The sequence below is a fragment of the Mycolicibacterium komossense genome (genome assembly GCF_025822605.1).
Lineage (GTDB): Bacteria > Actinomycetota > Actinomycetes > Mycobacteriales > Mycobacteriaceae > Mycobacterium > Mycobacterium komossense.
In genome coordinates this window covers 1-82,242 of record NZ_JACKTY010000045.1, presented here as the reverse complement: position 1 = coordinate 82,242, position 82,242 = coordinate 1, and the positions used below count along the sequence as shown (strand labels likewise).

Below are 82,242 nucleotides of genomic sequence, written 5' to 3'. Positions count from 1 at the left end.
CGGCGACCTGCTCGACCTACTCAACACAAAAATCCGAGCCGTACCGGGAGTGATATCCACCGAAACCTTGGTTTACCTGAAACTTGTTAAGCAACAATACGACTGGGGTACCAGGTAGCGAAACATGGCGTTGGTAGTCCGTGCGTAGCGCTGCGGCGGCAGGCTAAAGACTCCGACACATTTTCGTCACCGATTTGCCGCTCCGACAGGCGTAACGTCGGACTCAGGTCGGCTATCAACGATCGGAGTTGGCCATGGTCACACTGAGTTCCAGAGCCCGGCTTGTCGTGCTGGCTGGACTTGTCACTACTGCGTCCACCGTGGCGCTTGGTCCCGCAGCGGGCGCCGCACCACCGCCGGCCGTGGTGGCGTCGGGATCTGGATCTGGATCGTCTTGTGTGCCTGGAGTGATTCCGCTGAATCCGTACGTCGTCAACTGCAATCTACCCGCGCGGGGGAATCGCGTTGTTGGCGCGGCACCGGACGCCGGGGCAATAATCGCCTGCAGAAACCAGCCGGTGTGTCTTTCCTACTACGTGAACTATCCCGACGCCCTGGTCGTCCCCGGTTACCGCCCGTGAACTCAGCCACCGCGCTGAACTGACACTGTCGTCAACGACCCCAGCGGGTCGCTCCGCGATCTGCGGTGTCAGCAGCAGCGTTCGGTAGAGCCATCGAAACCTGTTGGCTGTCAGTGTGATCGAGCTCAGACGCCTCGACGGCGGCGCCTTGGGGTGCCTGCCTCAATCGATTACTGAGCCCACCAGATGGCCGATCGCGTAGGTGATCGCCAACGCCAGGACACCCCCGATGACATTGCGGAGTACGGCGCGGCCCTTGGGCGCTGCGCCCAATCCGGCCGACACCACCCCGGTGATCACCAGTGCCAACAGCACCGCCACGACGGTGACCGGAACTCTCCACGCCGTCGGAGGCACGAGGATTGCGATCAACGGCAACAGGGCACCGACGGTGAACGACAACGCCGAGGACAGCGCCGCCTGCCAGGGGTTGGTCAACTCTTCAGGATCGATGCCCAGCTCGACGTCGACGTGTGCAGCGAATGCATCGTGATCGGTCAACTCCTCGGCCACCGAACGGGCGGTGGCCACCGACAGACCCTTTGCTTCATACAATGCGGCAAGCTCGTCGAATTCGGCCGCCGGATCGTCGCTCAGCTCACGACGTTCCTTGTCCAACAGCGCCTTTTCGGTGTCCCGCTGGGTACTCACGGAGATGTACTCCCCCAACGCCATTGACACCGCTCCCGCGACTAGGCCAGCGACGCCCGCGGTGAGAATCGGCCCGCGTTCCACACTGGCGGCTGCCACCCCGACAACGATGCCGGCCGTGGAAACGATTCCATCGTTTGCGCCGAGCACGCCGGCACGCAGCCAGTTCAGCTTCGATGACACCGAGCCGACGTGGGGTTCGGCCGGATGAGACGGATTGGACACGGCCGAAAGGATATACACCGAATTCCGACGCGGCTAGCAATCGAAGGCTTACCAAACCGCCGGCGGAGTTCAGATCTCACCCACCTCCCGGGCACATCAACCCACCGACACACTCCCTCATTACGGGGGCAAGATCGCGGCGAACTTCTCGGCTATGCCCCATGGCACGTCAGCGGCACTGCTCCCAATGAATGGCGCGCGACCACAATCTATCCCGTGTTGCAACGACAGTCCCTGCGCTTCTGGTGGCTGATTCTGCCGTGGCCAGCCTGCGTTCGCCGACGTCACGCGTTGTTTTGCCGACCCTTCGCTCGCCTGAACCATCTCCGGCGCGCCGCTGCAGCCTCGCCGCCTGAATTCGAGTGGCCGGCGCACCACTGAGCAGCCGGCACGCCACGCCTAACGGCATCGACGTGCATCCCACAGCCCGACCAGGTGGTTTTCTCACAAACACGGCATTTCACAGCGCGACACATTGTCGGTCCTTAAGTTCGATGTGAATCGGGGTTCAGTCCAAGCTCACGAACAGCCACTCCGGCGCCACAGGCAACACTTCTGTCGGACCACCCCCTCCCGTTGACAGGGTCGCTGCAGTCACACAGCCCGGCGGCGATCACCGTAAATCCATGACAGTCCAACGCATTTAATGCGGCGCCAGCTGAGTGCAGCCCGATCCGCGTCGTACCGAGATGGCAGGTCGCCCATCTTCTCTTTATACCATACCCCCTATGGTATCTACCTGGTCCGCAAATGACCCCTCCGACTTGGCAGTCAATACCCCCATGGGTATGTTGAGTCAGAGATGACATCCCCTCGTCCGATGGGATCTGTCAGTACATCTGAGATAGGGCACAACGATGAAAATGCGGTCGCCATTCGGTTGGCTACAACAGTTCTGGGTGGTCGTGGTGGTCGTGATAGCCCTCCTACTCGGTGCGGCTGTGGTGGGCCGTCTACGCACCTTCTTCGACTCCGACCTGCCGTTCGTGGCGGGATCGGAGCACCTAGACGCCATCGCGCCGATCAACACCAAGCAGGTGACCTACGAAATTGTCGGGCCGCAAACGACCGCGGGACGGGTGAGCTACCTCGATGCCAAAGGCAAGACGCAGGAGGCGGGTTTCACGAACCTGCCCTGGTCGGTGACGATAGCCACCACCGATCCCGGGATCTTGGCCAACGTGGTCGCCCAAGGCGATAGCGGATCTCTCGGTTGCCGGATCCTTGTCAACGACAAGGTGGTAGCCGAGCAGCATGCAGAGGGCCGTGCCGCCCAAGCCTTCTGTCTGGACAAATCCGCATGAGTGCCAACGCCACGCATTCGTTCGTCCCCCGCTCGATCCGGATGGCCGCAGTCCCGATCATCGTGATCTGGGTCGCGATCACCGCTGGCCTGAATCTGCTACTCCCGCAGGTCGAATCGGTCAGCAAACACAACGCGGTGTCGATGTCACCACAGGACGCACCGTCTGTCATCGCCGCCAAGAAGATGGGCGCGAAGTTCCAGGAGTCCACCTCCGACAGCATCGCGATGGTGGTGCTCACGAGCGACCAACCGCTCGGCGACGCTGCGCACCGGTATTACGACACACTGATCAGTAATTTCCAACGCGACGCCAAACATGTCGAGCATGTCCAGAATTTCTGGGGCGACCTGATCACCGCCGCGGGGGTGCAGAGCAGTGATGGTAAGGCCGCCTACGTCCAACTCAACCTGGCCGGCGATCAGGGCAGCACCCTGGGGAACGAGTCAGTGGAAGCGGTGCGTGGAATCGTCGACCGCACAACGCCACCGGCTGACCTGCACGTCTACGTCACCGGTCCCGCACCCCTGACCACGGACTCACTCGAGACCGGCGACAAGAGCATGGTCCAGATGACCGTGGTCACCATGGTGGTCATCACGATCATGCTGCTGTTGGTGTACCGGTCGCTCAGCACAGTGCTGCTCATCTTGGCCGTCGTCGGCATCGAGATGGGGTCGGCACGCGGTGCGGTCGCCTTGCTCGGCCACTTCCGCATCATCGACTTCTCGACGTTCTCAGTTCCGTTGCTGACCGCCCTGGCGATCGCCGCCGGAACTGACTACGCGATCTTTCTCGTCGGCCGATACCAGGAGGCTCGGCAGAACGGAGAAGACACTGAATCCGCCTACTACAGCGCATTTCACGGCGTCGCCCATGTGATCCTGGGCTCGGGGCTCACCATCGCCGGTGCCATGTTGTGTCTTCGATTGACGCGGCTGGCCTATTTCAAGTCACTGGCCTTTCCGTCGGCGATCGCCTTGATCATGGTCGTCGCGGCGTCACTGACCGTCGCCCCGGCCATTGTCGTGGTGGCCAGCCGGTTCGGCCTGCTGGACCCGAAGCGCAAGTTGAAAACCAAGGGGTGGCGACGGATCGGTACGGCGACCGTCCGCTGGCCGAAACCGATCCTCGCCGTGACCACTGCCGTCATCATTCTCGGCATCCTTGCCACGATCGGCTATAAAACCAGCTATAACGATCGCCACTACCTACCCGACGACGTCCCGTCGAACATCGGATACGCCGCAGCCGAAAAGCATTTCAGTGCAGCACGCCTCAACCCCGACATCCTGATGGTCGAATCCGATCATGATATGCGTAATCCCACCGACATGATCGTGCTCGACCGGATTGCCAAGTCGCTTTTCCGAATCCGTGGTATCGCCACGGTGCAGAGCATCACCCGGCCGCTCGGCTCGCCGATCGCGCACAGTTCCATCCCCTATCAAGTCAGCATGCAATCGGTACCCATCACCCAGAACCTGCAGTTCCTGAAACTGCGGGTGGGCGATATCGGCACGATGTCTAACCGATTGGGCGCGATGATCACGTCCATGGACCAGATGTACAACCTGATGCAGCAGTTGTCCGACGCCACTCACCGCACTGTCGACACCACTCACCGCGGGGTCGACGACGCCAACACACTCAAAGCGTCACTCGATGCGATACGCGATCATCTGGCCGACTTCGATGACGAGGTTCGTCCGATTCGCAACTACTTCTATTGGGAACCAAACTGTTTAAACACTCCCGCCTGCTCGGGTGTCCGGTCGGCGTTCGACGCCATCGATGGTGTCAATGGACTCAGTGACACCATGTCCACCCTGCTCAAGGACATGACCGAGCTGACAAGCGGTATGGACACCATCGACGCGCTGACTCCGCAGCTGGTCGCGCAGTTCCCGCCGATCATCGCGACGGCGACCACTATGCAACAGACACTGCAGACCATCCACACCAGCTTCAGCGGGCTCATCGACCAAATGCAGCAGATGACCGATACCGCCACCGCGATGGGTGAGTCCTTCGACGCATCCAAAGCCGACGACTACTTTTATCTGCCGCCAGAAGTGTTCGCCAACCCCGACTTCCAAAAGGGACTCAAGCTGTTCCTATCCCCAGACGGCAAGGCAGCGCGGCTGATCATCATCCACGATGTTGATCCAGCTACCGAGCAGGGCATTTCGACGGTGGACGACGAACTCGTGGCCGCACACGAGGCGGTCAAGGGTACCTCCCTTGCCAAGGCCGACATGAGCCTGGCAGGCACAGCCGCAACGTACCGAGATATCCAGTCGGGTGCAAAATACGACACCATGATCGCCGCGTTCGCTGCGCTCACACTCATCTTCGTGGTCATGCTGATCATCACCCGGGCGCTCGTCGCGTCGCTGGTGATCGTCGGCACCATCGTGATGTCGCTCGGCGCCGCATTCGGCGTGTCGGTGCTGGTATGGGAACGAGTTGTGGGTATCGAGCTGAACTGGATTGTGCTCGCCTTCGCGGTGATCATCCTGATGGCTGTCGGCAGTGACTACAACCTGCTGCTCGTATCCCGCTTCAGGGAGGAGATCGGCGCCGGCATCAACACCGGGATCATCCGGTCCATGGGCAGCACCGGCAGCGTCGTGACCGCCGCCGGCCTTGTGTTCGCCTTCACCATGGGGTCCATGGTCTCTGGTGCCCTGCTCAACGTCGGACAGGGCGGGGTGACCATCGGCATCGGCCTACTGCTGGACACCTTGATCGTGCGCACACTGATGACACCGTCCATCGCAGCTCTGCTCGGACCTTGGTTCTGGTGGCCGCTAAAGGTCCGCTCGCGGCCCGCCTACCGGCCGCGCAACGAGGTCGCCGCGGTAGCCCCTGCGTCACCGGACACGCCCGTCGTGCCCATGGAATCCGAGTGAAAGGTAGGTCGTGATGGACGTGGAAGAAGTCGATCCGGCAGGAGCGAAGGCGCTTATGGAACGATCCGGTGCCCTCCTGCTCGACATTCGCGAAGATGACGAGTGGGCGGCCTGGCATGCTCCCGGCGCCGTGCATGTAAGACTTCGCGACCTCGAAGCGCACACCCTCGACGCGGCCATGCCGGTTGTCGCGGTGTGCCGGTCGGGCAACCGATCAGGTGTGGCGGCAACGAAACTCGCGACATCGGAGGTTACGGTCTACAACGTGGTCGACGGGACGGCAGCATGGCAGGAGACCGGGCAACCCGCGCTTCGCAATGATGGCACGGCCGGCACCGTCACCTGATCGCGAAAGCTGCCACCGCCCCTTCCTTCTCGCCGCTGTCCGGGCATCCTGACGATAATCACTGGGATCTGACGACCGGCCCGCCAATCAACGAGCACTTGGCAACCGATGACTACGAACGCGAGCAGGTTATGAACGAAAAGACCATTTAGACAATAAGAATCGTCCTGCCGGCGACAAATGCCGACACCTTGTGAGGGATGAGGTTCTAGCCGATGAAGACGGTGTCGATGAGGACATAGACCGCCGCTGCGAAGACGAGGTAAGCGAACCAGTGTTGCAGCCGTCGAGTGTCGAGTTTGGTGCCGAGGTGACCGGCAATCAGCGAACCGAGGACGGCGGTGCCGACGAAAGCGGTCGTGACCGACCAGTCGATGCTGCCCGCACTGAGGTGTGAGATGACCCCGGCGGCCGAATTGGCGACGATGATGACCAACGATGTCCCGATTGCGATCGGCATCTCCACGCCGAGCATCAGCACCAGGGCTGGAATGATCAGGAAGCCGCCACCGACGCCGAAGAGTCCAGTGAGCAGACCGACGAGAAACCCTGCGGGGATGGACCTCGGGGCGCATCGGCGCCAGTTGATGCCGGAGTCGCCGACTTTGCATGCGGTGCCGGTGTCTTTGTTGTCCTGCAGCATTCGGATTCCGGCCACCACCATGACCACGGCGAAGCCGATCAGGAGGACCGGCTGCGGCAGGTGTTTGCCGATGGCAGTGCCGACAAAGGTGGCGGGAATGCCGGCGAGCGCGAAAATAGCGGCCAGCCGCCACTGGACCTGTCGAACACGAATCTTGGGCAGTGCGCCCACCGCCGATGCAGTACCGACCACGATCAGCGACATCGGAATGGCCTGCTGGATGCCCAGACCCAGCACGTAGACCAGCGCAGGAACAGCAAGGATGGACCCGCCACCGCCGAGGAGTCCCAGAAGTACTCCGATGACGGCGCCGAGGGCAAGCGCGATTACGGTGGTCATCAGTGTCCACTCCCCCGAATATCCCGCATATCAGGGGCTACGCTCACTGCTCGCGCGCGGTCTGCGACAGTGCTTCGATAGCAGCGCGTAACTTGGTTGACGCCTCGTCAGCGACCTCACGCAGGCCCGGCTGGTCGGCCACCTGAACCATGATCTCCGGATCAATTGCGTCGATGATCACCGCGCCGTCGTCATTCGGGTCCGACCGTACGACGACGTTGCACGGCAACAACAACCCTAGGTGCCGATCGACATTGACCGCTCGATGAGCAAGGGGCGGATTGCATGCCCCGAGAATGACGTAACTCTCCATGTCTTCACCAAGTTTGGCCTTTAGCGTGGTTTGCATGTCGATCTCGGTGAGAACTCCGAATCCCTGATCAGACAGGGCTTTTCGCGTCCGCTCAATTGCTACTTCAAATGGTGCGCGCAGTGTGACAGATATTGCCAGTGACATGTTCATTTCCCTTCTCGGGGTGCTGGATGCTGCACGCATATGCAACGTTGCGCAGCGGGCACCGACTGCATCACGTCATCGAGGTGCTCGCCGCAGCCGGCCCAGCCGGTCCTGTGGCAATTCGGACATTCTGCGGGGTAGCACATGGGATCTCCTTGACTGGTTCGGATTCGGATTCGGTCAAGCGCTCGCGGCAGCGAGCTTGGCGCGTACGTCTGCCATGTTGAGCTCGTTGACCCTGGTGATGAGATCTTCGAGGGCTGCACCGGGCATCGCGCCCGGCTGACGGTAGATGAGTATGCCGTCTCGGAAGGCCATGATCGTCGGGATCGAACTGATCTTCAGAGTGGCGGCCAGTTGCTGCTCGGCTTCGGTGTCAACCTTCGCGTGCACGACCTCCGGACGCGACTGAGCCGAACGGTCGAAGATCGGGGCGAACGCCCGGCACGGGCCGCACCACGATGCCCAAAAGTCGACCAGCACGATGGAGTTGTCGGCGATAGTCTTCTCGAAGTCGTCAGCGGATAGATTCTTGATGGCCATGATGATGTCCTTTTGTTGTGCCGCAATTAAATTGCTAGACGAGTCCCTTGAGCATGAGATTCCAGTACATGAGGGGGAGCCCGTATTTCTTGAGGTACCAGTACGACCGGTGCGGCGTCGTCGGGTCGAGCACTGGGAACGACGACTCCAGGTTGAAGTCGTAGTCGAACTCCGCCAGCAGCACCGCGTGCGATGAAGTGACGATCGGGCACGACGAGTAGCCGTCATACGATGCGCGCAGTGGCTGGCACTTCAGGAACGAATCGACGTTGTCGACGACGACGGGAGCCTGTTTCCGAATGGCGGCTCCGGTCTTCGAGTTCGGCGATGAGCCCGCGTCGCCGAGGCTGAACACATTCGGGTAGCGCACCTGTTGCAGGGTGCGCTTGTCGATGTCGACGTAGCCGTATGCATCGCCGGTCGATAGCGGGCTGGCCTTGATCCAGTCCGGTGCGGATTGCCTCGGCACGACGTGCAACATGTCGTACGGCAGCATCGCGCCGGTCCCACCCGCGGCAACGCTGGTGACGCTCACTTTGCGCGATGCTGCGTCCACGGCGGTCACCTCGGAGTTGGCGTGCAACGTGATGCCGTAGTCGGCGATGACCGCATCCAGGCTGTCGGCAATCGCTGGAATGCCGAAGGGCCGTGCCCCCGGCATCACCAGATGGATGTCGATCTCGGAGAGCACTCCCTGCGATCGCCAGTAGTCAGCGGCCAGATAGGCGATCTTCTGCGGAGCTCCCGCGCACTTGATCGCGCCGGAGGGAACAGTGAAAACTGCTGTGCCCGAACGCAGGTTGCGAATGAGGTCCCATGTCCGCGGCGCGAGATCGAACCGGTAGTTCGATGACACCCCGTCGTGGCCCAGCGCCTCCACGAGCCCCTCGGTACTAGCCCAGTCGAGTTGGATTCCCGGGCACACGACCAGCACGTCGTACTCGTAGGCCGCGCCGTCGGCGCAGGTCACCGTGTTGTGCTCGGGATCAAAGCCGTTGGCGGCGTTCTTGATCCAGTTGACTCCCTTGGGCATCACCGAGGATTCGGTGCGCTCGGTCGTCGAGGCCTCTGCCTGCCCACCACCGACAAGAGTCCACAGTGGCTGGTAGTAGTGCACGCTCGACGGCTCGATGACCGCAACGTCGGTGTAGCCCTTGCGTAGCATGCGGGCCGCGACGGTGATGCCGGCGGTTCCGCCACCGATGATAAGAATCTGATGCTTCGCTGTGCTGGTCACGGTATGTTCAGGCGTTCTGGTGTGCGTCGGCCCAGGCGCCGTAGCCGCCCAGGATGTCGCTGACGTCGGTGAAACCCTTCTGGCGCAACAAGCTCGCCGCGACCGACGATCGGTAACCGCCCGCGCAGTACACGACAGTCGGCACAGTGGCATCGAGCTCACCTAGCCGCGCGGGCAATTGGCCCACTGGGATCGGGATCGCGCGCGGGATGGTGCCGGCCTCGACTTTGCCCGGATTGCGGACATCGACGATCTGAAGGTTCTGGATGCGCGAGGCGCGTTCGTCGAAGGCCGTGGCCGTCAACCGCGACGCCACTGCGACGTCGTCGCGGTGATCGAGCATCTCCTGGTAGGGCTCGGGCAGGTAACCGATCACCCGGTCGAATCCAATCCGGGCCAGCCGGTTCTTACCTTCGAGCTGATAGCCGGGCTCGGTGAAAAGCACGATGTCGACATCGGACGGGAGCACCGAACCGGCGAACTCGGCGTAGCGGCCTTCGAGTCCGATGTTGATCGCGTGCCGCAGGTGGCCCTGGGCGAATTCCTCGGGAGTGCGTCCGTCGACGAGGACGGCGCCGTTGTCGATGGCGGCCTGGACTTGGTCATAGGTCATCGCGGCCGGCGTCTTGCTCTCGTCGAGCAGTCCGCGGTCCTTGCGGTTGAGGATCGCGTCATAGACGAAGTAACCGGGCGCCGGCGGCTGCCCCTCGGTGACGAGGTTCATGAACGTCCCTTTGTCGGGGGCCCGCAGCGCGTAATTCGTCGCTTTCTGCTCACCGATGGTCGACCACAGGTCGGTCGAGAGGTTCTTGCCGCACGCCGATCCTGCGCCGTGCGCGGGATACACCCGGGTCGCGTCGGGCAACGTCATCAGTTTGTCGTGCAGCGAGTCATAAAGCATGTCGGCGAGTTCCTCGCGGGTAAAACCGATCGAGGCCAGCAGGTCCGGGCGACCCACATCGCCGATGAACAAGGCGTCGCCGGTCAGCACGCCGAAGGGAACCTCGTCGTTGGCGTGCTCGTAGATCACGATGCTCATCGATTCCGGGGTATGTCCCGGCGTGTGGCGGAACTCCAATGTCACATCTCCGAGCGAATATCGCTCACCGTCGGCCACCCCCATCGATTCGAACTCGGTCTCGGCGACGCTGGAGTAGGCGATCTTCGCACCGGTAGCCTTGGCAAGTTCGAGGTGCCCGGAGAGGAAGTCCGCATGGAAGTGCGTCTCGATGACCAGTTCGATGGTCAGACCGCATTCCTTGGCATCGGCGACATACTCCGCGACATCGCGCTGCGGATCGACAACGACAGCGCGACCGGTCGTTTCATCACCGACCAGATAGGACGCGTGGGACAGGCAGTCCAGGTAGTACTGCTGGAAGATCATCGCTGACTTCTCTCTCTCGGCGCCTTGGGTAATGCCATTCTGACATATACCCCCATAGGTATGTATAGTACCCCCTGGGGTATATTTATTCCGGTCGCTCTAAATACCCTGCGGGGTATATGTGTCATGCCCTGACAGACTCCCGTTGGTACCAATCTCCCAAGAACTCTGTTCACCGCCGGCTCCACACGACGGACAACGGCGGAACTCGAGACCGCTTGGTCTGCCGCACTGGTCAACGCTCCGCGGCCACCGAGGACGTCGGCGTGACGTCGCGCTCAGTTCACCGGGCATATACCCCGGTGGGTACAGTGTTAACACTGCTACACAGACGGACGGAAGGGGATCCCGATGGTTGGAGACGAAGACAGCGTCGCCGCGGTTCTGAATCGACTACGGCGCGCCCAAGGACAACTGGCCGGGGTGATCTCGATGATCGAACAAGGCCGCGACTGTAAAGATGTCGTCACCCAACTCGCCGCGGTGTCCAGGGCACTGGACAGAGCCGGATTCAAGATCGTCGCCACCGGTATGCGGGAATGTCTCACCGGCGAGAGTTCCGATGGCAAAGAACCCTTGACCGAAGCCGAGTTGGAGAAGCTGTTCATGGCACTGGCCTGACAGGTCACCCCGCAGCTGGGATCGACAGCGTGAAAGTGGCCCCGCCGCCAGGGGTGTGCGCGACGCTGATCTCACCGCGGTGCGCGTGGGCGATCTCCCGAACGAGCGCCAGCCCGATGCCGTAACGCCGGGCACCGCCGGTCACGGTGTGCGCATGTCCGTGCGAGAACCGGTTGAACAAGGTGGCCATCGCGTCGGATGCTATCCCGACTCCGTCGTCCTGCACATCGATCACCGCACGGTCGCCCTGGCGCCGGACTCGTAGCGTGATCGTGCCGCCAGGGTGTTGGTGGACAAGTGCGTTATCGACAAGTGACGCGGTCGCGCGCCGCAGTGCCGAGGCCGATCCCAGGACGACGCAGCCGCTCCCCTCGGTGTGGTCTTCCACAACCAACCTCACTCCTGCCGATTCGGCATGCTGCGCCATCGTGTCGTGCACTGTGTCTGCCAGCTGTGACAGGTCGACGCGATCGCGGGGAGTGCCGTCCACCGTCATCGACGCCGAGGCCAGCAGGTCTTCGATCACCGCACCAAGAGCGCGGGTATCAGAAGCAAGGGCCTCGATCTCCGCTTTGGCGGCATGGGCGTCCCCGTCGTCGAAACGACGGCCGAGCATCTGAACCCGGGTGTGTAGGACAGTCAACGGCGCGCGAAGTTCGTGTGAGGCATCGGCGACGAATCTGCGCTGTAAGGCCAATGCCTCCGTCAATGGACGGATTGACCGCCTGGTGAGCAGAATGACCACCGCTACCGATGCCGCGATCCCCGCGAGCTCGGCGATCACCAACGACAGCAGCAGACGACTGCGGCCGGCTTCGTACGGACGCAGGTCAAGTAGCACGACCACCCTGCCTTCGGGCTTGTCGGCAACCAACCCGCGGTAGCGAGCACCCCCAATTACGTTGTCGAACAACCCTGTTGGCCGTCGCAGCAACTCCGCGGTGGGTAGGTCATCGGAGCTGGCTTCAACCTTGCCGGCACGGTCGCGCAGCACCAGCATGGTTCCGGGTGGAGGATCGGTGGCATCGTCGGCGGTCGACGCGACAGAGTTCAGTTCCGAAACGATCTGCTGGTTCTGGACGTGGGTGTCGACGAAGAACACCGCCGCTCCCACAATCAGCAACACCAGTGTCAGGGCGAGCGATGCCTGCAGCGCCGCGACCCGACCGGCGCGCCGGATCATCGCGAGGTCGCCGTCCGGCATCATCCGGGCCCGAGCCGATAGCCGGTACCGTGCACCGTTAGCACGACTCCTCTGCCGAGCTTGCGACGCAGATAGTGCACATAGGTATCGACGGCGCCGGTGGTGTCCGCACCTTCGAAGGCGATCTCCAGCAGTTGACCGCGGGTGAAGATCCTCTTGGGTGCGCTCATCAACGCCGCGAGCAGTGCCATCTCCCGCTCGGAGAGTTCGACCTCATGGTCGCCGGCCGCGCCCCGGCTGACCGTGCGGGTTATCCGGTCCAGGCACAATCCCCCGGCGCACAGCGTCGAACCGCCGGCTGGGCGTCTGACGAGAGCACGCACCCTGGCCAGCAACTCAGGTATCTCGAACGGCTTGACCAAATAGTCCTGCGCCCCGGAGTCGAGCCCTTCGACTCGGTCGGCAACTGAGCCCCGCGCGGTGAGCAGCAGCGCGGGAGTGGAAACGCCGCGGGACCGGAGCACGGCGACGAGGTCGGAACCGTCCATCACCGGAAGCCCCCGATCAATGATCATCGCGTCGTAAGTCCCGGTGAGAGCACTGTGCAGACCCTGTTGCCCGTCACCGGCGACGTCGGCCAGGTAGCCCTCGTCGGTAAACAGATCGGTGAGCATTGCGCTCAATGCACGGTCGTCTTCGACGATCAGCAACACCGGTGCTGATCGTCTCTCCGTCATTCAAAGAGCCTGCCATGCCAGTTCTGGGAAGGCTCAAAGAAACCGATGTCAGCATTCGGCACATGAACTCACCTCGATCGGGCTTCCGCCGGGCCGCCGCGGCGTCGTGGGCATTGGCCGGTATCGGTGTAGCCGGCGTCGCGGGCGCGTCATCCCTGGCTTATGCGGACACCCTCAAGCCTGCGCCGGAGGTTCCGATCGCGGTTGTGCCCGCGGACGTCGCGCCGCCTGCCGCCGCGGATCTGCCGCCGGTTCCCGCCGTGGCCACCCCAACCGTGGATCCGCCACCGGCACCTGTTCCGGTCACGACGGAGGCACCACCGCCCCCGCCGATCACCACCGAGGCGCCGGTCGAGCAGTACACGCCCAAGCAGACCTATGTGCAGGCTCCGGCCCCTGTCACGCACCAGACACAAGCACCAGCGCCCACCAAGGCGACAACCTCTTCGACCTCCTCGACGACCACGCGGCACGTCAACGTCCCGTCGACGGTGAATTCTCCGAACTACTCACCGCATGTCACGATCTCGCACGGCTCATGACCGTCTCGCACGAACGGCCCACCGAGCGCATGGCCGACACCGCAGAAGTTCATTGGCAGCGCTGGACGATGGACATGCAGATCATCGTCACCGAGCCTGATGCCATCGGCGCAGCCCGCCGGTGTGTCGATACCGAGCTCGACGCCGTCGAAGCTGCCGTGTCACGCTTTCGGCCGGACTCCGAAATCAACACCCTGGCAAGCTCATCCGGCCGGCCGACACAGGTCAGCGAGTTGCTCGCGGAGATGCTGTCTGCCGCGCTGCTGGCAGCGCGGCAGACCGACGGCGACGTCGACCCCACCATCGGTGCGGCCGTGATCGCACTCGGTTACGACCGCGATGTCACCGCGCTGGACTCGTCGGTTCCGCTGGCAACGACGGTCAGCCGACTGGCGACCTGGTCGATGGTCAGCTTCGACAACCGGACCGTGACGCTGCCGCCCGGCGTCGTGCTCGATCTCGGCGCCACGGCCAAGGCGCTGGCCGCGGATCGCTGCGCGGCGCGGGTCCACGCTGCCACCGGAGCCGGCGTGCTGATCAACCTCGGCGGCGACATCGCCACCGCCGGATCGGCACCCGCGGGCGGCTGGCAGGTGCTGGTCCAGGACGGCGACGACGAGCCGGCGTCGTTGGTAGTGCTGTCCTCCGGGGCAGCCATGGCGACATCGAGCACAGTGCGCCGCAGCTGGTGCCGGGGCGGGCAGCTGCTGCATCACGTCCTGGATCCACGGACCGGTCAGTCGGCAGATCCTGTGTGGCGAACGGTGACCGTCGCGGCGGCGAGTTGTTTCGCCGCCAATACCGTCAGCACGGCTGCGATCATCCGCGGCTGGCGGGCACTGAATTGGATTCGTGCACAAGGCATTGCCGCCCGCCTGGTGGACAGTGACCGGATTGTGCACACCATCGGCGGCTGGCCGAACGACGACACCTGCAGGGCACGATGACCAGCGAAGCGCTGTGGGCGCTGGGTCGCGGCACCGGGATCACCGCACTCGGCTTCCTCACCATCTCGCTGGCGTTGGGTATCGCCACCCGCTCCGGCCGTCCGTTGCTGGTGCTGCCGAGGTTCGCGGTGGCGGACGTCCACCGATTCGCGGCGCTGGCCGGGACGTTGCTGGTGGCGCTGCACCTCGCCCTGCTCTTCGCCGACCCCTACGCCCAGCTGCGGCTCGTCGACTTCGTCGTACCGTTCGTCGGGACATACCGACCGCTGTGGCAGGGCCTGGGGACGCTGGCCTTCGACCTGCTCCTCGTCGTGATCGTCACCAGCCTGCTCCGGCACCGTCTGGGACTGCGCGTCTTCCGCGTCGTGCACTGGGCCGCGTACGCACTCTGGCCGATCGCCCTGGCACACGGACTCGGCAACGGAACCGATTCGGGGCGCGTCTGGTTCGTGGTGTACGCCGGCTGCTGCGTGTTGACAGTGGCCGCAGTGCTTGCCTGGCGGCTGCATTCCAACTACACCGAATACGCCGGCGCACGAATCGCTGGGCGCTCATGACCGCCCAGCGCCTGCTCACCGGGCCCGGACCCCGCCTGCACGATCACCTGCAACGGTACGGCGAGCTACCCGCGCCGACCGCCACAGCGCTGGCCGATTGTCTGACCGAAGCGGGGCTGACCGGTCGCGGCGGCGCCGGCTTTCCCACCGGCCGCAAGATCGCCTCTGTCACAGGTCGTAAACCGGTGGTCATCGGCAATGGCGCCGAAGGAGAACCACTGAGTTCGAAGGATGCCACCCTGCTCGCACGGGCACCACACCTCGTACTCGACGGGTTGAGTGTGGCAGCAACGGCGGTTGCCGCGGACTCAGTGGTGATCTACGTTCCTCAGCGCGCGATGGCGGCCGTTGAGATCGCCCTCGCCGAGCGGGTTGCGGCGAAGACGGATCGGCACCGCATCACCGCGGTCGACGCTCCCGACCGGTTCGTCGCGGGGGAAGAATCGGCGGTCGTCAGGCGAATCGAGGGTGGCCCTGCGTCCCCCCGCGACCGGACGGTGCTGACCACCACATCGGGGGTTCGGGGGCGGCCGACTCTGCTCAACAATGTGGAGACTCTCGCCCACATCGGCCTCATCGCCCGCTACGGTCCGGCCTGGTTTCGCTCTGTCGGTGACGGCGCAGAGCCGGGCACCATGTTGGTCACCCTGTCGGGCGCAGGGACGCGGCCCGGGGTGGCCGAGGTACCCACCGGATCGCGGCTGACCGACGTCCTGACGATCGCCGGACATACCGACCTCCGCACGGTGCGAGCAGTCCTGCTCGGTGGGTATCACGGCAGCTGGATACCTTCCCGCGCAGTGGGCGCACGGCTGTCGCGCGCTGGACTCGCAGCGCTCGGAGCGACTCCGGGCGCAGGCGTCATCCACGTCCTCGGAAGCGGCGAGTGCGGGCTTGAGCGCACTGCCGAAATCGCGTCCTACCTGGCCGACCAGAGTGCGCGTCAGTGCGGCCCGTGCCTCAACGGACTGCCCCGCCTCGCGCAGCTCCTCGATCAACTCGCATACGGACGGGTCGACGACCTCCTCATCGAAGAGATCCGGCGAACCATCGGCCTGGTGGACGGCCGCGGCTCATGTCGCCATCCGGACGGGACGGCACGCCTGGTGCGAACTGCGCTCTCCGTATTCGAAAGCGACATCGCCCAGCACCGCCACGGACGCTGCGCTGCGCTGCTGTCCAACGCTCGGCGCGAAGTGCAGGGATCACGGTGACGGGATCAGCTTCGCGGTTGCACATCGACTGGACTCGTTGCGACGGCCGCGGACTCTGCACCGAACTGCTCCCACGCCTGCTAGACCGCGACGACTGGGGATATCCCCTGGCTCGCGACGGTTCACGTGAACCTTCGGTGCCCGCGCGCACGCTCGCCGACGCACGCCGCGCCGTCGCCCGGTGCCCGCGACTCGCGCTGTCCCTGACCAGTGGGATCCGATAGCCGGCGATGAGGCCGGCTCGATTGTTCGATCAACGAAAGATATTGAGGAATAACGCATGTCGACGATCAACGGGCTACCGGCTCACATCCTGCTGGTGCACTTCATCGTGGTACTGGCACCACTGACCGCTACTCTCGCGATTGTCTGCGCCCTGTGGGACGCAGCGCGTAAGCGCCTGATCTGGTTGGTACTCGCACTGGCGGTCATCACCCTCATCCTCACTCCGCTGACCACCGACGCCGGCGAGTGGCTGGAGAAGCGCGAGGACAGGTCTCCGGTGCTACATGCCCACACACACCTCGGCGACACGATGCTGTACTTCGCCATCGCCTTGGTGGCCGCGGCAGCGCTCCTGGCGTTCATCCATGTACGTGAGACGCGCGACAAGTCGGTGAAACCCGTTGCGCACTGGGTGATTGCGGCTCTGGTGATCATCGTGAGCCTCGCGACCACAGTGCAGGTCTACCGGATCGGCGATTCCGGTGCGAAAGCATCATGGGGAGACCTTGCAGCCGCCAACCCGTGACTCCGGCACAGCGGTCAGCGAACCACCAACACCGAGCAGAAGGCGTGCGAAACAATGGGATGACGGCGCGGCCCGATGATGGCCGCCACCTGATGGGCGTCGCGGCTGTTGATGATGGCGAGCTGGACGGATTCGTCGGTGTTTTCGGCGAGGAATCGTTTCACTGTCGCGCGGGTGGTGACCGGATAGATGCGCTGGCCCGGGTTTTGATCCGCCCAGACCTGGACCCGGCGATCGAGTTCGTCATAGGGGGTATCGCCGAAATCTTCCGACCAGACTCCGACTGCCAGGATCGGCGCATGGCGTAGCGCTGCCTCGGAGAGAGCAAAGGCAACCACCTTGTCGTCGGCGGCGGAATCGTCGACCGCGACGACGATGAAGTCAGTGGGCGACGGCGGAGACCTGCGGGGTGCTCGGATGATCGCCACCGGACACAGAGCTTGTTCGGCAAGATCGGTGGCCGTCGAACCCAGGAACCGACTACTGAAAGCACTGATACCGGTTGAACCCACACACACCATCGCGGCCGTACGTGACTCCTCGACCAGCACGGCAGACGGATTTCCGTAGAGGATCTCGGTCTCGATCTTGACGGGCTGGTCAGTCTCGGTGGCGGCAGCGGAGGCGGCGCGTAGTGCTTCCGAAGCGTGGCGCCGGTACTCGAGTACGGAACCGTCGGTCCCCAGCAGGCCACCGTCGGTGGGAACCGTGCAGACCAGCCGCAAGGGGACGTTGCGCTGGATGGCTTCGACGGTAGCCCAGCGGGCCGCGTTGATCGCCGCTTCTGATCCGTCGATGCCGACGACGACGGGATCTGGCGGCGAGTCGATCATCGGTGAATCGGTCATCGTTGTACCTCCAGTTGGATTGGCGCGATCACCTACGGCTGGTGTCAGCGCACCGAAACCGGCTCCCCCGTCACTGATTCGACGTCACCCGCCGTGGCGACGAATAGCTGCCTGGTCAGATGAGTAAGGGCGCGGGCGACCGCCAATTCTTCACCGACCCGCGCCGGGTAGTGATCGTCCGGGTCGAGGTCTGCCTCGCCCTTTCCGACCAATTCGACGTCACGCCAACCCATGCGGGCGGTCGCCTTGGCGTGATCGTCATGCATGTCGACCCTGATCTTCACGTTGTACTTGGATTTGTCGTGATCCTTGTGGCTCATCGCGCCTTCCTTCACTTGATTGCCGATGCACTGTCGACTGTGCGCGGATCCGTCGAGAGATGCCAGGGTCATTGGTCCCCGATAGGAAAGGTGGTGGGCAGAGTCGCATACGGAGCATCGTTTGGGTGACCAACGACGATGGACGAGGGACTTTTGGCTCTGACGGGACTCGGGTGCTCTGGCTAATCTCGTGGTGAAGAGACATGGTCGGCGAGGGAGGCAAAGATGCGCGACACCCGCCCGCCATCGCCGGCGGTAATCGTCGGTATCGACGGATCCCGCAGTGGGACAACTGCCGCGCTGTGGGCAGTGGGTGAAGCAGTTGAGCGTGACCTGCCGTTGAGGCTCGTCTACGCGATCGACCCCCCGGAGGAGCCGGCGACACACGAGGGTAGAGCCCGGGCACTGGCGGTCGCGGAGACGGCCGTCCGAATGGCGCTCGTGGCCGTGGAATCCACCGCCAAACCGGTGAAGATCGAAGTCGAGATCTTGCAGGGCCGACCGAAGGACGTGCTGTTGGAAGCTGCCCGTGGGGCAGCGCTCATCTGTGCCGGGGCCACCGGTTTCAAAACCCTGACCGCGGGCGGACAGGTAGGGTCCACTGCAGCAGCATTGGCCACGTGGGCCCACTGCCCGGTCGCCATCATCCGGAGCTACGACCCATCGCCAAGAACGCCTCGAGCAATCATCGCCGAGGTCGACCCGTCAGCGGATAGCGATATCGTCCTGCATCGAGCGATCGATGAGGCGATCCTGCGCAAAGCACCGCTCATCGTTGTCGCCGCATGGCGCTCCACGGTGACCAGCAACCACGACGTGAGCGCTGTCGCTGAGCAGAACCGTCTGCTGGCGGTCGAGCTGAACCGGCGCTTGGCCGAGACGACACGCAGGCACGCCGGACTGGTGGTTCAGTCGGCCGTCGTTCACGGTCATCTCCTCGAATATCTTTCCTGCCAGGCCCGATCAGCACAGCTCCTCGTGGTCGGTCGGCGACGCACTCACGGTGTCGCGGAGATTATCGGGGCCGCCGGCTTCGCAGCACTCCACGAGATCGACTGCTCGGTGCTGGTCTGCGACTCCGCGAACTCATTGTGACCTCGTCAAGCGGAGGCCTCCCTTATCGTGGCCTGAGGCGGAGCATCGGCACGTTCGTCCTCACTAGTGCGGAGACCCAACTATGGTGACCGTTTTTCTCGTCGACGACCATGAGGTCGTCCGCCGCGGGCTGATCGATCTGCTCAGCGCCGACCCGGACCTTGACGTGATCGGCGAAGCGGGAACCGTGGCGCACGCGATGGCCCAGATTCCTGCCCTACGGCCCGACGTCGCGGTACTGGATGTGCGGCTCCCGGACGGCAATGGCATCGAGCTGTGCCGCGACCTGCTGTCGAAGTTGCCAGGCCTGCACTGTCTGATGCTGACGTCGTTCACCTCCGATGAGGCAATGCTGGACGCGATCCTCGCCGGCGCAAGTGGATACGTCATCAAAGACATCAAAGGCATGGCGCTTGCCGAAGCGATCAAGGAGGTCGGCGCTGGACGCTCCCTGCTCGACAACCGCGCGGCCGCGGCTCTGATGTCCAAGCTGCGCAACGCCACCGAACGATCGGATCCGCTGGCGGGCGTGACCGACCAGGAGCGGATCCTGCTCGATCTGCTCAGCGAAGGATTGACCAATAAACAGATAGCCGATCGAATGTTCCTGGCGGAGAAGACCGTCAAGAACTACGTGTCGCGGCTTCTGGCCAAGCTCGGCATGCAGCGGCGCACTCAGGCTGCGGTGTTCGCAACGAAGCTCCACGGCCCCACCGCCGTGCGTCCGGACTGATAGACGTAACAGCTAGTGACTGGTGCGGCCGCCACCGTCGCCGACCAGGGCATCGAGTTCTCGGTCCCATTGGGAAAAACGGGTGTGTCGGAGGTTTCGGCGCAGGCCGTAGACAGCGATGGCCAGGATCGCGGTAAACGACATCCAGGTGAAGGCGGCCCAGCCAATCGCGTCGGCCACCGCCTGACGAGGATCGATCGGATTCTTTGCGTAGTTTCCGCTGTCGTCGGTCCAGATCACCAGCCGATCACCGACGTGGACCATCTCCGGGGCAGGGATGTTGCCAACATGGATTGCACCTGCTGCCGCCCACCGCGCCTGCACGCTGAAGGTCTGGGTATAGATCTGCGCGTGCAATTCCGCGTTCTCCAGTGCCGTCGCGGTCACCCGGTGCCGGCTCAGCGCCTGCTGCGCGTACGCGGTTGACCTGCTCTCCTTCACCGACGTCCCGAACCCCGCCGCCACCGGAATGGCCACTATGACCGCCACCACTGCCAGAGCGATGATCAGTGCCTCCAATCGATCACTGTTCCGTACCAAAGCATTTCGCCCGAACAGCCGCGCCAGCCAACTGCGACCCCAGTCAAGGGTGAAGAACTCCATCACACCACTCCTCAAAAAGCAGCCCCGCAAACGGGTGCGGTATTAGCTCATCCCTCATGCTTGCCTACTGAGGTCTCGACAGCCGAGGGCCGAAAGACACCAAGGCAGAAAGGCTGAAGTCATCAAGACACTCGGCGGCGAAGTCCGGTGACGTTCGCGGACCGACGAGGGACCAACGACCCCAGCCCGCAGCACTGGACCCGACGTAGCGTCCCGGCGAGACAGCTCGTAACGACCTGCCGGGGAAGGGAAACCGCCATGAACTCAACCCAATCGGAAGCACCTATTGTGGTCGGGATCGATGGCTCACAAGCCGCCATCAATGCTGCCGTATGGGCCGCGGACTTTGCGGTGGACCGAGGTGTTCCGCTGCGGCTGGTGCACGTCGTCACCGTCGATGAGGAGGACACTGATCTGGACGAGGATCCCAGCGACTTGGCGGCCGACTGGCCCGAGACCGAATTCGGGAGAACCGCCCTGCGCGTCGCCTCCGCCGCTGTGCATGCCACCGGCAAGCTGATCGCGGTCGACACCGAAATCCTCTGGGGCGAAACCGATGCGATGTTACTCACCGAATCAGCCTCGGCGACGATGGTCTGCGTCGGCTCGGTCGGCGTCACACCCTTCTGCGAGCGAACCCTCGGATCGACTGCCACCACTGTGGCCCAGCAGGCGCACTGCCCCGTCGCTGTCATCCGACTGGACAATGATCTACCGACCTTGGAGTCAGAATGGATCGTCACAGTCGTCGATAGCAGCCGCGCCGGCAACACGGTGGCCACGTGGGCGCTGGAGGCCGCCTGTCTGCTCCGGGCACCTGTGCTTGCCCTTGGCGTCGCGCCGTCCGAACCATGTGGAATCGACGGATATGAGCTCGAGCGGCGAGTCGCGTCGTGGCGAAAGCAGTACCCGCACCTGCACATCTATCCGGTGGCATGTGACGATGACGTGGCCGGGTTCCTCCGCGATCATGACGAGCTCGCCGCCCAACTGGCGGTGATCGGCGATACCCATGTCAAACGAGCGGCCCAGATCGTAGGGCCGTACCGGCAAAGCCGCGACACCCACAATTGGTGTTCAGTTCTTGTCGTCCGCTGAATGCGCGCAGTCAGGTGAAGCGGGCACCGTCCAGGCGAACCACGATCTCATCGAGCGGAAGTCGCGGGGTTGACGGCAGCGGCTCCGCGTTGATGGGAGCCCAGCCGACTCGTAGCAGCATCTGTGGAAACTCCCTGTCCTCGAATGCATCTGCACGGATGACTGCCCGCGCCTTAGGAACCTCCAGCGGCTCGGTCACGGGGCAGCTCGCCAAACCCAGGCCGGTGGCACTCAGCAATACCAGACTGGTGGCCTCCCCCACGCGTAACCGGGCGAGGTCGTCATCTTGAGCACTGCCGAGTGCTAGCAGGACACTGTGGTCGTCGGCGGCCGGTGCTTCTGCAGGTTGTGCAAATGCGGTGCCGGCGAAAATCCGACCCGGAATCGGTGAATGCGGTCCGGAATCCGGCACGTTGAACGCCGGGACGCCGGTCGCGGTGGCATATCGACCGCTCCATCGGGTCAGTTCGTCAAGGTAGCCGGCGTCGCCGATATGCTGCCACACCGCCTGAGCCAGAGCAGCACGCAGATCCACTGAGGGCTCGACGTGCCGCATCGCTACGCCCATCCGCGCTGCCCTGACTCCCATGATCGAGATGTCGCCATGCGCCACGGGCCAGGAGCTGAAGATACGCCGATCGGTACGCCTCCGCGGAATCGCAGCCGCCAGGGTGATATCGACCTCATCCGCCGCGTGCGGATAGACCTCAATGGCGGCGAGGTGAAGCGGTTCGTCAGGATTCGGGAGCCGCCGGATCTTGCTTCGCCACCCCAGCGCCGCCAATGCAACGACGCAATGGTTCAGCGCTGCACCGCAGCTGACCAACACGTCGCGACCGTCGGGGTCGGTGTACATGAGTCGCCGGGCGGGATCTGCATACAGGTGCAGGCTGTCGGTGCCGACCCGCCACTGCCACGGCTGGATGTTGTGCACTGACGGCGCCCGGATGGCCAGACCCAGCGCGGTGCGCAGAGTCACGGCATCTGGCAGGTGTGCGTTCATCACAAGTCAACCTTCTGTATCTCGCAGTTCACTCGACAATGCCCCATCAGCGTGGTGCTGAGCGAGAGCCAGAAGTCACTTCGCCAAGGGCAGTCTGCTCCACACTCCGCCCGACGGGCAGTGGCCGGAATCGCTATGCACGCGAGGGACTTTGTGCCTACGGATCGGTGACGAACGCTCGATGCCGAAATCGGGTGGACCGCCGTAGCCTGGCGAAGGCGGCGTTACCGCAGCCATTCAGTGCCCGCGTCGACCAGACCACGGATATCGGAGCCACCATGAATCAACGTCTCTCCGCTCTTGACGCCGGATTCCTCGAGGCCGAAGATGCCGATCAGCATGCCAGCCTGGCGATCGGTGCGGTCGCAGTGATCGAAGGTCCGCCACCTGCTTCAGCGGCATTCCTGTCGACGATTGCTCAACGGACCCAGAGTATTCCACGGTGGACACAGGTGCTGAAGTGTCAGCCGTGGGATCTCACCGCTCCCGAATGGGTTGACGACGACCGATTTGATATTCACCGCCACGCCCGTCGTGTTGCAGTAACAGCGCCGGGTGACGATGCTGCATTGTTCCGGTTGGTGGCCGAGCTGATGGAGCGTCGTCTCGACCGCGCCAGACCACTGTGGGAATGCTGGCTCATCGATGGGCTCAGCGGCGACCGTTGGGCACTGCTTCTGAAGATCCATCACAGCATGGCCGACGGAATGGCTGCCGGCGCGATGCTGGCAGCACTGTGTGACGGTAACGCTACCAACACGGAATTCCCCGATGGCGCAGACGATGGTCGAGATGTCGATCGTCGGCACCTCGACCGCGGCGCGCTGAATTGGCTCAGTGGCGTGTGGAATACGTCGTTCGACACCGTCCGAACGGTGCGGCGGGCGGCCCTGGGCGCCACCGAGATCGCCGCTGGGATCCTCTCCACAGCAGCGCAGGAGTTCACGGGTCCGCTCACCGACCTGCGCCGGTTCAGCGCAGCCACCGTGTCACTGGCCGATGTCAAGTCGATCTGCCACCGATTCGATGTCACGATCAATGACGTTGCACTGGCTGCAATCACCGATAGTTTCCGCGAAGCGATGCTGCGCCGCGATCGTCCGATCCGGCGTGACTCACTCCGGACGCTGGTACCGGTCTCGGTACGAGCTCCCGAGGACGTGCACACACCGGATAACAGGGTGTCGGTGATGCTTCCTCTTCTCCCTGTCGAACAAACCGACCCGCTACAGCGATTGCGCTGTGTGCATCGTCGGTTGACGACGTCGAAGCTGAGCGGGCAGTCCCAGGCCGGCAGCGCCGCGATACTCGCGACGAACCTGATTCCTTTCCCGTTGACGGCATGGCTGATTCGGCTGCTGGCCAAGTTGCCGCAAAGAGGTGTCGTCACGGTGGCCACCAATGTGCCGGGACCCAGACACCAGGTGATGGTCATGGGGCGCCCGGTCCTCTCGCTGCTGCCTATCCCACCGATCGCGATTCACCTGCGCCTGGGCATCGCCATCACCAGCTACGGAGATCAACTCACCTTCGGGGTCATCGGTGATTTCGATGGCTCGGTGGGTGCCGACGAGATCGCCCGCGGGATCGAGGACGGTATCGATCACCTGGTCACGATTACGCGTGCCTGCAAAGAATCCCGGCGAGTGCGGGGTCGGCTACTGCTGCTGTCATCCTGATCGCAGTGTTGGTGCGGGACCTTCACGCTGGTCGACCCCGATGGATGCAACGCGGGTCAGACGACGCGGTCAGACTCGGCGCCGGTGTCGCCGAAGCCGATGTGCGGGGTTTAGGTGGCGAGACAGCACATTTCCTGCGCATCTGCCAGCGATTCCACGAAGGGGCCGCTGGTGTCGATGAGATGGGCTTCTGCCCACGTGTGGTGCTCATCGGCCATGGCCGCGGCGATCTCCGGGGTGGCGTCGGAGGTGCCGGAAAGGCGTTGCGCGATGCGCGCCACCGCGACATCCAGCGGCACCGCGCATGCTAATTCCACTGTCGGACAGCTCTCTTCGCGCGCGAGTTCCCTGGCTTTGACACGCTGCCGGGAGTCGCGCCACGTCCCGTCCAAGACCACCGATTGTCCTCCGGCGAGCAGTGGACGGGCTCTGCGCAGCATCGCCGCATAGACAGCGTCGATCTTGTCGTTGCGATAGAGACCGGTGTTGTACTCGCCGGGCGCACCGTCGATTTCGCCTGCCTCTTGCATCTCACGGCGAACGTCGTCACTGGAGATCACCTGCGCGGACAAGTATTCCCCCAGGCCCCGCGCCAGGGTGGTCTTGCCGCTGCCGGGACCTCCACCCACCAGAATCAGCCGAATGGTTCCCGCGCGAAGGTGTTTGCGCGCCAATTCGAGGTGCCGACGCGCATCCGTTGCAGCCTCGGCATCACCCTGAACTGTCCTGATGCAGTCGACCTTGGCGCGCACGACGGCGCGGTAGGCGATGAAGAAGTGGGCTAAGGCTGGTGGCGCCGGGTCACCGACCAGTCGTCGATACTCCTCGATGAGGAACTCGCCGAGATCAGGGCGCCCAAGGAACTCCAGATCCATTGCTAGGAAGCAGGCGTCGTCCAGGCTGTCGACGTAGCGCAGGCGATCATCGAACTCCAGGCAGTCCAGCAGGACGGGTCCATCTGGAAGACAGAAGATATCGTCGGCAATCAGGTCGCCGTGTCCGTCGATGATTCGCCGCTCGGCAATGCGGCGTTCGAACAGCACCGCCCGAGCCTTGATGAACTGCAGTGCCAAGCGCTGTGTCTCGGAGACCGCCGCGGCGTCCAAGACGCCGGCGACGTGCTGGCGCAGCACGTCGAGGTTCTCCTGCCAGCGCTGCCTGGTCGCCGGGATTCTGGCGCACATGTCGATCTGACGAGATCGGGTCGCCTCCGCATGGAAGCGGGCAAGCCTCTCGGCGATCGCCGAGAGGTGCTGTTGCACGGCTTCACCGCGCCGCACCATCGACGCCAGTCGGATCTCATCTGGGTAGCGCCGCATCACGACCACAGGTTCCGACTCGCCACCGACCAGACCGGTGAGATGTGCGACGCCCAGATAACTACCGGCGGCCAGCCTGTTGTTGAGCCGGACTTCACGCTCACAGGCCTCTTCCCGGGCCTGGACCGAACGAAAGTCGAGGAAATCGGTCACGACGGATTTCTTCGCTTTGTAGGCCCGATTGCCGATCAAAACTACTATGCCGGTGTGGGTTTCGCAGATTTCGGGAGCCGCCAAGACCCCGCACTCAGCGGCGTCAGGCGGCGCGCCCGCCACCGGTGCTGAGTTCATGTGCTGATCGTTGCCTGCGCAGGCGCCTCACAGCTAGCGTCCTGAGGCCCTTCACGGGCGCCAGAGGTCCTGCACCATCTGGGCCCAAAGACCCTGGTGATGAATTCCAGACGGACCTGATAGTGGAGAGCACACAAGGAGGAGCTATGACGTCCAGAACAGTGGTGTCACACGATGTTGTCGCCGAAGCAGTGCACCGCGCGTGCCGGGCGCCGTCGATTCACAACAGCCAGCCGTGGCGATTCGTCGACGACGCGGACTCACTGCAGCTCTTCCTCGATCGCGACCGTCTGGTCGACACTGATTCGTCCGGCCGGCAAGCACTCCTCAGTTGCGGTGCGGTCCTCGACCACCTCACCGTGGCCATGGCCGCGACCGGTTGGGCGTCGCACGTCGACTACTACCCCAACCCGAACGACCACACCCACCTGGCGTCGGTCGATTTCTCGCCGATGTCGTTCGTCACCGACGCCCACCGCCTGCGGGCCGAGGCGATCATGGCGCGCCGCACCGATCGGCTGCCTTTCGAAGCACCGTCCGGCTGGGATGCTGTCGAAGTGCTCCTGCGCCACGGCGTCGGCGACGACCTCGCGCAGCTGGATGTCCTGCCGGTCAACGCTCGTCCACGGTTGGCGGAAGCATCGCAGCTGACGGAGTCGTTGAGACTCTACGACTCCTCCTATCACTCCGAATTATCTTGGTGGACAGGACCGTTCGGTTCCTCTGACGGCATACCGCAGAGCTCGCTGATCTCCGCAGCCGAAAGCGACCGGGTCGATATCGGCCGCAACTTTCCCGTGACCCATCATCGCGAAAGACGATCACAGGTAGCAGAAGACACCTCCAAGGTCTTGGTGCTGTCAGCACTGGACGACACCCGCCGCGACATCCTCGCGTGTGGCCAAGCGCTATCGATGACCCTGCTGGAAGCGACGATGGCGGGGCTTGCGACGTGTCCCCTGACTCATATGACCGAGCTCGAGGCCAGCTGCGACATCCTGCGCGAGCTGACCGGACGCGCCCTGCCCCAGGTGGTGATCAGGGTCGGCGTCGTCCCGGCGACCGACACCGCTCCGCCGCCCACACCTCGGCGACCGCTCGATGAGGTGCTCACCTGGCGACCGGCGCACTCCAGGCGGTGAGCTGTCGGGCGAAGCCGCCCGACAGGCGATATTCCCTGGTCACTGGCGATAACGGGCAGTTCGGGCCTAGACTCACCTGGTCTCCACGAACGGAGGCGAAGGGTCGGGAGCGTGGATAGCGACGAGCGTGATGCAGCGTTTGCCGCGCTGGTGAGCAGCATGCCCGAGCAACTCGATGAGTTGCTCCACGCCCGCGACCAGATGGGGCGACTGCTTCGGGTTATCGTCGGGCTTGCGTCAGATTTGGACCTCGATGCCACCCTTCGACGCATCGTGACCGCGGCGATCGAACTGACCGGCGCACGATACGGCGCGTTGGGCGTGCTGGGTCCCGACGGTGCACTGGCCTCGTTTCTGCATTCTGGCATCGATAAGGCCACCGCGGATCGAATCGGTCACCTCCCGGTGGGAAAGGGTGTCCTCGGGGTGCTGCTCGACAACCCCGAGCCGTTGCGCCTCGACGACCTGGCGGCGCACCCGGCCGCCGTCGGTTTTCCAGAACACCACCCGCCCATGCGCACCTTCCTGGGGGTGCCGATCACGATCCGCCACAATCTTTTCGGCAGCCTGTATCTCAGCGAGCCGAAGACACGGTCGACGTTCAGCGAATCCGACGAGAATGTTGCCCGGGCGTTGGCGTCCGCTGCGGCTGTCGCCATCGACAACGCCCGACTGTTCGACCGGATGCGCGCAACGGCCAAGTGGATGGAGGCGAGCCGGGCCATCACCACCGCGTTGGTGTCTGAGCACCACCGGGGAGCCAATCCGATGCAGATGATCGCCGAACGCGTTCGTGAACTGACCGACGCGGATCAGGCCATCGTCTTGGTCCCCACCGATACCGAGCTGCCCGCCGACGAGGTCCAGACATTGGTGATCTCCACCGCAGTGGGACCGCTGGCCGACCGGCTGCTGGGGCAGGAGGTGCCAGTGGAGGGCTCCACGACCGGCGGGGTGTTCCGCTCCGGCGTGCCGCTGATCACCGAATCGTTCCAGCACCCGATTCAGTCGTTCAGCGACGTCGGCCGGCGGCATGCGATCGTGATCCCGCTGCGCGCCCGACAATCGGTTCTGGGCGTGCTCGCCGTCGCCAGGAACGAGAGCGATTCACCGTTCGACCCCAGCCATCTGGAAATGATGAGCGACTTCGCCGATCATGCGGCGGTTGCCCTCACGTTGACCGAAAGTCAGGAACAGACAAGAGAGCTGTCGCTGATCGCCGACCGGGAGCGTATCGCGCACGATCTGCACGACCACGTCATCCAGCGGCTCTTCGCCGCCGGGATGGACCTGCAAGGCACAATTGCCCGATCCCGGTCCGTCGAGATCAACCACCGTCTCAACCGCACTGTCGATGACCTCCAGGCCACCATCGAGGAGATCAGGACGACGATCTTCAGTTTGCAGTCCCGGACGGAGGCGGCGGGCGGGTTTCGCCGACAGGTTCAGAACGGGATCGCCGAGCTCACCGATGACCGCGATATCAAGACGACGGTACGGATGTCGGGTCCCTTGACCGTCGTCAGCGACGAACTCGCCGAGCACGCCACCGCCGTCGTCATCGAGGCGGTCAGCAACGCCGTTCGGCATTCCGGCGCCGAACATCTCACGGTGGAGATCGATGTCGCCGACGAACTCACCATCGATATCACCGACGACGGCTGCGGAATCGACCCGGCCAACCAACGTCGCAGCGGACTGGCCAACTTCGAGCATCGCGCCCACTTGGTCGGTGGTAGCTGCGACATCAGCGGCGTAGCCGGCGGGGGCACGCATGTCCGGTGGGTCGCGACGTTGGCCATCCGCTGACGAAGACGGCGCTCCATCGGAACGGAAGACTGCGTCGCCCACGCCGGCGGCGAACTACCGTGCCCGAACCACCGTGTACGCACTGTTCTCCGATTCCGCATTCGGATCATCCCGGAACACCATCACCGAGCAATCAGTGTGTCCGAGAAGCGAACGTGCTTGTGGCCCAATCAGTTCTGTGATCAGCTCCGGATTGTTCCTTCCGACGATCACCAGTTGGTCGATGTCGACGGTCTGTGCGAGCAGGTAGGTCAAATTCGGGGAGAGCCGTTCTGCGCTGACCCGGACATCGGTGGCGTTGCGGTCAGAGTTATCGAGAAGTCGGTCGAGCTCGGCACGAAAATCGGTGCCGCCAGCCCGGAGTCCCAAGTCCTGTGTCTGCCACGAGGTCAGCACCAATAGGGGCGATTGGCGGCGCCGCGCCTCGTCCAGGGCTGTTCTCAGCACCCCCTGGGATACCGGCGACTCGTCGAGCACCGCCAGCACCCATTTGTCGCTGGGGATGTGGCCGCGCCGCACGATGGCGACAGGACCGAATGCCGCCTCGGCGATGGTGGCTCCCGTGGCACCGTCGCCATTGGGAGCCGAGTTTCGCATCCCGGTGGCTCCCAGACACACCAGCGGTGCATCCCGCGAGGCCTCGACCAGCATTTCGACGGGATCACCACGGACGATCGCGGAACGGACCTGAACCGGCCGCCCGGTCGCCTCGACGGCGACCCGCGCCTCGTGCAAGGCCAGGCGTGCCCGACGGTAGTCAGCCTCCAGGTGGTCGGTCTCAGCTGCGTCGATCACATAGACCAGCCGCAGGGAGGTATCGCGGTCGAGGGCCTCATCGATAGCCCAGATTGCCGCAGCGATAGCCTCTTTGGAGCCATCGACACCGACGATGATGGGCCTGGCCCGCTTTGTGTGCGGCATGAGAATGTCCAATCCTTGGTGATGCGTCGGGCATCACGGGCGGTTACTGCCGCGCGGCGGTGGTATTGGGGGAAACGCCCTGCACCGAGTGTGCTTCGTCGGACGCGGCGGGCGTCGGGCACACGATGACCGGGACCGAGGAGTGATGCAGCAGGCTCAAACCGGTCGACCCCAATATGGCGCTGGCAAGGCTACCGCGTCCACGGTTGCCGACCACGACGAACTGCGCGCCGTCGGCATGATCCAGGATCACCCTGCTGGCGTTGCCAGTCCCTACCGCGCAGCGCACGTCGACCCGAGGCCAGTGCCCGGCGACCGGTGCGACCGCGGACGACAGGCGCTGCAGCGCTTCATGTTCGAGTTCCTCATAGTCGACGAGGATGGGAATGTTGATATCGCCCGGCGCGCGGCGCGGTGACAGCGCGTGCACGACGATGAGGGGTACGCCCAGCTGATCCGCCAGCCCGAGCGCAGTCATCAGGCAGGCGTGCGGCTCGCGCGTTTCATCGATACCCACGACGATGGGGGCCGGGTTCGGCGCCGACGCGTCGCCACGCCAAGCCACCACCGGGCAATGGGAGTGCCTGGCCACCGTGACGGTGGTGGATCCGACGACCAGCGCACCCAGCGGTGACACGTCTGCGCACGCCAGGACCACCAGGCGAGCCTGCCGACTCAGCTCGGTCAACAGGTCTTCGATGGGCCGTTGGCTCAGTGTGCGGACGATCGACAGCTCAGGAAAGTCGGCGCGCACTGCGTCGGCGGTGCGGTCGAGCACTTCATGCCCCAGCTCGCGCGGCGCCGATCCGGCATCTTCCCGCTCCGGTGTGATGATCGTCATCAAGGCCTGGTCGACGGAGCTCATGACATGCACGAGATGCAAGGTGTCGCCGGAGCGCGCGGCGACCGCTGCGGCCCACCGCGCGGCGGCCACAGTGTGATTGCTGCCGTCCACACCGACCACGATCGATCCTGTGTCGCCCATTGCTGTGTCCTTCTTCAGTGTTTGAGATCCGCCACGCATTCAAAGTCGTTGTCCATGTGGTTATTTCATGATCGTGCCTGCGTCACCCAGTAGGTTTCTACGGCCGGACGGCCCTGGTGTCCGGCCGAAAGTCCCTTATCGCGGCGTGGGGTCTTTGGACCCCGAGATCGGGGGCCGATGGCCGCATCGGCGAGAGGGCGACACCCCATATCGTCGAACCGACCACCATCGCAGTGGCACAGCCCGCCGGATTCGGAGCAGACGATGACACCGATTCGTCGGGTGAGCCCAGTGCGCATGATCCTCTGGCAGGAGTCCGAGCGTGGTGAACACCGGCATGCCTGACGTGTCAGCGCAGCCTACGCTGCGTGAACCGGCCGCCGATCTCTACCGGGTACTGGCTGTGGTCGCCGTGGTGCTCGGCCACTGGCTGCTGGCCGCGGTGACCTTCCGTGACGGCCGGTTCGGCTATGACGACGTGCTGGTAGCGATGCCATGGACGCAGTGGTTGACCTGGGCGTTCCAGGTGGTACCGGTCTTCTTTGTGGTAGGCGGGTATGCGAACGCGGCGTCGTGGACACACTGGCGCGACAGTATCGGCGCCGCGCCACAGGACTGGCTTCGGCACCGCGTGACCGGGATTCTCGGGCCGACCACCGCGTACGTGGCGACGATACTGACTGCCCTCGCCGTCGCGGGTTGGATCGGCATTGACACAACGGCGTTGGCGATGCCGATGTGGGTGCTGGCGCTGCATCTGTGGTTCATCCCGGTCTACCTGGCAGCAGTTTCGCTGACTCCTGTCGCGGTGGCAGCCCAGCAGCGATGGGGGCTGAAAGTACCAGCTGCCATGGCGGTCACGGTGACGTTGGTCGACGCGATCAGCATTGGCGGGCATGTCGCGGCATTGGGTTGGGTGAACTATGCGGTGTGCTGGGGCGCCATCTATCAGCTCGGCGTCGCCTGGCGGCGCGGGCAGTTACGCGGGCATCGTCCCCTACTGCTCGCCGGGTCGGCAGGTTTGGTGCTGGCGACGATCATCGGGGCCGGGCTGTACCCGGTCGCCATGATCGGTGTACCGGGTCAGCCGATACAGAACACCTCGCCTCCCACGGTCGCGTTGCTCGCCTTCGCCGGTGTCCAGGCCGGGCTGCTCCTTGCGCTGGCACCCGCGGTCTCGCGCGTTCTGCGACGGGGTCGGTGGCAACGCTTGGTGGCTGTGGCCAACATCAACGTGCTGGCGTTGTATCTGTGGCATATGGTGCCCGTCGTCCTCGTAGCGCTGGCCGGATACTGCGGTGGGCTACTGCCTCAACCTGATCTCGGTTCGGCCTCCTGGTGGTGGTGGCGGCTGGCCTGGGTGGCCATCCTGACGGCCGTGACCGCCGCCGAGCTGGGTGTGTTGTGGGCCGCGAGGTCGGCGTTCGCTCGACCCACTCCCACCCTTGACGTGCACCTTCGGCCGCGGTGGGTGATGCCACTGCTCGTCACCGGGACAGCACTGGCGGCCGGTGCCCTGTGGCGCTTCGCCGGCCACGGTTTCGCTCCGAGCGGCCATGTGCCCTTCGGGAGCCTTCTGGCCTACATCGCAGGCATAGCGCTGCTCAGCATTCACCCGATGAGCGGCGCCCCCGCCACAGAGATGGGCACCCGGTCGATACCACCGCTTCCTATTGAAAGGCCGCTGTTATGACCCAGCTCGACCACGGCGACGATCGCTTGACGTCCATTCCGGCAACGATGAACGCGTGGGTGGTGCGCACACCCGGCCCCATCGACACCAGCCCGCTGAGCTACGTGCGCAGGCCGGTGCCGCAACCTGCCCCGGCGGAACTGTTGCTCAGGGTCCGCACCTGCGGGGTGTGTCGCACCGATCTGCATGTCAGTGAGGGTGATCTTCCGGTGCACCACCCGCGGGTCACGCCGGGCCACGAGATCGTCGCGACTGTCGTCGGCCTGGGGGCCGGCGTGTCCGGTTACGCAATCGGAGACCGCGTCGGCGTCGCCTGGCTGCGCCACACCTGCGGGACGTGCCGCTATTGTGTGCGCGGCGCGGAGAACCTCTGTCCGCAATCTCGCTATACCGGATGGGACAGCGACGGCGGATACGCCGAATACACGACGGCACCAGCTGCTTTCGCCTATCACCTGCCGGACAACTACGATGACGTCGCGGTCGCGCCGCTGTTGTGCGCGGGCATCATCGGCTACCGCGCACTACAGCGTGCCCAGCTCCCCCAGGGCGGGCGGCTCGGCATCTACGGCTTCGGCGGCAGCGCGCATCTGACAGCCCAGATCGCCCTTGCGCAGGGCGCAACCGTGCACGTCATGACCCGGGGTGAGCAAGCCCAACAGCTGGCCCTGGAACTCGGTGCCGCATCAGCTACGGACGCCTACGGCACGCCACCAGAACCACTGGACAGTGCAATCCTATTCGCGCCGGTCGGCGACCTGGTCCCGGTCGTCATGCGCGCGCTGGATCGCGGCGGAATTCTGTCGATCGCCGGCATCCACCTCAGTGACGTACCCGTCCTCAACTACCAGCTCGACCTGTTCTACGAACGCGAAATCCGTAGCGTGACAGCCAATACCCGCGCCGACGGCGAGGCGTTCCTGAGGTTCGCCGCTGAGCACACACTCAAGGTCACCACCCACCGGTACCCCCTGGCAAGCGGGCAACAGGCACTGAACGATCTGGAAGCGGGTCGTTTCGACGGGGCGGCGGTCCTGTGCAACGACGCCCTATGAGCGCGCCGCTCCCGGCGCTCTGCGCCGGTGTGGCATGAACTCCAGTGTCAGCAGAACGAACAGGGCCGGCAGCAGGTGCCGCGGCGACAGCAGGACGTACCGCCGCTGAGACAGCGAATGGTATTTGTCCAGGTACCGGTACAGCGATTCCAACCGAATGAGTCGGTCACCCAGGTGGATCAACACGTAGAACAGGTGCTGCACACCGGTGCGTCGCCGGTCATCGAAGATCTCCGGGAAGGCCGCGAACGCCAGCGATAGCCGCCGCGCCCCGTGTGCTTTGGACCATTCGATCATGTCGACGCTGAGTCGCTCATCGATGCCGTTCGGTGCACCCGGTCGCCGCCACGGCACATCGAGTGACACATCGCTGCCACCGCCGGCCAGCACGTACCGTTGAGCGGACTGCACGACACCGAGTCGATCCCGCCCGATCATCAGCAACACGCCGGGATATCGGCCTTCCAGGGCACCGTCGAGGATCATCGAGAAACCGCGCTCGGTGCGCACCCCAGAGTGCGACGAATCCATCACCTCGGTCAGCTCCGCCACCGTGGTGGAGTCGAGGTCCTGCTCAGCGATGACTTCGGTGGTGACGCCGGCGTTGCGGGTTCGGTGCACCGCTTGTCGGAGATTGCGGAATGTCCGCCCCGCCATGTCGAAGCGCCTTACGTCGATGACGACGTCACGCCCGAATGGTATGGCCCGCAGGTGTTCTGCGATACCCGCTTGCTCAGTCCACAGCGGAAGCCGGCGTTGGCTACACCCCAGGACAATAATGCGCCATCCGCGGTTCTGGCACATCCCGGCGAAATCGTTGACCAGTCGGCGGAACTGAGCAGCATCGCCGATCGGATCACCACTGACCACTGCGAAGCCGATACGGGTCCGGTACGCGAGCATCGACTTACCGTCGGCGCTGAAGTAGCTGCTCTTATGTGACTGCATCGCAAACGGCGCCAGCGGGTCACCGTGCGTGGCGCTGACCAGCGCCCCGATCCGGGGCAACATCTCAGGCTCTGGCACAGCAGTGGTCGGCCACATCAGAACCAGGCCGCTGGCGGCGATGACGCTATCGCCTAACGCATTCAACGACAACAGGTGTGCGGTGATACCGACGACGAGCACAGCGCCGGCCGCGGCCGCGTGGGCAGCGGTGACCGGCCGGCCGAGGAAGATGCCTCGGGCGATGAAGACGACGGCGACCAAGATGGCCATCGACCAAGCCAACCGACTCCCTGATTGCCAGTCAGGGCGAACCTCATCGCGCTCCGTGAGCATGACCAGCCACGCGAACAGTGCCACTGCCGCCAGTGCTCCACCACGTCGTGTGGTGTGCGAGTCAGCCTCCATCACACGCCTTTTGATACGCGCGGCCGGCGCGCGCACCGTCAGCGCGCGCATGCCGCGACTACCGAGCCGGTCTCGGCATTGTGCACGACAGGAGCGTCCAAGTCAGCACCGCTGAGGTTCCCTCCGGCACTCGGGGCCGTCCCGTTCACAAAGGTCACTGCTACAGCGGGGGCGATGTCGGCCAGGAACGCGACCACATCGGTATGCACCGTGACGCAATGCACCGGGACATCGGTGTGGTCATGCCATCGCTCGGCGACGGACTGGTCAACAGGACTCGCGGCGCGGTGCGGAACCGCCGGGGACCCGACCACCACGGTCAACAACGGCAAATGCCGAAGCCGAGCTTCTTCGAACGCGTCCTGCAGCATCAGATCGTCTGTACGGGAACCGTTGACGAGCACGGCGACACAGCCTCTGGACCTGTCCACTCGTAGATCTGGAGCACCGATGACCGCCACCGGGCACAGCGCCGACCGAGCCAATGCGGTCGACGTCGAGGGCCGGTGATCGTCATCCTCACCATCCGGGTCAGCCGACCCGATACAGATCATCGCCGCGTGTCGCGACTCTTGCGCCAGCACCGTGTCGATACCGCCACGGCGGATGTCGGTGTCGATCTCGACCTGACAGCTCAGTGCTCTGACGGCCGCACGTGCCGCCCGCAGCGCCAACCCGGCGTACTCGATCTCCAACCGAACGGCTTCAGAACCCGGTTCGATGATGTAGACCAGCCGCAGTGGCGCGTCCCGGCTGATCGCCTCGTCCACCGCCCAGCAGGCGGCCCGCATGGCGGCGTCTGAGCCGTCCATGCCGACGACGATGGGAGTCATCGAGTCGTGGAAAGACATATGCGCTGGCTCCAGTCGTCTGGTCCGTTGCCGGATGTAGCTGAGGCTATCGGGGGAGATCGTCTCGGCGGGCGGGCCGAAAGTCCCCGTGTTGGCCGTAAAGGGCCTTGGCAACGACTCACCCTGCGTGACTGAATCTTGCCGCTCTGCGGTGGATCCGGTGTTCACGGCCGCGGGTCCGGCGCGACAATTCCTGCAGCGCCGGGGCGTCGCTGTAAAACACCTTCTTGGTCAGCTCCACCAGCACCAGGTAGGCCACCGTCATCAGCGCCAAAGCGACGAAGAACAGCCACGGCAACGTCGTGAAACCCAATACGGGTCCGATCGACGACAGCGTCAGACCCACACCGACGATGACTACCGCGATTGCTGCAGCCGCGAGGATGCCGCCTGGCCGGCTGCGATAGAACGGGATTCGGCGGGTGCGGATCGCGAAGATGATCAACGTCTGGGTGGCCAGGGATTCGACGAACCAGCCGGTGCGGAACTCAACCGGGCCGGCGTGCAGAACACCGAGCATCAGCCCGAAGGTCAGAAAGTCGAACAGCGAACTGATCGGCCCGAACGTCAGCATGAAGCGCCGGATGAAGGCGATGTTCCAGTGCGCGGGGGCGTGGAGTTGTTCGGCGTCCACGCGGTCGGTCGGGATCGCCAGCTGCGAGCTGTCATACAACAGGTTGTTGAGCAAGATCTGGCTCGGCAGCATCGGCAGGAACGCCAACACCGCCGAGGCTGCCGCAGCAGAGAACATGTTGCCGAAATTGCTGGAGGTACCCATCAGGACGTATTTGATGGTGTTGGCGAAGATCCTCCGACCCTCGGCGACTCCGGTGGCCAGCACGCCGAGGTCTTTCTCCAACAACACCACGTCGGCTGCGTCTTTCGCGACATCCACGGCGGTGTCCACTGAGATCCCCACATCGGCCGCGTGCAAGGCGAGCGCATCGTTGACGCCGTCCCCGAGAAACGCCACTGACCGTCCGCGTCGGCGGGCCGACACGATCAGCCGCGCTTTCTGCTCCGGTGATATCCGGGCGAAAATGGTGCACTTCTGCACCGTGTCATCGAGGGCGGCGTCGTCAAGTGCCTCCAAATCGGCGCCGGTGATCGTGCCTTTGGAGTCCAAACCCAGTTCCTTGCATACCTTTTCAGCGACCTGAGCATTGTCCCCGGTTGCGATCTTCACTTCGATCCCCAGCGCGGCGAGCTGGCGCAGTGAGTCCCGGGCGGCGGCTTTCGGCTCATCGGCGAAGACCAGGAAGCCTTCGAGTGTCAGCCCGGTCTCGTCGCCGGCAGTGAGGGCCGACAAGCCGGGGGCGGCCTTGCTGGCGACGGCCACCACCCGCCGACCCTCGGCGAAGAGCGCCGAAAGGGTCGCGTGCGCGACCGCGGTCACCGCGACGCAGTGCTCCATCACCTGCTCGGGAGCGCCTTTGACAATAAGGAGCCGTTGGTCGCCGTCGCCGACGAGGACCGAGGACGCGCGGCGCTCATGATCGAAGGGCAGCACCGCCACCAGCGGTAGGTCAGGCAACGCGAGTTCATGACTGCGCGAGGTCTCCCACAATGCGGCGTCCAGAGCGTTGGTCGCTCCCCCACCCGCTGCTGGGTCGACCGCGGTGGCCAACAGCCCCAGCACGAGGATGTGATCGCCTGCCTGTCCGGCAGGATCGACCGCTTCGACGAGGGTGATGTGCCCGTCGGTCAAGGTGCCCGTCTTGTCGGTGATGAGCACGTCGATGTCACCCAGGTCTTCAATACATACCAGCCGTTTGACGAGAACCTTCTGCTTGGCCAACCGACCGGCACCGGTGGCCAGGCTGGTACTGACCACGGCAGGCAGTAGCTGCGGGGTGATGCCGACGGCGATGGCCAACGCGAACAGGACCGACTCGATGACCGGGCGATCCAACATCAGGTTGGTGACCAGAATCATCGCCGTCAAGATCATTGCCACCCACAGCAGCAGGAACGAGAAGCGGCGCAGTCCGACCTGAAACGCGGTCTCCGGTTGCCGGGTTCCCAGGCCGGCCGCGATCTGGCCGAATTGTGCGGCGGCGCCGGTGGCATAGACGATCCCGCAGCCTTCGCCGGCGCTGACGATTGTGCCCATGAAGGCCAGATTGGCCGAATCAGCCAGCGCATTGCCGGGTGTGAGGGCTTCGGACCATTTCTCGGCAGCAGCCGATTCTCCGGTGAGGATGCTCTCGTCGCATTCCAACCCTGAGACAGTGGTCAGGCGCAGATCGGCGGGCACCACCTCGCCCAGTGCGAGCCGGACCATGTCGCCAGGCACCAGAGTGGCCACGTCGACATCGGCAAACTGCCCGTCGCGACGGGCCACGGCGGTGTGCCGCAGACTCGAATGCAGTTGAGCGGCAGTACGTTCGGCGCGATACTCGTTGGCGAATCCCAGTCCTACGCTAGCCACCAGGATCAATCCGATGATGACGGCCTGGGTACTGTCGCCCAGGAAGAACGACACCACCGCGGTGACGGCCAGCAACAACAGCAGGGCACTGCGCAGCTGGCGCCCGAGGACTGCCCATGCACTGACCCGGTGAGTGCGAACAGCGTTGGGCCCGTGCGTCGCCAGCCGCGCTGTCGCCTCCGCGCTGGACAGCCCCGATGCCGTAACGTCCAGACGAGCAAGCACCTCGTCCACTGACGCCGCCGCCACCCAGTGCGCCGTCAGTACCTCACCCTCGATCCCGGCATGATCGGGCGCGGTCTCGGACAGGGAAACCATTTCTGTGGTTGGCCTGCCGCTAGGACGTACGGGCGACGATGACAGGAATCCGGACCGTTTGCGCCACGGCGGAACTGACTGATCCGAGCAACATGCCGGCAAACCCGCCGCGCCCGTGGCTACCGACCACGATGAGTTGCGCGCGCTTCGACCTTGCCACGAGGTGCTCGGCAGCATTATCGGCTACCACCACGCGATGCACACTGACATCGGGATACCGCTCCTGCCAGCCCGCGAGCCGCTCGGCAAGGACTTCATATCCGCGCTGCTCTACCAACGGCCAGTCGATACCGGGATGGTCGCCACCGCCCCAGTCGCTGCAGGCGTGGATCGCCACCACCTGCACACCACGGCGCGAGGCTTCATCGAAGGCGATCGCAGTCGCCGACTCCGAGGCCGGCGAACCATCGATACCGACGACGACCGAGGCGAAGTCAGGATCGGGAATGAGCGGATCATCGTCGTGGACGACCACCACCGGGCAATGCCCGTGATGAATTAGCCCGGCACTGACCGAGCCCAGCAACTGATGCAACCGGCCACGTCCACGGCATCCGACGACGACCATCTGCGCCTCCTTGGACAGGTCAGCCAGCGCGGCGACCGCCGGACCGGCCACCATGTCGGACTTGATGTGAATCGGCCGTTCCGCAGCAGCCTCGGCCAGCGCGACCGCGTTCCGAACAATGATGCGGCCTTCTTCTCGGGGCCATTCCATGAACGCGGCCGGCAACGGCAGGTCCGGCCAGGTCATCACAACCGGGGATGGCAGCACATGGATCAGAGTCAGCGGCACATTGTGCATCGCCGCTTCATGCGCTGCCCACTGCACGGCATCCGCTGCGGCCGACGAGCCGTCAATTCCGACGATGATCCCGTGATGCATTGTCGCACTGACCATTTCTTACTCCTTCGACAGGGGCGAGCGGCGCCTGACACCTCGATCGACCGCCATGCCTGCGCGCCTCATGATTGATGCTAGGCAGCGCGGCGTGATCCCGTCGTGGGCCGTTGGTCCCCTGTACGGCAGTCATTGGGCACCGATCACCGTCATGTGTCATGCCGGCACGCATCCCTCGATCCGTCGGGCGTCGGAGGTAGAGCTCGGCCCAGAGGCCCCAGACACGGGGTCGAAAGGCCCTAGCCCAGGACCGTTTCCAGGTTCACCGTGGGGAGGATGAGCCAGACGCCGAGAGACCGCGACGCGTCCGCAACGGAACCGCCTGCCGAGTCGCCCGGGCAGGCCCCGCGCAGCCAGCAGAAGGCCCACGCCCTGGGTCTGACCTCGGCGACCGGCCTGGTTATCGGTAGCGTCGTCGGTACCGGCGTGTTCACCATGCCGGCGGTGATGGCCGGCGCGGGCACGATGAGTATCGTCGTGCTCGCGGTAGTGGCTGTCGGCGCCATGGTGCTGGCCCTGCTGTTCGGACAGCTCACCAAGCGGCTCCCCCATAGCGACGGTGGCCTTTACGCCTACGCGCGATACGAATTCGGAGATTTCGCCGGATACCTCGTCGGCTGGAGTTACTGGATCTCCGCGTGGGCCGGTAACGCGGCGATCGTGGCGTCCTGGGTGTTCTACGTCGACGCCATGCTCGATCTGCACGATCCCAGCGGACTGGTAAATTGGGGGATCGCCCTGACCGGGCTGTGGGTCCCGGCCATCGTGAATCTTGTTGGCGTACAACAGATGGCGTGGTTCCAGAACATCACGGTGGTGATGAAATTCCTGCCGCTGCTGTTCATCGGTGCGTTCGGTTGGATTTTTGTCAACAACGCGAATTTCGGGGCATTCAACGCCACCGGCGGAAGCCTGTACAGCGGAATTGGGATCGCCGCTGGGGTGGCACTGTTCTCGTTCATCGGTGTCGAGGCCGCGGCGATCACCGCGAAACGAGTTCGCAACCCCCGGGTGAATGTCGGACGAGCCTCACTGATCGGCACCTGCGCAAGTGCGGTGCTCTATGTGCTGGTGACCGCGGCAGTGATGGGCCTGGTACCGCACGGCACCCTGGTGAACACCGGGTCGCCATTCGTCGATGCCTTCCAGGTCATGTTTCCCGGCACCGCTTGGGCTGGCAGGTTTATCGCGGTCGTTGCGGTGATCTCCGGTATCGGTGCGCTGAACGGGTGGACGTTGATCGTCACCGAAAGCTCACGGGCCATGGCCCAGGATGGATTGTTTCCGCGGCCGTTCGCCTGGGCCGATCGCAACGGCACCGCATGGTTCGGCATCGTGGTTGGAGCTCTGCTGCCGTCGTTACTGATGCTGTGGCGCTACCTCTCGGGACCAGGCCTGACGGTCTTCACCTACCTGGTGAACCTCACCGTCATGACGGTGGCCATCGCGTATTTCTTCTCGGCGCTGGCTCAGCTCACGTATCTGGTCTCACACCGCAGACGGGTGGAGGGCCGCCGGCTGGCGCGCGACATCGTCGTCGCCGCAACCGGTGTCGTGTTCTCGATGTGGCTGACCTTCGCCTCCGGATACCAAGTCGTGTACCAGGGTCTAGTGGTCATTCTCGCCGGCATGGTCGGGTACGCGCTGCTCAACGCGCGTAGACAACGGCTAGGTGAGTCCGCCGAACCTGCCGGGAGTTCCCCAGCGGAGCCGGACGCCGACCCTACCGTGGCCGATCGGTCCATACCGGCGAAAGAAGTAGCATGACGCGCTCCACGACCAACGCACATTCCGCGGCCCACACCAGAGGGAGTACAGCATGACCGAGGATGCAACGGCCACAACAGTTGTCGTGGCGGTGGACGGTTCGCAAGCAGCCACCAATGCCCTTCGATGGGCGATCGGTGAGGCGGCCGGCCGGCAAGCCGCACTGCGCATCGTCTATGCCGCCGGCGACGACGACCTGCCTGCCGGCGATATCCGCCGTGCGTTCGACGCCGCCGAACGGTCGCTGCGGTTCGCAACCGACGTGGTGACAGAAGTCGGCAAGTCGGTCGCTGTCGAGACAGAGATCCTGTGGGGACCTGTCAGTGCCGTCCTGATCCACGAATCTCGCACCGCCACACTGCTGTGCGTCGGAGCGGTAGGAGCCGACGGTCACCCCGGCGAGGTAATGGGAACCACGGCGGCCGCACTGGCCGAGAACGCGTACTGCCCTGTCTCGATCATTCGCGGTCCCCGCGTCGGACCAGCCGGCGGCGTCGACTGGATTGTTGTCGCCGTCAACGACCGCCCCGATAACGACGCTGTCATCGAATGCACGCTCAATGAGGCGCGGCTTCGCCATGCACCGGTTCTCGCTGTCGGTGTCGGGGCAGAAGACCTGGGCGAGACCACCTACCAGGAGCTCGACCGGCGGATCGAGAAATGGAAACTCCGCAACCCCGACATCCGGATTCACGGCGTCGCCTGCATGGGAAGTGTCGGTCAGTATCTGCAAAGCCATGCCACTGAGTCGGTGCAACTGGCCGTACTGGGCGGAAACGACGTCGACCAGATCGCCTATTTGGTCTGGCCACACAATCAATCTGCGGCTCCTCGCGGCGAGCGCTCCATTCTCATCGTGCCCCACCCCGTCACAGTCGGGGCAGAGTCCGCGGTCTGACCAGTCCTGCTACGCCGGTGCCATGGGGAGAGCTCAGACACGAATGTGGATAGCGGTCGCGCTGGCGGCGTCGGCGGGGACTGTACCTCTACCGCAGGAAGTTGCGGCCCTGGATCTACACGTGGGGCGCCTCCGACAGCGAAGCGGCGGACCTTTTTCCGGGCGACAAGCTCGTCGTCGCCGAGGCCCGGCGCACTACCCGGGCGCTGACGATCAGGGCGACCCCGGCGACGGCGGGACGCGGCCGCTCATCCGTCGCAGTGGTGGCGCGGTCGGTCATGCCACGTTCGACATTCCGCATTTCATCATGGAGCAGAAGATGATGCGGGGAATACGCAATCGGGCACAGTGACGTCCTCAGGACTGTCGTGCGACGATCACCGGGACGCGAGCAGCGTGGACGACGGCCGTGCTCACCGATCCGAGCAGCATCCCGGCAAAGCCACCGCGCCCGTGGCTGCCGACCACCACGAGCTGCGCAGCCTGAGATTGGTCGAGGAGGTGGCGGGCCGGGTGGTCGAACACGATATGCGGGTGCACAGTGACGTCGGGATAACGCTCATTCCAGTCGGCCAGACGCTCGGCCAACGTCTCGCGCGCGGTGCCGATGACGGCTGACCGGTTCGTTCCAGGGAAACCCGACATGTCCTCGTCGCTCCACGCGTGCAGTGCAATGAGATCCACGCCCCGAAAGGAGGCCTCCTCGAAGGCGATCGCCGTGGCCAGTTCCGAGGCCGGAGAACCATCGATGCCGACCAGCACTGGTGCGTGAGTCGCGGGTGCCGTAGTCGCGGGTTCGGTGTGAATAACCGCGACGGGACAATGTCCATGGTGAACGACCGCCGTACTGACGGATCCGGCAATGCCGCGCTGAAGAGCATCCAGGCCGCGGCATCCGACCACGATCATCAATGCGTCCTTGCTCAGATCTATCAACGTCTGCGCTGCCGATCCACTGATCACCTCACTGATGACTCTCACTCTCGGCTCGGCGGCGTGCACCATGTCCTCGGCATCATTGACCACAGCCTGGGCACGTTGGATTTGCCAGTCGAAGATCTCCTGGGGAATCGGTGCCACCGCCCACCCCATAGCTGCCGCGCTCACCGGCAGCGCGCTGCGAACGTTGACGATGACGAGCGGAACCTTGCGCATCGCCGCCTCGCGAGCTGCCCATCGCACGGCTTCGATCGATGACGCGGATCCGTCGACACCGACCATGATCTCTGTTGGGGTTACCGGCGTGGTCATTTCGCTCCCTTCTTGACCGTCAGTCGGTTGGACGACCTGATCGGTGTAATGGCCACGCTAGGCCGTCCGCGGGCTACCGACGCGGGGCATTAGTCCCTGTGACAACGGGCATTGGACCCCAGTCAGAGGCCGCCGCGCAGGTCGCCTACCGATGCCACCGAACACAGTGACTTTCGACCGTATCCGCCATCTCTTTAGCTTTGTTCGCGGACACCCGAGGTCTTGCTGACGGTCACCCTCAGCGACATGTCCACCTGATCGGCCGCTCATTCTGAATGGTTCGCGGGGGTGCCGGGTCAAACACTTCGACGTCGACCCGTGCGATCGTTCCATCGAACCGGAATGGACGGCGATCGAAGTAGTCAGGTGAAACAGGTGAGCCGAGATCAACGCCCACCCCGAAGGTTTCGCTGGCGGAGAAGGCGGCCGGCACCGTCCTGGCCACTACCACTGCGCCCACCTGGGCACCGTCGACTGCGAGGGTCACGGTGGCGGGTGCGGTCGGCTGGGGTGAGGCGAATCGGGTATCGACGGTAATGACGTGCGCACCGGGAGCGATCTCCACGGTGCTGCGTGCCTGGAATCGGTCGATGATGAGCATGTTGTATTCGTAAACCAGGATTCCGTGGTCCATGAATAACGTCAGACCACCGGAGAATCCGCCCAGCGAATTCCGGCATCCCCGTGCAGGATCCGTCGAATCGCCATTTCGAGTACGGTGAGGCAACTCTTCCTCGGGATGGATGCGCAGCCACAACCCAGCGCCGATAGCAGCCGAGGTGATCGAATCCCATGTCGTCGATCACGATGAAAAGCACATTGGGCGCGCCGGGTTTGGCGCGGATCGGCGCCGGCCACGCCGGTATCGATTCGGCAGGGGTCCGCCCGATGACGCCGGTGAACGGGGTGCCCAGCCGATACTCGTTCAATGCCATGTGCTTCCCGTCGGTGTGTGTTCAGAGGCAGCGCTTCAGCTGCTGGCGCCTGCCCCTTCCTGAAGCTTGGCCATCACCTGGGCGAGGCTGAAGCTCGCGGACTTCTGACGCTGCGGGAATTCGGCGAACGTGCCCAGCATCTGACCGACGTACGCCTGGGCCGGGACGAGGAGAAAAGCGTGGGACAGGAGCCAGTCGTAGTAGGTGTTCGACGTGATGTCGGCCCGCTCATAAGGGTCGGTGCGCAGGTTGAAGATCTTCGGTACCCGGAGCTCGGTGTACGGCTCGGCCCAAATACGCATCGTGCCCTCGCAGCGTTGCTCGAGAAAGACGATCTTCCAGTTGTCGAACCGCAAGGCGGTCAGATCGCCGTCGTCGGAGACGTAGAAGAAATGCTTGCGCGGACTCTCGCCGATCTCTCCGGTGAGATATGCCAGCTGGTTGTACCCGTCGAGGTGCACCTTATAAGTGATGCCGCCCAGATCGGTTCCTGTGCTGAGCTTTTCCGCGATGTCGGGTACGCCCGCTGCTGCCAGCAGAGTGACGAACCAGTCATTGTGACTGACGATCCCGGTCAACACGGTGTGTGCAGACACATGCCCGGGCCACCGCACCAACGCGGGAACCCGATACGCACCTTCCCAATTGGAATTCTTCTCGCTGCGGAACGGCGTCATGCCGGCATCAGGCCAGCTGTTCATGTGTGGGCCGTTGTCGGTGGAATACATCACGATCGTGTCGTCGGCGATCCCGAGCTCGTCGAGAGTGTCCAGAAGGCTGCCCACGAGGTCGTCGTGGTCCATCATCGTGTCGTGGTACTCAGACTGCCATCGGCCCGAACGACCCACGCTCTGGGGCTTGGGGTGGGTGCGGAAATGCATGTGGGTGGAGTTGAACCATACGAAGAACGGCGTCTCGGTATCGTGCTGGCGGGTGATGAAATCGATGGCGGCGTCGCGGAATTCCTCGTCGACGGTTTCCATCCGCTTTTTGGTCAGCGGGCCGGTGTCCTCGATGCGCTGAGTTCCGTCACCGTTGGCCCACGTGTGTAGTACTCCCCTGGGCCCGAACTTCTTGCGGAACTCCGGGTCCTTCGGGTAGTCGGCTTCTTCGGGTTCCTCTTCGGCGTTGAGGTGGTACAGGTTGCCGAAGAACTCATCGAAACCATGCTGCGTCGGCAGGAACTCGTCACGATCACCGAGGTGGTTCTTACCGAATTGGCCGGTCGCGTAGCCCTGCGCCTTGAGCGCGGTGGCGATGGTCGGATCGCCGTCCTGGAGACCGAGCGTGGCGCCGGGCAGTCCCACCTTGGTCAGCCCCGTGCGGTAAGGGTTCTGGCCGGTGATGAATGCGGCCCGGCCCGCGGTGCAGCTCTGCTCCCCGTAATAGTCGGTGAACAGTGCACCTTCTTCGGCCAGGCGGTCGATGTTGGGCGTGCGGTACCCCATCAGGCCATTGCTGTAGCAGCTCAGATTGCTCTGGCCGATGTCGTCGCCCCAGATGATAAGGATGTTCGGCATGTCCGCCATTGGGTGCCCTTCGTTGTACAACCGGGACACTTGCCACGGTCTGCATCCACACTTCGCACTCCCGGCATCCTTGGATAGGGCCATTTGACCCCAAGCCGATGGCCGTGCCGTGCGCCACCTGACCTCGGCCGCGGACGGTCACGCTATCCAACTTGGCTTGTTCAGTCCTGCCGGTAGTCGATCACCACGCGACCGTCGATTTCGCCGCGCTGCATCCGGTCGAATACCTCGTTGACATCGTCGAGCCGGGCGGCGGCGACGGTGGGGTGTATCAACCCGCGGGCGTAAAAGTCCAGCGCCTCGGCCATATCTTCCCTGGTGCCGACGATCGACCCTCGGATGGTGAGGCCCTTGAGCACGATATCGAAAATGGGTGCCGGAAAGTCGCCGGGCGGCAACCCGATCAACACGATGGTGCCGCCTCGGCGGGCCAGTCCGATCGCCTGCCCGAAGGCCTCCGGATGAACCGCTGTCACCAGCACCCCATGTGCCCCACCGGTAGCATTCTGTACTTCGGCAACCACATCGGCCGTCCGGGCGTTGACGGTCACTTCGGCGCCCAGATTCGCGGCCAGGGCCAACTTCGAGTCGTCGACGTCAACGGCCACCACCCGCAGCCCCATCGCGCGCGCGTACTGCACCGCGATGTGGCCGAGTCCTCCGATGCCGGAGATCGCCACCCATTGGCCCGGACGAGCGTCGGTAACTTTCAGACCCTTGTAGACCGTGACGCCGGCGCACAGGATAGGAGCCACTTCCAACGGGTCGGCGCCCACCGGGATGCGGGTGGCGTAGGCGGCATTGACGATCATGAAGCTGCCGAAGCTACCGTTGACGCTGTAGCCACCGTTCTGTTGGCTCTCGCACAACGTTTCCCGTCCGGTGCGGCAGTATTCGCAGCGACCGCATGCTGACCACAACCACGCATTGCCGACCTGGTCCCCGACCTTCAGGTCGGTCACACCGCCGCCGACAGCAACGACAATGCCACATCCCTCATGGCCCGGGATGAACGGCGGCGTCGGCTTGACCGGCCAATCACCCTGAGCTGCATGAAGATCGGTATGGCAGACACCAGACGTTTCCAGTTTCACCAAAGCCTCACCGATGCCGGGGACCGGCAGCTCCACCTCTGATATTGCCAGCGGCGCGCCGAACTCGGTGACCACTGCCGCACGCATGGTGCTATCGGCGCTCGAGTAGTTGGGGGCGCGGGAGTCCATCGTCTGTGTCATTGCTCGTCCAAATTCTATGGGGGATTATGGATTTGATGCTTCTGCCGCATAGTCACGAGATGCGGGTGATCTCATTGGCAGGTTACCTGTGTGTGGTTTGCAAATGACGCTAAGCCGCGGCATACAGCCCAGTCATGGGTCGTTGGTCCCTTCCCTGCAGCCATAGGGCACCACTGGCGAGCGCGTCCGCGGTAAGAAGCCCAACACCCGTGTGCCGGCCGAGTTCGTTCCACAGGCGCCGCCACCGGTGGGGCCGAAATGCTCTGTCGGCCGACCGCGCACCAGCGCAGTATAAGAACGTTCCATCGTCAGCAAGTCCGGCCCGCGGACCGCAAGACGCATCGACCCCAAGGGAGCCCAGCATGATCGACTACGAACTTGACAAAGAGCATTCAGTCTTACTCCTACAGCCGAAATCTCCACTCCAAGAAGAGGATTTCGTCACGCTCGCACGGACGGTGGATCCGTACATCGAGGCAACCGGCGGACTGGCCGGCCTCATCATCGACGCGCCGACCTTCCCGGGCTGGGACAGTTTCGGCGCGATGGTCACCCACTTCCGCTTTGTTCGCGAGCACCAAAAGCACGTCAAGAGAATCGGAGTTGTCACCGACTCCCATCTCGGCGATCTCGCCGAGCATTTGACATCACACTTCGTGTCAGCCCAGGTCAAGCATTTCCCGGCTGGGCAGGTGCAAGCGGCAAGAGATTGGATCGGTTCGAATCCGACCGAGTCCGCAGGCGCAGCATCAACTGACTAAATCGCCAAACACCTTTTTTACCTTCGCGATCGTATCGTTGCCGCCTTGAACCTCGATGGAGTCGATGCCCATGGCTTTCACCGGATAGTCGTTGCCCTGCGCGTCTAGGCGGTCACCGAAGAAGATCATGTCGCGCTTGGCCAGATGGAGTGCCGCCAGGAGCTTTCTCGCCCCGTAGGCCTTATCGATTCCGTGGCGTGTGATATCGATCGAGGTCGAGCCGCCACTTTTGACCTCCAGATCTGGGAGTCTCGCCGCCGCGAACTCACGCAGCGCTTCCTTCTTTGAATTATCTTGATCCCATGACGATTTCGCTTCAGCGGGAGCATTCTGGCCAAGCGCAGAATAGGTGACTTGACTGCCACGATCCTCAAGTGCGGGACCCCAAGTTGCGGCTGTGTCGAAGCCGAACTTCTCAGCACCGTTCTGAAGGACTGCCAGCGCTCGATCCTTCTCGTCAGGAGAGAGCTTCTCGAAGTACACCTCCGTCCAGCCACCCTCTTTCCATCGCAAATAACGCGTCCCACACGTGGGCATCAGGTGCAGGCGTCCGCGATTACAGGTGTTGCCGAGATGTTGAAGCACCTGCACGTCAAGCTGCTCGAATCGGCCGCCGGTAATAATGCAGACATCGATGGTCGAAAGCAGTGCGCAGAGCATGTGGGCGATACCCGGTGAGATCTCACTCTTCGACGCCGCCAGCGTCCCGTCTAGATCGAACATTGCCAGACGGTAGGGTCTCATCGCTCTCCCAGCCTCCCCGGCGCACTCGTCATAGCGTCGACCGCGTTGGTGCAGCCCCGAAGATGCGTGGGATGCGCCGCCTCGGGACTGGGCTCAGTACAGCACCGAGATACGGTCGTGGACGGCGCTCACGTGCGGCGATGCCCATGCCGCACGTTCAGCTTCGCGCTTCTCCGCCCAGGAGGCCACAGTTCCGGTGAGGGTGACCTCGTTGCCCGAAACGACGACTGTGATCGTGTCCGCGTCGAGCTGGGCATTACGGTTGATCGCGTTTCGGATGCGCTGCTCGGCATCCGGTACCGATGCCCGCGGGGTCAAGGTAACGAGGTTGTTCACGTAGTGCACACCTTTGAGGTGCTGGATGGCACGCTGAGCGGCCCGGCGTTGGAAATCCCACGTCACCGCGCCCGTCAGGGTGATGTCATGGCCCTCGACCTCGGCCTTGACGGTGTCGGGCACGTTACTCATCCATCTCAGCGCGTGTTCAACCTCTTTGGCGATATCGGTCTCGGTGACCGATGTGCTCCAATTCGAATGCACGCTCACGTTGTCGACGATGGCCGTGACGCCGCGGACCCGCAGAGCGGCACGCTTGGCGGCGAGCCGTGCAGGGTAACTGCTGACTTCACCGGACAGCGCGACAACTCCATCATCGACGGCCACTCCGATCCCGGCGGCATCCACTTCAGGGGTCCAGTCGAGTTCGTCTTGGACCGCCGTCTGGATGTCCTGATCACTTCGGTTGCCAGTGGAAACGCTCATGTTTGTCATCCTTTCGCGAGCCTGCCTGTGGGCACACTCCTCTCTGATCGTCGTTCATGGTGTCGGTGCCGCATAGTGCCATTGGTCCTATATGTGGGCGCAGGCGTGCCAGATCTGGGACCGACGTGAGCTGACCCGGCGCGCTGTTTGGCGAAACACACCGTGCACAAGGCGAATTCGCGCTCTGTGCGGTACAGCGGCTGGACGAATCCACCGTGTCCATGTGAGCCGACCACCAGAATGTCCTGTTCGCCAACGATTTCAAGCAGCGGGTGGTCATCGATTCAGGATGCGCTCTCTGACGGACCGCTTACGGGACGATTTAGGCGTAGGGTTGCGGAGGCTGAGACATTCAGCGCGTGCGACATGAGTCGGCCGTCCGCCGCTGACTTCGCAGGGCTTGGGCTCTGAGCCGTACATCATCCACCGGGATCGACTGTTGGCCGGATCAACGATGAACTGTTCTTCGCTCTTAGCCACGTTCCACCTCCTCCCGAAAAGAAAAGCAGCAGAACCTCATACTTGGTCCGCGCAATTCGCCATGACGGAGCCGACCGAGTCGGTCAGGCGGTTACCTGTTGCGCGCATGGGACAGGCATCGTGGTCAGCGAGCTCGCCGCTCTGATGGACCAGTCGTGATCACGCACCCGGCCTATACGGTCGAACCCTGGTGCCTGCGCGAGACGCGCCTCGACCTCGACGTGATCGCGCAAAGCGAATCCCTGTTCGCCCTGTCCAACGGTCACCTTGGCTGGCGGGGAAATCTTGACGAGGGCGAACCGCATGGGCTCCCAGGGTCCTACCTGAACGGCGTCTACGAATCGCACCCGTTCCCGTACGCCGAACCCGGTTATGGGTATCCGGAAGCGGGTCAATCCGTCATCAACGTCACCAATGGCAAAGTGATCCGTCTCCTGGTCGACGATCAGCCGTTCGACGTGCGCTACGGGCAACTCACTGCTCATGAGCGAGTACTGGACTTCCACGACGGCCTATTGCGCCGGAAGGTCCAGTGGATATCCCCCGGCGGCAAGGATATTCGGGTGCATACCCGCCGGCTGGTCTCGCTGTCTCAGCGGTCGATCGGCGCCATCTGTTACGAGGTGGAAGCACTCGACCAGTCGGTGCGGTTGGTAATGCAGTCCGAACTCGTCGCCAACGAAACACTGCCGCGGCGCGGAATCGGTGACCCTAGGGACTCGGCTGCGCTCGTGGCACCGCTGATGACCGAGGAGCACACCAGCGGTGGTACTCGGGTTTCTTTGCTGCACCACACTGCAATCAGTGGGCTGCGGCTCGGGGTCGCCATGGACCACCTCATCGACGGCCCAGCGTCGGCTCAGGTTTCCTGTGCGAGCATGCCCGATCTGGGTCGGGTGACCGTCTCGGCGACGCTGCAACCAGGGCAGCGGCTGAGGGTCGTCAAGTTCGTGGCGCACGGCTGGTCGGCGGTTCGCTCGCAACCAGCTGTCCGCGATCAGGTCGCTGCCGCGCTGGCCGGGGCGATGACGTCGGGCTGGGACGGGCTGATTGCCGAACAGCGGAGCTATCTCGATGACTTCTGGGGCGGCGCGGACGTCGAGATCGACGGGGACCCGGCGGTGCAGCAGGCGGTGCGTTTCGCCTTGTTTCATCTTCTGCAGGCTGGCGCCAAGGCCGAAGGACGCGCGATTGCATCGAAGGGACTGACGGGCCCGGGCTATGACGGGCACGCGTTCTGGGACACCGAAACATTCGTCCTGCCGGTGCTCACCTACACCGCACCGAAAGCCGCCGCCGATGCGCTGCGCTGGCGTCACTCGATCCTGCCCGCCGCGCGTGCCCGGGCCGTCCAGCTTGGGCTACGGGGGGCGGTGTTTCCATGGCGCACGATCGCCGGGGCGGAGTGCTCGGGCTACTGGCCGGCGGGAGCCGCCGCGTTTCACGTCGGCGCAGACATTGCCGATGCCGTCGTCCGCTACATCGACATCACCGGCGATGAGTGCTTCGCGCAGGAGGTGGGTCTGGAACTGCTGGCGGATACGGCGCGGCTGTGGTGCGCACTGGGCCACTACGACCCGCACAGACGATTCCGCATCGACGGCGTCACCGGCCCCGACGAATACTCTGCCGTGGCCGACAACAACGTCTACACAAACCTGATGGCCCAACACAATCTGGTCTCCGCCGCTGATGCCGCCGCGCAGTACCCGGACCAGGCTCGTAGCCTGGGTATCGACCCCTCAGAGGGCCAGCGGTGGCGCGACGCGGCGGCCGCGATGGTCATTCCCTACGACGACGCGCTCGGCGTTCACTCCCAGGATGAGGGTTTCACCAGCCACGAACTCTGGCACTTCGACCAGACCGGTGCAGACCAGTACCCGCTGCTGATGCACTTCCCCTACTTCGACCTGTACCGCAAACAAGTCGTCAAGCAGGCTGATCTTGTCCTGGCGATGCAGTTGCGTGGAGCGGCGTTCACCGCCGAGGAGAAGATCCGCAATTTCGCCTATTACGAGGCCCTCACCGTCCGGGATTCCTCGTTGTCTGCGTGCACTCAGGCGGTCCTGGCTGCCGAGACCGGCCATCTCGATCTGGCCTATGACTACCTCACCGAGGCGGCCCTGATGGACCTCGACAATCTCGAGCACAACACCCGCGACGGCCTGCACACAGCGTCACTGGCCGGGACCTGGATCGCCCTGGTGCAAGGGCTCGCCGGACTTCGTGAGAGCAACGGCAACGTCATCTTCAGTCCGCAACTTCCCCTCGGCATCATCCGATTGGCTTTCACGATCCGCGTGCAGGGCAGAAGACTGCATGTCGAGATCTCCCCCGGTGCCACGCAGTACCGCCTCCGCGACGGGGCGCCGCTAACGTCGCTGCACGACGGGCGGCCGATCACGGTGACCACGGGGGTAGCGGTTAGTGAGCCCAACCGCGAGCTGCCTCAACGCACCGCCCCCACCCAGCCCGCCGGGCGAGTGCCGCGCCGACACCGCCGCGACTGAGGGAGTTGTGGCCCGCGCCAGCCATAACATCGCCAGCGCTACCGCTAGCCCAGCGGGCGCGGCGACCGGAGCAGTCCCCGGCGATACCCCGACGAGCAGCAACAGAGCGAAGGCGACCGCTGTCGACAGCAGTACCAGCCTCGGCGTCGTCCACTGCGCAGTCACGCGGAACCGGGTCGACAGCAGCATGCCAAGGACCAGGGCGACCGCGTGGCCGGTCGCCACGAACTCGGCTCCCGACGCGACGACCACAACTGCGACCGTCAGCCATCCGCTGACCCAGGCGGCGCGCCATCGTGCCGGGATAGCCGCCGTCAGCGTGCCCAGTACGGCGATCGCGCCGTAGCTCAGTCCGACGTCGCTGGCGCCCGCGACGGACCGCGGCAGCCAGCCGAATTCGATTGACCCGGCCAGCCCGGCCGCGACGATCAGCGTGGCCCCGACGTGACCGAGCGCGAATGCCTGCAGCAGTCGCCGGCTGCACCACAGCAGCTCCGCCAGCGCCAATAGACACACCAGACCCGGCAGCAGCAGGTAGGTCTGTCCTTCGGAGGTGACGAAAGCGCTCCCGAGCAGCGTGTCGAGATGGCCATGTCCGAGGTTGTGCAGATTCGTACTCAGCAGGTCCACCGCACGTTGCTGCACCTGGGGACCCAGCGCGGTCAACACGGTGGCGACGGTGAAGAGCGCCGTCGCGTAGGCCGTGGTGACTCGCAGCGGCAGCAAGCTGGACACAAGTCGGGACACCATATCGATCCAGCTTACCGAGGCTGCGGGATCAGGAAGTGGTGGATGTTTTCCGCGACCGATCGGTTTCCGGGGATGAACGAGGGCCGCCCACACGGTCTCGGACCGTCGAACTAGGGGCTCGATGTGACCAGTCCGGCTGCCTGGGCAGCCAGGGCCGGCGTACACATGATGTCGTAACGCTCCGCAGCCAGAGTCGAGACCGAGGCGAAGTTGCGGCGGCCGTGCGTCACCCACTGTCCGACAAACCCGAAGATCGCCCCCCACACGGCGCCGATGAGCAGACCTGCAAGTAGAACGGCCACCCACCCGGCACCGGCAACGAACATCCCGAACAGCAGCCCGATGAACAAGCCGAACCAGGCACCGCCGGCTGCACCCCTGAGTGCCGCACGTCCGTTTGTCAGCCGACCGGTGATGGCCTCGACTGTGCTCACTCCGTGGCCCACGATGCGTAGATTCTCCACAGGGAAACCCGCATCGGACAAGCGGTCGACAGTGCGCTGCGCCCCCTCGTAATCGCGGTAGCTGACGATGACCCGAAGGTCGGCGCTGGCCGCGGCCTGGGCGGTCGGATCGTCGAAGTGGTGGTCGTGATGAACGTTCATTGTTGCTCCTAGGTTTTAGGCGGTGGGTTCGGGCTCAGGAAGTTCGGCTGCCGCCCCGCGCGAAATCCCGTTCCAGCAGGGATGTCTCGATCAAGGGCATACCAACCACGACGGTGTTCATACCCGCCTCCCCACCGGACTGCCGAATCGGCATCGTCGCGCTCCGCAACGAAATCCTATGCAGCACATCAATATAAGGAATAACGGACCGCATCCCTGGATGACGCTCACCGATCACCCGGCCCACCAGTGACTGCGGAAGCAGATTGAGTGGAGCTGTATCGAACGGGGAAACTCTGAGGAACAGTCATGGCGATCCTGATGTGCAGATGATCACCGGCATGTGAGGCCTTGGAGCAAACGCTCCGGAGTTCGGCGGCGGACAGCCGAACTCATCCCAAACCAGCTGAAATTCTCAGCTCCCGTGATGCTACACCGCCGAGGTCCGGCGACGGGATGTCACGCGATTTCAGAGCACCTTGCCAGGCTCGGCGTTACTGCCGATGCGCGGAGCACCAAGGGACGAAGCCATGCCGACTGAGACTCTCACCAGAGGAACTAAAAGAACGTGAGAAACAACCCCGGATCGTCGGAAATCGCTCTGCTGGAGGACTTCCCGATCGACTTGTGATACTTCCTCGGGTTGCAGGAAGTGTCATCGGCAGCCGCAACGCCTTCGGCGCCGTCACCGGCGCGGTCCTCAAGAGCCAGGACCGCAGCGAAGAGATTCCGCAGAACACAGCGGCACGGCGTAGATTCATAGAGCTGGGAATGTCAGTCAGGTTCGGGAAGAGGTCGGCCGTCCGCCGCCGACGCCGCGAGAGTCGGCTCCGCACCGAAATCTTGGCATGTGAGCGCACGGGACCCCAGTGACCCCAAAATCCCTCCCCGCCGACGACAGACTCGAGCGGTCGGCACGAACGGCGACCGCCGCACCGTCACCAGCCGACACCGAACTCCCCGGTCTGACGACCGCCGAGGCGCATCGGCGACTGACCGAGGTCGGCCCCAACTCGTTGCCCGACACCACGGTGCACCCCGTCACTCGCGCGCTGAGGAAGTTCTGGGCGCCGGTCCCATGGATGCTCGAGGCCGCCATCGTGCTCGAACTGGTGCTCGGCAACACCACCGGGGCAGCGGTGATTGCCGGCCTCCTGCTCTTCAATGCTGGCATCGGTCTCTACCAAGAGGGGAAGGCTCAAGCGACGCTGGCTGCGCTGAAATCCCGCCTTGCACTGAACGCATCGGTCTGCCGCGACGAGAACTGGACCATCATCGCGTCCGCCGACGTGGTGCCCGGCGACCTGGTCAAGTTATCGCTGGGGGCGGTCGTGCCCGCCGACGTCGACATCCTCACCGGATCCCTGCTGCTGGATGAGTCATCGCTGACCGGAGAATCAGAACCCGTCGAACGCGGTGCCGGCACCCACACCTTCGCGGGCGCCCTCGTGCAGCGCGGCACGGCCGACGCCCGGGTCACCGACACGGGGCCGCGCACCAAGTTCGGCAACTCCGCGGAACTGGTCCGCACGGCACACGTCGAAAGCTCGCAGCAGAAGGTCGTTCTCCGCGTGGTACGCAACATCGCCCTGTTCAACGGTGTGGTGACCGTTGCGCTAGTGGCCTACGCGATCACCCTCGGATGGACTTTCGGCATGACCGCACCGTTGGTCCTCACTGCGATCCTGGCAGCCATCCCCGTTGCGTTGCCCGCCACCTTCACCCTCGCCGCAGCGCTGGGAGCCCGCTTGCTCGCCAAAGTCGGGGTGCTCCCCACCCGACTCTCCGCCATCGACGAGGCCGCGTCGGTCGACGTCCTGTGCGTCGACAAGACGGGCACGCTCACCAAGAATCAGCTGTCGGTCGACACCGTGGCGCCCATGGCGGGTTACGACGAGTCTCATGTGATCACCTGTGCCGTACTGGCCAGCGACCAGGGCGGTCAAGATCCGGTGGACGCCGCCATCCGCACGCGAAGTGAACGACACCGGATGGCCCGGCCGCCCACGTTGCAGCGGTTCACTCCGTTCGACCCCGCCAACCGAATCTCCGAAGCATTGGTCACCACCGACGACGGCAGGCAGGTTCGGATCGTCAAGGGCGCCTTCGACACCGTCATCGCATTGTGCACGCCCTCGAACCCGGCAGCGGCGGCCCTTGGCACGTTGGAGGACCGGGGCCTGCGGGTTCTCGCAGTCGCCGAGGGGCCGACCGAAGCTCGACTGACCGTGATCGGCCTCGTCGCCCTCAGCGATCCCCCTCGGGCGGACTCCGCGGCGTTGATTTCCGAGCTCGCCGGCATGGGAGTGCGGATGGTGATGGTGACCGGCGATGCCGCGGCAACGGCAGGCAACGTCGCCCGCGCCGTCGGTCTTGACGGGAACGTGTGCCCACCTGGGCCGCTGCCCGCGAACGTGCGGCCCGAGCAATTCGCCGTCTTCGCAGGCGTCTTCCCGGAAGGCAAGTACGACCTCGTCAAGGGATTTCAGAAATCCGGTCACACCGTAGGCATGTGCGGCGACGGCGCCAACGACGCACCGGCGTTGCGGCAGGCCCAGATGGGCGTTGCGGTCTCCACGGCCACCGATGTGGCCAAGTCCGCCGCCGGGATCGTGCTCACCACGGCTGGGCTGGGAGGCATCGTCGCCGCGGTGACGGCAGGACGGCTCACCTACCAACGCGTCCTGACCTACACGCTCAATTCCCTGACCAAGAAGGTCACCAACGTCCTGTTCCTCGCCCTCGGCCTCGTCATCACCGGCCATGCGATTCTGACTCCGATGCTCATGGTCATCATCATGATCACCGGTGACTTCCTCGGGATGTCGGTCACCACCGACAACGTGCGGCCATCGGCCGCACCCAGCGTGTGGAAGATCGGCGATCTGACCAAGGCCGGAGTCGTCATGGGCTCGTGCATGCTGGCGTTCTGCACCGGCTCCCTGCTGATCGGCAAGTACTGCTTCGGGCTGGGCATCGGCCAGCTCCAGACACTGTCCGCGGTCACGCTCATCTTCGGCGGAGAGGCGATCTACTACTGCGTGCGGGAACGCCGACACCTGTGGAAGTCACGACCCAGCCGGTGGATGATCGTCGCGACGGTGGCCGATCTGGTCATCATCTCCCTACTTGCCGTGGGCGGCATCGAGATGCAGGCGCTGCCCGCGGCTGTCGTTGCCGGCTCCTTCGCCGCGGCGGCGCTGTTCGGCTTCCTCGTCGATTTCGTCAAGGTGCCCACCTTTCGGCGTCTGGAGATCTTCTAGGCAGCCTCGAACGGCCACGACGTCGACCTCGACCGACGAATTGCGCTGATGCACAGGCTTGTTGACGGGATGACAGCCGACCATCTGGACGCCATCGATTGATCTGCGCCGACGCGCAACTGTCGCTGTCCGGGACGTCGTGGTGCCGCTGACCGGGATACTGCATTGCTCCGGCGAGTCCCACCACGGAGAGTCGAAACCGCCGAATCAAGGAGGGACATGCCCAACGACACGATCACCGACGAGCGAGTGCCACTGCTGACACCGCTGGCACCGGAGATGCGGCGCGTGCTGGGTCACTTCTGCACCGGCATCGCCGTGATCACCGCACACGACGGTACCCGGCCGATCGGTTTCACCTGCCAGTCGGTTACGTCGGTCTCCCTGGACCCCCCTTACGTGTCCTTCTGCCCGGCCAATACCTCGACCAGCTGGCCGGCAATTCGTGAAGTCGGCGCGGTGAGCCTCAACATCCTTGCCGACACCCAGCGCGAAGTGTGCAGCCAATTCGCCTCCAGCGGCGGCGACAAGTTCGACGGCGTGCGTTGGCATCAGGGTGCAAACGGAGCGCCAGTACTACACGGGACGCTGGCCTCGATCGAGGCTGAGGTGGAGTTCACGCATCCCGCCGGTGACCACACGATCGTGGTCGCTCGGGTAACCGGGTTGTGGGCGCATTGCGAGCGCAGACCACTCTTGTTTTTCCGGGGCAGTTACAGCGCTCTAGGCGGATTGTCGGATGTCTGAGAAAGAGACAGACAAACCTCCGCCGAGAACCATTGTTGTTCAATGTCCTACGCAAATGGCTGCCGCTGATAGGCTCCGCGGGTACACTGCGGGAGCGGCTGGGAATTTCAGCTGACCCGGATGACCTCGGCTGTCAGCCGCCGAGATCGAGAATTTTCTTCACCGCACTCCGGGTGTGGGCCGCTAACCCTATGCAGGTCGGGATTCCCTTGCGACGGTTCATCGATCAGCCGCGATCACGTACATTCGGGGCAGGTGTGTGGTGACACGTCCACGCGCGCGGTCACACTAGGGAATCCGACATGACACGGGTAACCAGCGACGAGCTCGAATATGTGTCCGCGACGCTATGCGCCAAAAACCCAGGAGTCGATCAACACGATATCGCAAGACTTGTGTACGACGTCTACGAGGAACTGGCATCACAGGCCCGCTGCACCACCCACCTGATTCCCTTGACTCTCAATGTTTCCCGCCGCCGCTTAGCCGACGCGTACGGTCAAGGAGTCGGTGCCAGGGCCGCCATGTGGCGAGCGGCGATAAAGCTGAACAACAGGGAGGCGCCAATAGGGTTGCCGCCGCCGGGGTAGGTGGTGCCGCTGACGGCGGCCATCGTGTTACCCGCTGCATAGAGTCCCGTGATGGGGGATCCGTCGGGACGCAACGCCCGCGCGTGCGTGTCAGTCCGCACGCCACCTTTGGTGCCCAGGTCGGAGACGCCGAACGCCGCGGCCCGGTACGGCGGGATGTCGATGGGGATCAACGGCGATTCGCCTCCGAAGAACGCGCGGTCGTAGGCTTCGTCGCCGCGCCCGAAGTCCTCGTCCGTGCCGCTTGCCGCCAACTTGTTGAAGCGTTCGATGGTGGCTTCGAGATTGTCGGCAGGGACTCCGATGGCGGCCGCGAGTTCGGCGATGGTGTCGGCGGAATGCCACAACCCCGTCTCCCGGTATTCGGATTCGGCGACCATGGACACGTTGGTGGCTTGCACTGGAGGGATGGCGCCGTCGCGGCTGTCGTAAACCATCCAGAAGGGCAATTGGGTTTCACCAGAATCGATTTGAGCGAGTACGGCGCGCCCTAGTCGATCGTAGGGTGCGGATTCGTTGACGAATCGCCTACCGTCCTGGTTGACGAAGATACCTCCGGTGAACCAGAGCGCGAACGCTGAGCGACCGTCTGGATGTGTCAGCCCTGGTGACCACCACGCTTGATCCATGAGATCGGTGTCGGCTCCTGCCGCGATGGCGGCGTGATGAGCTGCTCCGGTGTTCCCCGGGGCGCCCATGGTGTCCGTCGCACTCCCAGGCACACCATACTCGCTGCGCATAGCGGCGTTGTGCTCGAATCCGCCGGCCGCCAGCAGAACTCCGCGTCGGGCGCCTACCCGCACCGCGCCGTCGGTGCGCTGAATCACGGCACCCACGATCCGGTCGTTATCGGTGATCAGTTCCTGCAGTGGGGCGTCGCGCCAGCATTGGGCGTTGGGGAACTTGTTCAGGGCTGCGAGGAAACGCCCCACCAGGGCGCGCCCGCCTGAGAGCTCATCAGGAGCGGGTACCCCGTGTCGCTCCGTGTCGAGTGGGCCTCGAACCAGTCCGGCGTAAGCTCCCAATTCACTGTCGGGCAAGGGAACCGGGACGATATGGCGGTATCCGTCGTTGCGCGCTCCCGGGACAGAGCCGTAGTAGTCCGGCCAGGGAAGCACCGCGAACTCGAAGTGAGAATCGGCCTCGAGATACTCGATGAGCTCGGCTCCGGTGCGCACGTAAGTGTCCTGCAGGTCACGGGGTGTGCGGTCACCGACGACTGCGTGGAAGTACTGCACGGCATCGGCCATTGTGTCGTCGGTGCCGGAACGGATGAGCACCGGGTTGCACGGATACCAGGTCCCGCCGCCGCCGGAATACGCCGTCGTACTTACCGCGCAATTGTCGTCGGGCCGGCACTCATGCCGGGGTATCGCTCGATCGCTCGCAATGGTGCACATGGTGCGTCGGCGGCAACCGCCCGGTCGACATCGATTGATCTAGCGGGAGGCGGCGCAAAGGCGTAGCGTTCCCAGTGCTGAGCCCTTCAGCCAGTCCGGATCGAGTTCGGCCGTCCGCCGCCGAATTCGAGGAGCTACCGCTCGAGCCGCACACGCCGACATCCTCCGGGGTACGAGCGCCTGATATCAGCCTAGCCATCACACAGAATTTTCCAGCTTCTGGTGGCCATCTGTTGATGAAACATATTGCTGGATAGCACTTCTGAGTGCGCTCTCGGACAACGGACGCGGTCCGGGCACTGGGCGGCACCGGACTAACCTGGGAGCAGAGTCATGAAAACCATCACGTGGGTGTCGAAATCCGTACGGGTTATGGGTGTGGTCACCATGGCCACCGCGACCGTCGCAGCCTGCAGCTCCAGTACCACCCAATCCTCGACCTCGACTGCACCCGCATCCACGGTAGCCGCCGGTCCGCCGATCAGCGTGCCGCTCACCAGCCAGCCGTCCGGCACAGTGTCACTGAGCTGGGACCCCCAGACCAAGAGCATCACCGCCAAGCTGCAGATGTCCGGATTCACCCCGGGCAGCAGTCATGCGATGCACATCCATCAAGGCAGCTGCGAAGCTCAGGGGAACGTCTTGGTGCCGTTTCCTGACGTCACCGCCGACAACGTCGGAGCGATCGACACCACCGTCAGCAGCTCGCAGCCCTCCGCGTCCGGGCTTGCCGCCGGTACGCTACTCAACATCCATCTGGCTCCGGCCGACCAACTCGGCAGCCCGGATTCGCTTGGATACACGCCCATTTCCTGTGCCGACATCACCCCTGCCGCCTCGACAAACTTGACTATGGCGCCACTGCCAGCACCTGGCCAGCACCCACAGGGGTCGGCGACATTGGCCTACGATCCGGCGAAGAAAACACTGTCCGTGGCCGCTACCGCGAGCGGTCTCGTCCCGGGCAGCGGCCATGCGATACATATCCATCTCGGCTCATGCGACTCTCAGGGCGCCGTCAAGTACCCACTCCCCGATCTGGTGGCCTCGCCCGACGGTAACGCCCAGGCGAACACCGTCATCCAGAACGTCGATCAGGCTCCACCGGCATCGGGTTGGTACATCAACGTCCACCTCGGATCGGCCGACCAGATCGAACAAAACGGGCAGCCAACCCTCTACTTCCAGCCCATCATCTGCGGCAACGTCGGCAAGTAGACGGGCGCTTCACCAGGCGTGGTGCACCGGCTGAAGCACTCCTCGACGAGCCGTCAGAGCTGACTTCGGAACGACTCCAACTCCTCGTGACGTTCAGAAGTGGTTTCGGGGTAGACCATCTTGAGTCCGTCGAGGGTATCTAGCACGATCTGAGAGACGATGAGGCGGGCGTTGTCCTTGTCATCGGCCGGCACGATGTACCAGGGCGCCTGCTCGGTGCTGGTTGCTTGCAGGCACTCGCCGTACACCTGCTGGTAGGTGTCCCAGAAGGACCGTTCGTGGATGTCGGCGAGACTGAACTTCCAGTTCTTTTCCGGCGCGTCGATTCGGGCACGGAACCGTTGGGCCTGTTCATCTTTCGACAGGTGCAGAAAGATCTTGACGATCTGGGTTCCGTTGCGGTGCAGGTGGGTCTCGAGGTCGCGGATCGACTGATAGCGCTGCTTCCAGAGGCTCTTCTGATCGATCAACTGATCGGGCAACCCGTGTCCGCGCAGAATGTCGGGGTGGACGCGGGCGATGAGGACGTCCTCGTAGTAGGAGCGGTTGAAGATGCCGATCCGTCCGCGTTCGGGCAGGTTGCAGGTGGTGCGCCAGAGGAAGTCGTGTTCGAGGTCCTGATCGGTGGGTTGTTTGAAGCTGAATACCTGGCAGCCTTGGGGATTCACACCCGACATCACGTGGCGGATCGCGCCGTCTTTGCCGGCGGCATCCATGCCTTGAAAGATCACCAGCAGCGCCCACTGATCGGAGGCGTAGTGCAGTTGCTGCAGCGCGGCGAGTTTCTCGACGTGTTTCTTCAGCTGTTTCTTATAGTTCTTGTGCGACTCGTAGAGGGCTGTCACCGCAGTCGGCACGTCGGCAAGATCAACGCGGAGACGGGATGCCACCCGAAAACCTGTCGCGTCGATCGTCATAGTGGCGGTCACGACGACGTCGGCTGATTATCGCCGTCATGGAAAACGTGATCCGTGGGGGCGCTGGGCCTGTGTAGAAGATCGCGGGCTGGTGCGGAGACCACCATGACCGGGACTCGCGCCGCAGATGTCGTCATCGGGTGGAGTTCCAAGTCCAGTTGCGGATTTCGGGGAGGTCCTGGCCGTGGACATTGATGTAAGCGGTGTGCTCGACAAGCTTGTCGGCCATCGTCTGTCTGAGATAGTCACCCGTCGCGCCGAGCTGTGGTAACCGGTCGATGACGTCCATGACGAGATGGAAGCGATCGAGTTTGTTCTGTACGCGCATGTCAAAGGGTGTGGTGATGGTGCCTTCTTCGTTGTAACCGCGGACGTGCAAATTCCGGTTGGTACGCCGGTAGGCGAGCCGATGGATCAGAGTCGGGTAGCCATGGAACGCGAAGATGATGTGCTTGTCGGTGGTGAACAGGGCGTCGTAGTCGCCGTCACTCAACCCGTGCGGGTGCTCGCTGGCGGACTGCAGTTTCATCAGGTCCACCACGTTGACCACGCGAATCTTCAACTCCGGCAAGTGGTTCCGCAGAATCGACACCGCCGCCAGCACCTCCAGAGTTGGGGTGTCCCCGCAGCAGGCCAGCACCACGTCGGGTTCGACGCCGCGGTCGTTGCCGGCCCACTCCCAGATACCGATGCCCTCGGTGCAGTGCACCTGGGCTTCGTCGATATCGAGCCATTGGGGCATCGGGTGTTTGCCCGCGACGATGACGTTGACGTAGTGCCGGCTGCGCAGGCAGTGATCAGCCACCGACAGCAGGCAATTGGCGTCCGGCGGCAGATAGACCCGGACGACATCGGCTTTTTTGTTGACGACATGGTCGAGGAAGCCGGGGTCTTGGTGGGTGAACCCGTTGTGGTCCTGCTGCCACACATGGGACGCGAGCAAGTAATTCAATGACGCGATGTCACGACGCCACGGCAGCTGCCCGGTGACCTTGAGCCATTTGGCATGCTGGTTGAACATCGAGTCGACGATGTGGATGAACGCTTCATAGCAGTTGAACAGCCCATGCCGCCCGGTGAGAAGATACCCTTCCAGCCAGCCTTCGCTCTGATGCTCGCTGAGCATCGAATCCAGCACGCGCCCTTGGGTTGCCAGGTCCTCGTCGGTATCGACGGTGCGGGCCTCCCACTGCCTGTCGGTGACCTCGAAGACCGCGCCGAGCATGTTCGACAGGGTTTCATCAGGCCCGAAGAGCCGGAAGTTGTGGGCAACGTCGTTGGCGGTGATGACATCACGCAGGAAGTCGCCCAGCACGCGGGTGTCTTCGCTCTCCACCGCGCCGGGCGAGGCCACCGCCACAGCGTAGGTGCGGTAATCGGGCATCGCCAGGTCGCGCACCACTCCGCTGTTGGTGTGCGGGTTGGCACCCATCCGCCGCTGTCCGCGGGGAGCGAGTGCGGCCAGCTCGGGCAGCAGGCGACCGGTGTGATCGAAGAGCTCGCTGGGTTTGTAGCTGCGCATCCAGTCATCGAGCTGTCCGACGTGTCCGGGATGGGCCTCGTCGACCAGCAGCGGCACCTGATGCGCGCGGAATGTTCCTTCGATCTTCACGCCGTCCACGAACTTCGGCCCGGTCCAGCCCTTCGGTGACCGGAGCACGATCATCGGCCACCGCGGTCGGGTGCTATCGCCCAGACTGCGGGCGTTGCGCTGGATGGTGTGAATGGTGTCGATCGTCTCGTCGAGGACGGTGGCCATCAACTCGTGCATAGCCTCGGGATCGTCGCCTTCGACGTAGCGCGGTTCCCAGCCGCAGCCGCGCAGGAACTGGTCGAGTTCCTCCGGTTCGATGCGGGCCAGGATGGTGGGGTTACTGATCTTGTACCCGTTGAGATGCAGGATCGGCAGCACCGCCCCATCCCCGATGGGATCGAGGAACTTGGTCGACTGCCAGGCGGTGGCCAGCGGACCGGTCTCGGCTTCACCGTCGCCGATGACGCAGGCGACAACCAGGTCCGGGTTGTCGAACGCGGCACCGAAGGCGTGACTCAGCGAGTAGCCGAGTTCCCCGCCTTCGTGGATCGATCCCGGCGTCGTCGGCGCGACGTGGCTGGAAATGCCTCCGGGGAAAGAGAATTGGGTGAACAGCTTCGTCATCCCGGCCTCATCCTGACTGACGTCGGGATAGATCTCGGAGTAGGAGCCTTCAAGGTAGGTGTTGGCGACCAGCGCCGGCCCGCCGTGACCGGGGCCGGCGATGTAGAACATGTCCAGGTCGTACTTCGTGATGGCGCGGTTGAGGTGTACGTAGATGAAGTTCTGCCCCGGCGTCGTCCCCCAGTGCCCGACGACAAGCGGCTTGACATCCGAGAGTTCCAGCGGCCGCTTCAGCAGCGGGTTGTCGTAGAGATAGATCTGGCCCACCGACAGGTAATTCGCTGCCCGCCAGTATGCGTCCATCCGATGCAGCAGTTCGGGTTCCAGTGTGCGGGTGTCGGGTAACAGCGGTGCGGCGATCGTCATGGGGTGTCCTCGTGTTCGGTCTTGGGCACGCTGGTGTCGATGACGTTCGGCGCCGGTGGGTGCCGTAGCGCGGAGTCCGTCAGCAGTCGGATGAGCTGACACTCGTCCAACGCGGTCCAGGCGCCGCGGGTGACGCGCCACCGATCAGGATCGTCTTCGAGCCCGAGAGCAGTCGTTGCGCTCGCCCCGCTCCGACCCGCTGCGGTGGGCGGCGTTGTCACCGAGGTTTCTCGCGCGTCGCGGAACATCAGCCAGTAGCCCCAGCCGATCAACGACAGGAAGACCAGGCCGACGATCATCACCGAATCCCCGGGCCAGCGGATCCGTTGGCTATCGCCACCGGTTCCGGGATCGGTGACTGCAGCTGTGGGTCGACTGCCGCGGCGCCCTCACGGGCCAGAAACGATCCGAGCTCGGCGATCGTCGACATCAACGGCGCAGGGAACACCACAGTCGTGTTCTTGTCCACCCCGAGCTCAACCAACGTCTGCAAATTGCGCAACTGCAACGCCAACGGATGAGCCATCATCGTGTCGGACGCATCACCCAACGCCGCCGCCGCCATCGACTCACCCTCGGCAGCAATGATCTTCGCCCGCTTCTCCCGCTCCGCCTCAGCTTGGCGGGCCATCGCCCGCTTCATCGTGTCGGGCAACTGAATGTCCTTGAGTTCCACCAAAGTAACCTGCACGCCCCACTCGATCGTCGTCACATCCAGAATCGCCCGGATATCAAGATTGATCTTGTCGGTCTCCGACAACGTCTCATCCAATGTGTGCTGACCGACCACCTTGCGCAACGTGGTCTGCGCGATCTGATCAATCGCCGAATAGACGTTCTCGATCGCCACCACCGACTTCACCGCGTCGACCACCTTGAAATAAGCCACCGCCGACACATCGACACTGACATTGTCGCGGGTGATGATCCCCTGAGACTGAATCGGCATCGTCACAATCCGCAACGAAATCCTATGCAGCACATCAACATAAGGGATAATGAACCGCAACCCAGGATGACGCTCACCGATCACCCGACCCAACCGGAACAACACGCCATCCTCGTACTGCTTAACCACCCGAACCGACATCGCGGCCAGCAGCAGTACAACGACGACGAGAACGACGACCGCGATAACGAGCGCGCTCATCGCCGGGGACCCGTCGGCGCGCCGTGCCCACCAGTGACTGCGGAAGCAGATCGAGTGGAGCTGTATCGAACGGGGAAACTCTGAGGAACAGTCATGGCGATCCTGAGGTGCAGATGATCACCGGCATGTGGGGCCTTGGAGCAAACGCTCCGGAGTTCCGCGGCGGACAGCCGAACTCATCCCAAACCAGCTGAAATTCTCAGCACCTGCAACGTTACACCGGATTGCGACCTACGCACACGCTCCCAATCCCAGACAAACAGGCTGCGCAGCGGTCGTCGGGAGCCCTTCGCGGCGGTACCCTGAGGCTAGCTATCCACCTCGCAGCCGTGGGCTGCATGGATATGCCAGGTCCTTCGTGGACCAAATGAGCGCAGGTGGCATAGGAATGACGGAGTTCACCGACAGCATCCCCGCCGGGTCGCTGACCCCAGAACGGGCCAGCGCCGACGCCGCCGACCTGAAGGCCGCCATGGGGGAATTGGCCGGTCTAGTGTCCGGGAGTCGCGGGCTCCCCGAGTTGTTGGCCGAAGTCGCAGCCTTCGCCGTGCATGCGATCCCCGGCGCCGAAGGCGCGGGGGTGACCCTGCTGCAGGTTGACCGGGCGGACAACACGATCGAAGCGCTCGCGGCGAGCGCGCCCTTTGTCGCCGAAATCGACGAAATTCAGTACGTCACGCTGAACGAAGGTCCGTGCATCACGGCAGCGTTGGAACGCCGGACCGTACGTTCCGGGTCGCTGGGTGGCGAGAAGATGTGGCCGCGGTTCGGCCCGCGGGTGGGCAGATTGGGCGTGCACAGCGCGCTGTCGCTGCCGCTGCTACTACCGGGGCAGGTAGTCGGCGCGATCAACGTCTATGCCCATGACAAAGACGTCTTCGACGAGCACGCCGCTGAACTCGGGGAACTGTTCGCCAAACCGGCAGCGGTCGCAGTGCACAACGCCCAAATTCTCGCCAAGGCAAAAGCCCTGGCTGCCCAGTTGCAGACCGCGCTGTCCACCCGCCCGGTAATCGATCAAGCGATCGGGCTGCTTCGCGGACGCACTGGGCGCAGCGCCGAGGAGGCGTTCGCCCAACTGCGGGCGATCAGCCAGGCTGAGCATCGCAAACTGGGCGACGTGGCGCAACGCATTGTCGACGAGGCGGTCCGCCGCGCGCGCGCCCGGCACAACCCGACCTGAACCGCTTTATCCCGGCCGGGTTGCGGTTGTGGGGCACCGCACGCGTAGATTTGGCAGCGGAGGCACAGCTCGGGACCGGTCCTGACCGATAGCCCGCACCCTCCACCGTCTGCGGCGACTCGCCTCGTTCGGCTTCGGCACGCGTGATCGGCGCTCGGGAGCGCCCAGCGGAGCACTCAACTCGTGAAGATCACCGCGGCGATGGCCGCCAGTCTGAACATCCTCACCGCAGCATTAGATGACCCCGGCGCCGACATCACCCACAGCCTGGATCAGTTGACACTCGAGGCCACCGCCGCCATCCCGACCTACCTTGGTTTGAGTATGCTTGTCCCGCAAAGCAATCCGCCCTTCACGATCAGCACCCTGGCCGCCGGTGTGGTCGACGGTGACATCCGCACGTCACTGCGGGTGCGGCTGCCCATCGCCGGGGCCGGCGACGGTCTTTCAGTGGCCGTCATCTTCTACGCCGGGGCGCCGGGTGCGTTTGTCGATCTCGCAGCGGATCTGACCTGGCTCACCGGGCGACCGCCGGCGGACTTCACCCTCGATCAGCATCTCGGTATCACCTCCTGGCCCGACACCACCCCCAAACTGCAGGCCGTCTCAGAGATCAACCAGGCCATCGGGGTCCTCATCGGACGCGGTTACAGTCCGCAACAAGCCAGCTGGGAACTCGACGCCCAGGCCATGAATAACCGGACCGACCGACACAGCGTGGCCCGGCTCATCCTCGACAAGATCACCTCCGACGGCGACGGCCACTTCGACATGTACTGAATAGACCCCTGGGGTGTAGCGTCAACGATGTTGAGAAACTCAACTGGTCCGGGATGAGAGTGGCTGTCCGCTGCCGCCTCTCGCAGAGCAAGAGCTCGCACCGAACACGCCGGTGACCCTCACCTCCCCCTGTGTCCCCAGAGGCAATTCAATGCCCAGCGGATGGCCACTAGGCAGCGGCCTCACTCCCGAACGGACAGCCGGTGAAAACTGCAAACGTACCGACAATCATGAGAGAGCTTGACGCAATTTGCGATTCAGCCAACGGCCTCGTAGTACAGGACGACGGGCACGGAGCCTCGGTTCGCCGTGAGGCGTCCGCGCTGCGTCTCACTGAGCTGCTCTTCGAGATTCAGGACCGGGTAGACCAGATCGCGACGAGCCGTGATCGCCTCAACGGACTCATCGACGCGATGCTGGTTGTCACCTCGGGGCTCGACCTCGACGCGACCCTGCGCGCCATCGTGCACACGGCCATCAAGTTGGTGGACGCCGGATACGGGGCGCTGGGAGTCCGGGGCGACGGGCATCAGCTCACCGAGTTCATCTACGAGGGCATCGATGAAGACGCGCGCGCTCTGATCGGGCCCTTGCCGGAAGGCCACGGTGTACTCGGGGCGCTCGTCGACGATCCGTCCCCGATCCGGCTGAACAATATCTCCCAACACCCCGCATCGGTCGGGTTCCCACCCAACCATCCGCCCATGCGCAGCTTCCTCGGCATGCCGGTCCTGATCCGCGACGAAGTGTACGGAACCATCTATCTCACTGAGAAAGTCAACGGGCAACCCTTCAGCGAGGATGACGAGACACTGGTGCGGGCACTCGCCTCGGCCGCAGGCATCGCCATCGAGAACGCTCGACTCTACGAACTGTCGCAGACGAGTCGGACCTGGATCGAAGCGACCCGCGACATCGGCACCGAACTGCTCTCCGGGTCCGATCCTGCCACCGTGTACCGCGTGATCGCCGAAGAAGCGATGAAGCTGACGGGGGCGGAGACCATCCTGATTGCCATGCCGTTCGACGGTTACCTGCCCACCGCGGAGGCAGTCGAACTACTCATCGTCGGAGTCGCTGGCGCAGAGGATGACTCGACAAGAGCTCAGCGCATCCGGATCCCGGATACTACGATCGGACAGGCATTCACCACTCGCACCCCGCGCCGCCTTGACAAGATGGACACCTCGATCGACGGTGTGGACAACGCCGGCCCGGCGCTCATCCTTCCGCTATGCACCACCGACACTGCCGCCGGTGTCGTGATTGCACTGCGACGTAAGGGTTCCCGACCGTTTGGTGAAGCCCAACTCGAGATGATGGCGGCCTTCACCGACCAGGCGGCCCTGGCGTGGCAGCTGGCCAGCTCCCAACGGCGGATGCGCGAACTCGACATTCTCAGCGATCGCGACCGGATCGCCCGAGATCTACACGATCACGTGATCCAGCGGCTCTTTGCCGTCGGGCTGGCGCTGCAAGGGACGATCCCGCGGGCGCGAACTCAAGAAGTGCAGCACCGACTATCGGATAGCATCGACGATCTTCACAGTGTCATCCAGGAGATCCGGGCCGCGATATTCGATTTGCACGGCGGAGCGACAGGTAGTACGCGGCTCCGGCAACGTCTCGACGAGGTGGTCGCGCAGTTCGCCAGCCCCGACATCCGCACCACGGTCCAAATCGTGGGCCCGCTGTCGGTCATCGAGCCCCCGCTCGCCGACCACGCCGAAGCCGTCCTGCGCGAAGCGGTGAGCAATGCTGTACGCCATTCCGGCGCAAGCACACTGAAAGTCACGGTCACCGTCGATGACGAACTGTGCATCGAGGTCGTAGACAACGGACACGGCCTCACCGGAGACATCACCGGTAGCGGCCTGCGCAATCTGGGTGACCGTGCGCAGCAAGCCGCCGGTGAATTCACGCTTGCCGATGCTGAGGACGGCGGCAGCGTGCTGCGTTGGTCGGCCCCGCTGTTATGACTGCAGCAATGCCCGTCGAGGGCTGCGAGAGCTTCACCGTTGCCGAACGCTGGTTCGACGGGGTCGTCGTGATCGAAGCCGCAGGAAGTGTGGACATGCTGACCGCGCCTTGGTTGACTGTGGCGATCACGGGGGCAGCACAGGCACCGCACGGGATCATCGTCGATCTGTCTGCGGTGGAATTCTTGGCCCTTGCCGGCACGAGGGTGCTGCTAACCGCGCGAGCCGGAATTGTTCCACCGACCCGGTTTGGCGTCGTCGCGAAAGCTCCCGCGATCGGCAGGCTGTTCACGCTGCTGGGTATCGGCGACGTCATCGACCTGTATCCCACTGTCGAGGACGCCCTGACGGCAATGAACTGCACAGCCACACGACGGTCATTCGATGTGAGGTCTTTAGCCCTGCCAATAGTCGCTGATCGGCCCTAGCGGCTCCAGCTTCTCGGCGACATGATCGGAGGTAACGACCGGGACGGAAGAGCACGATGAACCTCGCCACGAAATTGCTCAGCCCCCTGCTGATGAGCGCGGTAGCGCTGAGCATCGCACCCATTGCCCAAGCAAGCAACGGAGATGGCTTCGCACCCAACGAGGTTGCCTATCTGGACGATCTCACTACCCAAGGCATGGGTCCCGCGGTCAGTGCGCAGGGCCTCGTCGCCGAGGGCTGGACGATCTGTCATGCGTTGGCGGCGGACATGTCGCCCGTCGCCGCAGCCGACAAAGTGTTCGCCGGTTCCGCCACCGCCAGCACCAACGGCATCACTCGAGCTCAGGCCCAGGGCGTGGTGACCACCGCGATCGACAACTTGTGCCCGCAGACCCCGTAAAATGTCCGGAAATTCCTGGACCGTTGCGGACGCACCCGAGGGGTGTAGCGTCGACAACGTTGGGAAGCTCAACAAGTCCGGAATGAGGACGGCTGTCCGCCGCCGCCTCTCACAGAGCAGTCGCTCGTGCCGAACACGTCGGTGAGCACCGCACCCCGGGAATCACCATGAAGACCCCAGACCCACACCGGGAGACGAAAACGGCTCCGGTGCAATACTTTCCGATCGCCAGCGTAATGTGCCTCATCCGGCACGACCATCCGGATCACCCACGGCATCCACCGGCGGCGGGGATGCCGCCTGAGGATCGGACCCAATGACGACCGACACGCCGAAGACCGCACCACCGCCCGCTGTGGACGCCACCGGACCGGATGCCGGATTCAAGTCGATGCCATTAGTCAAGGCGCAGAAGGATCTTGGCTACTCACCGGATGGGCTGAGTACGGCCGAGGCGGCGAAGCGGTTGGCCCGCTACGGGCCGAACGAGATCGCTGAACACAAAACCAACCCTGTGCTGAAGTTCCTCGGCTATTTCTGGGGTCCGATCCCGTGGATGATCGAGATCGCCGTCATTCTTTCGGGGGCGGTCGGGCACTGGCCGGACTTCTTCATCATCCTGCTGCTGCTGGTCGCCAACGGTGTGGTCGGTTATACCGAGGAACGGCAGGCGGGCAACGCCATCGAGGCGCTCAAAGCCAAGCTGGCGATCAACGCGCGCGTCGTCCGCGACGGCGCATGGGTCAGTGCACCGGCGCGCGAATTGGTGCCTGGTGACGTCATCCGGTTGCGGCTGGGCGATATCGTTCCCGCCGATGCGCGACTGCTGGATGGCGATGAGATCGAGGTCGATCAGTCGGCGTTGACCGGTGAGTCGCTGCCCGCCACCTGCGCCACCGGTGACGCGGTGTTCTCCGGGTCAATCATCCGGCAGGGTGAGATCGGCGCCCTGGTGTATGCCACCGGCACCGGCACCTACTTCGGCAAGACTGCCGAATTGGTCCAGGACGCACACACGGTCAGCCATTTCCAGCGCGCCGTGCTCAAGATCGGCAACTACCTGATCATCCTCGCGGTCGCACTGGTGTCGCTCATCGTCGTGGCGGCGATCCTGCGCGGCGACCCGGTCCTGACCACCCTGCAGTTCGCCCTGGTGCTGACCGTCGCGGCCATCCCGGTGGCCATGCCGACAGTGCTGTCGGTGACGATGGCCGTCGGGGCACGACTACTCGCCAAGAAACAGGCCATCGTCAGCCGGCTGGTGGCCATCGAGGAACTCGCCGGCGTGGATGTACTGTGCGCGGACAAAACGGGCACCTTGACGCAGAACTCCCTCACGCTGGGCACCCCGTTCGCCGTGGACGGCGTCGCCCCGGCGACGGTGATCCTCGACGGCGCCCTGGCTTCCCGCGCCGACAACGACGACCCGATCGACCGGGCGGTGCTCGGCGGACTCGACGACGCCACAGCCTTGAAGCCATACATCGTCACCCATTTCAAACCCTTCGACCCCGTGCACAAGCGCACCGAGGCTGCCGTCACCGCCGCCGACGGGGCGACGTTCCGGGTCACCAAGGGCGCCCCGCAGGTCATCCTGGCGCTGGCCGCGAATTCCGCACAGATTTCCTCGGCCGTCGATGAGGCCGTCAACGACTTCGCCGCGCGAGGCTTCCGGTCATTGGGCGTGGCCCGCGCCGACGGCGACACTGGCGACGGCGGCTGGCAGTTCGCCGGTGTGCTGCCGCTGTTCGACCCACCGCGTGATGATGCGGCCGCGACTATCGCCACCGCACATGCGATGGGCGTCACCGTCAAGATGGTCACCGGTGATGCGTTGGCCATCGCCAAGGAGACCGCCGCCAAGATCGGTCTGGGTACCCACATCCTCGACGCCGCGGGCTTGGGCGACACCACGAAGAGCGAGTCGGCGGCGGTAGCCGAATCGATAGAGACCGCTGACGGTTTCGCCCAGGTGTTCCCCGAGCACAAGTACCACATCATCGACGTTCTGCAGCAGCGCGGCCACATCGTCGGCATGACCGGCGACGGCGTCAACGACGCCCCTGCCCTGAAGAAGGCCGATTGCGGCATCGCCGTGTCCGGGGCCACCGACGCTGCCCGGGCGGCCGCCGATATCGTGCTGCTGACCCCGGGGCTGTCGGTGATCATCGAAGCGATCAAGCAGAGCCGCAAGATCTTCCAGCGGATGAACAGCTATGCGATGTACCGCATCGCCGAAACGCTGCGGGTCCTGCTCTTCATGACGGTCGCCATTTTGGTGTTCAACTTCTACCCGCTGACCGCGATCATGATCGTGATGCTCGCCCTGCTGAACGACGGCGCGATCCTGTCCATCGCCTATGACAACGTGCACTACCGCAACGAGCCCGAAGCCTGGGACATGCGGCAGGTGCTCGGCATCGCCACCGTGCTGGGCGTGATCGGGCCGATCGCAGCGTTCGGCCTGTTCTACCTGGGCGATCGCGTGTTCGACCTCGGTCATCCCCGCGTACAAACCCTGATGTACCTAATGCTTTCCGTCGCAGGCCATCTCACCATCTTCTTGACCCGCACCCGGGGCCCGTTCTGGTCTATTCGGCCCGCCCGCATCCTGTTGCTCGCAGTCCTCGGCACCCAGACCGTCGCCACCCTGATCGCCGTCTACGGGCTGTTCATGGCCCCACTCGGCTGGAAGTGGGCCGCGTTTGTCTGGGGATACGCGCTGGTGTGGGCGCTGCTCAGCGACCGCATCAAACTCCTCGCCTACCGCATCCTGGACCCGGCGAAGAAGGCCAAGCCGACCTCTGCTCCGGTAGATGATCTGACACCTGCGGATGCATAACACGAAACACCCTGTGGAACAACAACGAAAGGCACGACCAGTGAATGTGCACGTGAGTAGTCACCATCGCCAGACGATCGAGAAACTCTTCCATCATCCGGCGGGTGGAAATATCGAATGGCGCGAAGTTCTCTCTCTGCTCGCAGACCTCGGGACCGTCACCGAAGGCCACAACGGGAAGTTCACCGTGACATTGGGGCCCGAAACAGAGGTTATCGAAGCTCCGAGAGGCAAAGACATCGACGAGCAGACGACCGTCGATCTGCGTCGGATGCTCAGACAGGCCGGCTGCGCGCCGGATGGCGGAGAGCCGACCGCGGACACACGTACGCGCGACCACGGCGACGGACAATGGGGCAACCCAGCCAGATCTCTCTGACGACGCGCCTGCAACACACCACCACGAACTCGAGGCCGAGTATGTCCCACATCATGGTCGATACAGACGTCGTGACGGCAGCGGTGCGCCTGGCTTGCCGGGCGCCGTCGGTGCACAACAGTCAGCCCTGGCGGTGGGTCGCAGGCAGCGCCGGACTCAACCTGTTCGCCGATCCGAAACGATGGGTGCACGCCACCGACCGCTCGGGGCGGGAAGCGTTGATCAGCTGCGGAGCGGTGCTCGACCATTTGCGTGTCGCGATGCAGGCCGCCGGGTGGACCATCAACGTGGAGCGGTTTCCCAACCCCAACAACCTGGACCATGTGGCGGCGATCGATTTCACGCCCTTGAGCTTCGTCACCGATGCACACCGCGCTCGCGCGGGCGCGATCGCGCAACGCAGAACCGACCGGCTCCCGTTCGCCGCCCCAACGGACTGGGAACTGTTCGAGCCGATGGTTCGCAGCACATTCTCCGACAATGACGCCCACCTGGACGTGGTAGCCGACGAAGTCCGCCACACGTTGGCCGAGGCATCCCGGCTCAGTGAGTCTCTACGGCTGTACGACTCGTCCTACCATGCCGAGCTGGATTGGTGGACTGCGCCTTTTCACACCACCGAAGGCATTCCCTGCAATTCGCTGGTATCCGCCGCCGAGAGTGAACGCGTCGATGTGGCGCGCTCCTTTCCCGTCGGCAGCGACACTCAGCGACGGCCTGACATCACAGCAGACCGCTCGACGATTCTGGTGCTCTCCACCGATGACGACACCGGCGGCGATGCCGTGCGCTGCGGCGAGGTGCTGTCGACCGTGCTGTTGGAATGCACGATGGCCGGCCTGGCCACGTGCACGCTGACCAACGTGACGGAATCTCAAGCCGGCCGCGATGCCATCGCCAGCCTGATCGGCCGGAAGTCTTTTCCGCAGCTGTTGATTCGGGTCGGTCTGGCACCGACGGCGGAACCCGAGCAGCCACTGACCCCGCGACGTCCACTGAGTGACGTGTTCGTAGCGGCCAGGTAGTCCCAGATGGTCGCAGCACATCTACATCAATCGTGAATTGCATTGTCAAGCCAGGAATCCACCGACCTCCAGCGCCGCGGATGGCTCGCCACCGGCGGCGGTGAACATGGCCAGAGCCCGCACCAAGCCTTGGCGTTCACGAGGCGGCATGTTGTGAACCACCTCGGCAATTCGGCGGCGCCGGTGTCCGGTGACCGCAGCCACCACGTCCAGCCCACGTGACGTCAGCTCGACGACCAGTTCTCGCCGAGAATCGGGGTGGGGCTGGCGGTCGATCAGGCCGGCGGCAACCAGGCGGTCGGCCATCCTGCCCGTCGTGGAGGGAGCGACGTCGAGCAGCCCGGCGAGGGTGGCCAGGTTCACCGGTCCGCGGGTCGACAAGATCACGAGCGTCCGGAACTGCGGGATCGTCAGCGTCTCATCGACATTGGCGATCGATTGGGCAGAGATCGCGACCAACAGCCGGGATGCGGTCAGCAGAGCGTCGGTGATGGCATCCACCGAGTCGTCGGCGGCTGGCTCGTTCTGGCCGGGCATAGCGTCCTCTCCGCAAAAAAACTTGTCCCACACACCAATGCTCACTGCAACTATTGCATACTGCAATGATGACCGATCGCACCAACTCCTCCGCAGGGAGCCGGATCTTGGCGGCTCGGCGCGCAGCCTGGGGACGGTGGCTGCGAGGAAGCCCCTCGGCATTGGTGCCGCTGGCGGTTGCCGTCGGTGCGGTCACCGGGCTCGGCGCGGTCGGATTCCGTTGGCTCATAACGGCATTCACCCGAATGTTCACCGGCTACGCCGACTACTCGGGGCTCGGCCGGGTCGCCAGCACACACTGGCCGTGGTTGGGCTTTTGGTTTCTGTTACTCGCCCCCGTTGTCGCGGGCGCGGTATACGGACCCCTGGTCCATCGGTTCGCGCCGGAGGCACGCGGGCATGGTGTGCCCGAAGTGATGTACGCAGTCAGTCATCGGGGCGGCCGGATCGCCCCGCAGGTCAGCCTGGTCAAGGCCCTGGCGTCGGCGTTGTGTATCGGCGGGGGCGGGTCGGTCGGCCGGGAGGGGCCGATCGTGCAGATCGGCTCGGCGGCCGGGTCAACAGTTGCCCAGCTGCTACGCCTGGACACCCCGCGGGTGCGGTTGCTGGTCGCCTGCGGCGCAGCAGCCGGGATTTCGGCAACCTTCAATGCGCCGCTGGCCGGACCGTTCTTCGCCTTAGAGCTGATCCTGCGGAGTTTCACGGCGGAGTCCTTCGGCGCGGTGGTGCTGGCCAGCGTCACCGCCGATGTCGTCGGGCGGACCATGCTCGGCGACCATCCCTTCCTCACCCTGCCCATCTTCGCCGCCCGCGGCCCGGTTGAGTACCTGCTCTACATCGCGCTCGGAGTTGCCGTCGGCGTCGTCGGAGTGATCTTCTCGAAAGTCCTCTACCTGGTCGAGGACGCCTGCGACTGGGTGTGGCGAGGTCCGGAATGGGCCCGCCCAGCGGTCGGCGGCATCCTGCTCGGCGGCCTGCTTATCGCCCTGCCGCAGATGTACGGGGTCGGATATCCGGTTCTGGAGAACGCGGTCGAGGGCAAATACGTGATCGGGATGTTGCTGCTCCTGATGGTCGGCAAGATGCTGGCGACCAGCCTGACCATCGGCATCGGCGGTTCGGGCGGAGTGTTCGCCCCAACGTTGTTCATCGGCGCGATGGCCGGAACGGCGTTCGGCTTGGTCGCCCACGATCTGTTCCCCGGAGTGACCGAATCAGCCGGTGCCTACGGACTCATCGGGATGGGCGCGGCACTCGGCGGGGCCACCGGCGCTCCCATCACCGCGGTGATCATCCTGTTCGAACTCACCGGCGAATACTCGATCATCCTGCCGTTGATGGCCGCAGTGGTGATGGCCGCCGGTACCGGACATCTGTTGTCAAAGAACACGATCTATACCGCCAAGCTGTGGCGCCGCGGTGTCGACCTCGATGCCGCACCATCAGAACACCGAGACTTCACCGCCGCCGACATCGCCATCCCGGCACCCGAACCGCTGAGCGATCAGGCCTCGCTGGCCGCCGCCGCCGCGGCGCTGGCGACATCCCCGTTCGGCATGCTGCCGGTGATCGGGGCCGACGGACGCTATACCGGGTGCGTCTCAGCGCAGGACGTCGCCGAAGCGCTCAGGGACACCGACCCGCCACCCGATCTCAGGACGCTGGTCGGCCTGCCCGCCGCTGTCGTTGCAGATGCCGCGGCTGACGAGATACTCGCCAAGCTCGGCGGCCGCGGCGGCACCGGACTACCGGTACTCAACTCCGGACACACGGAGCTGATCGGCTGGATCACCTATGAATCGGTGCTGGCCAAGCTCCGTCCCGCCACTCCAGCTGCATCCGAGCAGGATCCGTGACCATACGATGCCACTGCTGATCCGGCTGCGCCGCAGCGAGCGTCACAGCCCTACGCTGCCCTGCATGATTCCCCCGTCGACGACCACCGTTGTCGCGGTGATGTAGCGCGCCTGACCTGAGGCAAGAAAGACCACGACGTCGGCGATATCGGCGGGCTGCGCCATCCGTTGCAGCGGGATCGCCGCCTGCAAGGCTTTCATCTTCTCGGGGTCGTCTTCTGTCGAGGCGTTGATCGGCGTAGCGACGGCGCCGGGGGCGATGTTCACCACTCGGATGTCATGACGCCCCAGTTCGACCGCTGCGGTTCGCGCCAACATCCTGACCCCACCCTTGGATACGCAGTAGGCGATATTGCCGGGCATCGGCCAATCCTCGTGCACCGACGAGATGTTCAGCACCAGACCGCCCCCGCCCTGACTGATGAACTGCTTGGCCGCGATCTGGGTCCCGAAGAATGCACTTTTCAGGTTGACCGCCACCACCTTGTCGAAATCAGCTTCCGTGGTGTCGAGTAACGAAGTGCGAGTTTCGATTCCGGCGTTGTTGATGAGGACATCGAGCCGTCCGTAGGTGTCGACCGCCTTGCCGATCATGGAGTGCAGGTCGGCCGGTCGGGATACATCCGCCTTGACACCGAACGCGTGACCGCCTGCCGTCTCGACCTTCGCGATCAACGCGTTGGTCTCATCCGGATGCGCGACGAAGTCGACCACGACATTGGCGCCTTCCGCCGCAGCCGCGAGGACGATGGCCTCGCCGATGCCGCTGTTTCCGCCGGTGACGACAACTGTTTTGTTCTGCAGCAACATGATGCACTCCTGACGGTGAAAGTCGCTTCGCGACATAGCCGTTTCCCCGGTGCCGACCGTCCTCAAACCAAGCGCTTGCAGCCAGGATCACGTCACTTCGACCGTTTACCCCCAGCCCTTTCACAGCAAGATCCCATTCCGGCAAGGGATCTCATTGCCGGTGGCATGATCTGGGGATGGCCCGGATCGAGGACTACGCCCTACTCGGTGATCTACAGACCGCGGCGCTGGTGAGCACCACCGGGTCGATCGATTGGCTCTGCTTTCCCCGGTTCGACTCCCCCGCCTGCTTCGCCGCACTGCTGGATACCCCGGATGCCGGACATTGGTCGCTGGCCCCAACCTCCGGACACACTTGCACCAGCCGACGCTACGTCGACGACACCCTCGTGCTCGAAAGCGAATGGGCAACCCCCGACGGAACGGTTCGGGTGATCGATTTCATGCCTCCCCGCGGACACTCCCCGGATGTGGTGCGCATCGTCGAAGGCGTCAACGGCACCGTCCCGATGCGCTCTGATCTGAAACTACGGTTTGAATACGGCCGGGTCGTCCCATGGGTCCGCCACCACGGCGATCGAGTCGAAGCTCTGGCCGGTCCCAACCGGGTCCGGTTGCGCACCCCGGCGCCCACCAAGGGACACGAGATGAGCACAGTGTCGGAGTTCACGGTGCGCGCGGGAGACCGGGTGCCCTTCGTGCTCACCTGGAGCCAGAGTCATCAACCGTCGCCCAAGCCCGTTGATGCCGAACACGCCCTGCGCGACACGCTCGCATTTTGGACTGACTGGTCGAGACACGGCAATCCGGTGCGCGGACCGTACCGGAATGCCATCAAGCGGTCGCTGATCATATTGAAAGCCTTGACCTACGAGCCCACCGGCGGGATCGTCGCAGCCGCCACCACGTCGCTGCCCGAACAGATCGGCGGCAGCCGCAACTGGGACTACCGTTATTGCTGGTTGCGGGACTCCACGTACACGCTGCAGGCACTGATCTCCGCCGGATACCTCACCGAAGCGAAGGCCTGGCGCGAATGGCTGCTGCGTGCCGTCGCCGGCCAGCCCGACGATCTGAAGATCATGTACGCGCTCGACGGGACTCGCTATATTCCCGAATCCGAGCTGCCCTGGCTAGCCGGTTACGAGTCCTCCCAACCAGTGCGTACCGGCAACGCCGCCTCGGACCAACTACAACTCGACGTGTGGGGCGAGACCCTGGACGGATTGGCGCTGGCCCGCAACGCCGGGATCGCTCGTCGAGATGACGCCTGGGATCTGCAGGTCGCGTTGATGAATCATCTCGAAGGAGTCTGGGACCAACCCGACAACGGACTGTGGGAGATGCGAGGAGCGCGAAGGCATTTCACCCATTCCAAGGTTCTGGCATGGGTCGGCGCCAATCGCATGGCCGCTGCGGTGCGTACTCATCCCGAGTTGTCCGGCCCGGCCGATCGGTGGGAGGCCCTGGCCGACACCATCCACGCCGACGTGCTCGCTCACGGTTACGACGCCGATCGGAACACCTTCACGCAGTCCTACGACGCCCCCGGCCTCGACGCGGCTCTGCTCATGATCCCCCGCGTCGGATTCCTGCCGCCGAAGGATTCCCGGGTACTGGGCACCATCGCCGCTATTCAGAATGAGCTCACCGAAGGTGGACTTGTCAAGCGCTACAACACATCCGACTCCGATGACGGGTTGTCCGGAGGCGAAGGGCTGTTTCTGGCATGCTCCTTCTGGCTCGTCGACGCCCTGCACCTGGCTGGGCACCAAGCCGAGGCCACCGCGTTGTTCGAACGGCTACTGACGCTACGCAACGACGTCGGGCTGCTCAGCGAAGAATGGGACCCAGGCGCCGGACGCCAACTCGGTAATACTCCGCAAGCGTTCAGCCACTTCCCGCTGGTCACGAGTGCCCTGCAACTGCATGCCGGACGAGGACACCACAGCAACCATCCGATCGCCGCATCAGAAGCACCCCCCGCCTGAGCGAAAGACGAGGCAGCGTCCTCAGTGCCCCTTCGCTTGGAGCACCTCTGTGCTGCTCGGGCGGCTTGCTCGAGGGTCTCGTTCTGGGCCTTGAGTTCAGCGATTTGTTTCTGGCGGCAACATTTTGGCTGCGAGGCCGACAGCGACGGCTGGTATTGCGACGGCCGAGTGAGGGTGGGAATGTTGTTTAATGACGGGCATGCCTGACGACAGCAAGGTAGTCACTGTCAGCGGAGAGATCGCCGCCCCCGCCGAGATGATCTTCGAGCTCATCGCCGATCCGGCGCGTCAGCCGGAGTGGGACGGTAACGACAACCTCGCGCAGGCGCCTGCGGGCCAACGCGTGAACGGCGTCGGCGACGTGTTCATCATGACGCTGACCTACGGTGCCGTTCGGCATAACCACGTGGTCGAGTTCAGCGAGGGCCGGCTGATCGCCTGGCGGCCGTCGGAACCGGACGCAGCCCCGCCCGGTCATCTTTGGCGATGGGAACTCGATCCGCTGGACACTGGACGCACCCGGGTCATTCACACCTACGACTGGTCCGTACTGACCGACCCCGAGCGGATACAGCGGGCCCGAAGCACCACACCGGACCGGTTGCGGGCCTCACTGGACCGACTCAAGGAGTTAGCCGAGCGATCGTAAACCTCCGCGTCGACAGTGTGAGCGTTGTTGCATTTAGAACTGCTGTTGCACTTCATGTTTCGGCTCTGCTCGTCGATCCCTGAGTGCAACCTGGATATCGCAGGCCACGCGGCAGACGCCGGCTGGCCAATCGACCGATTCATTTCATTGACACTCGTCATTGACGCTCGTCAGTGACTGGGCTACCGTCATTCAGGTGAAGCCGCGAAGCGCCGTATCAGACGAGAAGGCAGTGGGAGGTATCCGACAAGCTCGCATGCTGGAAACCCGGGCCCGCCTCTTTGACGCCGCGTTGGCCGAGATTGGCCGGTCCGGACTGGCCAGTGCCGATGTCACCGCCATCGCCAGCGCAGTAGGGGTGGCCCGAGGCACTTTCTACTTTCATTTTCCGACCAAGGAACACGTTCTGATCGAGTTGGAGCGCAATGAAGAAGCCAGGATCGTCGCTGAACTCGACCTTGCCCAGACCGACACCGATGACTTGGTGGCGGTGCTGTCGCTGCTGGTGCGCCGCGTAGTCGCAGCCGAACGCCAGCTCGGCCCCGTGGTCTTCCGCGAAATGCTGGGGCTGCACTTTTCGGCGAACCGCCCGATTGAGGACGACGTATCAGAACATCCGCTCGCCGAGTTCGTGATCGGTGCGATCACCGCTGCCCGAGAAGCAGGTCGAGTCTCATCGCAAGCTGATGCCGCCGAAATGGGAGTGTTCTTCTTGACCGGACTCTTCGCTCTACTCGCTACAGGCGCTCACGCCACAGCGGCGGATGCCGTTGTGGCTCGGTATGTCACAACCATGGTCAAAGGAATGGAGACACGATGAACGACAACAGAATTGGTGGATACCGAGATTTCCTCAAGAGACGCGACGGGGAAGCCGATCTGCTCAACCGCCGACTGACGAACCGTGAAGAGTTCTTCAGCGGCCTGGAGCTGAACCCGGTCAGGTCACAACGCCCTGCCGATCGAGCTACCTTCCTGCGGAACCTTCGCCGCCGGAAACCCGAGCCCGGCTTGGACAAGAAGATGCTGTTCCTCTTGGCTACCGCCAAACTCAATCAGGCCGAACGATTCGGCGTCGGATTGGGCGAAACCTACGGTCTCAACAGTGATGAGGACCTTCCGCCCGAGCGCGTGTACCTCGAACTGGAAGAGCACTATCACACCCGACTGCTGGCCTGTGTGTTAGACGTCTTCGACCTGACATTCCAAGTCGTGCCACCACCATTCGTGATGCGTCAGTTCGTAAAGACCGGGGTCTTCCTCCCTGAACGACTTGGGATTCTCTTCGTCGGAGCCGCCGAGATGGCTGGTTGCGTGATGTTCGACGAGCTGCGCAGGGTCGGCATTGAACTATTCGCCGAAGAGCCTGACGTCTGCGAGCGCGTGAGTCTGCTCTACAGCGACATTCTCACCGACGAGGTGGGACACGTCGGTTATTGCGCGTCTCGATGCACACCGGCCGAGCGGGCAGTGATGCGTCGAATATACCCATACATAACAAGGCTTTTCGCTCGCCAGACCGCGGAACTCAGCCTTCTGATCGACCGTGACGCACTCCGCGCCCGGTTGGCCCGACCGTTCGACGTCGACGAGCTCACTGCCGGACTGACCAACGAGACGTACCTGGTCACTCACCCATAGCGCCGCTCTGATCCCGGCCACTGTGAGTTTGGCGGTGTGTTTGGCAGGAAATGCGTGGTGGGTTTCAGGCTCGGTTAGGAGGTGGTGGCGGCTTGTTGTTCGCGTTTGATTTCCAG

At 64.0% G+C, this 82,242-nt stretch carries 73 protein-coding genes and 2 pseudogenes; 39 read left to right on the top strand and 36 right to left on the bottom strand.

Annotation, left to right across the window (positions count from 1 at the left end; translation table 11 throughout):
- Positions 1–118 (top strand): annotated as a pseudogene (locus tag H7J73_RS27065) (AsnC family transcriptional regulator); the annotation flags it as partial.
- Between the two features lie 625 nt (positions 119–743).
- On the opposite strand, the gene H7J73_RS27055 reads toward H7J73_RS27065, so the two are convergent.
- Positions 744–1,457, bottom strand: a complete 714-nt coding sequence (locus tag H7J73_RS27055) for a VIT1/CCC1 transporter family protein (RefSeq protein ID WP_264070877.1) — start codon at positions 1,455–1,457, stop codon at positions 744–746.
- A 284-nt stretch (positions 1,458–1,741) separates the two neighbouring features.
- Positions 1,742–1,933 (bottom strand): DUF8730 family Cys-rich protein, encoded by a 192-nt coding sequence (locus H7J73_RS34075; protein ID WP_264070876.1) that lies wholly within the window; start codon positions 1,931–1,933, stop codon positions 1,742–1,744.
- Positions 1,934–2,320: 387 nt separating this feature from the next.
- Between H7J73_RS34075 and H7J73_RS27045 the strand changes: the two genes are divergently transcribed.
- The 3 genes from H7J73_RS27045 to H7J73_RS27035 are packed head-to-tail and all read left to right on the top strand — an operon-like array spanning position 2,321 to position 6,022.
- On the top strand, positions 2,321–2,761 hold the full coding sequence (locus H7J73_RS27045) for an MmpS family transport accessory protein (RefSeq protein ID WP_264070875.1): 441 nt from the start codon (positions 2,321–2,323) through the stop codon (positions 2,759–2,761).
- The gene (locus H7J73_RS27040) at positions 2,758–5,676 is read left to right on the top strand and encodes an MMPL/RND family transporter (protein WP_264070874.1); all 2,919 of its coding nucleotides are present in this window, start codon (positions 2,758–2,760) and stop codon (positions 5,674–5,676) included. The genes H7J73_RS27045 and H7J73_RS27040 overlap by 4 nt, the downstream gene beginning before the upstream one ends.
- A gap of 13 nt (positions 5,677–5,689) precedes the next feature.
- Positions 5,690–6,022 (top strand): rhodanese-like domain-containing protein, encoded by a 333-nt coding sequence (locus H7J73_RS27035; RefSeq protein ID WP_264070873.1) that lies wholly within the window; start codon positions 5,690–5,692, stop codon positions 6,020–6,022.
- Between the two features lie 208 nt (positions 6,023–6,230).
- Here H7J73_RS27035 and H7J73_RS27030 read toward each other — a convergent pair whose 3' ends face one another.
- The 6 genes from H7J73_RS27030 to H7J73_RS27010 are packed head-to-tail and all read right to left on the bottom strand — an operon-like array spanning position 6,231 to position 10,628.
- Positions 6,231–7,004 (bottom strand): sulfite exporter TauE/SafE family protein, encoded by a 774-nt coding sequence (locus H7J73_RS27030; RefSeq protein ID WP_264070872.1) that lies wholly within the window; start codon positions 7,002–7,004, stop codon positions 6,231–6,233.
- Between the two features lie 43 nt (positions 7,005–7,047).
- Positions 7,048–7,461, bottom strand: a complete 414-nt coding sequence (locus H7J73_RS27025) for a DUF302 domain-containing protein (RefSeq protein WP_264070871.1) — start codon at positions 7,459–7,461, stop codon at positions 7,048–7,050.
- 2 nt (positions 7,462–7,463) lie between these two features.
- A complete protein-coding gene (locus tag H7J73_RS34070; protein WP_494337799.1) occupies positions 7,464–7,607 on the bottom strand; it encodes a DUF8730 family Cys-rich protein in 144 nt (47 codons plus the stop codon).
- Positions 7,608–7,641: 34 nt separating this feature from the next.
- Complete coding sequence (gene trxA, locus H7J73_RS27020; protein ID WP_264070870.1) at positions 7,642–8,004, bottom strand: thioredoxin; 363 nt, start codon at positions 8,002–8,004, stop codon at positions 7,642–7,644.
- Between the two features lie 34 nt (positions 8,005–8,038).
- Entirely contained in the window at positions 8,039–9,241 is a 1,203-nt protein-coding gene (locus tag H7J73_RS27015) for an NAD(P)/FAD-dependent oxidoreductase (protein WP_264070869.1), read from the bottom strand.
- A gap of 7 nt (positions 9,242–9,248) precedes the next feature.
- Entirely contained in the window at positions 9,249–10,628 is a 1,380-nt protein-coding gene (locus tag H7J73_RS27010; protein WP_264070868.1) for an MBL fold metallo-hydrolase, read from the bottom strand.
- 351 nt (positions 10,629–10,979) lie between these two features.
- Here H7J73_RS27010 and H7J73_RS27005 point away from each other — a divergent pair, with 351 nt between their 5' ends.
- On the top strand, positions 10,980–11,249 hold the full coding sequence (locus H7J73_RS27005) for a metal-sensitive transcriptional regulator (protein WP_264070867.1): 270 nt from the start codon (positions 10,980–10,982) through the stop codon (positions 11,247–11,249).
- A 4-nt stretch (positions 11,250–11,253) separates the two neighbouring features.
- Here H7J73_RS27005 and H7J73_RS27000 read toward each other — a convergent pair whose 3' ends face one another.
- Both H7J73_RS27000 and H7J73_RS26995 read right to left on the bottom strand, forming a co-directional pair.
- On the bottom strand, positions 11,254–12,453 hold the full coding sequence (locus tag H7J73_RS27000; protein WP_264070866.1) for a sensor histidine kinase: 1,200 nt from the start codon (positions 12,451–12,453) through the stop codon (positions 11,254–11,256).
- Positions 12,453–13,130: a response regulator transcription factor gene (locus H7J73_RS26995; protein ID WP_264070865.1), complete on the bottom strand. Its 678-nt coding sequence runs from the start codon at positions 13,128–13,130 to the stop codon at positions 12,453–12,455. The genes H7J73_RS27000 and H7J73_RS26995 overlap by 1 nt, the downstream gene beginning before the upstream one ends.
- 62 nt (positions 13,131–13,192) lie before the next feature.
- On the opposite strand from H7J73_RS26995, the gene H7J73_RS26990 reads away from it, so the two are divergent.
- Genes H7J73_RS26990 through H7J73_RS26965 form a run of 6 tightly spaced genes read left to right on the top strand, consistent with a single transcriptional unit; the run spans position 13,193 to position 17,141 of the window.
- Entirely contained in the window at positions 13,193–13,672 is a 480-nt protein-coding gene (locus H7J73_RS26990; protein WP_264070864.1) for a hypothetical protein, read from the top strand.
- Positions 13,669–14,619: an FAD:protein FMN transferase gene (locus H7J73_RS26985; protein WP_264070863.1), complete on the top strand. Its 951-nt coding sequence runs from the start codon at positions 13,669–13,671 to the stop codon at positions 14,617–14,619. Before H7J73_RS26990 ends, H7J73_RS26985 begins: the two co-directional genes overlap by 4 nt.
- Complete coding sequence (locus tag H7J73_RS26980; RefSeq protein ID WP_264070862.1) at positions 14,616–15,176, top strand: ferric reductase-like transmembrane domain-containing protein; 561 nt, start codon at positions 14,616–14,618, stop codon at positions 15,174–15,176. Before H7J73_RS26985 ends, H7J73_RS26980 begins: the two co-directional genes overlap by 4 nt.
- Entirely contained in the window at positions 15,173–16,390 is a 1,218-nt protein-coding gene (locus tag H7J73_RS26975; protein WP_264070861.1) for an NADH-ubiquinone oxidoreductase-F iron-sulfur binding region domain-containing protein, read from the top strand. The genes H7J73_RS26980 and H7J73_RS26975 overlap by 4 nt, the downstream gene beginning before the upstream one ends.
- A complete protein-coding gene (locus H7J73_RS26970) occupies positions 16,387–16,614 on the top strand; it encodes a ferredoxin (protein ID WP_264070860.1) in 228 nt (75 codons plus the stop codon). Before H7J73_RS26975 ends, H7J73_RS26970 begins: the two co-directional genes overlap by 4 nt.
- 56 nt (positions 16,615–16,670) lie before the next feature.
- The gene (locus tag H7J73_RS26965) at positions 16,671–17,141 is read left to right on the top strand and encodes a DUF2231 domain-containing protein (protein ID WP_264070859.1); all 471 of its coding nucleotides are present in this window, start codon (positions 16,671–16,673) and stop codon (positions 17,139–17,141) included.
- Positions 17,142–17,155: 14 nt separating this feature from the next.
- On the opposite strand, the gene H7J73_RS26960 is transcribed toward H7J73_RS26965, so the two are convergent.
- Together H7J73_RS26960 and H7J73_RS26955 are read right to left on the bottom strand one after the other, a co-directional pair.
- Complete coding sequence (locus H7J73_RS26960) at positions 17,156–17,989, bottom strand: universal stress protein (protein WP_264070858.1); 834 nt, start codon at positions 17,987–17,989, stop codon at positions 17,156–17,158.
- 44 nt (positions 17,990–18,033) lie between these two features.
- Positions 18,034–18,309, bottom strand: a complete 276-nt coding sequence (locus H7J73_RS26955) for a dsRBD fold-containing protein (protein ID WP_264070857.1) — start codon at positions 18,307–18,309, stop codon at positions 18,034–18,036.
- A gap of 225 nt (positions 18,310–18,534) precedes the next feature.
- Here H7J73_RS26955 and H7J73_RS26950 point away from each other — a divergent pair, with 225 nt between their 5' ends.
- Positions 18,535–19,404, top strand: coding sequence for a universal stress protein (locus H7J73_RS26950; protein WP_264070856.1), 870 nt, complete (start codon positions 18,535–18,537; stop codon positions 19,402–19,404).
- 82 nt (positions 19,405–19,486) lie between these two features.
- On the top strand, positions 19,487–20,137 hold the full coding sequence (locus H7J73_RS26945; RefSeq protein WP_264070855.1) for a response regulator: 651 nt from the start codon (positions 19,487–19,489) through the stop codon (positions 20,135–20,137).
- Between the two features lie 12 nt (positions 20,138–20,149).
- Here the strand turns inward: H7J73_RS26945 and H7J73_RS26940 are convergent, their stop codons facing one another.
- Positions 20,150–20,740: an Rv1733c family protein gene (locus H7J73_RS26940; protein WP_264070854.1), complete on the bottom strand. Its 591-nt coding sequence runs from the start codon at positions 20,738–20,740 to the stop codon at positions 20,150–20,152.
- Positions 20,741–20,998: 258 nt separating this feature from the next.
- Here H7J73_RS26940 and H7J73_RS26935 point away from each other — a divergent pair, with 258 nt between their 5' ends.
- Entirely contained in the window at positions 20,999–21,838 is an 840-nt protein-coding gene (locus H7J73_RS26935) for a universal stress protein (RefSeq protein ID WP_264070853.1), read from the top strand.
- A gap of 10 nt (positions 21,839–21,848) precedes the next feature.
- Here the strand turns inward: H7J73_RS26935 and H7J73_RS26930 are convergent, their stop codons facing one another.
- The gene (locus H7J73_RS26930) at positions 21,849–22,841 is read right to left on the bottom strand and encodes an Acg family FMN-binding oxidoreductase (RefSeq protein ID WP_264070852.1); all 993 of its coding nucleotides are present in this window, start codon (positions 22,839–22,841) and stop codon (positions 21,849–21,851) included.
- Positions 22,842–23,119: 278 nt separating this feature from the next.
- Here H7J73_RS26930 and H7J73_RS26925 point away from each other — a divergent pair, with 278 nt between their 5' ends.
- Positions 23,120–24,520 (top strand): WS/DGAT/MGAT family O-acyltransferase, encoded by a 1,401-nt coding sequence (locus tag H7J73_RS26925; RefSeq protein ID WP_264070882.1) that lies wholly within the window; start codon positions 23,120–23,122, stop codon positions 24,518–24,520.
- Between the two features lie 110 nt (positions 24,521–24,630).
- Here the strand turns inward: H7J73_RS26925 and H7J73_RS26920 are convergent, their stop codons facing one another.
- A complete protein-coding gene (locus tag H7J73_RS26920) occupies positions 24,631–26,130 on the bottom strand; it encodes a bifunctional aminoglycoside phosphotransferase/ATP-binding protein (protein WP_264070851.1) in 1,500 nt (499 codons plus the stop codon).
- A 146-nt stretch (positions 26,131–26,276) separates the two neighbouring features.
- Here H7J73_RS26920 and H7J73_RS26915 point away from each other — a divergent pair, with 146 nt between their 5' ends.
- Both H7J73_RS26915 and H7J73_RS26910 read left to right on the top strand, forming a co-directional pair.
- On the top strand, positions 26,277–27,272 hold the full coding sequence (locus H7J73_RS26915; protein ID WP_264070850.1) for an Acg family FMN-binding oxidoreductase: 996 nt from the start codon (positions 26,277–26,279) through the stop codon (positions 27,270–27,272).
- Between the two features lie 159 nt (positions 27,273–27,431).
- The gene (locus H7J73_RS26910; protein ID WP_264070881.1) at positions 27,432–29,081 is read left to right on the top strand and encodes a GAF domain-containing sensor histidine kinase; all 1,650 of its coding nucleotides are present in this window, start codon (positions 27,432–27,434) and stop codon (positions 29,079–29,081) included.
- 54 nt (positions 29,082–29,135) lie between these two features.
- Here H7J73_RS26910 and H7J73_RS26905 read toward each other — a convergent pair whose 3' ends face one another.
- Both H7J73_RS26905 and H7J73_RS26900 read right to left on the bottom strand, forming a co-directional pair.
- Positions 29,136–30,002: a universal stress protein gene (locus H7J73_RS26905; protein WP_264070849.1), complete on the bottom strand. Its 867-nt coding sequence runs from the start codon at positions 30,000–30,002 to the stop codon at positions 29,136–29,138.
- A 43-nt stretch (positions 30,003–30,045) separates the two neighbouring features.
- Positions 30,046–30,987, bottom strand: a complete 942-nt coding sequence (locus H7J73_RS26900; RefSeq protein ID WP_264070848.1) for a universal stress protein — start codon at positions 30,985–30,987, stop codon at positions 30,046–30,048.
- Between the two features lie 337 nt (positions 30,988–31,324).
- On the opposite strand from H7J73_RS26900, the gene H7J73_RS26895 reads away from it, so the two are divergent.
- Together H7J73_RS26895 and H7J73_RS26890 are read left to right on the top strand one after the other, a co-directional pair.
- Positions 31,325–32,680, top strand: a complete 1,356-nt coding sequence (locus H7J73_RS26895; RefSeq protein ID WP_276031819.1) for an acyltransferase family protein — start codon at positions 31,325–31,327, stop codon at positions 32,678–32,680.
- Between the two features lie 47 nt (positions 32,681–32,727).
- Positions 32,728–33,735 carry a zinc-binding alcohol dehydrogenase family protein gene (locus H7J73_RS26890; RefSeq protein ID WP_353962010.1) on the top strand — a complete coding sequence of 336 codons (1,008 nt, stop codon included), beginning with the start codon at positions 32,728–32,730 and terminating at the stop codon, positions 33,733–33,735.
- Here the strand turns inward: H7J73_RS26890 and H7J73_RS26885 are convergent.
- The 4 genes from H7J73_RS26885 to H7J73_RS26870 all read right to left on the bottom strand — a co-directional run bounded on the left by H7J73_RS26885 (position 33,730) and on the right by H7J73_RS26870 (position 39,589).
- Positions 33,730–35,139 carry an MprF family protein gene (locus tag H7J73_RS26885; RefSeq protein WP_264070845.1) on the bottom strand — a complete coding sequence of 470 codons (1,410 nt, stop codon included), beginning with the start codon at positions 35,137–35,139 and terminating at the stop codon, positions 33,730–33,732. The two genes, H7J73_RS26890 and H7J73_RS26885, sit on opposite strands and share 6 nt — an antisense overlap.
- On the bottom strand, positions 35,127–35,939 hold the full coding sequence (locus H7J73_RS26880; protein ID WP_264070844.1) for a universal stress protein: 813 nt from the start codon (positions 35,937–35,939) through the stop codon (positions 35,127–35,129). The genes H7J73_RS26885 and H7J73_RS26880 overlap by 13 nt, the downstream gene beginning before the upstream one ends.
- 118 nt (positions 35,940–36,057) lie before the next feature.
- The gene (mgtA, locus tag H7J73_RS26875) at positions 36,058–38,688 is read right to left on the bottom strand and encodes a magnesium-translocating P-type ATPase (protein ID WP_264070843.1); all 2,631 of its coding nucleotides are present in this window, start codon (positions 38,686–38,688) and stop codon (positions 36,058–36,060) included.
- A 19-nt stretch (positions 38,689–38,707) separates the two neighbouring features.
- Positions 38,708–39,589: a universal stress protein gene (locus H7J73_RS26870; RefSeq protein WP_264070842.1), complete on the bottom strand. Its 882-nt coding sequence runs from the start codon at positions 39,587–39,589 to the stop codon at positions 38,708–38,710.
- A gap of 276 nt (positions 39,590–39,865) precedes the next feature.
- Here H7J73_RS26870 and H7J73_RS26865 point away from each other — a divergent pair, with 276 nt between their 5' ends.
- Positions 39,866–41,356: an APC family permease gene (locus tag H7J73_RS26865; protein WP_264070841.1), complete on the top strand. Its 1,491-nt coding sequence runs from the start codon at positions 39,866–39,868 to the stop codon at positions 41,354–41,356.
- A 52-nt stretch (positions 41,357–41,408) separates the two neighbouring features.
- On the top strand, positions 41,409–42,254 hold the full coding sequence (locus H7J73_RS26860; protein ID WP_264070840.1) for a universal stress protein: 846 nt from the start codon (positions 41,409–41,411) through the stop codon (positions 42,252–42,254).
- 357 nt (positions 42,255–42,611) lie between these two features.
- Here the strand turns inward: H7J73_RS26860 and H7J73_RS26855 are convergent, their stop codons facing one another.
- The 4 genes from H7J73_RS26855 to adhP form a co-directional block, all read right to left on the bottom strand.
- Entirely contained in the window at positions 42,612–43,505 is an 894-nt protein-coding gene (locus H7J73_RS26855; protein ID WP_264070839.1) for a universal stress protein, read from the bottom strand.
- Between the two features lie 238 nt (positions 43,506–43,743).
- Positions 43,744–44,139: a hypothetical protein gene (locus H7J73_RS26850; RefSeq protein WP_264070837.1), complete on the bottom strand. Its 396-nt coding sequence runs from the start codon at positions 44,137–44,139 to the stop codon at positions 43,744–43,746.
- Positions 44,140–44,475: 336 nt separating this feature from the next.
- Positions 44,476–45,969 (bottom strand): arylsulfatase, encoded by a 1,494-nt coding sequence (locus H7J73_RS26845; protein ID WP_264070836.1) that lies wholly within the window; start codon positions 45,967–45,969, stop codon positions 44,476–44,478.
- 161 nt (positions 45,970–46,130) lie between these two features.
- Positions 46,131–47,204 carry an alcohol dehydrogenase AdhP gene (adhP, locus tag H7J73_RS26840; protein ID WP_264070835.1) on the bottom strand — a complete coding sequence of 358 codons (1,074 nt, stop codon included), beginning with the start codon at positions 47,202–47,204 and terminating at the stop codon, positions 46,131–46,133.
- Between the two features lie 362 nt (positions 47,205–47,566).
- On the opposite strand from adhP, the gene H7J73_RS26835 reads away from it, so the two are divergent.
- Positions 47,567–47,965, top strand: a complete 399-nt coding sequence (locus H7J73_RS26835) for a SpoIIAA family protein (protein ID WP_264070834.1) — start codon at positions 47,567–47,569, stop codon at positions 47,963–47,965.
- Here H7J73_RS26835 and H7J73_RS26830 read toward each other — a convergent pair.
- Entirely contained in the window at positions 47,954–48,688 is a 735-nt protein-coding gene (locus tag H7J73_RS26830; RefSeq protein ID WP_264070833.1) for an HAD-IIB family hydrolase, read from the bottom strand. The genes H7J73_RS26835 and H7J73_RS26830 overlap by 12 nt on opposite strands.
- Positions 48,689–48,802: 114 nt before the next feature.
- Positions 48,803–49,471, bottom strand: a complete 669-nt coding sequence (locus H7J73_RS26825; RefSeq protein WP_264070832.1) for a BON domain-containing protein — start codon at positions 49,469–49,471, stop codon at positions 48,803–48,805.
- Between the two features lie 635 nt (positions 49,472–50,106).
- Between H7J73_RS26825 and H7J73_RS26820 the strand changes: the two genes are divergently transcribed.
- Positions 50,107–52,461 (top strand): glycoside hydrolase family 65 protein, encoded by a 2,355-nt coding sequence (locus H7J73_RS26820; protein WP_264070831.1) that lies wholly within the window; start codon positions 50,107–50,109, stop codon positions 52,459–52,461.
- Between the two features lie 246 nt (positions 52,462–52,707).
- Here the strand turns inward: H7J73_RS26820 and H7J73_RS33755 are convergent.
- Both H7J73_RS33755 and H7J73_RS26815 read right to left on the bottom strand, forming a co-directional pair.
- A pseudogene (locus H7J73_RS33755) lies at positions 52,708–53,211 on the bottom strand (rhomboid-like protein); the annotation flags it as partial.
- Between the two features lie 110 nt (positions 53,212–53,321).
- On the bottom strand, positions 53,322–53,816 hold the full coding sequence (locus H7J73_RS26815) for a YflT domain-containing protein (protein ID WP_264070830.1): 495 nt from the start codon (positions 53,814–53,816) through the stop codon (positions 53,322–53,324).
- Positions 53,817–54,685: 869 nt separating this feature from the next.
- Here H7J73_RS26815 and H7J73_RS26810 point away from each other — a divergent pair.
- Together H7J73_RS26810 and H7J73_RS26805 are read left to right on the top strand one after the other, a co-directional pair.
- Positions 54,686–57,079 (top strand): HAD-IC family P-type ATPase, encoded by a 2,394-nt coding sequence (locus H7J73_RS26810; protein WP_264070829.1) that lies wholly within the window; start codon positions 54,686–54,688, stop codon positions 57,077–57,079.
- A 219-nt stretch (positions 57,080–57,298) separates the two neighbouring features.
- Positions 57,299–57,826: a flavin reductase family protein gene (locus H7J73_RS26805; RefSeq protein ID WP_264070828.1), complete on the top strand. Its 528-nt coding sequence runs from the start codon at positions 57,299–57,301 to the stop codon at positions 57,824–57,826.
- Between the two features lie 499 nt (positions 57,827–58,325).
- Here the strand turns inward: H7J73_RS26805 and H7J73_RS26800 are convergent, their stop codons facing one another.
- The gene (locus tag H7J73_RS26800; protein ID WP_435405587.1) at positions 58,326–59,816 is read right to left on the bottom strand and encodes an FAD-binding protein; all 1,491 of its coding nucleotides are present in this window, start codon (positions 59,814–59,816) and stop codon (positions 58,326–58,328) included.
- 333 nt (positions 59,817–60,149) lie between these two features.
- Between H7J73_RS26800 and H7J73_RS26795 the strand changes: the two genes are divergently transcribed.
- Positions 60,150–61,034, top strand: a complete 885-nt coding sequence (locus H7J73_RS26795) for a CHRD domain-containing protein (protein ID WP_264070827.1) — start codon at positions 60,150–60,152, stop codon at positions 61,032–61,034.
- 53 nt (positions 61,035–61,087) lie between these two features.
- Here H7J73_RS26795 and H7J73_RS26790 read toward each other — a convergent pair whose 3' ends face one another.
- From H7J73_RS26790 to H7J73_RS26775, 4 genes are all read right to left on the bottom strand, one after another.
- Entirely contained in the window at positions 61,088–61,951 is an 864-nt protein-coding gene (locus H7J73_RS26790; RefSeq protein WP_276031816.1) for an ADP-polyphosphate phosphotransferase, read from the bottom strand.
- A 133-nt stretch (positions 61,952–62,084) separates the two neighbouring features.
- Positions 62,085–64,475 (bottom strand): phosphoketolase family protein, encoded by a 2,391-nt coding sequence (locus tag H7J73_RS26785; RefSeq protein ID WP_264070825.1) that lies wholly within the window; start codon positions 64,473–64,475, stop codon positions 62,085–62,087.
- Entirely contained in the window at positions 64,472–64,774 is a 303-nt protein-coding gene (locus H7J73_RS26780; RefSeq protein WP_264070824.1) for a hypothetical protein, read from the bottom strand. Before H7J73_RS26780 ends, H7J73_RS26785 begins: the two co-directional genes overlap by 4 nt.
- Positions 64,774–65,625 (bottom strand): slipin family protein, encoded by an 852-nt coding sequence (locus H7J73_RS26775; protein ID WP_264070822.1) that lies wholly within the window; start codon positions 65,623–65,625, stop codon positions 64,774–64,776. The genes H7J73_RS26780 and H7J73_RS26775 overlap by 1 nt, the downstream gene beginning before the upstream one ends.
- 388 nt (positions 65,626–66,013) lie before the next feature.
- On the opposite strand from H7J73_RS26775, the gene H7J73_RS26770 reads away from it, so the two are divergent.
- The 8 genes from H7J73_RS26770 (at position 66,014) to H7J73_RS26735 (ending at position 74,642) form a co-directional block, all read left to right on the top strand.
- On the top strand, positions 66,014–66,808 hold the full coding sequence (locus H7J73_RS26770) for a GAF and ANTAR domain-containing protein (RefSeq protein ID WP_264070821.1): 795 nt from the start codon (positions 66,014–66,016) through the stop codon (positions 66,806–66,808).
- A gap of 183 nt (positions 66,809–66,991) precedes the next feature.
- The gene (locus H7J73_RS26765) at positions 66,992–67,588 is read left to right on the top strand and encodes an ANTAR domain-containing protein (RefSeq protein ID WP_264070820.1); all 597 of its coding nucleotides are present in this window, start codon (positions 66,992–66,994) and stop codon (positions 67,586–67,588) included.
- Positions 67,589–67,818: 230 nt separating this feature from the next.
- Positions 67,819–69,567, top strand: coding sequence for a sensor histidine kinase (locus H7J73_RS26760; protein ID WP_264070819.1), 1,749 nt, complete (start codon positions 67,819–67,821; stop codon positions 69,565–69,567).
- Positions 69,564–69,995, top strand: coding sequence for an STAS domain-containing protein (locus tag H7J73_RS26755; RefSeq protein WP_264070818.1), 432 nt, complete (start codon positions 69,564–69,566; stop codon positions 69,993–69,995). The genes H7J73_RS26760 and H7J73_RS26755 overlap by 4 nt, the downstream gene beginning before the upstream one ends.
- A 56-nt stretch (positions 69,996–70,051) precedes the next feature.
- Positions 70,052–70,396, top strand: a complete 345-nt coding sequence (locus tag H7J73_RS26750; protein ID WP_264070817.1) for a DUF732 domain-containing protein — start codon at positions 70,052–70,054, stop codon at positions 70,394–70,396.
- Between the two features lie 391 nt (positions 70,397–70,787).
- Positions 70,788–73,238, top strand: a complete 2,451-nt coding sequence (locus H7J73_RS26745) for a plasma-membrane proton-efflux P-type ATPase (protein ID WP_264070880.1) — start codon at positions 70,788–70,790, stop codon at positions 73,236–73,238.
- A gap of 52 nt (positions 73,239–73,290) precedes the next feature.
- The gene (locus H7J73_RS26740; RefSeq protein ID WP_264070815.1) at positions 73,291–73,617 is read left to right on the top strand and encodes a hypothetical protein; all 327 of its coding nucleotides are present in this window, start codon (positions 73,291–73,293) and stop codon (positions 73,615–73,617) included.
- 41 nt (positions 73,618–73,658) lie between these two features.
- A complete protein-coding gene (locus tag H7J73_RS26735) occupies positions 73,659–74,642 on the top strand; it encodes an Acg family FMN-binding oxidoreductase (RefSeq protein ID WP_264070814.1) in 984 nt (327 codons plus the stop codon).
- Positions 74,643–74,687: 45 nt separating this feature from the next.
- Here the strand turns inward: H7J73_RS26735 and H7J73_RS26730 are convergent, their stop codons facing one another.
- On the bottom strand, positions 74,688–75,179 hold the full coding sequence (locus tag H7J73_RS26730) for a MarR family winged helix-turn-helix transcriptional regulator (RefSeq protein WP_264070812.1): 492 nt from the start codon (positions 75,177–75,179) through the stop codon (positions 74,688–74,690).
- Positions 75,180–75,247: 68 nt separating this feature from the next.
- Between H7J73_RS26730 and H7J73_RS26725 the strand changes: the two genes are divergently transcribed.
- The gene (locus H7J73_RS26725; protein ID WP_264070811.1) at positions 75,248–77,035 is read left to right on the top strand and encodes a chloride channel protein; all 1,788 of its coding nucleotides are present in this window, start codon (positions 75,248–75,250) and stop codon (positions 77,033–77,035) included.
- Positions 77,036–77,077: 42 nt separating this feature from the next.
- On the opposite strand, the gene H7J73_RS26720 is transcribed toward H7J73_RS26725, so the two are convergent.
- The gene (locus tag H7J73_RS26720; RefSeq protein ID WP_264070809.1) at positions 77,078–77,845 is read right to left on the bottom strand and encodes an SDR family NAD(P)-dependent oxidoreductase; all 768 of its coding nucleotides are present in this window, start codon (positions 77,843–77,845) and stop codon (positions 77,078–77,080) included.
- A gap of 176 nt (positions 77,846–78,021) precedes the next feature.
- Between H7J73_RS26720 and H7J73_RS26715 the strand changes: the two genes are divergently transcribed.
- The 4 genes from H7J73_RS26715 to H7J73_RS26700 all read left to right on the top strand — a co-directional run bounded on the left by H7J73_RS26715 (position 78,022) and on the right by H7J73_RS26700 (position 82,126).
- Positions 78,022–79,836, top strand: a complete 1,815-nt coding sequence (locus H7J73_RS26715) for a glycoside hydrolase family 15 protein (RefSeq protein ID WP_264070807.1) — start codon at positions 78,022–78,024, stop codon at positions 79,834–79,836.
- 199 nt (positions 79,837–80,035) lie between these two features.
- Positions 80,036–80,485 (top strand): SRPBCC family protein, encoded by a 450-nt coding sequence (locus H7J73_RS26710; protein WP_264070805.1) that lies wholly within the window; start codon positions 80,036–80,038, stop codon positions 80,483–80,485.
- A 256-nt stretch (positions 80,486–80,741) separates the two neighbouring features.
- The gene (locus H7J73_RS26705; RefSeq protein WP_264070879.1) at positions 80,742–81,305 is read left to right on the top strand and encodes a TetR/AcrR family transcriptional regulator; all 564 of its coding nucleotides are present in this window, start codon (positions 80,742–80,744) and stop codon (positions 81,303–81,305) included.
- Positions 81,302–82,126, top strand: a complete 825-nt coding sequence (locus H7J73_RS26700; RefSeq protein ID WP_264070804.1) for a hypothetical protein — start codon at positions 81,302–81,304, stop codon at positions 82,124–82,126. The genes H7J73_RS26705 and H7J73_RS26700 overlap by 4 nt, the downstream gene beginning before the upstream one ends.
- Positions 82,127–82,242 lie beyond the last annotated feature (116 nt).

Bases quoted from the DNA above. Each gene is read 5' to 3' on its own strand.
- H7J73_RS34075 (WP_264070876.1), bottom strand. From the start codon at position 1,933: ATGTGTCGCGCTGTGAAATGCCGTGTTTGTGAGAAAACCACCTGGTCG.
- H7J73_RS27045 (WP_264070875.1), top strand. From the start codon at position 2,321: ATGCGGTCGCCATTCGGTTGGCTACAACAGTTCTGGGTGGTCGTGGTG.
- H7J73_RS27040 (WP_264070874.1), top strand. From the start codon at position 2,758: ATGAGTGCCAACGCCACGCATTCGTTCGTCCCCCGCTCGATCCGGATG.
- H7J73_RS27035 (WP_264070873.1), top strand. From the start codon at position 5,690: ATGGACGTGGAAGAAGTCGATCCGGCAGGAGCGAAGGCGCTTATGGAA.
- H7J73_RS27030 (WP_264070872.1), bottom strand. From the start codon at position 7,004: ATGACCACCGTAATCGCGCTTGCCCTCGGCGCCGTCATCGGAGTACTT.
- H7J73_RS27025 (WP_264070871.1), bottom strand. From the start codon at position 7,461: ATGTCACTGGCAATATCTGTCACACTGCGCGCACCATTTGAAGTAGCA.
- H7J73_RS34070 (WP_494337799.1), bottom strand. From the start codon at position 7,607: ATGTGCTACCCCGCAGAATGTCCGAATTGCCACAGGACCGGCTGGGCC.
- trxA (WP_264070870.1), bottom strand. From the start codon at position 8,004: ATGGCCATCAAGAATCTATCCGCTGACGACTTCGAGAAGACTATCGCC.
- H7J73_RS27010 (WP_264070868.1), bottom strand. From the start codon at position 10,628: ATGATCTTCCAGCAGTACTACCTGGACTGCCTGTCCCACGCGTCCTAT.
- H7J73_RS27005 (WP_264070867.1), top strand. From the start codon at position 10,980: ATGGTTGGAGACGAAGACAGCGTCGCCGCGGTTCTGAATCGACTACGG.
- H7J73_RS27000 (WP_264070866.1), bottom strand. From the start codon at position 12,453: ATGCCGGACGGCGACCTCGCGATGATCCGGCGCGCCGGTCGGGTCGCG.
- H7J73_RS26995 (WP_264070865.1), bottom strand. From the start codon at position 13,130: ATGACGGAGAGACGATCAGCACCGGTGTTGCTGATCGTCGAAGACGAC.
- H7J73_RS26990 (WP_264070864.1), top strand. From the start codon at position 13,193: ATGAACTCACCTCGATCGGGCTTCCGCCGGGCCGCCGCGGCGTCGTGG.
- H7J73_RS26985 (WP_264070863.1), top strand. From the start codon at position 13,669: ATGACCGTCTCGCACGAACGGCCCACCGAGCGCATGGCCGACACCGCA.
- H7J73_RS26980 (WP_264070862.1), top strand. From the start codon at position 14,616: ATGACCAGCGAAGCGCTGTGGGCGCTGGGTCGCGGCACCGGGATCACC.
- H7J73_RS26975 (WP_264070861.1), top strand. From the start codon at position 15,173: ATGACCGCCCAGCGCCTGCTCACCGGGCCCGGACCCCGCCTGCACGAT.
- H7J73_RS26965 (WP_264070859.1), top strand. From the start codon at position 16,671: ATGTCGACGATCAACGGGCTACCGGCTCACATCCTGCTGGTGCACTTC.
- H7J73_RS26960 (WP_264070858.1), bottom strand. From the start codon at position 17,989: ATGACCGATTCACCGATGATCGACTCGCCGCCAGATCCCGTCGTCGTC.
- H7J73_RS26955 (WP_264070857.1), bottom strand. From the start codon at position 18,309: ATGAGCCACAAGGATCACGACAAATCCAAGTACAACGTGAAGATCAGG.
- H7J73_RS26950 (WP_264070856.1), top strand. From the start codon at position 18,535: ATGCGCGACACCCGCCCGCCATCGCCGGCGGTAATCGTCGGTATCGAC.
- H7J73_RS26945 (WP_264070855.1), top strand. From the start codon at position 19,487: ATGGTGACCGTTTTTCTCGTCGACGACCATGAGGTCGTCCGCCGCGGG.
- H7J73_RS26940 (WP_264070854.1), bottom strand. From the start codon at position 20,740: ATGGAGTTCTTCACCCTTGACTGGGGTCGCAGTTGGCTGGCGCGGCTG.
- H7J73_RS26935 (WP_264070853.1), top strand. From the start codon at position 20,999: ATGAACTCAACCCAATCGGAAGCACCTATTGTGGTCGGGATCGATGGC.
- H7J73_RS26930 (WP_264070852.1), bottom strand. From the start codon at position 22,841: ATGAACGCACACCTGCCAGATGCCGTGACTCTGCGCACCGCGCTGGGT.
- H7J73_RS26925 (WP_264070882.1), top strand. From the start codon at position 23,120: ATGAATCAACGTCTCTCCGCTCTTGACGCCGGATTCCTCGAGGCCGAA.
- H7J73_RS26920 (WP_264070851.1), bottom strand. From the start codon at position 26,130: ATGAACTCAGCACCGGTGGCGGGCGCGCCGCCTGACGCCGCTGAGTGC.
- H7J73_RS26915 (WP_264070850.1), top strand. From the start codon at position 26,277: ATGACGTCCAGAACAGTGGTGTCACACGATGTTGTCGCCGAAGCAGTG.
- H7J73_RS26910 (WP_264070881.1), top strand. From the start codon at position 27,432: ATGCCCGAGCAACTCGATGAGTTGCTCCACGCCCGCGACCAGATGGGG.
- H7J73_RS26905 (WP_264070849.1), bottom strand. From the start codon at position 30,002: ATGCCGCACACAAAGCGGGCCAGGCCCATCATCGTCGGTGTCGATGGC.
- H7J73_RS26900 (WP_264070848.1), bottom strand. From the start codon at position 30,987: ATGGGCGACACAGGATCGATCGTGGTCGGTGTGGACGGCAGCAATCAC.
- H7J73_RS26895 (WP_276031819.1), top strand. From the start codon at position 31,325: ATGCCTGACGTGTCAGCGCAGCCTACGCTGCGTGAACCGGCCGCCGAT.
- H7J73_RS26890 (WP_353962010.1), top strand. From the start codon at position 32,728: ATGAACGCGTGGGTGGTGCGCACACCCGGCCCCATCGACACCAGCCCG.
- H7J73_RS26885 (WP_264070845.1), bottom strand. From the start codon at position 35,139: ATGCGCGCGCTGACGGTGCGCGCGCCGGCCGCGCGTATCAAAAGGCGT.
- H7J73_RS26880 (WP_264070844.1), bottom strand. From the start codon at position 35,939: ATGTCTTTCCACGACTCGATGACTCCCATCGTCGTCGGCATGGACGGC.
- mgtA (WP_264070843.1), bottom strand. From the start codon at position 38,688: ATGGTTTCCCTGTCCGAGACCGCGCCCGATCATGCCGGGATCGAGGGT.
- H7J73_RS26870 (WP_264070842.1), bottom strand. From the start codon at position 39,589: ATGGTCAGTGCGACAATGCATCACGGGATCATCGTCGGAATTGACGGC.
- H7J73_RS26865 (WP_264070841.1), top strand. From the start codon at position 39,866: ATGAGCCAGACGCCGAGAGACCGCGACGCGTCCGCAACGGAACCGCCT.
- H7J73_RS26860 (WP_264070840.1), top strand. From the start codon at position 41,409: ATGACCGAGGATGCAACGGCCACAACAGTTGTCGTGGCGGTGGACGGT.
- H7J73_RS26855 (WP_264070839.1), bottom strand. From the start codon at position 43,505: ATGACCACGCCGGTAACCCCAACAGAGATCATGGTCGGTGTCGACGGA.
- H7J73_RS26850 (WP_264070837.1), bottom strand. From the start codon at position 44,139: ATGGACCACGGAATCCTGGTTTACGAATACAACATGCTCATCATCGAC.
- H7J73_RS26845 (WP_264070836.1), bottom strand. From the start codon at position 45,969: ATGGCGGACATGCCGAACATCCTTATCATCTGGGGCGACGACATCGGC.
- adhP (WP_264070835.1), bottom strand. From the start codon at position 47,204: ATGACACAGACGATGGACTCCCGCGCCCCCAACTACTCGAGCGCCGAT.
- H7J73_RS26835 (WP_264070834.1), top strand. From the start codon at position 47,567: ATGATCGACTACGAACTTGACAAAGAGCATTCAGTCTTACTCCTACAG.
- H7J73_RS26830 (WP_264070833.1), bottom strand. From the start codon at position 48,688: ATGTTCGATCTAGACGGGACGCTGGCGGCGTCGAAGAGTGAGATCTCA.
- H7J73_RS26825 (WP_264070832.1), bottom strand. From the start codon at position 49,471: ATGAGCGTTTCCACTGGCAACCGAAGTGATCAGGACATCCAGACGGCG.
- H7J73_RS26815 (WP_264070830.1), bottom strand. From the start codon at position 53,816: ATGAACGTTCATCACGACCACCACTTCGACGATCCGACCGCCCAGGCC.
- H7J73_RS26805 (WP_264070828.1), top strand. From the start codon at position 57,299: ATGCCCAACGACACGATCACCGACGAGCGAGTGCCACTGCTGACACCG.
- H7J73_RS26800 (WP_435405587.1), bottom strand. From the start codon at position 59,816: ATGTGCACCATTGCGAGCGATCGAGCGATACCCCGGCATGAGTGCCGG.
- H7J73_RS26795 (WP_264070827.1), top strand. From the start codon at position 60,150: ATGAAAACCATCACGTGGGTGTCGAAATCCGTACGGGTTATGGGTGTG.
- H7J73_RS26790 (WP_276031816.1), bottom strand. From the start codon at position 61,951: ATGACGATCGACGCGACAGGTTTTCGGGTGGCATCCCGTCTCCGCGTT.
- H7J73_RS26785 (WP_264070825.1), bottom strand. From the start codon at position 64,475: ATGACGATCGCCGCACCGCTGTTACCCGACACCCGCACACTGGAACCC.
- H7J73_RS26780 (WP_264070824.1), bottom strand. From the start codon at position 64,774: ATGATCGTCGGCCTGGTCTTCCTGTCGTTGATCGGCTGGGGCTACTGG.
- H7J73_RS26775 (WP_264070822.1), bottom strand. From the start codon at position 65,625: ATGAGCGCGCTCGTTATCGCGGTCGTCGTTCTCGTCGTCGTTGTACTG.
- H7J73_RS26770 (WP_264070821.1), top strand. From the start codon at position 66,014: ATGACGGAGTTCACCGACAGCATCCCCGCCGGGTCGCTGACCCCAGAA.
- H7J73_RS26760 (WP_264070819.1), top strand. From the start codon at position 67,819: ATGAGAGAGCTTGACGCAATTTGCGATTCAGCCAACGGCCTCGTAGTA.
- H7J73_RS26755 (WP_264070818.1), top strand. From the start codon at position 69,564: ATGACTGCAGCAATGCCCGTCGAGGGCTGCGAGAGCTTCACCGTTGCC.
- H7J73_RS26750 (WP_264070817.1), top strand. From the start codon at position 70,052: ATGAACCTCGCCACGAAATTGCTCAGCCCCCTGCTGATGAGCGCGGTA.
- H7J73_RS26745 (WP_264070880.1), top strand. From the start codon at position 70,788: ATGCCATTAGTCAAGGCGCAGAAGGATCTTGGCTACTCACCGGATGGG.
- H7J73_RS26735 (WP_264070814.1), top strand. From the start codon at position 73,659: ATGTCCCACATCATGGTCGATACAGACGTCGTGACGGCAGCGGTGCGC.
- H7J73_RS26730 (WP_264070812.1), bottom strand. From the start codon at position 75,179: ATGCCCGGCCAGAACGAGCCAGCCGCCGACGACTCGGTGGATGCCATC.
- H7J73_RS26725 (WP_264070811.1), top strand. From the start codon at position 75,248: ATGACCGATCGCACCAACTCCTCCGCAGGGAGCCGGATCTTGGCGGCT.
- H7J73_RS26720 (WP_264070809.1), bottom strand. From the start codon at position 77,845: ATGTTGCTGCAGAACAAAACAGTTGTCGTCACCGGCGGAAACAGCGGC.
- H7J73_RS26715 (WP_264070807.1), top strand. From the start codon at position 78,022: ATGGCCCGGATCGAGGACTACGCCCTACTCGGTGATCTACAGACCGCG.
- H7J73_RS26710 (WP_264070805.1), top strand. From the start codon at position 80,036: ATGCCTGACGACAGCAAGGTAGTCACTGTCAGCGGAGAGATCGCCGCC.
- H7J73_RS26705 (WP_264070879.1), top strand. From the start codon at position 80,742: ATGCTGGAAACCCGGGCCCGCCTCTTTGACGCCGCGTTGGCCGAGATT.
- H7J73_RS26700 (WP_264070804.1), top strand. From the start codon at position 81,302: ATGAACGACAACAGAATTGGTGGATACCGAGATTTCCTCAAGAGACGC.